General features: G+C 64.3%; 96 protein-coding genes, 1 tRNA gene and 3 pseudogenes (1 of these 100 only partly in view). 32 read left to right on the top strand and 68 right to left on the bottom strand.

The genetic code is table 11. The features are described from left to right. The 3 genes from U0042_RS04935 to U0042_RS04925 form a co-directional block, all read right to left on the bottom strand. Positions 1-257 carry the 5' end (the start) of a substrate-binding periplasmic protein gene (locus U0042_RS04935; protein WP_114812968.1) on the bottom strand. Its footprint begins 553 nt before the window's first position, so the window shows 257 of its 810 coding nt (coding positions 1-257); it begins with the start codon at positions 255-257; its stop codon lies off the left edge, out of view. A 69-nt stretch (positions 258-326) separates the two neighbouring features. Then, on the bottom strand, positions 327-1052 hold the full coding sequence (locus U0042_RS04930; protein ID WP_114812966.1) for an amino acid ABC transporter ATP-binding protein: 726 nt from the start codon (positions 1050-1052) through the stop codon (positions 327-329). Positions 1053-1097: 45 nt separating this feature from the next. Further along, entirely contained in the window at positions 1098-2420 is a 1323-nt protein-coding gene (locus U0042_RS04925; protein ID WP_114812964.1) for an NAD(P)/FAD-dependent oxidoreductase, read from the bottom strand. A 140-nt stretch (positions 2421-2560) separates the two neighbouring features. Between U0042_RS04925 and U0042_RS04920 the strand changes: the two genes are divergently transcribed. Further along, positions 2561-3472, top strand: coding sequence for a LysR substrate-binding domain-containing protein (locus U0042_RS04920; protein ID WP_114813087.1), 912 nt, complete (start codon positions 2561-2563; stop codon positions 3470-3472). A gap of 114 nt (positions 3473-3586) precedes the next feature. Here the strand turns inward: U0042_RS04920 and aroE are convergent, their stop codons facing one another. From aroE to U0042_RS04895, 5 genes are read right to left on the bottom strand one after another with little or no spacing between them, the layout of a single operon-like run. After that, a complete protein-coding gene (gene aroE, locus U0042_RS04915) occupies positions 3587-4423 on the bottom strand; it encodes a shikimate dehydrogenase (protein WP_114812962.1) in 837 nt (278 codons plus the stop codon). Between the two features lie 6 nt (positions 4424-4429). Continuing rightward, a complete protein-coding gene (locus U0042_RS04910; protein WP_114812960.1) occupies positions 4430-5641 on the bottom strand; it encodes a CaiB/BaiF CoA transferase family protein in 1212 nt (403 codons plus the stop codon). Next, complete coding sequence (locus U0042_RS04905; RefSeq protein ID WP_114813085.1) at positions 5641-6099, bottom strand: MaoC family dehydratase; 459 nt, start codon at positions 6097-6099, stop codon at positions 5641-5643. The genes U0042_RS04910 and U0042_RS04905 overlap by 1 nt, the downstream gene beginning before the upstream one ends. Positions 6100-6113: 14 nt before the next feature. After that, a complete protein-coding gene (locus U0042_RS04900) occupies positions 6114-6506 on the bottom strand; it encodes a VOC family protein (RefSeq protein WP_114812958.1) in 393 nt (130 codons plus the stop codon). After that, positions 6503-7453 (bottom strand): ketopantoate reductase family protein, encoded by a 951-nt coding sequence (locus U0042_RS04895; RefSeq protein WP_114812957.1) that lies wholly within the window; start codon positions 7451-7453, stop codon positions 6503-6505. The genes U0042_RS04900 and U0042_RS04895 overlap by 4 nt, the downstream gene beginning before the upstream one ends. A 106-nt stretch (positions 7454-7559) precedes the next feature. Here U0042_RS04895 and U0042_RS04890 point away from each other — a divergent pair, with 106 nt between their 5' ends. From U0042_RS04890 to U0042_RS04875, 3 genes are all read left to right on the top strand, one after another. Then, the gene (locus tag U0042_RS04890; protein ID WP_114812955.1) at positions 7560-8471 is read left to right on the top strand and encodes a LysR family transcriptional regulator; all 912 of its coding nucleotides are present in this window, start codon (positions 7560-7562) and stop codon (positions 8469-8471) included. Positions 8472-8669: 198 nt separating this feature from the next. Next, positions 8670-9452 carry an H-NS family nucleoid-associated regulatory protein gene (locus U0042_RS04885; RefSeq protein WP_114812953.1) on the top strand — a complete coding sequence of 261 codons (783 nt, stop codon included), beginning with the start codon at positions 8670-8672 and terminating at the stop codon, positions 9450-9452. A 264-nt stretch (positions 9453-9716) separates the two neighbouring features. Further along, positions 9717-10043, top strand: coding sequence for a hypothetical protein (locus U0042_RS04875; protein ID WP_232833481.1), 327 nt, complete (start codon positions 9717-9719; stop codon positions 10041-10043). Between the two features lie 30 nt (positions 10044-10073). On the opposite strand, the pseudogene U0042_RS04870 reads toward U0042_RS04875, so the two are convergent. Further along, a pseudogene (locus U0042_RS04870) lies at positions 10074-10881 on the bottom strand (IS5 family transposase). Positions 10882-10988: 107 nt separating this feature from the next. Between U0042_RS04870 and U0042_RS04865 the strand changes: the two are divergent. Continuing rightward, positions 10989-11128 (top strand): annotated as a pseudogene (locus tag U0042_RS04865) (IS5/IS1182 family transposase); the annotation flags it as partial. Between the two features lie 201 nt (positions 11129-11329). Here U0042_RS04865 and U0042_RS04860 read toward each other — a convergent pair. Next, complete coding sequence (locus U0042_RS04860; protein WP_157977870.1) at positions 11330-11785, bottom strand: hypothetical protein; 456 nt, start codon at positions 11783-11785, stop codon at positions 11330-11332. Between the two features lie 604 nt (positions 11786-12389). Between U0042_RS04860 and U0042_RS04855 the strand changes: the two are divergent. After that, positions 12390-12706, top strand: a pseudogene (locus tag U0042_RS04855) (IS66 family transposase zinc-finger binding domain-containing protein); the annotation flags it as partial. A 130-nt stretch (positions 12707-12836) separates the two neighbouring features. On the opposite strand, the gene U0042_RS04850 reads toward U0042_RS04855, so the two are convergent. From U0042_RS04850 to U0042_RS04810, 9 genes are all read right to left on the bottom strand, one after another. Continuing rightward, entirely contained in the window at positions 12837-13496 is a 660-nt protein-coding gene (locus tag U0042_RS04850) for a GAD-like domain-containing protein (RefSeq protein WP_114812947.1), read from the bottom strand. Next, entirely contained in the window at positions 13493-14308 is an 816-nt protein-coding gene (locus U0042_RS04845; RefSeq protein WP_114812945.1) for a polymorphic toxin type 15 domain-containing protein, read from the bottom strand. Before U0042_RS04845 ends, U0042_RS04850 begins: the two co-directional genes overlap by 4 nt. Positions 14309-14335: 27 nt before the next feature. Beyond that, positions 14336-15142 carry an IS5 family transposase gene (locus U0042_RS04840; protein WP_114812943.1) on the bottom strand — a complete coding sequence of 269 codons (807 nt, stop codon included), beginning with the start codon at positions 15140-15142 and terminating at the stop codon, positions 14336-14338. Positions 15143-15488: 346 nt separating this feature from the next. After that, on the bottom strand, positions 15489-16286 hold the full coding sequence (locus tag U0042_RS04835; protein WP_114812941.1) for an ankyrin repeat domain-containing protein: 798 nt from the start codon (positions 16284-16286) through the stop codon (positions 15489-15491). Positions 16287-16557: 271 nt separating this feature from the next. Beyond that, a complete protein-coding gene (locus U0042_RS04830; protein ID WP_114812939.1) occupies positions 16558-17523 on the bottom strand; it encodes a hypothetical protein in 966 nt (321 codons plus the stop codon). Then, a complete protein-coding gene (locus U0042_RS04825; protein WP_114812937.1) occupies positions 17520-17990 on the bottom strand; it encodes a hypothetical protein in 471 nt (156 codons plus the stop codon). Before U0042_RS04825 ends, U0042_RS04830 begins: the two co-directional genes overlap by 4 nt. Positions 17991-17992: 2 nt before the next feature. Next, positions 17993-19327 (bottom strand): PAAR-like domain-containing protein, encoded by a 1335-nt coding sequence (locus U0042_RS04820; RefSeq protein WP_198665364.1) that lies wholly within the window; start codon positions 19325-19327, stop codon positions 17993-17995. Further along, complete coding sequence (locus U0042_RS04815) at positions 19320-20747, bottom strand: DUF2169 family type VI secretion system accessory protein (protein WP_114812933.1); 1428 nt, start codon at positions 20745-20747, stop codon at positions 19320-19322. The genes U0042_RS04820 and U0042_RS04815 overlap by 8 nt, the downstream gene beginning before the upstream one ends. Before the next feature lie 4 nt (positions 20748-20751). After that, entirely contained in the window at positions 20752-22863 is a 2112-nt protein-coding gene (locus U0042_RS04810) for a type VI secretion system Vgr family protein (protein WP_114812932.1), read from the bottom strand. 131 nt (positions 22864-22994) lie between these two features. On the opposite strand from U0042_RS04810, the gene tssF reads away from it, so the two are divergent. Next, on the top strand, positions 22995-24872 hold the full coding sequence (tssF, locus tag U0042_RS04805) for a type VI secretion system baseplate subunit TssF (protein ID WP_114812930.1): 1878 nt from the start codon (positions 22995-22997) through the stop codon (positions 24870-24872). Between the two features lie 8 nt (positions 24873-24880). Here tssF and U0042_RS04800 read toward each other — a convergent pair whose 3' ends face one another. From U0042_RS04800 to U0042_RS04760, 9 genes are all read right to left on the bottom strand, one after another. After that, complete coding sequence (locus tag U0042_RS04800) at positions 24881-25453, bottom strand: hypothetical protein (protein WP_114812928.1); 573 nt, start codon at positions 25451-25453, stop codon at positions 24881-24883. 19 nt (positions 25454-25472) lie between these two features. Beyond that, complete coding sequence (locus tag U0042_RS04795; RefSeq protein ID WP_114812926.1) at positions 25473-25850, bottom strand: DUF3592 domain-containing protein; 378 nt, start codon at positions 25848-25850, stop codon at positions 25473-25475. Positions 25851-25951: 101 nt separating this feature from the next. Next, positions 25952-26251 (bottom strand): hypothetical protein, encoded by a 300-nt coding sequence (locus tag U0042_RS04790; protein WP_157977869.1) that lies wholly within the window; start codon positions 26249-26251, stop codon positions 25952-25954. A 241-nt stretch (positions 26252-26492) separates the two neighbouring features. Continuing rightward, positions 26493-26580: transfer RNA gene (locus tag U0042_RS04785), tRNA-Ile, on the bottom strand. Between the two features lie 118 nt (positions 26581-26698). Further along, positions 26699-29086 (bottom strand): RNA polymerase sigma factor RpoD, encoded by a 2388-nt coding sequence (gene rpoD / locus U0042_RS04780; protein WP_198665363.1) that lies wholly within the window; start codon positions 29084-29086, stop codon positions 26699-26701. A 106-nt stretch (positions 29087-29192) separates the two neighbouring features. After that, a complete protein-coding gene (gene dnaG, locus U0042_RS04775; RefSeq protein WP_114812921.1) occupies positions 29193-31079 on the bottom strand; it encodes a DNA primase in 1887 nt (628 codons plus the stop codon). A 101-nt stretch (positions 31080-31180) separates the two neighbouring features. Continuing rightward, on the bottom strand, positions 31181-31627 hold the full coding sequence (locus U0042_RS04770) for a GatB/YqeY domain-containing protein (protein WP_114812919.1): 447 nt from the start codon (positions 31625-31627) through the stop codon (positions 31181-31183). A 307-nt stretch (positions 31628-31934) separates the two neighbouring features. Beyond that, on the bottom strand, positions 31935-32147 hold the full coding sequence (rpsU, locus tag U0042_RS04765) for a 30S ribosomal protein S21 (RefSeq protein WP_013434742.1): 213 nt from the start codon (positions 32145-32147) through the stop codon (positions 31935-31937). 70 nt (positions 32148-32217) lie between these two features. Beyond that, the gene (locus U0042_RS04760; RefSeq protein ID WP_232833474.1) at positions 32218-33435 is read right to left on the bottom strand and encodes an NAD(P)/FAD-dependent oxidoreductase; all 1218 of its coding nucleotides are present in this window, start codon (positions 33433-33435) and stop codon (positions 32218-32220) included. Positions 33436-33573: 138 nt separating this feature from the next. Here U0042_RS04760 and tsaD point away from each other — a divergent pair, with 138 nt between their 5' ends. Next, on the top strand, positions 33574-34602 hold the full coding sequence (tsaD, locus tag U0042_RS04755) for a tRNA (adenosine(37)-N6)-threonylcarbamoyltransferase complex transferase subunit TsaD (RefSeq protein ID WP_114812915.1): 1029 nt from the start codon (positions 33574-33576) through the stop codon (positions 34600-34602). Between the two features lie 26 nt (positions 34603-34628). Here tsaD and folE2 read toward each other — a convergent pair whose 3' ends face one another. The 4 genes from folE2 to U0042_RS04735 all read right to left on the bottom strand — a co-directional run bounded on the left by folE2 (position 34629) and on the right by U0042_RS04735 (position 38761). Further along, positions 34629-35435, bottom strand: a complete 807-nt coding sequence (gene folE2, locus U0042_RS04750; protein WP_114813083.1) for a GTP cyclohydrolase FolE2 — start codon at positions 35433-35435, stop codon at positions 34629-34631. 135 nt (positions 35436-35570) lie between these two features. Continuing rightward, positions 35571-37478, bottom strand: coding sequence for a 1-deoxy-D-xylulose-5-phosphate synthase (dxs, locus tag U0042_RS04745; RefSeq protein ID WP_114812913.1), 1908 nt, complete (start codon positions 37476-37478; stop codon positions 35571-35573). Positions 37479-37577: 99 nt separating this feature from the next. Further along, a complete protein-coding gene (locus U0042_RS04740; RefSeq protein WP_114812911.1) occupies positions 37578-38459 on the bottom strand; it encodes a polyprenyl synthetase family protein in 882 nt (293 codons plus the stop codon). Beyond that, the gene (locus U0042_RS04735; protein WP_114813081.1) at positions 38456-38761 is read right to left on the bottom strand and encodes an exodeoxyribonuclease VII small subunit; all 306 of its coding nucleotides are present in this window, start codon (positions 38759-38761) and stop codon (positions 38456-38458) included. Before U0042_RS04735 ends, U0042_RS04740 begins: the two co-directional genes overlap by 4 nt. A gap of 287 nt (positions 38762-39048) precedes the next feature. On the opposite strand from U0042_RS04735, the gene U0042_RS04730 reads away from it, so the two are divergent. Beyond that, positions 39049-40155 carry an aromatic ring-hydroxylating oxygenase subunit alpha gene (locus tag U0042_RS04730; protein WP_114812909.1) on the top strand — a complete coding sequence of 369 codons (1107 nt, stop codon included), beginning with the start codon at positions 39049-39051 and terminating at the stop codon, positions 40153-40155. A 196-nt stretch (positions 40156-40351) separates the two neighbouring features. After that, the gene (locus U0042_RS04725) at positions 40352-41221 is read left to right on the top strand and encodes a sulfurtransferase (protein ID WP_114812907.1); all 870 of its coding nucleotides are present in this window, start codon (positions 40352-40354) and stop codon (positions 41219-41221) included. A gap of 103 nt (positions 41222-41324) precedes the next feature. Here U0042_RS04725 and U0042_RS04720 read toward each other — a convergent pair whose 3' ends face one another. The 3 genes from U0042_RS04720 to polA all read right to left on the bottom strand — a co-directional run bounded on the left by U0042_RS04720 (position 41325) and on the right by polA (position 46661). Beyond that, positions 41325-42197 (bottom strand): dienelactone hydrolase family protein, encoded by an 873-nt coding sequence (locus tag U0042_RS04720; protein WP_114812906.1) that lies wholly within the window; start codon positions 42195-42197, stop codon positions 41325-41327. Positions 42198-42390: 193 nt separating this feature from the next. Then, the gene (locus U0042_RS04715) at positions 42391-43749 is read right to left on the bottom strand and encodes an NAD(P)/FAD-dependent oxidoreductase (RefSeq protein WP_114812904.1); all 1359 of its coding nucleotides are present in this window, start codon (positions 43747-43749) and stop codon (positions 42391-42393) included. A 170-nt stretch (positions 43750-43919) separates the two neighbouring features. After that, on the bottom strand, positions 43920-46661 hold the full coding sequence (polA, locus tag U0042_RS04710) for a DNA polymerase I (RefSeq protein ID WP_114812901.1): 2742 nt from the start codon (positions 46659-46661) through the stop codon (positions 43920-43922). A gap of 1 nt (position 46662) precedes the next feature. On the opposite strand from polA, the gene U0042_RS04705 reads away from it, so the two are divergent. Continuing rightward, complete coding sequence (locus U0042_RS04705; protein ID WP_114812900.1) at positions 46663-47409, top strand: TIGR00730 family Rossman fold protein; 747 nt, start codon at positions 46663-46665, stop codon at positions 47407-47409. Positions 47410-47412: 3 nt separating this feature from the next. Here U0042_RS04705 and U0042_RS04700 read toward each other — a convergent pair whose 3' ends face one another. Beyond that, positions 47413-48306 carry a transcriptional regulator GcvA gene (locus tag U0042_RS04700; RefSeq protein WP_114812898.1) on the bottom strand — a complete coding sequence of 298 codons (894 nt, stop codon included), beginning with the start codon at positions 48304-48306 and terminating at the stop codon, positions 47413-47415. An 86-nt stretch (positions 48307-48392) separates the two neighbouring features. Between U0042_RS04700 and U0042_RS04695 the strand changes: the two genes are divergently transcribed. Both U0042_RS04695 and U0042_RS04690 read left to right on the top strand, forming a co-directional pair. After that, a complete protein-coding gene (locus U0042_RS04695) occupies positions 48393-49040 on the top strand; it encodes a chromate transporter (RefSeq protein WP_232833473.1) in 648 nt (215 codons plus the stop codon). Beyond that, a complete protein-coding gene (locus U0042_RS04690) occupies positions 49037-49567 on the top strand; it encodes a chromate transporter (RefSeq protein WP_114812896.1) in 531 nt (176 codons plus the stop codon). Before U0042_RS04695 ends, U0042_RS04690 begins: the two co-directional genes overlap by 4 nt. 78 nt (positions 49568-49645) lie before the next feature. On the opposite strand, the gene U0042_RS04685 is transcribed toward U0042_RS04690, so the two are convergent. Beyond that, on the bottom strand, positions 49646-51172 hold the full coding sequence (locus U0042_RS04685) for an AMP nucleosidase (RefSeq protein WP_114813077.1): 1527 nt from the start codon (positions 51170-51172) through the stop codon (positions 49646-49648). Positions 51173-51391: 219 nt separating this feature from the next. Between U0042_RS04685 and U0042_RS04680 the strand changes: the two genes are divergently transcribed. From U0042_RS04680 to U0042_RS04670, 3 genes are all read left to right on the top strand, one after another. Continuing rightward, positions 51392-51805: a hypothetical protein gene (locus tag U0042_RS04680; RefSeq protein WP_114812894.1), complete on the top strand. Its 414-nt coding sequence runs from the start codon at positions 51392-51394 to the stop codon at positions 51803-51805. A 158-nt stretch (positions 51806-51963) separates the two neighbouring features. Continuing rightward, positions 51964-52959, top strand: a complete 996-nt coding sequence (locus tag U0042_RS04675; protein ID WP_114812892.1) for a homoserine kinase — start codon at positions 51964-51966, stop codon at positions 52957-52959. Further along, positions 52950-53753 carry a BPSS1780 family membrane protein gene (locus U0042_RS04670; RefSeq protein WP_114812890.1) on the top strand — a complete coding sequence of 268 codons (804 nt, stop codon included), beginning with the start codon at positions 52950-52952 and terminating at the stop codon, positions 53751-53753. Before U0042_RS04675 ends, U0042_RS04670 begins: the two co-directional genes overlap by 10 nt. Before the next feature lie 45 nt (positions 53754-53798). Here the strand turns inward: U0042_RS04670 and U0042_RS04665 are convergent, their stop codons facing one another. Both U0042_RS04665 and U0042_RS04660 read right to left on the bottom strand, forming a co-directional pair. Next, a complete protein-coding gene (locus tag U0042_RS04665) occupies positions 53799-53975 on the bottom strand; it encodes a DUF3563 family protein (RefSeq protein ID WP_114812888.1) in 177 nt (58 codons plus the stop codon). Positions 53976-54088: 113 nt separating this feature from the next. Next, positions 54089-55267, bottom strand: a complete 1179-nt coding sequence (locus U0042_RS04660) for a PHB depolymerase family esterase (protein ID WP_114812886.1) — start codon at positions 55265-55267, stop codon at positions 54089-54091. 342 nt (positions 55268-55609) lie between these two features. Here U0042_RS04660 and U0042_RS04655 point away from each other — a divergent pair, with 342 nt between their 5' ends. After that, on the top strand, positions 55610-56311 hold the full coding sequence (locus U0042_RS04655; protein WP_114812884.1) for a phosphatase PAP2 family protein: 702 nt from the start codon (positions 55610-55612) through the stop codon (positions 56309-56311). A 115-nt stretch (positions 56312-56426) separates the two neighbouring features. Here the strand turns inward: U0042_RS04655 and U0042_RS04650 are convergent, their stop codons facing one another. After that, on the bottom strand, positions 56427-57293 hold the full coding sequence (locus U0042_RS04650) for a TOBE domain-containing protein (RefSeq protein WP_232833472.1): 867 nt from the start codon (positions 57291-57293) through the stop codon (positions 56427-56429). 112 nt (positions 57294-57405) lie between these two features. Beyond that, the gene (locus U0042_RS04645; RefSeq protein WP_157977868.1) at positions 57406-59046 is read right to left on the bottom strand and encodes a CHAD domain-containing protein; all 1641 of its coding nucleotides are present in this window, start codon (positions 59044-59046) and stop codon (positions 57406-57408) included. A 470-nt stretch (positions 59047-59516) separates the two neighbouring features. Here U0042_RS04645 and U0042_RS04640 point away from each other — a divergent pair, with 470 nt between their 5' ends. Both U0042_RS04640 and U0042_RS04635 read left to right on the top strand, forming a co-directional pair. Then, the gene (locus tag U0042_RS04640) at positions 59517-61052 is read left to right on the top strand and encodes an alkaline phosphatase family protein (RefSeq protein WP_114812879.1); all 1536 of its coding nucleotides are present in this window, start codon (positions 59517-59519) and stop codon (positions 61050-61052) included. 144 nt (positions 61053-61196) lie between these two features. Continuing rightward, the gene (locus tag U0042_RS04635; protein ID WP_114812877.1) at positions 61197-61991 is read left to right on the top strand and encodes an SDR family NAD(P)-dependent oxidoreductase; all 795 of its coding nucleotides are present in this window, start codon (positions 61197-61199) and stop codon (positions 61989-61991) included. 124 nt (positions 61992-62115) lie between these two features. Here U0042_RS04635 and U0042_RS04630 read toward each other — a convergent pair whose 3' ends face one another. Then, the gene (locus U0042_RS04630; protein WP_114812875.1) at positions 62116-62499 is read right to left on the bottom strand and encodes a tautomerase family protein; all 384 of its coding nucleotides are present in this window, start codon (positions 62497-62499) and stop codon (positions 62116-62118) included. Positions 62500-62596: 97 nt separating this feature from the next. Here U0042_RS04630 and U0042_RS04625 point away from each other — a divergent pair, with 97 nt between their 5' ends. From U0042_RS04625 to U0042_RS04615, 3 genes are all read left to right on the top strand, one after another. Further along, complete coding sequence (locus U0042_RS04625; RefSeq protein ID WP_114812873.1) at positions 62597-63460, top strand: LysR family transcriptional regulator; 864 nt, start codon at positions 62597-62599, stop codon at positions 63458-63460. 774 nt (positions 63461-64234) lie between these two features. Then, positions 64235-64672 (top strand): MbcA/ParS/Xre antitoxin family protein, encoded by a 438-nt coding sequence (locus tag U0042_RS04620; protein ID WP_114812869.1) that lies wholly within the window; start codon positions 64235-64237, stop codon positions 64670-64672. Then, entirely contained in the window at positions 64669-65376 is a 708-nt protein-coding gene (locus tag U0042_RS04615) for an RES family NAD+ phosphorylase (RefSeq protein WP_114813075.1), read from the top strand. The genes U0042_RS04620 and U0042_RS04615 overlap by 4 nt, the downstream gene beginning before the upstream one ends. 86 nt (positions 65377-65462) lie before the next feature. Here U0042_RS04615 and U0042_RS04610 read toward each other — a convergent pair whose 3' ends face one another. Beyond that, a complete protein-coding gene (locus U0042_RS04610) occupies positions 65463-66200 on the bottom strand; it encodes a metallophosphoesterase (RefSeq protein WP_114812867.1) in 738 nt (245 codons plus the stop codon). 225 nt (positions 66201-66425) lie between these two features. Between U0042_RS04610 and U0042_RS04605 the strand changes: the two genes are divergently transcribed. From U0042_RS04605 to treY, 8 genes are all read left to right on the top strand, one after another. Next, the gene (locus U0042_RS04605) at positions 66426-67082 is read left to right on the top strand and encodes a DUF1345 domain-containing protein (protein ID WP_114812865.1); all 657 of its coding nucleotides are present in this window, start codon (positions 66426-66428) and stop codon (positions 67080-67082) included. 467 nt (positions 67083-67549) lie between these two features. Further along, positions 67550-71266: a maltotransferase domain-containing protein gene (locus U0042_RS04600; RefSeq protein ID WP_114812863.1), complete on the top strand. Its 3717-nt coding sequence runs from the start codon at positions 67550-67552 to the stop codon at positions 71264-71266. Next, complete coding sequence (treS, locus tag U0042_RS04595; protein ID WP_114812861.1) at positions 71263-74745, top strand: maltose alpha-D-glucosyltransferase; 3483 nt, start codon at positions 71263-71265, stop codon at positions 74743-74745. Before U0042_RS04600 ends, treS begins: the two co-directional genes overlap by 4 nt. Then, positions 74738-76954: a 1,4-alpha-glucan branching protein GlgB gene (glgB, locus tag U0042_RS04590; protein WP_114812859.1), complete on the top strand. Its 2217-nt coding sequence runs from the start codon at positions 74738-74740 to the stop codon at positions 76952-76954. Before treS ends, glgB begins: the two co-directional genes overlap by 8 nt. A gap of 95 nt (positions 76955-77049) precedes the next feature. Beyond that, positions 77050-79311 carry a glycogen debranching protein GlgX gene (gene glgX / locus U0042_RS04585; protein ID WP_114812857.1) on the top strand — a complete coding sequence of 754 codons (2262 nt, stop codon included), beginning with the start codon at positions 77050-77052 and terminating at the stop codon, positions 79309-79311. 33 nt (positions 79312-79344) lie between these two features. Then, complete coding sequence (treZ, locus tag U0042_RS04580) at positions 79345-81267, top strand: malto-oligosyltrehalose trehalohydrolase (protein WP_114812855.1); 1923 nt, start codon at positions 79345-79347, stop codon at positions 81265-81267. After that, on the top strand, positions 81264-83525 hold the full coding sequence (gene malQ / locus U0042_RS04575) for a 4-alpha-glucanotransferase (RefSeq protein ID WP_114812853.1): 2262 nt from the start codon (positions 81264-81266) through the stop codon (positions 83523-83525). Before treZ ends, malQ begins: the two co-directional genes overlap by 4 nt. Beyond that, the gene (gene treY / locus U0042_RS04570; RefSeq protein ID WP_114812851.1) at positions 83522-86521 is read left to right on the top strand and encodes a malto-oligosyltrehalose synthase; all 3000 of its coding nucleotides are present in this window, start codon (positions 83522-83524) and stop codon (positions 86519-86521) included. The genes malQ and treY overlap by 4 nt, the downstream gene beginning before the upstream one ends. A 67-nt stretch (positions 86522-86588) precedes the next feature. Here the strand turns inward: treY and U0042_RS04565 are convergent, their stop codons facing one another. Together U0042_RS04565 and U0042_RS04560 are read right to left on the bottom strand one after the other, a co-directional pair. Beyond that, entirely contained in the window at positions 86589-87983 is a 1395-nt protein-coding gene (locus tag U0042_RS04565; RefSeq protein WP_114812849.1) for a hemolysin family protein, read from the bottom strand. A 104-nt stretch (positions 87984-88087) separates the two neighbouring features. Next, positions 88088-88846 carry a sensor histidine kinase gene (locus U0042_RS04560; RefSeq protein ID WP_114812847.1) on the bottom strand — a complete coding sequence of 253 codons (759 nt, stop codon included), beginning with the start codon at positions 88844-88846 and terminating at the stop codon, positions 88088-88090. A 236-nt stretch (positions 88847-89082) separates the two neighbouring features. Between U0042_RS04560 and U0042_RS04555 the strand changes: the two genes are divergently transcribed. Together U0042_RS04555 and U0042_RS04550 are read left to right on the top strand one after the other, a co-directional pair. Beyond that, the gene (locus U0042_RS04555; RefSeq protein ID WP_114812845.1) at positions 89083-89424 is read left to right on the top strand and encodes an FKBP-type peptidyl-prolyl cis-trans isomerase; all 342 of its coding nucleotides are present in this window, start codon (positions 89083-89085) and stop codon (positions 89422-89424) included. A gap of 60 nt (positions 89425-89484) precedes the next feature. Continuing rightward, positions 89485-90282 carry an AraC family transcriptional regulator gene (locus U0042_RS04550; protein WP_114812843.1) on the top strand — a complete coding sequence of 266 codons (798 nt, stop codon included), beginning with the start codon at positions 89485-89487 and terminating at the stop codon, positions 90280-90282. Between the two features lie 82 nt (positions 90283-90364). Here U0042_RS04550 and U0042_RS04545 read toward each other — a convergent pair whose 3' ends face one another. The 23 genes from U0042_RS04545 to sdhC all read right to left on the bottom strand — a co-directional run bounded on the left by U0042_RS04545 (position 90365) and on the right by sdhC (position 115178). Then, entirely contained in the window at positions 90365-91558 is a 1194-nt protein-coding gene (locus U0042_RS04545; protein WP_114812841.1) for an O-succinylhomoserine sulfhydrylase, read from the bottom strand. Between the two features lie 328 nt (positions 91559-91886). Beyond that, on the bottom strand, positions 91887-93437 hold the full coding sequence (purF, locus tag U0042_RS04540; protein ID WP_114812839.1) for an amidophosphoribosyltransferase: 1551 nt from the start codon (positions 93435-93437) through the stop codon (positions 91887-91889). Positions 93438-93548: 111 nt separating this feature from the next. Next, positions 93549-94043, bottom strand: a complete 495-nt coding sequence (locus U0042_RS04535) for a CvpA family protein (RefSeq protein ID WP_114812837.1) — start codon at positions 94041-94043, stop codon at positions 93549-93551. 7 nt (positions 94044-94050) lie between these two features. After that, the gene (locus tag U0042_RS04530) at positions 94051-94992 is read right to left on the bottom strand and encodes an SPOR domain-containing protein (RefSeq protein ID WP_114812835.1); all 942 of its coding nucleotides are present in this window, start codon (positions 94990-94992) and stop codon (positions 94051-94053) included. 34 nt (positions 94993-95026) lie between these two features. Continuing rightward, complete coding sequence (gene folC, locus U0042_RS04525; RefSeq protein ID WP_114812833.1) at positions 95027-96337, bottom strand: bifunctional tetrahydrofolate synthase/dihydrofolate synthase; 1311 nt, start codon at positions 96335-96337, stop codon at positions 95027-95029. Positions 96338-96476: 139 nt separating this feature from the next. Further along, entirely contained in the window at positions 96477-97349 is an 873-nt protein-coding gene (accD, locus tag U0042_RS04520; protein WP_017773261.1) for an acetyl-CoA carboxylase, carboxyltransferase subunit beta, read from the bottom strand. Between the two features lie 80 nt (positions 97350-97429). Next, positions 97430-98245: a tryptophan synthase subunit alpha gene (gene trpA / locus U0042_RS04515; RefSeq protein ID WP_114812831.1), complete on the bottom strand. Its 816-nt coding sequence runs from the start codon at positions 98243-98245 to the stop codon at positions 97430-97432. 108 nt (positions 98246-98353) lie between these two features. Then, positions 98354-99298, bottom strand: a complete 945-nt coding sequence (locus U0042_RS04510; protein ID WP_114812829.1) for a DNA-methyltransferase — start codon at positions 99296-99298, stop codon at positions 98354-98356. A gap of 11 nt (positions 99299-99309) precedes the next feature. Then, positions 99310-100503: a tryptophan synthase subunit beta gene (gene trpB, locus U0042_RS04505; RefSeq protein WP_114812827.1), complete on the bottom strand. Its 1194-nt coding sequence runs from the start codon at positions 100501-100503 to the stop codon at positions 99310-99312. Between the two features lie 70 nt (positions 100504-100573). Next, complete coding sequence (locus tag U0042_RS04500; RefSeq protein WP_114812825.1) at positions 100574-101287, bottom strand: phosphoribosylanthranilate isomerase; 714 nt, start codon at positions 101285-101287, stop codon at positions 100574-100576. Beyond that, positions 101284-102147, bottom strand: a complete 864-nt coding sequence (truA, locus tag U0042_RS04495; RefSeq protein WP_114812823.1) for a tRNA pseudouridine(38-40) synthase TruA — start codon at positions 102145-102147, stop codon at positions 101284-101286. Before truA ends, U0042_RS04500 begins: the two co-directional genes overlap by 4 nt. A 10-nt stretch (positions 102148-102157) precedes the next feature. Further along, positions 102158-104779 carry a FimV/HubP family polar landmark protein gene (locus tag U0042_RS04490; RefSeq protein WP_232833471.1) on the bottom strand — a complete coding sequence of 874 codons (2622 nt, stop codon included), beginning with the start codon at positions 104777-104779 and terminating at the stop codon, positions 102158-102160. Positions 104780-104979: 200 nt separating this feature from the next. Beyond that, positions 104980-106101 (bottom strand): aspartate-semialdehyde dehydrogenase, encoded by a 1122-nt coding sequence (asd, locus tag U0042_RS04485; RefSeq protein ID WP_114812819.1) that lies wholly within the window; start codon positions 106099-106101, stop codon positions 104980-104982. Positions 106102-106479: 378 nt separating this feature from the next. After that, the gene (gene leuB, locus U0042_RS04480) at positions 106480-107547 is read right to left on the bottom strand and encodes a 3-isopropylmalate dehydrogenase (protein WP_114812817.1); all 1068 of its coding nucleotides are present in this window, start codon (positions 107545-107547) and stop codon (positions 106480-106482) included. A gap of 73 nt (positions 107548-107620) precedes the next feature. After that, positions 107621-108271, bottom strand: coding sequence for a 3-isopropylmalate dehydratase small subunit (gene leuD, locus U0042_RS04475; RefSeq protein WP_114812815.1), 651 nt, complete (start codon positions 108269-108271; stop codon positions 107621-107623). Positions 108272-108300: 29 nt separating this feature from the next. After that, positions 108301-109710 (bottom strand): 3-isopropylmalate dehydratase large subunit, encoded by a 1410-nt coding sequence (gene leuC, locus U0042_RS04470; RefSeq protein WP_114812813.1) that lies wholly within the window; start codon positions 109708-109710, stop codon positions 108301-108303. Positions 109711-109793: 83 nt separating this feature from the next. After that, positions 109794-110048, bottom strand: a complete 255-nt coding sequence (locus U0042_RS04465; RefSeq protein ID WP_157977867.1) for a helix-turn-helix domain-containing protein — start codon at positions 110046-110048, stop codon at positions 109794-109796. 154 nt (positions 110049-110202) lie between these two features. Beyond that, positions 110203-111504, bottom strand: a complete 1302-nt coding sequence (gene gltA, locus U0042_RS04460) for a citrate synthase (RefSeq protein WP_114812811.1) — start codon at positions 111502-111504, stop codon at positions 110203-110205. Between the two features lie 87 nt (positions 111505-111591). Next, entirely contained in the window at positions 111592-111864 is a 273-nt protein-coding gene (locus U0042_RS04455; protein WP_114812809.1) for a succinate dehydrogenase assembly factor 2, read from the bottom strand. 14 nt (positions 111865-111878) lie between these two features. Continuing rightward, positions 111879-112580, bottom strand: coding sequence for a succinate dehydrogenase iron-sulfur subunit (locus U0042_RS04450; protein WP_042304169.1), 702 nt, complete (start codon positions 112578-112580; stop codon positions 111879-111881). Between the two features lie 28 nt (positions 112581-112608). Next, complete coding sequence (gene sdhA, locus U0042_RS04445; protein ID WP_114812807.1) at positions 112609-114384, bottom strand: succinate dehydrogenase flavoprotein subunit; 1776 nt, start codon at positions 114382-114384, stop codon at positions 112609-112611. A 4-nt stretch (positions 114385-114388) separates the two neighbouring features. After that, positions 114389-114757, bottom strand: coding sequence for a succinate dehydrogenase, hydrophobic membrane anchor protein (gene sdhD, locus U0042_RS04440; RefSeq protein WP_114812805.1), 369 nt, complete (start codon positions 114755-114757; stop codon positions 114389-114391). A 4-nt stretch (positions 114758-114761) separates the two neighbouring features. Continuing rightward, positions 114762-115178, bottom strand: a complete 417-nt coding sequence (gene sdhC / locus U0042_RS04435) for a succinate dehydrogenase, cytochrome b556 subunit (RefSeq protein WP_114812803.1) — start codon at positions 115176-115178, stop codon at positions 114762-114764. Positions 115179-115343: the final 165 nt, after the last annotated feature.

Here is a 115343-nt window from a genome sequence, read left to right as displayed (position 1 = left end):
AACAGGCCGGCGAAATCCTGAGCGCGAAAATCAGCGGAGAGCCCGAGCTTCGCGGCAATCGCGCGAATCAGCTCGACGTCGAAGCCCGTCATCTTGCCGTTGTCGACGTACGAATACGGTTTGTTGTTCGCATCGACGCCCGCAACGATCTTGCCCGGCGTCAGCGTGCCGACATCTTCGGCATGGGCCGCCGTTGCGGCGACGAGGCACAGCGATGTGACGACAGCCAGGCTGCGTGCAAATTGAAGGAATCGCATCGGAAACTCCCCAGGTAGAAACTTCGATAAACGAAACTCGCGCGTGACTCGGTACGACTCGCAGACCGGCTAGTGAAGAATGCGCGACAGAAACTCTCTGGCGCGCTCGGAGCGCGGCCTGTCGAAAAACGCTTCCCGTGTGTCGTCTTCGACGATCGCACCGCGATCCATGAACAGGATGCGGTCGGCCACGCGCTTCGCAAAACCCATTTCGTGCGTGACGCACAGCATCGTCATGCCGTCCTGCGCAAGCGTGCTCATCACGTCGAGCACTTCGTTGACCATTTCGGGATCGAGCGCTGAAGTCGGTTCGTCGAACAGCATCGCAACCGGATCCATCGACAGCGCGCGTGCAATCGCCACACGCTGCTGCTGGCCGCCCGAGAGTTGCGACGGATACTTGTCCTCATGCTCGCCAAGACCGACGCGTCGCAGCAAAGCGCGCGCCTTGTCGGCGGCTTCGTCGCGGCTGCGGCCGAGCACGTTCCGTTGCGCGAGCATCAGATTGCGTTGCACGGTGAGATGGGGAAACAGCTCGAAGTGCTGGAACACCATGCCGACTCTTGCACGCAACTGGCTGAGGTTCGCCGCTTTGGCCGTGACGTCCACGCCATTCACGACAATCTGTCCGCTTTGCACGGGTTCGAGGCCGTTGACGGATTTGATCAGCGTCGACTTGCCGGAACCAGACGGTCCGCAGATCACGACCACTTCGCCGCGCGAAATGGTTGCCGAGCAATCGGACAGCACCCGATGGGCCCCATACCATTTCGAAACCTTGAGCAATTCGATCATCGTGTTCCTCGCGTCCATGAAACATGGGTTGCCCGTGCCGTACGCTCACGACAACGCGTTGCGCACCCGGCCGCGCCACATATCGTCGGCCTTGTAGAGCGCCGTGCCGAGCGGTACGGCAAGTCGGCTCACCAGGCCGGCGCCATTCAACGGGAACGTGCCTTCGCCGAAAGCGCCCGCATCGCGCTCGATGTCGAGCATGTGTTTCGCGATGCGATGTCCCAGATAACTCATCAGCGCGACGCCGTTGCCGTTGCAGCCGAGCGCGTAGTGAATGCCGTCGTGTGCGCCGACGTGCGCGAGCTTGTCGTGCGTCATCGCGACATAGCCTTTCCATGCGTGTGTGATCCGCACGTCGCGCAATGCAGGCCATAGCTGCACCAGCTTCGCGTAAAGCCGTCGCGCGGCTTCGCGTTCGTTCAGTTCGCGAATAGAGGGACGCGAGCCGAAAATCATGCGCGTGCCATCGGGCGATGGGCGCGTATAGAACAGATTGCGCTTCGAGTCGCTGATCATGCGGCGGCCGGGATTGAGCGCATCCATCAGCCCTTCGGGCAGCGTTTCGGTGGCGATCTGATAGCTCGCAACGGGCAGCACGCGCCGCGCAAAGAACGGCAGCAGCGCGCCCGTGTAGCCGTTGGTCGCCACCAGTACGCGCCGTGCCTGCAGCGTGCCGCGCACGGTATGCACGCGGAACTGCGCGCCCTCCTTTTCGATGCGCTGCACCGCCGTATGCGAATGCAGTGTTGCGCCGCGCCGCCGTGCGAGATCGCGCAGCGCGCGATGATATTTCGCGGTGTGCAGCCCACCATATTCGTCGACGAGAATGCCGCCGTAGTAATAATCCGAGCCGATGATCGCGCGTTGCGCCTCGCGTTCGATCACATGCACGGTCACACCTGTCTTGTCGTGCAGCAGTTGGCCCTGGCGGCGCAAGACGTTGAAATGCGCGGGTGTGTACGCGCCGAAAAAGCGGCCTGTGATGTTCAGATCGGCGTCGAGCGATTCATCCGCGACGAGCCGCTTCAGATAATCGAAGCTCGCCATCGATTCCTGCATCAGCCGCGTGAGCCGGTCGGCGGATACGCCGCGAATCGCGTTGGTCAACGCAAGTTTCTGTCCGCTCGACACCATGCCGCCGCTGCGCGTGCTGCCGCCTGCGCCGATTTCGGCCGCATCCAGCACGGCGACGCGTGCGCCATGAAGCGCCGCTTCAGCCGCCGCCGACAGTCCGCAATAACCGCTGCCTACGATCGCCACATCGACGTTCGCCGGCAAGGGCGCGGCCGACGTTTCGGGCGGCGCGGCTTCCCACCAGTAAGGCGTGCAGCTGAACGTCTGGTGAAACAGCAGGGCATCGGGGCGCATGGATCAGGTCTGTAAGCTCGACGTGAGGCCAGTCTAGGTCGCTGCAAATCATCCGGTCAAATAGCGACAAAAACGTCTTCTATTCATTTCTGATATGGCAAGCTGTTGCCATGTGCATGCTGCGTTGCATCGGAGAACGCATGAATCTCAGGCAAATCGAAGCGTTTCGGCTCGTCATGCTGCGCGGCTCGATGACGGCGGCAGCCGAAGAACTCGGCACGTCGCAGCCGAGCATCAGCAGGCTTATTGGCGACTTGGAAGCATCGACGGGATTGACGCTGTTCGTGCGCAACGGCGGACGCATCCGCGCGACAGATGCGGGCAGTGCCTTCTATCGCGAGGTGGATCGCAGCTTCGTCGGGCTCGAAAAACTCGAGCATTCGGCTCGCGAGATCCGTCAGCTCGGCAGCGGGCGTTTACGTATCGTCGCGGCGCCTGTGCTGGCGCTGTCGTTCCTGCCGACGGTGATCGAGCGTTTCCTCGAGGTATATGCGCGCGTGGCCGTGTCGCTAGAAATGCGCAGCGAAGGCACGATCCAGCGCTGGGTGTCGTCTGGACATTGCGACGTGGGCTTTGCGACGGCGACACCCGATGCGTTCGGCGTGACGAGCGTCGAACTGTACCGTCTGCCTGGGCTATGCGCGTTGCCGGCACATCATCCGCTCGCGGCGCGCAAACGTATTCAGGCCGCGGACCTGCGCGGCGAACGGCTGATCCTGCCGTCCTATGCAGACGACACCCGCACGTCGCTCGATCGCGCGTTGCGGCCCGCAGGCGCCGATCAGGTGCCCGCCATCGAAACGCCGTATGGCGCGACAATCTGCGCGCTGGTGGCGCGCGGACTGGGCGCCGGCATCGTCAATCCGCTGGCGGCGCTCGAAGCGGATCGGCGGCGTATCGTGTTTCGTCCATTCGTGCCGGAGATCCTTTTTCGCGGCTTCATTCTGTGTCCGCAATTGCAGCAGGCCAATCCCGTCGTCGAGGCTTTTCTGCAGTTCGTCCACACGACGATGAGGCCCGAAATGGCCACGCTGGGGTTGAACGGTGGCTGAACCGTCGACGTTGTTCTGCTTTTTTGTGGCCTTCGAATGCCGTCTGAACCGGCTGTGGTGTGACTGATGCCGTGAAGCATCCGCACGTGCTTCATTGGGTTTTCCTCTGTGTGCTCAATCGAGCGGCACGGTGAGACGATCGATGATGGCTGCCGTCTGCGGACGTACGCCGCGCCACCATGCAAAAGCTTCCGCTGCCTGCTCGACCAGCATGCCGACGCCGTCCGCCACGCCATGTACGCCGGCGTTGCGCGCGAGTCGCAGGAACGGTGTGAGCCGCTTGCCGTACGCCAGCTCATACGCGGTGCCTGCCGGGCTGAACACGCCAGGCGGGACAGGCGGCAACTCACCGGTCAGGCTCGCGGAAGTCGCGTTGACCACGAGATCGAATCGGCCCATGGCCGGCAGATCGCCATAGCCGCGAGCATGCAGTGCAGTGCCAGGCGAGCCGACTTGTGCAACCAGCGCTTCGGCCTTGGCTACGTCGCGGTTGGCAATGACTAGTTCGGCGGGGCCCGCAGCGAGAAACGGCAGCACCGCGCCACGCGCTGCGCCGCCCGCGCCGAGCATCAACACGCGTTTGCCGGCGAGCGGAACGCCGAGATTCACCTCGATATCGCGCAACAGGCCAATGCCGTCGAAATTCTCGGCAATGATCCGGCCACTTTCGAACTTGAGCGCGTTGGCGGCGCCCGCCAACGCCGCGCGTTCGCTGGGCTCGTCGGCGAGTGCGAATGCCTTCAGCTTGAATGGCGCGGTGACGTTCATACCTTTGCCGCCTTTGTCGGCGAACTGGCGCACCACCCTGGCGAATGCGTCTTCAGGATCGAGCGGACCCTCGATCGCGACATAGGACATCGCCTGCTGCTCCGCTTCGGCAAACAGGCCATGAATCAATGGGGATTTCGTGTGGCCGATCGGATTGCCGATCACTGCATACTGGTCAGTCATGGTGTCTCACTTTGCGTAGAGAACGCCTTCGGTTTGCATCGCGTCGATTTCGGCCGCGGAAAAGCCGAGCGATTGCGCAACCTCCGCGTTGTGCTGCCCGAGATCGGGTGCGACGTCGCGGATGGTCGTGTCGCAATGAGAAAAGCGGAACGGCAGGTTGGGCAAACGCAGCGTCCCGTACCGCGGATGATGTTGCTCGACCACCATGCCGCGCGCCTGGATCTGCGGATCGTCGAGCACCTCGTCGATGCGCTGCACCTTCGCACAAGGCACATCGATGCCGTCCAGCAGTTCGAGCACCTGCGCGACAGGACGCGCGGCGACCCACGGCTGCACGACAGAGAGAATCGCCTGCCGATGCGCATTGCGGCCCACGCCATCGTGAAAACGCGTATCACCGCCGAATCCGGCAGGGCCGCCATGCGTTTCGATCAGCGCGGCGAAGCGTTTCCATGCATCGTCTACCTGCGCTGCGATCACGAGGTCGCCGTCCGCAGCGCGAAACACGCCATAGAGCGTGGAGGTCGGCATGTCGTGGCCCGTCTGTTCCGGCAGCACGCCGCCCAGCGTGTAGCACTGCACCGCGTACTCGTGCATCGAAACGAGCGTGTCGTACAGAGCCATGTCGATGTGCTGTCCGCGTCCGCTCTTCACCCGCCCGAGCAGCGCCGCGTTGATCGCCGCCACCGCGTGAATGCCCGTATACATGTCGCCGAGCGAAATGCGCAGCAGTGGCGGTGGTTCGCCCGGCGTGCCCACCATCTGCATGATGCCGCTCTTCGCCTCGGCGATCAGGCCGAATCCCGCACGATGCGCGTCGGGACCCGTGTGGCCATACGCCGAGATCGAGCAATAGACGAGACCCGGATTGCGTGCGGATAGCGCCTCATAGCCCAGCCCGAGCTTTTCCAGCGCGCCGGGGCGGTAGTTCTCGACGAACACATCGGCCGAGTCGCACAGGCGGCGCATGAACTCCTTGCCGCGTGCGTCCTTCATGTTGACGCTGACGCCCCGCTTGCCCATGTTCAGTTGCAGGAAATAGCCGCTTTGCTGCTCGTCGAGCACGGTGGCGTGCTGGCGGCCCGCGTCGCCCGTGCCGGGACGCTCGACCTTGATGACTTCGGCACCGAGCGCCGCGAGGCAGCGGCCCACATAGGGACCGGCGAGGAAGTGGCTATAGTCGACAACGCGTATGCCTTCGAGAGGACGGGGCTGCATCAGAACGCTCCCGGCCGGCGCGGCACCATCAGACGATGCTCGCCGCGTTGAGCTACCTGGTTATCCTGATTGATCAGCTCGGAGGGCAGCACGACAATGCCCCATCCCGGACGGCTATTACTGGGCCGCATCGCACCGACGCGAAACTTCACGTGCAGGATGTCATTCACTTTGATGGGCAGCAGGAAATCCCAGGTCCAGCCGAGCGACATGCCAGGCAGAAAGCGATAGTCGCTCTGGGTCTTGAGGCCATCTGCAATCGATAACCCGAACAAGCCGTGCGCGACAAGACAGCCAAAGTGGCTCGCGTTCGCATACGTCTCGTCCACGTGCACGGGGGTATGGTCGCCCGTAAGGTCCGCGTACGCGAGAATCCGTTCCTTCGTCACGGTGTAGGTCGGGCTCACGCACGCGTCGCCTTCGCGGGCGTCGTCCCAGTACCTTTCGATGATCGTCATGCTCATGTTCGTCTTCACGCCTCCGCGCGCGGATCGATGCCCAGCGCCTGTGCGACACACGACGCGGGCCTCGACTGAATCAGTTCAACGGCGAGCCCGTCGGGTAGACGCAGCCAGTTGCGCCCTTGCGGCATTTCGCTGACACCATAGGCGTGCGCCGCAGCCAGTGCGGCCTCCAGGTCTTCACACATGACGCCGAGATGCGCGAGGCGCCCTTCCGGACCTTCGTGTTGCGGCGCATGAATGAACTGCAGACCACCAAACGTCCAGTACTGTCGCGGCGCGTCAGCGGTGCCGTCGATTTCGCGCATGCCCATGCCGAGCACGTCTTCGAAGAAGCGGATGTGCCACCGGATGTCCTTCACCCAGATTGCGACGTGCTCCAGATAAGCCTTCGAGCCAGTCATGCCGTCGCCTCCTTGCGCTGCCCGTCGGCCATCGCGCGCTCGATACCCTTGACGCATGCCACGAGGGTCGCATTGACGGGAGTCGGCACGCCCAGTCGTTGCCCCCACCGCACCACCGAGCCGTTGATGAAATCGATCTCCGTGACGGAGCCTTTTTCGAGGCTTTGCAGCATCGACGTCTTGAATGCGGGAGAGAGGCCAACGGCCGCGAGTGCCCACGCCTGCTCGGGCTCCGTCATCGACAAGGTGATGCCCGCCGCGTGTGCGGCTGCCATCGCCTCACCGATGGCCGCAAGCGCCGTCGCCTTCAACAAAGGTTCGTCGTAAAGCTGACCGTAGGTGAGTCGCGTAATACCGGTGAGCGCGCCCGTGGCAACGTTCACGAGCAACTTGTCCCACATCGTGCCCATGATGTTGTCGCTGACGGTAGTCATCAGCCCGGCGGCGTTGAAGGCTTCGGCGATCGCCTGCACGCGGGGCGTGATCTGCCCGTCGAGTTCGCCGATGTAAGTAGCCTTGCCGGTAACGCCTGACTGGATATGCCCCGGACCGCGCAGCACGCCGCCGACATAGGTCTTGCCTGCCAGCACACGCTCACGGCCCACGATATCGGCGAGCACATCTTCGTGCCCGAGTCCGTTCTGCAGCGACAGCACGAGCGTTTCGGGGCCGACGAGCGCGAGTGCGCCGCGCATCGCCGCTTCGGTATGGAAAGACTTGACCAGCACGATTACCACGTCGGCCACGCCGACTTCGTCCGCCTGAGTCGTGGCGCGCACCGCGACGCGACGCGAGCCGTTATCGTCGTCGACCCGCAGACCGTCGCCACGCATCGTTTCTACATGGATAGGCGAGCGGTCCAGCAGCCAGGTTTCGTGGCCGCCCTCCGTGAGGGTGGCGCCGATCGTGCAGCCTAGTGCACCGGCGCCGAGAATCGCAACTTTCACTGAGCTTCTCCTTGACGTGTAGGCCCACGATAGGAGTTACCGCTCATATCAGCAATTCAATGACTACAATGACGTCATTGAAATAGACAATATATGCCGCTACGCCATGATGCCGACCGACCTGCCCGATCTGAAATTGCTACAGCTGTTCGACCTGCTGTACGACGCGCGCAGCGTCACGCGTGTGGCCGAGCAACTGGGGCAAAGCCAGCCCACGATCAGTATCTGGCTGGCGCGGCTTCGAGAGTATTTGCAAGATCCGCTTTTCGTCCGCACTCCCGGCGGCATGGCGCCAACGCCGCAGGCCGATGCACTGATCGGGCCCTGCCGCGAAATTCTCGAATCGCTCAGGCGCTTCGTCGCGTGGGAGATTGCGTTCGATCCCGGCACCGCGCAGCGGCGCTTTCGCATCTGCATGACGGACGCGAGCCACATCACGCTGCTGCCGCGACTGCTCGCCCACGTGCGAGCGCAGGCGCCCGGCATTCGCCTGGAGGCGGCAGGAATCGACGGCAATACGGAACGCGCGCTAGAGTCGGGCGAAGCCGACCTCGCCATCGGCTATGTGCCGTGGCTCAGCGGCGGTATCTATCAACAGCAGCTTTATCAACAAGACTGGGTGTGCCTGACGAACCGGCATCATCCACGCATTCGCGGGCGGCTTGGGTTGAAGCAGTACCGTTCCGAGGGGCACGTCGCCATCGAATCGGGCACGGGTGCGCAACTGCTTGAACAGGCGCTCGCGCGCGAGCGGATCGACCGTGACGTCGTACTGCAATTGCCTGGCTTCCTGGGGCTTGGAACGATCGTCCAGACGACCGACCTGATCGCCACGCTGCCGCGTCACATCGGCCAAACGCTTGCGCACGCCAACGATCTGGCCGTTCATTCATGCCCGGTTCCCGTGGATGGATTCGCCGTCCGGCAACACTGGCATGCCCGATATCACCACGAGGCCGGGAATCGCTGGTTGCGTGGTGTGATCGTTCAGCTGTTCGGAGGGTCACCGCGAAAATGACCTTAAGGCACCGCGCGCCATTTCACGGAAAGTACCGCCGTTTATCTCCGTGGTCCGCTGTCGAAGGCATTCGTCGGCTGAAAGAGACGCACACTCACTCCTCTTTCGCGTAAAGAGATTGGATGCGACGAGTCGTTCTGGTAGTAATGCCGCAAGATATGGCATAGTCCCACAATTCAACATGAATACGGAGCTCTAATGACCACGCTCGAAAGCATCCAGGCACGAATCGCCAAATTGCAGGCTCAGGCACAGGAACTGGTTGCAAAGCAGTCTACAGTTGTTCTCGACAAAATCCGTGAACTGATGACGAAGCACGGAATAACCACCGCCGACATCGCAGCGCATGTCGGCAAGCAGCGAGGCCGCAAACCCGGGACCCGGACAACGCCTTCGAAGCAGGTGGCCCGCGCGCCGAAGTATCGCGACCCGGCGACTGGCGCAACGTGGACTGGCCACGGGCGGGCGCCAGGCTGGATTGCAGCGGCGAAAGACCGCAACAAGTTCCTGATTTCAGGCGTCCCGACAGACGCGGCGTTCAATGCAAAGAAGGCGGCAAAAGCAGGAAATTACGTTCGCGGTCCGCAGCCGGCAATGTATCAAGACCCAAAGACGGGGGCTACATGGAGCGGACGTGGCCGCGCGCCCGCATGGATTGCTGATGCCAAGGACCGGACGAAGTTCCTGATTGAAAAGACCGTAACGCGTTCGACGAAGGGGAAGACGAAGTCCGACAAGACCGGCCCCGCGGAAAAAACCGCGACCAGGAAGACGGCAACGAAGAAGGCATCGGCCAGAAAGCTCGCTACAAAAAAGACAGCACCGGCCGCTCGCAAAGCGGCGTCGAAGAAAGGCGCTGTGGCCAAATCGCCCGTTGCCCGAAAAGCGCGTGCGGCGAGAACCGCCGCGTCGTCTGCGAAACGCGTTGACGCCGCGCAGCTCCAGGCGACGCCGGATACTGCCGGCGCGGCCGCTGATTAAGCTGCCGGCGAGTCGTGCTCAGGACGTCTTGCCCGCGATCCGGCGGTCGGCCCACAACTCGACTCGCCGGGTCCTTCTCTCCCGGGCTCACATCGATCATTAAGATCTGTTTCATATTGTTCGCTTCTATTTCTTCCCGGTCATTGCGCTCCAGGCTGCATGGGAGTCCATGTAGTCTCTCCAATGCGTGATCTTTCGGCTCTCGATCTTGATGATTGAGCAGAACCGGTTGTTGTACTGCACGCCTGTGGCGAGGATGATTTCATGAATCTCGTATTCGATGACACAGCCAGTGTCTGTCTCGTGGGAAATCAACTCGTCGGCAGATTGAAGCGCGATGTTGTCGACGTAGCCTTTGAACGCAGCCATCAGGTTGGTTCGTCCTTCGATAACGCGGGGCCAACCCAGGTCGTAACGAACCTCGTAAATGACGTCGTCGGCGACGACGTCGAAGAAGTGAGCTCCATCGACAAGGTCACCGAGCGCCTATCGCACCAGACTGAAGTAAGGATCCGCAGCTTCGTAGAGGGCGTATTTCGATTTCTGCATTCCAGACTCCCCGCTCCATTTCGTATGCTGCTTACCGGATGAGAGTTGAATATAAATTGGAAGTTAGGGTGGCTAACACAAGTCATCTACGAACCGCGAGCAGATAACGGCGGCAGCCAGGTTAAGCAACGCAACATGAATGTCGAGACGACGCTCGAAACGAATGCGCAGTTTGCCGAAACCGGCAAACCAGGCATGCGTGCGCTCGACTACCCAGCGATAGCGGCCGAGCCACTCCTTACTTTCCACGCCACGGCGGGCGATACGGGCTGTGATGCCGCGCTGCCTCAGGTAACGACGGCAGCGTGCAAAGTCATAATCTTTGTCCGCATGCAGCTTGCCCGGACGCTTGCGAGGCTGTCCGGTCAGGCCCGGTACCGCAGCAATGGCATCAAGCGTGCGCTCGAATGCCATCGAATTGTGCCGGTTGGCACCCGTGACCGTGTGATGGCCAACGGAACGCCGCGCGCATCTACGACGATGTGCCGTTTCGACCCGAGCTTGCCCCGGTCTGTCGGGTTGGGGCCGGTTTCCTGGCCCCCCGGGGGCTGGAAACACTGGCGGCATCAAGACTCGCCCGTTCCCAGTCAATCTGGTCATGCTCACGCAAGCGGCGAAGCATTGCCCGATGCAGCTTCTCCCACACGCCTGCGGCTTGCCAGTCGCGTAGTCTTCGCCAGCAGGTCATCCCGCTGCCGAAGCCCAATTCTTTCGGCAAGTATTCCCATGGAATGCCTGTTTGCAGGACATACAGGATGCCATTCAATGCTGCGCGGTCATCCACCGTTCAGCGGCGCCCCCCTTTGGGCGACGGCGTGAATACCGGAATCAGTGGCTCCAGCACCGCCCATAACTCGTTACTGATTTTTCGTCTGGCCATACCGCCACGATATGGCTTTCATGGCTTCACGTCCAGGTTGTGTTAGCCGCACTTAGTCTTAAGAAAGTCCTCGCGCACGGACAACCGTCATAAGCCTCATTTCGCGGGTGGTCGAACGGACACATGCCTGGTTCGCCGGTTTCGGCAAACTGCGCATTCGCTGCGAGCAACGTTTCGACATTCATGGTGCGTTGCTGCCTTGGCCGCTGCCGTTATCTGTTCACGCTTCGTGGACGACGTGTGTTAGGCACTCTAAGTGGTGCGCGGGACGAATTCCTGCTGGCAGCAACAGCCCAAAACTGCGACGAATGGCACGGGGGTTGGCACCGTTCGAAACAGAAAAAGCGGCGATGATTGTCTAGCTTGAAGCCAAGGGCGAAAGCCCCGCGATGTCTGAATGCTCCGAAGCACGATCATGCCGCTCCGCGCGCTGACGTACCTGACGAAATCATATCTTCACTGGCTTCAGTCGCGGATCGGCTTCGTCTCGCACTCCCTTCGCAAATGCCGTGACTGCTCTGTCATCCTGCTCCGTCACAAGAAAACCGTCGAGCGCTATCCCAAACTTGAATAGTACGGTGAATCCAACGTTCTGCTTCGGCGCGCCATCCGCCGCGCAAAGATCGCGATAGACGGTCGAGCCGTCACGGTCGAAGAGTTTGACGCCGCTTACTTCCGCTTGCGACTGCTCTTTCCCAAAACCGACCTCCATTACCGTTCCATCGGCACCGGAAGAAATCACAGTCAGGTCTTCTTTATTCCATGAATCGATAATCTTCGGCCCAAAACGACTCCTCCTGGAATAGTCTGGCGCGCCTAAGAGAGCATGCAGATCCGCACGCGCCATGCCAAAATTAATGGGACCAACGCTCACATACGGAACAATTACAAAATGAGTAATCACATTTACCCCGTCGGAAGGACGGTTATTTCTCTCAAGACACTTAAAGCACTCCAACATTGCCTCATTGTACTTACGGAAATTTCCAATAGCCTACGCAACCTCCCGAATGTCCTGAATTTCGACCGCCATAGGCTCTCGCCATTTTCCGTCTTTTAACAGATTCGCGATCATCTCGCGATTCTCCTCTCCTTCGGTACCATTGCGGTCGTTACTTGAGGTCTTGTGATGATCTACAGCGTCCATTTGAATGGCCGGACCATCCTTTTTGAGGAGAGGGCTCGCATCATCGATGCCGGCGTGTGATGCGAATCCTTCCCATCGTTCACTGACTTACTTGTCTTACTGCGCGCGCCCCCTCGATACGACCCCTTCCCCGATCCTTGCTTCAGGTGATCACAGGGGCTGCCTTTCACCTTGCCACCTTCGTTCCCCTCGCCCTTCCCACCGCTTGACGCAGCGTCCTTTTCGGCCTTCTCCGCAGTCTCCTTCTCAGCCTTTTTCGCGGCTTGCTCTGTGGCTTGTTTGGCTTCCCGCTCCGCCAATTCCTTGGCCTCTTTCTCTGCGAGTACTTTCGCCTCTTGCTTCGCTAGTTGCCATATTTGCGGAGTCGGCCCAAACATGCCCGGATTGCGGCGGCAAGATGAAGTCGCAGGCCGAAGACGTCGCCGCACAATTCGAGTACATGCCTGCGAGCTTCCGCATGCTCCGCCATGGGGACCCAAGTTGGCCTGCGCACGCTGCGATCACATCGCGCAGGCGGCAGCGCCGAATCGCCCGATCGAACGCGGTCTCGCCAGCCCGGCGTTGCTCACGCACTTGCTCGTCTCGACGTTCGCCAATCATCTTCCGTTGTATCGGCAGTCGGACATGTACGCCAGTAAGAGCGTCGAGCTCGATCACTCGCTGCTCGCGAAGTGGGTCAGCCGACATGGACATCGTCAATGCGATGCCAATCCGGAGTTGAGGTCGTCGACTGGCGCATTGCCAGCTTGTCGCCATCAAACAAAGCGCCGTAACGGATTCTGTCAGAGCGCTCCAAGCGACAGATATACTAGGGAATCAGCTTGTCGATGTCTGCATCAGAAAACGGCATCGTCGGGGCCGCCATCTGCCGCAATATCGTTAGATGCTGATCTGTTTTCACTTTACGCAAATTATTCAACAGAATTTTCCCGCCCAGGACGATAGCGGGCTCAAAACCATACATCTCGTCTGGGGCGAGAGGACCCAGCTTCTCTACCGCCCTATCAAAGAGAGGGATACCCTTCTCATCTTTCAAATCGCATTCGCTTTTACTTTTTCCTAAAAACGAGCGCATCGAGATATCCAAATCCGATAGATTTTTTTTTCGGAGCTCTCGCTTTAATGCAAAAATTGCGTGCGTCGCACAATTAATCGTAACACTTTGCCCCGTCGCTTCCCCCCACAGGAAGATTTTTCCAAAGGCAGTTCTGGCGATGGCGTGAAACGCGTCAAGCCTCTCCAAGGGAGATCCGTCTAGCCACTCATCAACGGTATCCTCGTACTCTTCCGGGTCGACTATCCATAGCAAGCCGTTGGCGTATCCGCACCAGCCTTCCTCTTTCCAGTACGACAACAGGCGATCCGATACCTTGCCTCGCCAGCGATCAATCGCCGCCGCCGATACATCCATCCGATGCGTCGGTTCACCAAACTTACTGATGAAGTATTCGAAATCCTCGTCTCTCATCTCAATCCTTTTCCACGGCACGGTTCGAGCTTAACATTCATTTTCTCGTCTCCGCGTCCGCCCTCGATTGCGTCGGTCGCGGCAGAATCCATACTTGAAACACGTCCACCTTGATTCCAACTACTGCCAATCGACGAGTTAACATCGGAGCGGCCCATTCCTTTCGGGTCGGGTTGCATCCATCCGCCAGCTACCATATCTGGCTCGTGCAACGCCGCAAGCTTGTCCATGAGGTTACTGGTACGTTTAGCTGCTTCAGCCTCTGCTTGAGCGATGCCCATTCCATTCTTCAAAAGACTGCTTCTGATGCTGTCGGAAATACTACTTGCGAAATCTTCGCGGTAGCTGGCTTGCGCGCCCTCCGCCAACGGATTTCGTCCGTGAGATGCGAATGCATCACGGGCCGCCTTGTACTCAGCTGCAGTCATGCTGTTGATTGAATCCTGCTGCCGCTTGAGCTGATCTGCCATTTCCTTAAGATACGCCTTCTGCTCGTCCGCAGACATCTTGGCAAATTTCTTCTTATCAAACGGATGGAAGCACGGAACCTTTTTCTCAGGTAGTCGCTTCTCAACGACCTTCGCCCCATTTTTTCCCTCTTCCTCGGCAACGTCTTTGCCTTCCTGCTTCGCCTCCCTCTTCGCATTCTGCTCCGCGATTTCCTTGGCCTGGCGCTCCGCCAGTTCTTTCGCTTCCTTCTCAGCGACCTGTCGGGCCTCCCGCTCCGCAAGTTGCTTCGCCTCTTGCTTCGCAACTTGTTCTGCGGCCTCCTTCGCCCCAAGTTTCGCCGCGCCTTTGACGCCGTATTTCACGGCTTTGCCAGCGGTGCCTAGAGCGTGTTAGGCACTATTCGGAAGGTTTGCGAAATGGACCAGCATCAGCACGGAGAAGACTACGAAGTGCAGTCCGGCCAGTGTCTCTGGCAAGCGCTCGTAATCTCGCGCCAGCCGGCGAAAGCGGTTCAGCCAGCCAAAGCTGCGCTCTACGACCCAGCGACATGGCAACAGCACAAAGCCTTTCTTTGCCTCGGCCAGCTTGATTACCTGAAGCTCGATTCCCTCATCAAGCGCTGCGCGCGCAGGTTCCTCGCCGGTATATCCCTGATCGGCGAACGCCACCTTAACCGTCTGGCCCGTTGCCAGCTGGACCTGACGCGCCAGTTCCCCGACCTGCGCGCGCTCCTGCTCGTTGGCCGGCGTCACGTGCACGGCAAGCAACTGCCCCAGGGTATCAACTGCCATGTGAACTTTGCTGCCTTGTTTGCGCTTGTAACCGTCGTAGCCCGCGCGAGCTCCACTCTCGCAGGTCGACTGAAGCGTGCGGCCGTCAAGAATGACGGCACTGGGTTGGCCACGACGGTCCTGCGCGACCCGGATGATCGAACGCAGGTCGTTCACCATGGCCTCGAAACAACCCGCCTGAATCCACCGTTGTGTCTGCTGGTAGACCAGCTCCCACGGTGGAAAGTCATTTGGCAACAAACGCCAGGGGGCACCCGCGCGTACGATCCATCGCAACGCGTTGAACATCTCGCGCAGTTCGTAACGGCGCTGCGGCGCGTCTTTATTCATCAAGGTCAGGTACGGGGCGGCGAAGTACCACTCCTCATCCGATACATCTGTTGGGTACGGCTTGCGTTTTGGCATTCCGCCAGGATACCAGGTTCGATCCAAAGTCCCTAACACGCTCTAAGCCTGGAACAAGGTCCATCGCAGCCGAACCACCAGATATTGCCGCTTGCGCGTAATCCCCTTCTGCCGCATAAATCAGACCGTTTGCACCATCGAATACGGCACCCACTTCCGGAATGGCTCCGAGGACGTCCAATCCGCCGTGAAGGTAGCCCATAGCGCTACTGAACCATCCTGCCTCCGCCGCTGTCTCCGCTACAACCGGCGGATTGGCCGAAGACGCAGCGACGCGCGACATCGCTGTTTCTCCGTAGAGCCGGCCGACAGTGTTCCCCTGATCGCTCACGTTGTTCTCCGCGACTTACTTCCGGCTCATTTGTTCGCGAACCTTCGCTGGCGGGTCGGCGGGAAACTTCGCCCCCTTCGTCATCATGAGCGCGCGAAGCTGCCCGTACTTGTGCAGCATCTCCGAGCCTTCCGCCGTGCCGCCCGGCGAGGGCAAAGGTTGCTTCGTAGCGACAGGCTGGCCGTTCTTGTCCAGTGAGAAATCGGTGACCGTCGCACCTTTAGCCTCCGGATCCAGCCTGGCGATCGTCTGTTGAACCGCCCACGCGGTGCTGGAGCCATTGTTCATGTGTCCGGTCGGATCGGCGCCGTGCTCGATCAGGTAGATTGCAATGTCCGGCTGCATCGTGTCGACGGCTTCATCGAGCGCGGAGCCGCCGATGCTGTCACGCGCGTTGACGTTGGCCCCACGCGCGACCAGCATCTTCACTGCATCGAACGCGTGGTCGCTCTTCATGGCGAGTTGCAGAAGATTGGCGCCATCCGCATCACGCCAGTCAGGTGACAGGCCGCCATCGAGCATTGCCTCGAGCAGTCGCAGATCCTCGTTCATCAGCGCGAAATGCAGCGGTGTCCCGAGGTTCTCCACCGACTGCCCGTCCGGACGGGAACCCTCACGTACGAGAGTTTGAATGGCCGCGTAGTCTTTCTTCTGCATCGCGTACCACAGCAACGTCATGTGTTCACGGCCCGCGGCGTTCAGATCCAGTCCTTTGGAGACAGTCGACAGACGCTCGGCATCGTGGTGATCGATGGCCTGTGCCGCATCGAGGTATGGGCCCGAAAAGTATTTGTTCGCTGCGCTTGCATTCATATCGCATCCGGTCATCGTTAGCGCGAGGAGCGCCGTCGTGAGACTGGCAGCGCAAAACGACCGGCGCCACGGACGCAAAAAAAAGGTTACGCAGATGTTCCGTAGCCCCTTAATTTTCTGCGTCAGAACCCATGTCCGTCTTACCTTTATGCATTTCATTATTCTGCCTGGCCAATATTGACGAGACATCCTTTTCTACGTTTGGCATGGAACCTTTATCAAGATCATTAAGCCGTAGCATTTAATCAATACAAACTGGTGAACTTTCCCGCTATGCATCGACATAGTCGTCCACACATTTCCACGTTCCCGGGGCGATCAGTTTAACGCGCAATAGCCGGTTGTCCAGGTTACTATAAAGAACGTGGAGTGTGTAATTATCGAAATGCCAAACTGCGTGTCCCGTCAACACCGAGTCGGCCTGCTGAATTGGTTGAGCAGAAATCTTCCCAAACATGATGTCTGGGCTGTCCTCAAAGTCCAGCCCTTGAGGAAGCGGCCCAGACCAACCAACGGATTCCTGGTCTCTGTTGCGATGAAATGTAATAGCGCGAAATACGGCGCCCACACCGGTCTCCGCAAAATCAACGGTAGCGCCGTAACTTTGGGTCAGATCTAGTTCACCGCTATCGCGCGCGATCCGATAGTCGTCGTCCGTAAGCGTATGCGACCATAGTGCCCGAAACTCCGGCGATGTTACTTCGCACCCGAAAGTATCAGTCACTCTGACGAGATCCGGATTCTGGACAGAGTCTTTGCGAGGAATCGGCGTGGCCAGCATGCGGCAGGCAATACGATCAATCGCCAGGCCACCTTCTGTGTACATCACGCTCAGTCGGTAGCCTTCCACATCCCACGTGTCGTCCCGATATGAATGCCGCGTCGGCTCAAAATCACCCAGCTTTTTTCGTGCAACTTCACGACTGTCCTGCAACGTCAAATCGAACGGTAATGTGCCGCCAAATGGTTTGATGTCGTCGAAACCCGAATAGAAGTAAGCTTGCGTGAGCAAAAGCTCACCTTGCCCCCATCGAATTGGAGCGGCGCCTGACTGATATTCGGAGTCGACGAACCCAAGCTCCACACCAGCCCGACGCACAAGGACCCAGTCGCAGAACGATCGACCATCCTCAGGTAGCTGGGGACGTTGATATGTTCGCAGCGTCTGGAAGATGTTCTCGACGACTTCCGCTGAAGCTGAATCCCCAAAGGCCCGGATGATAGATTCGGAATTCATCGCCACACAATTCCGAATTGAATTCGTTCAATAGATTTTCTGTCATCGGAATACCGGACAAACAACCTTATATTCCCGGGCATCTCCCAAAATTCGGAATTTCGATCCGGATTGAATTTCGCGGAATTACCGAGTTTTTTTATAGCGGCCTCCCGGCCATCCGAGAATAGCAACCCACCGGGAAGATCTCCGTTGTATTCGGAAAACTCATCGTCACCGGCCCCGTAGAGGAATATTGCTGTCAAGACTGGAGCGTCAGACGGTAATTCGACCCCATGTTTGGCGCTGATATAGCGTTCACTCTCAAAAAGCAATGACACGCCAGCGTCATTAACGTTCTCGTATGTATCCGTCTCGCTGCCGCTGATGACTATTCGCCGGTCGATGCCAAACTTATGCAGCAGGTTTTTTACGGCGTCCGAGTCGGCCTGACGTCCGATCGCATCCGTGAAGTCTTGCGTCCTCATAGCTATTTCACCTTCTTAATGATCTCTAGCAATGCCTTGTCAAAGTCCTTGTTCGTCATGCGCAGAACTCGCTTCGCTGCTTTCTGGTACGCCTTCTTACAACCACCATCCGCATCGTACTCATCGATTTTTCCAAGCATCGATTCAACGTCCCGGCGAGCAGCACCTGCAAGATCTTTAGCGTCTTGCGGCGCTAATTTGATATTTTTAGTTCCGTAGGTCGGACTTACGTCGACGTGGGCCTGCCTTGGAATAGCGATTGAATCTCCCCAGTCTTCGATGGCCTTACGTTGTGTCGGGGAAAGTTTTTCTCCTTCGTCCAGTAATGATTCTGCTCTTTCCTTTAGCGCAGCTTTCGACGGAATATGATCCCGATCGAACGTCCCGTCGCCTGTTTTCTTCTTCAGGTCACCGTACTTGCCGTACTCGCCGCACTTGAGCTTCTTCTTTCCCTTGACCTTCTTGCCATCTCGCCCTTCCCGAGCAGCGTTCGCGTCGTCCTCAGCCTTTCTGAGCCGGGCGGCCTCTTCCTCCGCTTTCTTAAGCTTAGCTGCTTCTTCTGCCTCTCGGGCGACTTTAGCTGCTCTCGCCGCCTCTTCAGCTTCTTTCACCAGTTTGGCAGCTTTCGCCGCATCCTCCGCCACATGTGCGCCCTTGGCAAGCCCCACTGCCCCCTTCGCCAGCTTGCCGGCGGTGGTCACCACCTTCCCACCCGGAATCATGCTCGCAGCCGATAGCCCAGCCTCGACCATATCGCCTTCGGCGGCGTAAATTCCGGCATCCACCGCTCCGGTCACCACCGAGAGTCCGGGGACGAAGCTCGCCACGCCAAGTACACCGTGTACCCATGGACTTGCCGTGCCCCACCAGCTTTCCTCCTTGGGTGTTTCGGGCCTCACCGGCGGATTGCCGCTGGCACTCGGCGTCCCGCCTTCAATGGATGCGCCAGGGGCCGACTGTGTTACATAGATGCCTGGGCAATTCCCGCCATTGAGCGTACAGGGATCTCCTTCACGAATAACGGGCTTGCCCGCGATTCGGACCGTACTGGAGCCTCTAACCGGCTTAACCTCGCCACTGACGGTCCCGCTCTTTACCCCTTTGCAGGACCCGGCAGCGTCCCCCTTGCAACCTGGCTGCGTACTCTGATTGAGCACATACGCCGGGTCACCATTGAAACGCACGTTAGGCACTGTTCCGAGGCTGCTCGACAGGTCCTCGGTAACAGGGTACGGCAACGGCGGCGTACTGCTGCCGACGGGTGTTTTATTGAAGGACGGCGCAGTTGAAACAGCCTTGAATTTGCCGTCCTTGCGCGCCCCTAGATGGCTAGCCATGTACGACTCCCTCGTCTTGAGACGCAAGGGGCTCGGGCATCGTCGTACCGGTATCATGCCGTTCGATCATGCGCATCTCCAGCACGCGCACGTCGGGCTCTTTGGCAACCGTTGCTCGCCAAACGCACGACACTTCGCGCCGATCAGGATCGATGAGCACCGTGTCGAGCCGGGATTCAAGCTCGCCGATACTTCCGTTTTCAAATCGCACCAGCACGAACGGCAAGTGGCCAGGAAGCCTCAACGTCAATCTGACGTCACCAGAAGCATCCTGCCTCGAGCGCGGGGTGGATGAATTGCACAGATTCACCAGCTCGATTTGCTCATCGCCTCTCAACGCATCCACCTGCTGATCCGGCCACGCCGCATTCCACACCGCAAAATCGAAATCCTTCGGCAATGGGGCGTCACTTTCGATGAACGCTCGATCGATCGTTCCCACCAGTTTTGCCCGGTCGGGATGACCTTTGGGCCGAACGCCCAGCCCTGCGACGAGCGGCTGCGCTACATCCAGTTCGCCAACACGGGCGCGATTGAAATGATCCACAGTAACGGGATGTTCCGGGTATTCAATTTGCGGCGCCGTAATAGTATCCACACCGGCCGCGTCCAAATACCAATCGCGTGTAAAGCCCTGCCCGACGACGTTCGCGGAATATGCGTCATGAGCGACGGGTGCATGCGGAGCATCTGGATGGGTCTCTGCCTGCTCCGGCGTCAAGCGGTGCTTCTTCGGGACTCTGTCAGCAACCTTGTCGCCCTGCTCGATGCGGCATTGACCACCAAATGCGTGCTCGAGAATGACCGGGACCTCGCGTACGGGCTCGGGGCTCGTTAATCGCCAGTCGGGCAGACGTACGATACCCAGGGAGCAAACCTTGATCAGCGCAGCAGCAAGACGCGGCAAGCGCTTCCGCTTGACGAACTGTCGCTTGCCCGTGACAACGAGCGTCTTGTAGATCAGGCGATGGCCTTGCGTCGTCGTTTTCTTTGCGCGCTCGACGTCCGCTCTCCAGGTCTGCATTGCTTCTGCCGATGCAGCCATTAACGGATTGAGCCCATGCGGCTCCGCGGGCAACGATACAGGTATATCCGGTCGACTAACGACAAGCCGAACGTCAAATTTGCCGGGTACATTTCCATCAGGTCGCCTGGGCGGATAAGCCGTTGCATTGACGATCACATCGCATCGCGGCTTGTAATGACACAAGTCCGATTCCTGTCGAACGCTTCCATGCTGGTCCGCGCCAAAGAACTGATCCGCCTCGCACAAGGGTTGCTGCTCGTCGGAGAAATGAAGTCCGTCTCTTTCGTTCCATGTCAGCGTCTGTCGTAGAACCACGACATGGAATTCCTGCTCACGAGCATCGACACCAGCAAAGGCCAGCGCAGGAAACGGCGTGTGATTGATGAACTCCATCGTATCAATTCACGTCGACGTCTTTGCCGTTGATTTCCACTGGGCCAGAACCCTCAATGAGCAGTTTGACGCCCTTCAGAGTGATATTGCCGTCCTCGTCCATGCGAAAGGTCGACTTGCCCACCGTGACCTCGAATACCTTCCCCGTCTTGATTGTGTACGACTGCCCCACCATCGTCGTTTTTGAAAGACCGACCTCTTCGGCGCTCGCGAGGCCCGCCGACGTATTGACCGCCCCGGCCACCGTCACCTGGTATCCACCACCCACTGTCAGCGCCTTCGCCAACCCGACTGTCTCCGTCGAGGTGAGCGCAACGACGAGGTTTTCCATTCCATGGATCGTCTCGTTCCGGTTGCCGCCGACAGTCAGCGTCTCGTTGTTCCCGACCCGTTCCGTACGATCCACGCCGATCGTGATGGTCTCGTTGTTGTCGACTGTCTCGGTGCGGTCGTGGCCAACGTGTACCGTCTCGTCGCGATCGACGTTTTTCGTTCGATCGTTACCGACCCAATGCGACTCGTCGTGTTCGACCTCAATACGCTGATCCTTCTCGGCGTGCAGCCAGACTTCTTCTTCGCCCTTCTTGTCCTCGAAGCGGATCGCGTTGGCGGTGTTGACGTTGCCGCCCTTGGTCGACCGGCTCAAGATGCCGCTCTGCGTCGCGTTCGCCGGCAAGGTCCACGGCGGCATGTTCGCCGCGTTGTAGACGCGCGAAATGATCAGCGGGCGGTCAGGGTCCCCGTCCAGGAATATGACGACCACCTCGTCGCCGATCCGGGGGATGTTCACCATCCCGAACCCACCGCCCGCCCACGGCTGCCCGACCCGCACCCAGCACGAACTGGACTGATCACTCTGGCCGCGCCGGTCCCAATGGAACTGCACCTTCACGCGCCCCAGACTGTCCGTATAGATTTCCTCGCCCTTCGGACCCACCACCGTTGCGGTCTGCGGGCCGATGATGGACGGCCGGTCTGTGGTCAAAGGCGGACGATACGGAATCTTCTTGCGGATACAGTTGAAGCTGCACACATAGGTGGCGGCACCTTCGCCTGCCTGATAGTTGTTCGAGCCGGAGTGAACCACGTTCATCAGCAGAAACTGCCGGTCTTCAGGCCGCGCCTGTTCGTGATCGTAGTGATCATCGAGCTGGAAATAACGGCCCGGCATCAGACGCCGGTTCGCTGTTGTACCGCTGAAAATCTTGCTGTGGGCCGCAAGCGCCTGTGTCCGGAAACGGGCAAGTTCCTCACCGCGGTCGCTGTTCGGAAAACCGTGCTCACCGACGTAGTCGTAGATCTCATACGAGGGCACCTCGCCCTGATCGACGCCCGAGCTGCTTGCCGCGAACCGGCGCGCGCCCGGAGCCTTGTAGTCGAACGTCTTCAGCCCCACCTTGTCCGTCTCCAGTTGCCGCCTTGCGGCGAACGATTTCACCACAGACAGCTCGTCGAGCGGCTCGCCTTTCGAGTACTGCAGGATCGGGCTTACCCCGTCGATGGGGCTCGCGGCAACAGAGTTGTCGGTAACGATGAGTTTGTGACCGTCCTTCGCATGCTCGAAGTAGTAGAACAGGCCGTCCTCCTCCATCAGCCGCTGCGCAAACTCGAGGTCGGTCTCCCTGTACTGCGTACAGTAGCTGCGGTTCTGCGTTGGCTTCGACAGACGGAATTCGAACGACGCCAGGCTGCCATATTCGCGAAATACCGTGGACAGAACATCCTGCGTTGTCTGCTCCTGAAAAATGCGGATGTCCTGATGACGGGACAGCATCCATATCCACGGCTTGATGGTCGCGTGATAACGCGTAAATCCACCGTCGGTATCCAGATGCGAAAACGACACGACATAGCCGTGAAAATACCGCGCGTCCGAACTTGCTATTGCGTCCGTCACCTGCAGCGTGATCGTCACCGGTTGACCGATCATCTTCTTCAGCTCGATGGACCGGTCCTGTGAAGCCAGTTGCACATCGATGTGAAACAGATCGGACAGGCTTTCGTTGCAGTGAAAATCGACGAGCACCAGTTCGGAACGCCCCTTCAACGGAGTCTGAATCGTGAACAGACGGTTGCCCTGAAGTTGAAAGAAGCTCGCAATATCGGACATTTGCATGACAGCCTCGGCGCGCCGGAAGAAGTGCCGATCTTACCGTCAGATGAATTTAAAATGCTAGCGCGCTTCTTCAGTCATGCCTTATTTCACTAAAATCCCGTTTGATCGGAACCCAATATTGATCAAGTGCCATGGACGAGCTGCTGCCGCATTATGAATACGAGCTCGGCCTGCTGGCGCGCGGACTGACAGAGTTCGCCGGGCGCTATCCGAAAATCGCCGCCCGGCTCGGGATGCGAGGCGGCCATGCAGACGATCCGCATATCGAGCGGCTGGTCCAGGCTTTTTCGTTCATGGCCGCTCACCTCGATTCGCGGCTTGCAGACGACTATCCCGAACTGACTGAAGCGCTACTCAGCGTCGTCCATCCGCAATATCTGGGCGGCGTGCCGGCCTGTGCCATCGCCCAATTCAATCCCGCACCGCTGCTCGGCAAACTCAGTGCGCCATTCAATGTCCCGCGCGGCACGCCGCTCGATGCACGGGCTGCGCCGTGCCAGTTCCGGACAATCTACGACGTTACACTCGCACCGTTGCACGTCGACGATGCCCGCTATTCTCCCAGTACCATCGCGCCCTCTGCTGTCCGCTTGCCGGACGATGCAACAGGCATACTGTCGATCACCTTTGTGTCGCTCGCGCCGTCGGGACGGTTCGATCCGTCTATCCCCGATGGCCCGATCCGGGTTCATCTGTCCGGAGAACGGCCACTGGTGGCGGCCCTCGCCGACGCACTGCTGTTGCGCAGCGCCAGCGCGTTCGTCGAAGTCAATCGGGATGGTCGCTGGCGGGCACTCTCGAAGGTGCCTCTGGAAGCGGCCGGCTTTCGCGACGATGAGCGCCTGCTGCCAGCCGGACCGGACAGCGCCGCGCTCGCATTTCGTTACCTCATCGAGTACTTCGCGTTTCCGGAGCTGTTCGACTTCATCGATATCGATCTGGGCCGGATGCGTCGGGGAGCGCATGCAGCCGACGCCCGCTCGCTCACATTGCACGTGGTGGTGCGCGACACGCCCGCGGAGTCCACGGCGACCCGAACGCTGGACTCGCTCGACGCACGCGCGTTCAAACTCTTCTGTACTCCGGTCATCAATCTGTTCCAGCGGGCGGCCGTACCCATCCAGCTCACCGAAGCCGATACCGCCTACCCGGTCACGCCCGCGCCACTCGAAGGCACATCGGCGCTCGACATCTATTCGATTGATGCGGTGTATCTCAGTGAACGGACGGACGCCAGCAAGAAAGATGCTCCAGTCACCAGGTCATCACATCGCGCGACCGTGGCGCCGTATCGCGCCTTTGGACACGCGGCAGGAACGCATCGGGACTCAGTCTGCTGGCTGGCCTTTCGCGACCGGGACGCCGCGCTCGTCCCGAACCGGAATCCGTGGCGACTGTCATTCGTCGGCGTGGACGGTCAACGCGCACGCCCCATGTTTCCGCAGGCAGAGGTCGCTACGACGGTTACGAACGGCACCCTGCCAGCCCGATTGCCGACAGGTGCGCCGCAGGGCGATCTGCTCAACGAAGGTGCGGCGCTGTCGTGCCCGATAACGCTATTGACCCGCCCGACCACACCAGCCGGATTACCTCGCGGCAACTACACGCTCTGGCGTCTACTGGAAGCACTGTCGCCGCATCCGTTCGATCTCACCCGATCCGGGCTCGGCGCGTTGAAAGCCCTTCTCCGCCTGCACGCCCCGCGTTCCGCGACCGTCGCACAGCGCTGCATCGATGCAGTGGCGGGGCTGGACTATAAGCCGGCCATCAGATGGATGGCACTCGGCAACCAGTTTCCGTCGTTCGTGCGCGGCATTGAGATCTTCCTGTCGATCAACGAAGCTGCCTTGCGCGATGTAACCCTAAGCGTGTTCGGTCGGGTACTGGACCGGCTGTTTGCCCCTTACGCGCCAACGAACGGCTACGTGCAGCTCGTCATTCTGGCCGCCGGAACGGGCCGCGTTCTACTACGCTGCGACGCCCAGCCGGGGACCCAGCCATTGATCTAGCGTCGCAATCAGTGAAGGTAGCCGGCCAATATCCCAACGCTGCCGCCAGCCTGAAAGCCCACGGTCTGACCACGCATGAGCAGGACTGCAGGCGCTTCGGAAATGGCTTGCTGCAGCAGCCAGCTCAACCCGGGGGCTGCGAGCCCTGCGGCCAGCAGGGCCGGGTTCATACCGAGCAACATCGCATCACCCGCCCAGCCATAGATTGCCGATAGCGACCCGTCGACGTAAATCGTTCCGCCCTGAAAGTCCGATCGTGACAGCTCGCTGCCACGAAACGCGTTCGTCATGTAGATGGTCCCGTAGCTCGGGAAGTCGAGCGTGGAACCGCCGGCCCCGACGCTGCGGCCGCGAATCGGAGGCAACTTGAGCTCCGGCGTCGAGAGCTTCGGCAGTTTGATTTTGGGGATCTTCAAGCCTATGCCGATCCCGACGCCAACGCCGCCGTAGTAGAAACTCTGGTCATGTCTGTCCGGATCGGTCAGTACGATCGTGCCACCGGTTGCCATCACTATCTCGACACTCAGGCCGCCGCCCGCCCCGGTGGAATAAGTCCATTTACTCAGCCGCAGGAATGACATGCGCTCGCCCCAGTTCTGATTACTGCCGCGACGGGAGATTTATTAACCCTAACATGATGAAACCCAATCCGAATACAGCGAAAAAGACGGCGTTCCCCCAAATCGCATCGAACCGGTCAATTCTCGCGGTCGGAAGCGGATTATCGGGCAGATAACGCACCGACGGCCGGTCGCCGACGGCCATTCTGGACACAATCCCGCCCTGCGGATACGCGACATGTTCCCCGGCCCTGGTCACGAACTCGATTTCGGGATGGAACCCGCCCGCGTTCAGCCGGACCACTTCGCCCGGCACGACGATCGACGTTCGAACGAATTCACGGGTGGACTGGATATTTATCACTGTCATGATCAGAAAACCAACGCCGATCACGATAGCGGCTACGGCCTTGAACATAAGTGATCTCGCTCATTCGTCAGATAGCAGGCGGATCATACAACGGAGGCCTGCAGTTGATGAGCGGCGCTTTCAATCGACTGGGAAAGGTTCGCGATGAATTACGCGCATTCAGCAATGCTGCCGTCAATCATCAGCGTATCGGAGGCAGCGCGCAGGTTCGACGTCGACGCGAGGTTGCTGTACCAGCACGCGAACAAGGAAGCACGCGTCCTCGCGGAACGCTGGACACGATACATGCAGCGCAGGAAGAACAGAGCGTGGTCAACGCTCGCGCCCATCATAGAGGCAACCTGCCGGGACATCGTCGTGAACAGCAAGCCATCAATCTGCGAGAACTCGACGCTCGTGTCCCCAAGGAGGTCCTTGGCAGCATACGAGGCGTAATCGATGTGCTTCAAGAGGTCTCAAGAAGGCGCTCGGCATGAACCAGGCGACCTTCAGGACGTCAGCAACGCAAAAGCCGGCCCATGGGCCGGCTTTTTTCGTCCGTTCACGCCTGTGCGGCGCGAGCAGAGCTTTTCACGCTACCACCGTTACCCGATAAAACAAATGTCCCTCTCGGGAAATAAAGCATAGCGTCCAAGTGGCCACTTTATGCTTAACGGCACAGAACGTCCCAGAAGTGGATGGAATAGCGAATGGTGGGCCGGGTGGGGTTCGAACCCACGATGTCCTTTCGGAGGCGGATTATGAGTCCGCTGCCTGCAACCAGCACGGCGTCCGGCCCAATAAAAAGACCCGGTCTTTGGGAAGGCCGGGCCTCGTTTACAGTCGCGACATGTTACACGAAACCGCTGCATTCGGGGCCATGACGCCGGCCTCGAAATCGCGGAAGCGGTACTACGTCAATTGCCTTCCAGGAACGACTTGAGTTTGTCGGAGCGGCTCGGATGACGCAGCTTGCGCAGCGCCTTCGCCTCGATCTGACGGATCCGTTCACGCGTCACGTCGAACTGCTTGCCGACCTCTTCGAGCGTGTGGTCGGTGCTCATCTCGATACCGAAGCGCATACGCAGCACCTTCGCTTCGCGCGGCGTCAGCGAATCGAGCACGTCCTTCACCACGTCGCGCATGCTCGCGTGCAGCGCAGCGTCCGCCGGCGCGACGGTGTTCGTATCCTCGATAAAGTCGCCCAGATGGGAATCGTCGTCGTCGCCGATCGGCGTTTCCATCGAGATCGGCTCCTTCGCGATCTTCATGATCTTGCGGATCTTGTCTTCCGGCATCTCCATCTTCTCGGCAAGCGTTGCCGGATCCGGCTCGAGGCCGGTTTCCTGCAGGATCTGCCGCGAGATGCGGTTCATCTTGTTGATCGTTTCGATCATGTGAACCGGGATACGGATCGTGCGGGCCTGGTCCGCGATGGAGCGCGTAATGGCCTGGCGAATCCACCACGTCGCATACGTCGAGAACTTGTAGCCGCGGCGATATTCGAACTTGTCCACCGCCTTCATCAAACCGATGTTGCCTTCCTGGATGAGGTCGAGGAATTGCAGGCCGCGGTTCGTGTACTTCTTCGCAATCGAGATCACGAGACGCAGGTTCGCCTCGGTCATTTCACGCTTCGCCTGACGCGCCTTCAACTCGCCCGCCGCCATCTGGCGGTTGGTTTCCTTCAGGTCCTTGAGCGGCAGCACGACGCGCGCCTGCAGGTCCAGCAGCCGTTGTTGCTGCTCGCGGATCGCCGGAATGTTGCGCGACAGGATGGCGCTATACGAATGGCTCTCGGCCACGATCTTGTCGGCCCATTCGAGGTCCGTTTCATTGCCCGGGAAGCGGGCGATGAATTCCGAGCGCGGCATGCCGCACTTGTCGACCACGATGTGCAGAATCTGGCGTTCCACCTGGCGCACTTCATCCACCTGCGCACGCAGCGTGTCGCACAAACGCTCCACGGTACGCGCCGTGAAGCGGATCGACATCAGCTCGTTCTGGATGGTTTCCTGTGCCTTCAGGTACGACTTCGACTTGTAGCCTTCCTTCTCGAACGCGCGGCGCATCTTGTCGAACCATTCGCTGATCAGCGCGAACTTCTCGAGCGAGGTGCGCTTGAGGGCTTCGAGCTGCGCCGCGTTGGCCGTTGCCTGCGCGGTGCCGTCGTCGTCTTCCTCTTCTTCTTCCTCTTCTTCTTCCTCTTCCTCGTCGGCGTTTTCGATCTCTTCCGCTTCCTGGGCCGAGAAGCCGTCGGTATCTTCGGCGTTCGGGTCGATCAGGCCGTCGACGAGTTCGTCAACGCGAATTTCGTCGTTCGCCACACGCTCGGCCATCGCGAGAATGTCGGCGATCGTCGTGGGGCATGCAGAGATGGCCATCACCATGTGCTTCAGGCCGTCTTCGATGCGCTTCGCGATTTCGATTTCGCCTTCACGCGTGAGCAGCTCGACGGTGCCCATTTCGCGCATGTACATGCGCACGGGGTCCGTCGTGCGGCCGAATTCGGAGTCGACGGTGGAAAGCGCGACTTCCGCTTCCTCTTCCACTTCGTCGTCCGACGACGCGGCCGGCGCGTTGTCGTTGAGCAGCAGCGTTTCCGCGTCGGGCGCCTGCTCGTACACAGCCACGCCCATGTCGTTGAACGTGCTGATGATGCCTTCGATCGCCTCGGTTTCCGTGAAGTTGTCCGGCAGGTGATCGTTGATTTCGGCGTAGGTCAGGAACCCGCGTTCCTTGCCGAGCTTGATCAGCGCGCGCAGCTTCGAGCGGCGCTCCTCGAGCTCCTCGACGGTACCGGGCTGCGTCGACGCGAACGCGTCCTTCAGCAGCGCCTTTTCCTTTGCGCGGCGGTCGCGGGCGCGCGCCTTCTCACCCTTGGCGGGCGTGGGCGCCGTTTCTTCGCTCTGGGTTGCGTCGTCATCGACGGATACTTCGTTCAGCTTTTTCGTCATGGAGTTCGCCGTACCGGCTGTAGTCTCGACTCGCGGCTGCTGGACAACAGCCTCTTGAACCGTGGATACTTGAGTCTCGCGCTCTGCCGCATCGTCCGCGACGGCAGGCACTTCCCTTGCGCTTCTTGCACCGGACCGCTTCGCGGCCGGCTGGGTCGAAGCTTTGGCTGCACGCGCTGGCGCAGCTCGCGCGGCCGAAGCCGCCGGGGCCCGTTTTCTGGCAACAGGTGCGGTGCCGGCGTCAGACGCTTTTGCTGCGGAACGAGAGGATCTGGCCTGTTTGACCGTCGTGGTCGGCTCCTCTGAGCCCTTGCCTGTCGCTCTTTTTCCGCCCGTAGTCTTTGCCATTGCGAGTCCGCCCCTTGCTGGATTACTGGATGCCTGGAAAAACAGCCGCTGGAAACCTTTTATTATAGCACGCGGACCTACCCCCTCCCGCGCGGCGTCCGATCGGTTACAGCCCGAGCTGCCGCTTCATTTCGGCGCGCTTCTGGTTCAAGTCCATCAGCTCTGCCAGTTCCTCGGGTGTGTGCTTCGACTGACGCGACAGCGCATCCAGGCGCTCGCACCACGCGTCGTAACGCATCTTGAGAATCGCCGCCTTCAGTTCCTCAGCGGCCAGTCGCTCCTGCTCGCGCCGTTCCTCGATCACGGCGGAATCCTCGGGATCCTTCAGCAACAAATCCCGAACGTTTTCATCATAGTTCAGAATTTCGCGAAAGATTTCCTCGAAGGTGGCCGCGTTTGCGCCGTTTCGCAGCAGGTCGGAGAGCAGCTGGAATGCTGCCGCGTCCCCCAGTGCGCGCGCGTGTGTGGCGACCTCCTCGAACAGTTCGCCGTTGCGCGTCAGCGCGAGCAATGCCCGTTCGGCCTCTTCATCCAGTTCCAACACGATCCTCGGATGCATGACGAGATTGCGCAGCGCGCGCTGCTCGATTCCCGTTACCGCACGCCGGTCCTTGCGCGGCGGCGCGGTACGCGCGGCGGCCGCAATCCGGGCATCCACTTCGCAGAGCGCCGCCACTTCTTCGAACGGCACGTCCAGCCGATCGGCCAGCATGTGCATGATCTGCGAGCGCAGGGCATTGGCCGGCAGCGCCTGCAACAGCGGCTTGGCGTCGAAGAGCGCGCGCGCCCGGCCTTCCGGCTGGTCGAGTTCCTTGCCCACCAGCACTTCGTTCAACAGAAACTGTGACAGCGGCATGGCACGCTCGACCTGCTCGGCAAACGCGTCTGTGCCGAATTCGCGGACGTAGCTGTCCGGATCGTGCTCCGGCGGCAGAAACAGGAACCGGATGGTGCGGTTGTCCGCGGCATGCGGCAGGCAGGCGTCCAGCGCGCGTCGCGCCGCCCGTCGTCCCGCCGAGTCACCGTCGAAACTGAAAATTACCGTGTCGGTCTGGCGCAGCAGTTTCTGCACGTGGATCGGCGTGCAGGCCGTGCCGAGCGTCGCCACGGCGTTCTGGAATCCGAGCTGGGCCAGCGCCACCACGTCCATGTAGCCTTCGACCACGAGCACATAGCGTTGTTCACGTATCGCGAGCCGGGCTTCGAAGAGCCCATACAGTTCGCTGCCCTTGTTAAATAACGGCGTTTCGGGCGAATTCAAATACTTCGGTTCGCCTCCCTCCAGCACGCGCCCACCGAAGCCGATCACTTGGCCCTTCACGTTGCGGATGGGGAACATGATCCGTTCCCGAAAGCGATCGTAGCGGCGCGCCTGGCCCTGCGCGTCCTGCTTCTCGCTGACGATCACGAGCCCCGCTTCCACCAGCGCATCGTCCCGATAGTTGGGGAACGCAGCCTCCAGATTCTGCCAGCCGTCCGGGGCGTAACCGAGCCCGAATCGTGCCGCGATCTCGCCTGTCAGCCCGCGCTTTTTCAGGTACTGGATCGCGTTGGGCGCACCTCGCAGTTGCTTGCGGTAGAAGTCGCAAGCCACCTGCATGACATCCGATAACGCGGTGGTGACTGCCTTGGAGGCGCCTGATCCATAGTCGTAGCCGCCGCCCTGCGAACCATACGAACCGCCGCCACGCCCCGGGGACGGCTCGTTCGGAACGGTCAGGCCCACCGACTGCGCCAGCTCGTTCACCGCCTCCGGGAACGTGAGCCCGGCATGCTCCATAAGAAAGCCGATTGCCGTGCCGTGCGCTCCGCAACCGAAGCAGTGATAGAACTGCTTGGTAGGACTAACGGTGAACGAAGGGCTCTTTTCGTTGTGAAACGGGCAGAGCCCCATGAAGTTCGCGCCGCCCTTCTTCAATTGCACGTAGCGCCCTACCACGTCGACGATATCGACGCGGTTCAGCAGATCCTGCAGGAACGAATGCGGAATCATCGAATGGCGCGGCCAGAAACGTGCGGAACAGTACGGAGCTGCATGGCGGCCGGGCTCACGCTACCCGCTTGCGCGGTGCACTGCCGGCCAGCGACGGCGTTTTACTTCGAGAGCGCGGCCTTGACCTGCGCGGACACGGCCGTCATGTCGGCCCGGCCCGCCAGCTTCGGCTTGAGCACACCCATTACCTTGCCCATGTCCTGCGGACCCGCCGCGCCCACCTGCGCGACGGCGGCGGCAACTTCGGCAGCGATTTGCTCAGCAGAGAGCTGCTCGGGCATGTAGGCGGAGAGCACCGCGAGTTCCGCGCTCTCCTTGCTCACCAGATCGGCACGACCGGCGGCCTCGAACTGGCTGATCGAATCCTTGCGCTGCTTGATCATCTTGTCGATGACGGCCGTGATGCCGGCGTCATCGAGCGTCACGCGATCATCGACCTCACGCTGCTTGATCGCAGCGAGCAGCAGACGGATCGTGCCGAGCCGCTCGGTTTCGCGCGCGCGCATGGCGGCCTTCATGTCGTCGTTGATCTGGTCCCTGAGACTCATCACTCACCTGCATTCGTTGGATTGCAAAAACGCCCGGGAAGCTCGCCACCGACTCGAACCACGCAAGACGAAGCCCTGCCGCGCCGCCCGCACTGCACAACAGCCGACGGCGCATTAACGCAAAAACCCGCTTGGAACTTTTTCCAAGCGGGTTGGCGCAGATTCTTTGGTTGCGGCCTCACCAGGATGGCCTTGCGGTACAGCTTCTTGCCTGCTGCATCGCTTCACGGTAGCGGACTTCGCCGCCACCTTCCGCCGCATCGTGCTGCTCGACCGTCTGGTCCGAGCCGACGCAGCGGCGCCGGAATCAGTACAACTTCTTCGGCAGCATCTGGCTGCGCAGGCGCTTGAAGTGGCGCTTCACTGCGGCGGCTTTCTTGCGCTTGCGCTCTGCCGTCGGCTTTTCGTAAAACTCGCGTGCACGAAGTTCGGTCAGGAGGCCGTTCTTCTCGATCGTGCGTTTGAAGCGGCGCATCGCTACTTCAAACGGCTCGTTTTCTTTAACGCGGATCGTCGTCATTTTCCAATAACGGGAAAGGGGCAAAGAGCGGAAAGTATAGCAGAGCGTTTTGCACAAAGACAGTTGGCCGTCAAGCCGATTCTGCGTATTCCGCCGCCGCTTTTCCGGCGGCCACGCCCGACGCCCACGCCCACTGAAAGTTGTAGCCGCCGAGCCATCCCGTCACGTCGACCGCCTCGCCGACAAAGAACAGCCCCGGCACGCGCTCGCTCATGAGCGTCGACGACGACAGCTCGCGCGTGTCCACGCCGCCGCGCGTCACCTCCGCCTTGCGATAGCCCTCGGTGCCGCTCGGAGTGAGCGTCCAACGCGAAAGCGCCTCACCAATTCGGCGTAAGGCGCGATCCGGAAGATCGGCAAGACGCGCTTCGGGCGCGATCTGATGCGCTTGTAGCCAGACATGCGCCAGCCGGCTGGGTAGCCATTCGGAGAGCAGATTGCCGACCTGACGCCTGGTGGTGCCTTTCGCCTCGATCAGCGCTGCCGCCGCATCCCGTTCGGGCAGCAGATTGATGTGGATGGGCTCGCGAGGCTGCCAGTAGCTCGAAATCTGCAGCACGCCGGGACCGGAAAGCCCGCGGTGGGTGAGCAACAGATCTTCGACGAACTCGCCCCCGTTCTTGCGGTCGCCGGTAGCGATATGAACCTCGAGCGAAACGCCGGAGAGTGCCGAAAACGGCGCCCAGTCCTCGGCGGCAAACGTCAGCGGCACGAGTGCGGGACGCGTATCCACGAGCTTGTGGCCGAACTGCTTCGCGAGGCGATAGGCGAAATCGGTTGCGCCGATCTTTGGAATCGACAGCCCGCCGGTCGCAATCACGAGCGCGCGTGCGCGAATTTGCCCCGACTTCGTGCCCAGCGTGAAGCCGCCCGGCTGCGCGTACTCGACGTGCTCGACCGCAAGAGGCCGACGCCACGCGATGCGGCCCGCGTCGCACTCGGCGCGCAGCACGTCGATCACGGCCTCGCTCGACTGGTTGCAGAAAAGCTGCCCTTTGTGCTTCTCGTGCCACGTCACGCCGTGGCGCTTGAGGAGCGCCATGAAGTCGCGCGGCGTATAGCGCGCAAGCGCGGAGCGGCAAAAATTCGGATTGGCCGACAGGTAATTGCCGGGCCCCGCATACAGATTCGTGAAGTTGCAGCGGCCGCCGCCCGAGATGCGGATCTTTTCGGCAAGGTTGGGCGAGTGGTCGATCAGCACCACTCGCCGGCCCAGCTGCCCGGCCACAGAGGCGCACATCATGCCGGCCGCGCCCGCGCCGATCACCGCAATATCGAAGGATTCCATGGCGCGCATTGTACCTGCGGCCCGTGGCCGTTCCTGGGCACTGCTATACTTTCGGGCTCGCCTCCAACTTCTGCTTACGCGCCGCACCGCCGCCGGGAACCGGCAATCGCCTGGCCGCCGCGCGCGCCGCATCGAATCATGCTCGTTCTCGGCATCGAAAGCTCCTGCGACGAAACCGGTCTTGCGCTCTACGACACCGGGCGCGGCCTGCTCGCGCACGCGCTGCATTCGCAGATCGCCATGCACCGGGAGTACGGCGGCGTGGTGCCAGAACTGGCGTCGCGCGACCATATCCGGCGCGCGCTGCCGCTGCTGGAAGACGTGCTGGAGCGTTCAGGCGCCGCGCGAGGCGACATCGACGCCATCGCTTATACGCAAGGCCCCGGCCTCGCCGGTGCGCTGCTCGTGGGCGCCAGCATCGCGAACGCCCTTGCCATGGCGTGGGACAAGCCCACCATCGGCATCCATCATCTCGAGGGGCACCTGCTTTCGCCGCTGCTCGTCGATGCGCCGCCGCCGTTCCCGTTCGTCGCGCTGCTCGTGTCGGGCGGTCATACCCAGCTCATGCGAGTAACCGACGTCGGCGTCTACGAGACCCTCGGCGAAACGCTCGACGACGCCGCCGGCGAAGCGTTCGACAAGACCGCGAAGCTGCTGGGCCTCGGCTACCCGGGCGGCCCCGAAGTCTCGCGGCTCGCCGAGTTCGGCACGCCGGGCGCCATCGACCTGCCGCGCCCCATGCTGCATTCGGGCGATCTCGACTTCAGCTTCAGCGGTTTGAAGACGGCCGTGCTCACGCAGGTGAAACGGCTGGGCGGAAACGTCTGTGAACAGGCGAAGGCCGACATCGCACGCGGTTTTGTCGATGCCGCGGTGGACGTGCTGGCGGCGAAGTCGCTGGCGGCTCTCAAGCGAACCAGGCTCAAGCGGCTCGTGGTGGCAGGCGGTGTGGGGGCGAACCGGCAGTTGCGCGAAGCGCTGTCGGCGGCGGCAACGAAACGCGGTTTCCAGGTGCACTACCCCGATCTGGCGCTGTGCACCGACAACGGCGCCATGATCGCGCTGGCCGGCGCGCTGCGGCTTCAGCGCTGGCCGGCCCAGGCGGTGCGGGACTATGCGTTCACCGTGAAGCCGCGCTGGGATCTGTCGTCGCTCGCACAGCAGTAGCGGTGGAACATCTGAGGCGAGGAGCCTCAGGCAATACGCTTGTCGTGCTCGATCACCGCGTAAGCGCTGTGGTTGTGAATCGACTCGAAGTTCTCCGCTTCGAGCGTGTACGCCACCACGCGCGCATCGTCGTTCAGGCGCTGCGCCACATCGCGCACGAGATCTTCGACGAACTTGGGATTCTCGTAGGCGCGTTCGGTCACGAACTTCTCGTCCGGGCGCTTGAGCAGCCCCCACAGTTCGCACGACGCTTCTTCTTCCGCGATGGCGATCAGTTCTTCCGGCGCGAGGTCGCCGGCCAATTCGGCGCTGATCGTCACATGCGAGCGCTGGTTGTGGGCGCCGTATTCGGAGATCTTCTTGGAGCACGGGCACAAGCTCGTCACGGGCACGAGCACTTTCAGGAAAAGCCGCGTCTCGCCGTTGCGCGCATCGCCTGTGAGCGTCACCTCGTAGTCGAGCAGGCTTTCCACGCCCGAGACAGGCGCCACCTTCTTCACGAAGTACGGGAACGACACTTCGATACGTCCCGCGTCCGCTTCCAGCTTCTGCAGCATCGCCGCCAGCATCCGGCGAAACGTGGCGGGCTCCAGCGGCTCACGGTTCTCTTCGAGCAAAGCGACGAACCGCGACATGTGCGTGCCCTTCTGATGCGCCGGCAGATGAACGTCGAGATTCCACACGCCGACGGTCGGCTGCGCTTCGCCGCTGCCCGTGCGCACCGTCAACGGATGGCGCACCGCCTTCACGCCCACCCGCTGGATCGGAATCTGCCGTGTGTCCACCGTGCTCTGCACGTCGGGCATCACGAAGGCGGGGTTCATCTGGTTCATCTTGTTGTCCTCAATGGCGCGCAAATCCGGGCGCGCAAAGGCAAACGCCGGCAGCACGCCGGCGTTTTGCCAGACAGGTCTCGTGACCTGTCGGTTGAAACGGGAGTCGCTATACCCTCGACGACCGCTCCGATCTCACGCTACGCGCTTGACCGACTTGCCGGCAGCGCCGCTCGCGTGATCGAGGAATCGTTCGCAAATCGACTTCGCGATGCCTGCGGCATCCAGCCCACAGCCGGCCAGCAGCCTGGCCGGGTCGCCGTGGTCGATGAAGCGGTCGGGGAGGCCCAATTGTAGTACGGGCTTGATAACCCCACTCTCCAGCAGGGCTTCGACGCAAGCCGAACCTGCGCCGCCCATCACGCAGCCTTCTTCCACGGTCACGATGGCATCGTGCGTCTCGGCGAGGCGGCGCACCAGCTCGGCGTCGACCGGCTTCACGAAGCGCATGTTAGCCACAGTGGCGTCCAGTTCTTCCGCGGCAGCCAGCGAAGGCGCCACCATCGTGCCGAACGCGAGGATGGCAACGCGCTTGCCGGACGGCTGCGACGTCTCGCGACGAATCTCGCCCTTGCCGAGCGGAATGGTCGTCATCTGCTTGACGGTGGCCACGCCTGTGCCGGCGCCGCGCGGGTAGCGCACGGCCGTCGGGTTCGACTGCTGAAGCGCCGTGTACAGCATCTGGCGGCACTCGTTTTCGTCGGACGCCGCCATCACCGTCATGTTCGGGATGCAGCGCAGGAACGCGAGGTCGTACGCGCCCGCGTGAGTGGCGCCGTCTGCGCCGACGAGGCCCGCACGGTCGATCGCGAAGACCACCGGCAGGTTCTGCAACGCCACGTCGTGAATCAGTTGGTCGTAGGCGCGCTGCAGGAAGGTCGAGTAGATCGCGACCACCGGCTTGAGCCCTTCAGCCGCGAGCCCGCCGGCGAACGTAACCGCATGCTGCTCAGCGATGCCCACGTCGAAGTAGCGGTCCGGGAAGCGCTTCTCGAACTCCACGAGACCCGAGCCTTCGCGCATGGCAGGCGTAATGCCGATCACGCGCGAATCGAGTTCAGCCGCGTCGCACAGCCATTCGCCGAACACCTGCGTGTACGTCTTCTTGCCGGGCGACGCCGACGGCTTGATGCCCTCGGCCGGATTGAACTTGCCCGGACCGTGATAGAGCACGGGGTCCGCTTCGGCCAGCTTGTAGCCCTGGCCCTTCTTCGTGACCACGTGCAGGAACTGCGGACCACGCAGTTCCTTGATGTTCTGCAACGTGGGGATCAGCGAATCGAGGTCGTGACCATCGATGGGACCGATGTAGTTGAAGCCGAACTCCTCGAACAGCGTGGCCGGCACGAGCATGCCCTTCGCGTGTTCTTCGAGCTTGCGGGCGAGGTCGAGCATGGGCGGCGCCACGCGCAGCACACGCTCCACGCCCGCGCGCGCCGCGGCGTAGAAGCGGCCCGACATGAGACGCGCCAGATGGCGGTTGAGCGCGCCAACGGGCGGCGAGATCGACATGTCGTTGTCGTTGAGGATGACGAGCAGCGGCACGTCTTCCATGACGCCCGCATTGTTCATGGCCTCGAAGGCCATGCCGGCCGTCATCGCACCGTCGCCGATCACGGCGATCGCGTAGCGGTTGTCGCCTTGCCGCTGGCTCGCGACCGCCATGCCGAGCGCCGCCGAAATAGACGTGCTGGAATGCGCGGTGCCGAACGTGTCGTATTCGGATTCGGTGCGGCGCGGAAAGCCCGAGATGCCGCCGAACTGCCGCAGCGTGTGCATCTGGTCGCGACGGCCAGTGAGAATCTTATGGGGATAGGTCTGATGCCCGACATCCCAGACGATGCGATCGCGCGGCGTGTCGAACACGTAGTGCAGTGCGATCGTCAGCTCGACCGTCCCGAGGTTGGACGACAGGTGGCCGCCGGTCTGCGACACGCTATCGAGCACGAAGGCACGCAGCTCGTCCGCAAGCGGCTGCAACTGACGGCGATCGAGCCGGCGTAAATCCGCAGGATCGTCAATGGTTTTCAGCAAGTCGTACATCGTCGTTCCATTGTAGGAAAACTTACGCGCCCGCACTTTCTTCGCGCATACCCGTAACGTTGTTCCAGTCGTTTCATGCGCGGCGGCGGGCTTTCGCGTTCAGCTGACCCGGTCCACCACCAGGTCAGCGAGTTCTGCAAGACGCTGCGCGCGTGCGCCGAACGGCGTGAGCGCAGCGTGGGCATCGTGGCGCAGCTGTTGTGCCAGCGCGCGCGATGCGTCGAGTCCGATGATCGACACGTAGGTCGGCTTGCCGTCCTTCGCGTCCTTTCCGGCCGTTTTGCCGAGCGTCGCGGAGTCGGTCGTGACGTCGAGAATGTCGTCAACCACCTGAAACGCGAGACCCACGGCGGCCGCATAGGCATCGAGCGACTTCAGGGCGTCGGTCCCGGGCGCTTCGCCCGCGAGCGCGCCCATGCGTACGGAGGCGCGCAGCAGCGCGCCCGTCTTCATCCGGTGCATCGTTTCCAGCTGGGGCCGCGCGAGCGCGTGGCCCACGCTTGCGAGGTCGATGGCCTGGCCGCCCGCCATGCCCACCGAACCGCTCGCCACCGCCAGTTCGCGCACGAGCGACGCCTGTTGCGCGGGGCTCAGCACATCGGCCGTCAGCGTGATGAAAGCCTGCGACTGCAGCGCGTCCCCGACGAGCAGCGCGGTGGGTTCGTCGTATTTCACGTGAACCGTGGGCTTACCGCGGCGAAGCGCGTCGTCGTCCATGCACGGCATGTCGTCATGCACGAGCGAATAGACGTGGATCATCTCCAGCGATACGGCCGCCGCGTCGAGGCATTCCGCCCGTGCGCCCGTCAGTTCGCCCGCTGCATGGCACAGCAAGGGCCGGACCCGCTTGCCTCCGCCCAGCACGGCGTAGCGCATGGCTTCGTGCAGTTGTTCGGGGACAGTCTTTTCGGACGGCAAATAGTGTTCGAGGGCCGCTTCGACCCGCTTGAGCACCGCGCGGGTCCACTGTTCAAAAGTCATAGATCGTCGTCTGCCTCTTGGGCTGCATTTCCAGTCGTATTGAGGGGCACGGGACGCAGCGTCTCGCCGTCGAGCACGCGGACCTGCTGCTCCACCTTCTCCAGCTGTTGCTGGCAGAACGCGACGAGCGCGGCCCCGCGCCGGTACGCAGAGAGCGATTCCTCGAGGCTCAGGTTGCCGCTCTCCATCCGCGCCACGAGCCCTTCGAGTTCTGCGAGCGCCGCCTCGTAGTTATCCGGCAGCGGCGCGCCGCCGTTGTCCTCGACGGACGCGGCAGCATCCTTCGGTGCGGTTTTGGCCATGAGGTGGTCGCAAATTTGAAACAAGTCGGACATTCTACGGCAAAAGCGTTATTTCCGACCCGCACGCCGGCTCCTGTCCCCTTACAGCCACAAGCCGGCGTGTAACAGGAATCCCTCACGTCCGCTCCGAAAATTTGAACTCCAGGGACAAATTTGACCCAAATCAGGCACTTAGTCTTCCCCAGAAGGGGGAAACGGGTATAATCGCCGGCTCCCTAAATCGAACCTTCGTCGAACCTTCGATGGTTGGGTTGTTCACTGCTTTCACGTCTTCATCGGGAGTGGGAATGTCCAATCTGAGCAATGCATTGCAGCTGAAGTCCATCCACAGCCAGCTGCCAGTCACGGCTTACTTTGATCAGGCGCTTCACGAGCGCGAAATCGCAACACTCTTCCAGCAGGGCCCCCGCTACGTCGGGCACGAACTCATGGTGCCCGAGAAGGGGAGTTATTTCGCCTTACCTGGCGAAGGCGAAGGGCGCGTGCTCGTCCGGAACCAGCAAGCTCAGATCGAGTTGCTCTCGAACGTCTGCCGCCACCGGCAGGCCATCATGCTCAACGGCCGGGGCCAGACCGAGAACATCGTCTGCCCGCTGCACCGCTGGACTTACGACCTGAACGGACAACTGCTCGGCGCGCCGCACTTCGCCGACAAGCCGTGCCTCAATCTCAACGCCACGCCGCTGCAGAACTGGCACGGCCTGCTGTTCGAGTCGGGCGGTCGCGACGTGGCAAAAGACCTGGCGAACCTCGGGCCGGCGAAGCACTTCGACTTTTCGGACTACATGTTCGATCACGCCGAAATCCACGAGTGCAACTACAACTGGAAGACGTTCATCGAGGTGTACCTCGAGGACTATCACGTCGTGCCGTTCCATCCGGGCCTCGGCAGCTTCGTCTCCTGCGACGACCTGCGCTGGGAATTCGGCGACTGGTACAGCGTGCAGACCGTTGGCGTGCATAGCGGCCTCGGCAAGCCGGGCAGCGCGACGTACCGGAAGTGGCACGACGAAGTGCTGCGTTTTCGCGGCGGCGAGCCGCCCGAGTTCGGCGCCATCTGGATGGTGTACTACCCGGGCATCATGATCGAGTGGTATCCGCACGTGCTCGTCGTCTCGTGGCTCATTCCGCGCGGCCCGCAGAAGACCACGAACATCGTGGAGTTCTATTACCCCGAGGAAATCGTGCTGTTCGAGCGCGACTTCGTGGAGGCCGAACGCGCCGCTTATATGGAGACGGCCCGCGAAGACGACGAAATCGCCGAGCGGATGGACGCCGGCCGCCGTGCGCTGTACGAGCGCGGCGAATCGCAGGTGGGCCCTTACCAAAGCCCGATGGAAGACGGCATGCAGCACTTCCACGAGTTCCTGCGCGCGCAGTTGGGCGACATCTGAGGCACCGCCCGCCGCGCATCGACGAATGGCCGATGCGCGGCAAGGCTCCATGGAAAGACGGGCTCTCGCCCGTCTTTTTTTGTTTAGACTGGCGGCATCCGGCGGGCCTGCATCAACCGACGTCAAGCCAGGTTCGACTCCACGTCGAGCCGGCTTCAGGCGAACTTCAGGCCCGCGCCATGCCCCAGGAGCCGTCATGCCTCACACTCACTACACCACGCTGATCTCCGCCGCGAACCTCAAGGAACGGCTGGATGCGGCGCCCGGCAGCGTGCTGATCTTCGACTGCCGCTTCGACCTCGCCGACCCCGCTTCCGGCGAAGCCGCCTATGCCGCCGGTCATTTGCCCGGCGCGCGTTATCTGCATCTGGATCGCGATCTCTCGGGTACGAAGTCCGGCGGCAATGGACGTCACCCGCTGCCCGATCGCGCAAAGCTCGTCGATACGCTCGCCGCAAACGGGCTGAACGAAGGCCAGCAGGTGGTCGCGTACGACGCGCAGGGCGGCGCCTTTGCCGCGCGCCTCTGGTGGCTGCTGCGCTGGCTCGGCCACGATTCCGTGGCGCTCCTCGACGGCGGGCTGCAGGCCTGGGAAGCCGCCGGGTTGCCGCTCACGAAGGACGCCGCACCCGCCGCCCAAGGCACTTTCAAGGCCGGCGCGCCGCTGCAGTCCACCGTGGACGCACAAGCCCTGCTGCGCAATCTGGCCCAACGCGAACAGCTCGTGATCGACGCCCGTTCGCCGGACCGCTATCGCGGCGAAAACGAAACCATCGATCCGGTCAGCGGCCACATTCCGGGCGCGCTCAACCGCTTCTTCAAGGACAACCTGGGCGCCGACGGACGCTTCAAGTCCGCCCACACGTTGCGCGAGGACTTCGCGGCGCTGCTCGCGGGCACCGCCCCGGACCACGTCGTGCTGCAGTGCGGTTCCGGCGTCACGGCGTGCCACAACGCGCTTGCGATGGAAGTGGCGGGGTTGCACGGCGCCACGCTCTATCCAGGGTCGTGGAGCGAGTGGTGCGCGGACGCGTCGCGCCCGGTTGCGACCGGGCCGAATCCCTGACGCCTGAACGCTGCGCGAACCGTTTCGGAAATAGCCGCGGTGGCAACACCAACCCGCGGTCCTCCCTGGAGCGCGAGTCACCGGCTCGCGCATCCAACTCATCTCAAGCCACACCGTGCTCCTTGAACCAGGCGAGTGCACGGCGCCAGCCATCCTCCGCGTCGGCCTTGCGATAGCTCGGCCGATAGTCCGCAAAAAACGCATGCCCCGCGTCGTCGTAGACCACGAACTGCGATTCACGCGCCGGCTCCGACGCATGAGCGAGCGCCTGCTTCATCTGTTCGATGGTGTCCTGAGGAATGCTTGAATCCTGGCGGCCGTAGAGGCCGAGCACCGGCACGCGCAGGTCCGCAACGCGATCGATCGGATTGGCCGGCGTCATCGCGGTATGGTCGCCCACGAGGCGCCCGTACCACGCTACGGCTGCCTTCAGCTTCGGATTGTGCTCGGCGTAGAGCCACGCAATGCGCCCGCCCCAGCAGAAACCGGTCAGGCCCAGCCGCGTGAGGTCGCCGCCATGTTCGCCGGCCCAGGCCACGGTCGCATCGAGGTCGGCCATGACCTGTTCGTCGGGCACCTTGCTGACGATGTGCTCATCTAGCTGCTGGATGGTCGGGTACTTCGATGCATCGCCCTCGCGAACGTAGAGGTCGGGCGCGACTGCCAGATAACCGAGCTTCGCGAAGCGGCGGCAGACGTCGGCAATATGTTCGTGCACGCCGAAGATTTCATGCACAACCACGATCACCGGCAAATGCCTCTTGCCCTTGGGCTGCGCGCGGTACGCCGGCACGAGCGTGTCGCCCGAATGAACGCCCACCTCGCCGGCTTCCAGCCCTTCGCTGTCGGTGTGGATGGTTTGGGCCGACACGGGCAGCACGGCCGCCGCAAAGCCGGAGCCCAGCGCGGCCTTGATGAACGTGCGTCGATTGAACGGGACGTGGGGAACGAGGCTATCGACTTCGGGTTTCAGCATGCGGCGCTCCTTGGTGAGCCGTCCGCTGGCGAAGAAAGCGCTGGCGACACGGGGCACGTGACACGAAGAGCCCGCTATTTCACGCAGCAAGCAAGCACGGACGGACAGAGATGGCGAACGTGGCGGCTCTCGACCTCAGCCGCGCACGCTGGCGCATTGTAGGCGCCCAACCCTTACGTCTGCAGAAAACCGCTCAGTGGAGCTTCACGCGCGGCAGCGTGGTGCGGTGCAGCCAGTGTGCGAAGGTGTCGAGCACCATCCGCGCATAGCCATGCAGCGCCGCGATATGCAGCCGATACAGCGACATGTACATGAAGCGCGCGAAGAGCCCTTCGATCAGCATGTTGCCGCCGATGACGCCGCCCATCAGATTGCCGACCGCACTGAAGTGACCAAGCGAGACGAGCGAGCCGAAGTCGCGATAGGTGAATTCCGGCAGCGGCCGGCCTTCCAGCCGGTTGCCGAGCGCGCGCAGCAGAAAGCTCGCCTGCTGATGCGCGGCCTGCGCGCGCGGCGGGACATTGCGTTCGTTGCCGGGCCACGGGCACGCGGCGCAATCGCCCATCGCGAAGACGTTGTCGTCGATTTCGGTCTGCAGCGTGCGACGCACCTGGATCTGGCCCAACCGGTTGACCGGCAGACCATCGAGTTGCGCGAGCACAGGCGGCGCCGTGATGCCGGCGGCCCACACGGTGAGATCCGCACGAATGGTCTTGCCGCTCGCGGTACGCACGAGCCCCTGCGCCACTTCCGTCACGCGCTCGCCCACCATCACCTTCACGCCCAGCTCCACCAGCAGCTCGGCCGTGGCCGACGACACGCGTTCCTGCAACGCCGGCAAAATGCGCGGCCCGGACTCGATCAGCACGATACCTACGTCATGGCGCGGGTCCAGCTTGTGCAGACCGTAGGCCGAGAGCACCTGCGCCGTGTTGCGCAGTTCGGCGGAAAGCTCCACGCCCGTCGCGCCGCCCCCGACGATGGCCACCTGCACCCGCGGCTCGTCCGACGGTGCGCCGCCGTCCGCGGGGTTGCTCTCCACCGGCTCGTGAACCTGATGCTCGGCGCGCATGCACGCCGCGATCAAACGCTTGCGGAAGCGTTCGGCCTGCGGAACCGTGTCGAGCGCGATCGAGTACTCCTGCGCGCCTTGCACCCCAAAGAAATGCGTCGTACTGCCGATGGCGATGACAAGCGTGTCGTATTCCAGCTCTCGCCTCGGCAGCAACTCGCCGCCGTCCTCGTCCTTCACTGCGGAGAGCGTGATGCGCTTTGCCGTGCGATCGAGCCCACACAGCTCGCCCTGCTGAAACTCGAAGCCGTGCCAGCGCGCCTGCGCCGCGTAGGCAAGTTCCTGCGTGAACGGGTCCATGCTGCCCGCTGCCACTTCGTGCAGCAGCGGCTTCCAGATGTGCGTGGGATAACGGTCCACGAGTATCACGTGCGCACGTGGCTCGCCCCGGTTCTTCTTCGTCGCGCCGTAGCGATCGCCAAGCCGCGTCGCCAGCTCCAGTCCTCCCGCTCCCCCACCCACGACGATGAACCGATGCATTCGACTCTCCAGGTTATTGACGGCGTTCAGGGTACGGTGGCTGCGCGAGAGGCGCGCGGCCACCTCGACGATTGTCAGTGACGCTCGTGCATTGCAACAAGTCCTGAAAAAAGATGTGTGACGTGCGCGCGACGCCCGGCTTGCAGCGTCGGCGCGCGTCGGCAGCGGAATCAGTGCGCTTCTTCCCAGTTGGCGCCCGCGCCCACTTCGGCCACGAGCGGCACCTTGAGCGCCGCCACCGAGCACATCAGCTCCGGCAAGCGCTTACGCACGAGGTCGAGTTCGGCGTCCGGCACTTCGAGAATCAGTTCGTCGTGCACCTGCATGATCATCTTCGAGCCGACGCGCGAATCTTCGAGCCACTTCTGCACGGCGACCATCGAGAGCTTGATGAGGTCTGCCGCCGTACCCTGCATAGGCGCATTGATGGCCGCGCGCTCGGCGGCCTGGCGGCGCGGACCGTTGCCGCCGTTGATTTCGGGCAGCCACAGCCGGCGGCCGAACACGGTCTCGACATAGCCGCGCGCCTTCGCGGAGGCACGCGTCTCGTCCATGTAGCGCGCGACGCCCGGGTAGCGGGCGAAATAGCGGTCGATGTAAAGCTTCGCGGCGTCACGCGTAATGCCGAGATTCGAGGCAAGACCAAACGAACTCATGCCGTAGATCAGGCCGAAATTGATCACCTTCGCAATGCGCCGCTGGTCGGAACTCACTTCGAGCGGCGTCACGCCGAACACTTCGGCCGCGGTGGCACGGTGAATGTCTTCGCCTTGCGAAAACGCGCGCAACAGCGACTCGTCGCCGGAAATGTGCGCCATGATGCGCAACTCGATCTGCGAGTAGTCGGCCGATACGATCTTGTGGCCCGGCGGCGCGATGAACGCCTCGCGAATGCGGCGGCCTTCCGCGGTGCGCACGGGAATGTTCTGCAGGTTCGGATCGTTCGAAGCAAGGCGTCCCGTTACGGCCACGGCCTGCGCGTAGTTGGTATGCACGCGGCCGGTGAGCGGATTCACCATGCGCGGCAGCTTGTCTGTGTAGGTGGACTTCAGCTTGGAGAGGCCGCGATGCTCGAGCAGCAGCTTCGGCAACGGATAGTCTTCCGCCAGCTTTTGCAGCACTTCTTCGTCGGTGGAAGGTGCGCCGCTCGGCGTCTTTTTCACCACCGGCAATTGCAGCTTTTCGAAGAAAATCTGGCCGATCTGCTTGGGCGAACCCAGGTTGAACTCGCCGCCCGCCAGTTCGTACGCGTCGCGTTCGAGTTCGATCAGTCGCGTTGCGATCTCGTTGCTCTGCACGCGCAGTTTCTCCGCATCGATCAGCACGCCGTTGCGCTCCATCTTGCGCAGCACGCGCGACGTCGGCATCTCGATGTTGCGGTACACGTGGTTGAGCCCCGCCTCTGGCTCGATCTGCGGATACAGCGCGCGATGCAGTTGCAGCGTGACGTCGGCGTCTTCGGCTGCGTATTCGGACGCCTTGTCCACCGGCACCTCGTCGAAGCCGATTTGCTGCGCACCTTTGCCGGCCACTTCTTCGTACTTGATGGTCTTCACGCCGAGATGGCGCAGCGCGAGGCTGTCCATGTCGTGCGTGCGGTGCGATTCGAGCACGTAGGACTCGAGCAGCGTGTCGTGCTCGACACCGTTCATTTCGATGCCGTAGCTCGCGAGCACCTGCTCGTCGTATTTCAGATGCTGGCCGAGCTTCTTTTTGTCGGCGCTCTCGAACCAGGGCTTCAGCTTTGCGAGCACTTCGTCGAGCGGCAGTTGCTCGGGCGCATCCGGCCCGCGATGCGCGAGCGGCAGATACGCGGCATGACCGGGCTCCACCGAGAACGACATGCCCACGAGCTTCGCCGTCATGGCGTCGAGCGACGTGGTTTCCGTGTCGAACGCCGTGATTTCAGCGGCGTCGATCTTCGCTAACCACGCGTCGAATTGCTCCCACGTCAGGATGGTTTCGTAGTTGCGCTCACCGTCCACGAGCGGCGCCGGCTCGTCGGCAGAGCCGGGTTCTTCCACGGCTGCGGCCATTTCCACTTCGCGCAGCCACGTTTTGAAGCCGTGCCGCATGAAGAGGTCGCGCAGCTCTTCGCGTGCTTCGGGCCGCGTGACGAGCGTATCTTCGAACGACGCGACGTGCCCGTTGAGATCGCAGGCGGTCTCAACGGTGACGAGCTTGCGCGCCATCGGCAGAAAGTCCAGCGCGCGGCGCAGATTCTCGCCTACCGCACCTTTGATTTCGTCCGCGTGTGCGACGATGTCGTCAAGCGTGCCGTATTGCGAGAGCCATTTGACCGCTGTTTTCGGGCCGCATTTCTCGACGCCGGGCACGTTGTCCACGGTGTCGCCCACGAGCGAGAGATAGTCGACGATGCGCTCAGGCGGCACGCCGAAGCGCGCGATCACGCCTTCGCGATCGAGCGTTTCGTTGGTCATCGTGTTGACGAGGGTGACATGATCCGTCACGAGTTGCGCCAGGTCTTTGTCGCCGGTGGAGACGATCACGTTCATGCCGTGGCGCTCGGCCTCGCGGGCGAGCGTGCCGATCACGTCGTCGGCCTCGACGCCGTCGATCATCAGCAGCGGCCAGCCAAGCGCGCGCACGGCGACATGAATGGGCTCGATCTGCCTCGCCAGCGGCTCGGGCATGGGCGGCCGATGAGCCTTGTACTCGGGGTACCACTCGTCGCGGAAGGTCTTGCCCTTTGCGTCGAACACGCACGCGCTATACTCTGCCGTAACTTCCTTGCGCATACGGCGCAGCATGTTGATGATGCCGTAGAGCGCGCCAGTCGGTTCACCATCCGGACCGCGCAAATCGGGCATCGCATGGTAGGCCCGGTACAGATAACTCGAACCGTCGACCAATAGCAGGGTCTTACCTTCCAGATTTCGTTCTTCAGGCATTATGGACAAGAGAAAAGTGATTCCGAGTCTGCGTTCACTCGCAGATCAAGAGCGCGCCACGGCCAAGAAGGCCCGCGCGTCGTGGCAGATGTTCACGATTATGGCAGAGTTTATTGAGGCGACCGAGTACCTCTCGGAGATCCGCCCGGCTGTCAGCATCTATGGTTCGGCACGCCTGAAACCGGACTCGAAGTACTACCAGCTTGCGATGCAAATCGCGCGAAAACTGTCGGATGCAGGCTTCGCTGTCATCTCCGGCGGCGGTCCCGGCATCATGGAAGCCGCGAACAAAGGCGCGCATGCGGGCAAGGCTCCTTCGGTAGGACTCAACATCGAGCTGCCGCACGAGCAGTCTGGCAACCAGTGGCAGGACATCTCGCTGCGCTTCCGTCATTTCTTCACGCGCAAGGTCACGTTCGTGAAGAACTCCGACGCGGTGATCGTGATGCCGGGCGGCTTCGGCACGCTCGACGAACTCGCCGAAGTGCTTACGCTGATCCAGACGAAGAAGTCGCGCCACGTACCCATCATTCTGGTGGGCGGAGAATTCTGGACCGGCCTGCTGGAATGGTTCCGCAGTTCGCTTCTGCCCATGGGACTCATCAGCCCCGGCGACACGGACCTCATGCAGGTGATCGACGACCCGGACCAGGTACTCGAAGCCGTGCTGTCGTTCTACGAAGACCGCGAAGAGACAGAACCGCAGGCAGCCGCGAAGTCCGACGACGACCGCATGTTCTATCTGTAAGCGTCAGGCCGCGGGCGCAGCGCCTTTCGCCTGCGCCTCCAGCCAACCGCAAAACTGTTCGACGAGCGGCGCGTTCGCCACTTCGCGCCGCGCCACCCACCAGTAGCCGCGTGCATCGATGCTCGGCCCCGCGAACGGCGCCACGAGGCGGCCCGACGCCAGTTCGTCGGCCACCAGCGGCAGCGGCCCGAGCGCGACGCCCAATCCGTCCACGGCCGCCTGCAACACCAGATAGAAGTGGTCGAACGACTGCTTCTTGCGGCACTTCACTTTCACACCCGCGGCCGCGAGCCACGTGCGCCACGCATCGGGCCGCGTATCCGAATGCAGCAGCACGTGGCGCGCAAGATCGTCCGGCGTGCGGATCGGCAGTCGCTGGACGAGTGCCAGGCTGCACATCGGAATTTCCATTTCATCGAGAAAGTGCGCGCTCGCGCAGTCCGGCCAATGCCCGGGGCCGCGCCGCACGGCGACGTCGAAGGCATCGAGCGTCTCGACCGGTGCATTCGACGTGGACAGACGCAGTTCGACGTTCGGCACCATGCGCTGAAACTGGTTCAGACGCGGCAGCAGCCACTTCATCGCGAAGGTCGGCACCGCGTTTATGCGAAGCACGTTCACGACAGCGGTGTCGCGCAACTGGTTGGTGGCGAGCGCGATGCTGTCGAAGGCGGCCTGCACTGTCGCGAGGTACCGGCGGCCATCGTCAGTGAGCCGCACGCGCTTGCCCACGCGATGGAACACCTGCACGCCGACCCACGCCTCGAACGCCGCCACCTGCCGGCTGATTGCACCGTGCGTCACATGGAGTTCGTCCGCGGCCGCCGTGAAGCTGTTGTGTCTTGCAGCCGCTTCAAAGGCGCGTAGCGCAGGAAATGGGGGAAGGTTACGGATCATCCTTGTGATTCTAAGTCACAAGCAGACCGCACAAAAATCGTTTTGCCTGACAACCGATCGGCGCTACCCTCGGGTCTTCTTACAAGATGGCACTGGTCATGGACGGCTCTTCTCCTTCGGACCGCGGCGACGCAACCGGCGCACCGCCGCGCGGACCGGCCCACACGCACGTTACCGACGACGACGCCACGGCGCCGCCGACACTTGTTCCCACAGTGCGCGAAATATTCCTCGGCTTCCTCAGCCTGGGGTTCACCTCCTTCGGCGGCGCGCTGCCGCTGGCGCGGCGGGTTATCGTCGAACAGCGGCGCTGGCTCAGCGCCTCCGAGTTCACCGATCTGCTCGGCCTGTGCCAGTTCTTGCCGGGCGGTAACGTCATCAACCTTTCGGTTGCGTTAGGCATGCGCTTTCGCGGCCTGCGCGGAGCGCTTGCCGGATTGCTCGGGCTGATCGCCGGCCCTTCGCTCGTGGTGATCGGGCTCGGCGTGATTTACGAGCGCACACAGAACGATCCCCATGTACGACATCTGTTTGCCGGGCTCGCTGCGGCAGCCGCCGGCCTGCTCATCGCGATGGCGGTCAAGATCCTGCTGCCGCTGCGCCACGACCCGACCGCGGCAACGCTCGCGGCGCTCGGCTTCATCGCGATCGCGATCCTGCGCATACCGTTGCTGCCCACCATGCTCGTGCTCACACCGCTCAGCATCTTCATCGCCGCGAGGACCTCACAATGACCGATACGCTCGTTTCACTCGCCATCATCTTCAGCCAACTCTCGCTGCTTGCGTTCGGCGGCGGCAACACGATCCTTCCCGAAATGCAGCGGCAAGTGGTGGAGGTGCATCACTGGATGCCCGCAACGGAATTCAGCGCCCTCTTCGCGCTGGCTCAGGCCGCGCCGGGGCCCAACATGATGGTGGTCACGCTGGTGGGATGGCACGTGGCCGGGTGGTGGGGCATGCTCGTGAGCTCGGTGGCGAAATTCGGACCGTCGTCAATCGTGACGATCGTCGCGCTTCACGCATGGGAACGATTCAAGGACCGCCCGTGGCGGCGCTTCGCGCAGAAAGGGCTAGTGCCGGTGACAGCCGGGCTCGTGACAGCCAGTGCAGTGCTGATCGCACAGGCGTCGGACCTGGTGTGGGTCTCGTGGGGCATTACCGCCGTATGCGCCGTTCTCGCGTTCAAGACGAAGATTCATCCGCTGTGGCTGCTCGGCGCAGGCAGCCTGATCGGGCTGATGGGGATTGGGCAGATGTAGGACGATGGGCGCTGGAGCGAGGTGGCCGTGGACGGTTTTCCCGCGGGTCGCCCACGGCCAAGGCTTCAGCAGCGCGGATTACTGAAACGCCACCTCGGCGAAGCTGCGCAGCTTGCGACTATGCAACCGATGCAGCCCGTTCGTGCGCAGCAGTTCCATCGCCTTCACGCCGATCTGCAGATGCTGGTCGACCTGCGCGCGATAGAACTGGTCCGCCATGCCCGGCAGTTTCAGCTCGCCGTGCAGCGGCTTGTCCGAGACGCACAGCAGCGTGCCGTAGGGCACGCGGAAACGGAAACCGTTGGCCGCGATCGTCGCGCTTTCCATGTCGAGCGCAATCGCGCGGCTCTGCGAAAGCCGTTGCACCGGCTCGCGATGATCGCGCAGTTCCCAGTTGCGGTTATCCACGCTCGCTACAGTGCCCGTTCGCATCACGCGCTTGAGTTCCACGCCGTCGAGTTGCGTGACCTGCGCCACTGCGCGCTCGAGCGCCACCTGCACTTCGGCCAGCGCCGGAATCGGTACCCATAGCGGCAGATCGTCGTCGAGCACGTGGTCTTCGCGCACGTAGCCGTGCGCCAGCACGTAGTCGCCAAGGCGCTGCGTGTTGCGCAGCCCCGCGCAGTGGCCGAGCATGATCCACGCGTGCGGCCGCAGCACGGCGATGTGGTCGGTGATGGTCTTCGCATTCGACGGCCCCACGCCGATGTTGACCATCGTGATGCCGCTGCCGTCCGCGCGCTTCAGGTGATACGCCGGCATCTGCGGCTGCCGCGGCGGCGGCGCGCCTTCGTCGGCCTGTTCGTCAAGGTTCGCGTTGTACGTCACCACATCGCCGGGTTCGACGAACGACGTGTATTCGCAGCGGTATTCGCGCAGTTCCGGGTCGTCGGTGTGCGCCATCATCGTGCGGCCCAGCTTCACGAATTCGTCGATATAAAACTGGTAATTCGTGTAGAGCACGTAGTTCTGGAAGTGCGTGGGCGACGTGGCCGTGTAGTGCTTGAGCCGATGCAGCGAGAAGTCCACGCGCGGCGCCGTGAAGAGCGCGAGCGGCTGCGGTTCGCCGTGCGCAGGCTCGTAGGTGCCGTTGACGATGCGGTCGTCGAGCAGCGCGAGATCGGGCGTGTCGAACACGTTGCGCATGGCGAGCAGACGGTCTCGATCCAGGTCGCCTTCCAGGTGAATGCCTTCGGCGAAGGCGAAGTGAATCGGAATGGGATGCTGCGACACGCCGACCTCGATCGCGACGTGATGGTTCTTCGCGAGCAGGCGCAGTTGTTCGCGATAGTAATTGCCGAACAGGTCGGGACGCGTCACCGTGGTTTCGAACACACCGGGGCCCGCGACGAAGCCGTACGAGCGACGCGAGTCGATCTGCGTATTGACCTCGGTACGAATGCGCACGAACGGATAACAGGCGCGCACGCGACGCTCGAACGTTTCGTTGCGACGGTAGCGGGCGAACGCGTCGCGCAGGAACGCCGTGTTGGCTTCGTAGATGGCCGAGAGCCGGGCCACTGCTTCGGTGGCGTCTTCGAAGGCCTCGGTGGGATGGTCGTTTGCCGGGGTCATCAGCGCCGGCAGATGGAATTCCTTGTTCATCGTGGTTGCCTCGAATGGATCAAACGACATTACCACGGAACCCGCCGCAAAGAGCGCAGCGCGCGTGCGCGGCACCACCCTCGAGCGGCATGCCGGCCGGGTCTTGCGCGACGTGGCGGCCTGACGGCGGACGCCGCGAAAGCGGCGCAAAATAAGGCTGTAGCGCCCGTGGCGCGAGCCGGATTTGTTAGAATCGCCAAACTCGAACGGAGAAACACCATGAAGCCGCTCCTCCCTGCTGCCGTTGCGGCGATGCTTGCCATGTGCAGCGTTGCGATGGCCGCGCCCGCCGACGAAGCGCAGGCCAACGTCGACGCCCAATCCGCCCAGGCCGCCCCGCAGTCGGCCAACGAACGCGCGGGCCTGCCCGATCTCGCAGCCATCAACCGCCCGGCGGCGAACGTGACGTCCAAGGTGGACATCAACGTACCGCGCAAGCCGAGCTTCCACGAAAAGGCAGGAAACGGCACGGAAATCACCGAATACCGCGACAAAGGCAAGCCGGTGGAAATCGACGTGCGTTCGAACTTCGGCACGCACTATCAGATGAGCGCGCCGCTCGATACGTCGCCTACCGTGCGCGACAACGGACAGGCAAGCAAGCGCCTGCCATCGGTAAGCCTGCATTACTGATCCACACCGCGGCAGCGCAGGCCACACGCCTTTCGCTGCCGCAGGCGCGCGCCACATGACCGCGGCGCCCGCAATCACTCATTGCCCGTTTGCCCCGATCTCACCGCCGCGCCCGTCGGGCCCGGACGGTCCGACCAACCCGATCCGACGTTTCGCGCATGGCCGTTTTCACCGCTGTCACTGAACCCCAGCTCGCGCAATGGATGCGCGACTACGACCTTGGCGAGGTCGTCGATTTCCGCGGCATTCAATCCGGAATCGAGAACAGCAACTTCTTCCTCACGACCACGCGCGGCGAATACGTTCTCACGATCTTCGAAAAGCTCACGGCGGCACAACTGCCGTTCTATCTGGATCTGATGCGGCACCTCGCGCGGCATCGCGTGCCCGTGCCCGACCCGATGCCGCGCGCCGACGGTTCGCTCTTCGGCCTGCTCAACGGCAAACCGGCCGCCATCGTGACGAAGCTCGAAGGCTCCGCCGAACTGGCGCCTCGCGAGGAGCACTGCATCGAGGTGGGGCAAATGCTTGCGCGCATGCATCTGGCTGGGCGCGATTTCCCGCGGCAGCAGCCGAACCTGCGCAGCCTGCCCTGGTGGCGCGAGACGGTGCCGGCCGTGCTGCCGTTCGTCACCGAAGCGCAGCGTGAACTGCTCACGGCCGAACTCGCGCACCAGGAAACCTTCTTCGCCTCGCCCGACTATGCGGCGATGCCCGGCGGTCCATGCCATTGCGACCTCTTCCGCGACAATGTGCTGTTTGCGCATGCAGACCCGTCGACAGGCCACGCAGTGCGGCTGGGCGGATTCTTCGATTTCTATTTCGCCGGCTGCGACAAGTGGCTGTTCGATGTAGCGGTCACGGTCAACGACTGGTGCGTCGACATCGCGACGGGCAAGCTGGATCTGGCACGCGTGGAAGCAATGTTGCGCGCCTATCAGACCGTGCGTCCGTTCACGACCGAGGAAAACCGCCACTGGGACGACATGCTGCGAGCTGGTGCATACCGGTTCTGGGTATCACGCCTGTACGACTTCCATCTGCCGCGCGCCGCCGAGCTTCTCAAGCCACACGACCCGACGCAGTTCGAGCGCATCCTGCGCGAACGCCTAGTCGGCTCCGCACTTCCTGGCGTTCACACCTCATGCAACTGATCGAAGTCCCCGCAAAGGCCGGCTATGTCTGGTTCCGGCAGGGAATCTGGCTGTTCCGCAAGAATCCGCTCGCGTTCCTGACGCTGTTCTTTGCCTATCTGCTCGCGATGACGCTGATCTCGGCCATTCCCGTGGTCGGCAATGTGCTGCCGCTCATTTTCATTCCGGGTGTGGCGGTGGGATTCATGGCGGCGTGCCGCGACACCATCGCGGGCAAACCCGTCTTTCCGACCATCCTGATCGACGGGTTCCGCTCGTACGGCGCGGTGGTAGCGAGGCGGCTGATCCTGCTCGGCGTGCTCTATGCGGTCGCGTTGGCGCTGGTGCTCGCGGGATCGACGCTCGTGGACGGCGGCGCGCTGCTCAAGCTCATGACGGTAGGCGGTGCGGCTGAGCAGGACAGCATCGCAAACAACGACGTGCTGCTCGCCATGATGGCGGCGTTTGCGCTCTACATCCCCGTGGCCATGCTGTTCTGGTTCTCGCCGATATTGATTGCGTGGCACGACGTGCCACCTGTCAAAGCGATGTTTTTCAGCGTGGTGAGCTGCTGGCGCAATCGCGGCGCCTTCGTGGTATACGCGGCGCTGTGGTTCGCCGTGTCGATTACCGTGTCGCTCGCGCTTTCAGCGCTGACGCAAGCGCTGGGCACGGGCGAATACGGCTTCGCTTTCGTGATGCCGGCGCTCATCGTCGTGACGACGATGCTCTACTGCTCGTTTTACGCAACGTATCGCGGATGCTTCGGCGTACAGGAACCAAAGGCACCCGATCTGCCTGCGACGGGCAAATAGACACCCGGCGGCCCGACGTGGGCGGCCGCCGCGCTTACCCGGTTCTTAGTACTGGTTCATCCACGCCGGCTGGCGGGTGCGCGACTCACGATCGAGCTTGCGCATACGGAACTCGAGGTCGTAGAGGTCGGTGGCTTCTGCCAGATACGCATCGTTGCGCTCTTTGACGCGCTCGTCGGCAGACTTCGTGAGGAAGAGGAAAAGGCGGCTCAGGAGATACATGGTAACCTCGACGGTGTAAGGGTTAACACCTAAGTACAAACCCGATTGTACGGGAAAACCCTGAGCCTCACCACCGAATCTTTATTCTGATGCTGCTGCGCAACATGCGCGGCTCAGAATCTCGTCGCCGCGCTTCGTTCCGCCGTCTCCGCCGCGCCCACCCGGCGTTGTCGACGGAAAAAGTCCCAGATCAAAGCGCTGGCATCCGGCCCCTTCGCCGAGTGGAACGGCACCGAGTCGTCGCCGCCGCTCCAGGCGTGTCCCAATCCGCCGATCCGGTAGACGCTCACCACCCGACGCCCCGCCTGCAGGTAATCGCGCACCACCACGCCCGCCCGACGCTCCTCGCGCAATTGACCGTCGCGGCGCGCCCCGCGTGCGTCGACCAGACCGTTCAGGCGCAAGAACTGGACGGCCAGTTGCTCTGCGTTCACGGCTGCGACAACAGGATCGTCGTCGCCCTGCAGGATGATGGCCGGCATGCCGGGGTACGTGGACACGTCGACGGCCTTGTCCACCAGCGCCACGGGGTCGTGCCGGGAGCCGCGCCGCATGACGTCCATGGCCGTAATGCCGGAATGTGCTTCGCCGAACATGGGCCCCGAATGAAGCGCCACGGCCGCGAACCGCTCGGGGTAATGCGCCGCGAGCAGCGTGGCCAGCCCGGCGCCTGCCGACAAACCCGCCACGTAGACGCGCTCACGATCGAAGCCGTGCTGCTCCACCAGCGATTCCACGAGCGAATCGACGGCGCGTGCCTCCGCGAGGCCCGTATGTTCGCTCGTGTCGTACCAGTTCCAACAGCGATGGGCATGCGCGTGCTTCGATTGCTCCGGGTACAGCACGGCGAACCCGTACCGGTCGGCCAGAAGGTTCATGCGCGAGCCCTCGGCGAACTCGTCGATGGACTGCTTGCAGCCGTGGAGCATCACGACGAGGGGCATCTGGGTCGTCGGGCGGTCGGCGGGAACGTAGAGACCGTAGGACAGATGATTCACGAGCCGGCCGGCCGGGACGGGTGCCGAATGGAAAGAACGCGTCCACTGCCCGGTCGCCCATGCTGCTGCGCGCGGCCGCACGCGCGACTCCCTTGCCGGCGGCGTGCCCCGCGTGGTCGGCTTGCGCACCTTCACGGCCGGCTTGGCGGCGAGTTTCGTCGTAGCTCTTGCCGGCGTTGCGGCACGGGCCGGGCGCAGCCCCGTGCGTTTCGTCGTCTTGCGAATGTGTTCGCTCTGGATGGCGAGGAGGCGCTTCAAGCCGCCCAGCCAGATTTTCGTGAAGCTTTTGGTCATCGGGAACCTCGTAAAAGGGACCGATCTTCCGGCCGCCCGCTGCGCCGCAGCGCCGGGAAGTCGCATGTTGTGCGTTGCACAATAACACCATTCCCGGTCCGTTGCTGACCGTCAATGCGCCCGCCTCGCGACCCTTCTTCCTCGTCGTCACGGCTCAGCCGGTGTGACTTGCCGCACGGGCGCAGGCGCCCAGCCAGAGGCCCATTCGACCGCCGGCACCCTTGCCCCGCGAGCGGCGGCTATACTGGAGCTTATGCATTTAACGTGTTGTCGTCGGATGAAGCGGCTTACGCGTTATTCAAGTGATGAACCTGCCCTGAACGCGCCCGGTCGCCCGACGTCATGCCAGAGTTGCCTTCCCACCTGTGGTACCTGATCACCAGCTTCGGCGGAGCCGGCCTGACGCTGCCGCTGGCGCTCGCCATTGGGCTGTGGCTGGCGTTCGGGTACTCGTGGCGCCTCGCGGCGGGCTGGCTCGTGCTGCTCGGCATCGCCATCGGCATCGTGACGGTGACGAAGATTGCCTTTCTCGGCTGGGGCGTCGGCATTCGCGAGCTTGACTTCACCGGCGTGAGCGGGCACGCCATGCTTTCTACTGCCGTCTATCCCGTTGCCTTTTTCCTCGTGCTGTTGCGGGCGCGGCCCCCGCTGCGGATTGCCGGTATTGTGGCCGGCATCGCGGCCGGCGCCGCCGTGGGGCTCTCGCGGGTCGCGCTGGAAGCACATTCGCCGTCCGAAGCCGTGACGGGCTGCTTTGTCGGCGCCCTGACGGCGCTCGCTTTCATCCGATGGGCGTGGCATGCGCAGCCTGGGCGGCTGTCGGTGTCCGCTGTCACGATCAGCCTCGCCATCCTCGCCTTCACGCTACATGACGTGCGCGTGCCCACCCAGCGCTGGGTCACGCACATTGCGCTCAAGGTGTCCGGCCATGAACGGCCGTTCGTGCGAGCCAAATGGAAGGCCGGGCGCTACGACCGGGCGCCGGCCGCGCCGGTCTCGCAAACCAGCAACACGCTTTCGCCCCAGCCTTTCGAACCGGTCTGACGCGGCCGGGTCGCGCCTCGCGTTTCGCATGCCGAAGCCCCGAATGGCGATCAACCCCGCGCCGCGGCGGCCGGAGCGCCTATCGTGGCCGCCCCGGCACTGCGGCCGCTGAATCTCAATCGCTCACGCCCAGAATCACACTCGACGCCTTGAAGACCGCAATCGCCTTCACGCCGTCGTGAAGCCCGAGCGCATCCACACTTTCGTTCGTGACGATTGCCGTCACCACCGGGCCACCGTCAAGCTGAAGCGCGGCCTCCGAGTTCACCGCGCCCCGCTTGACCCCGCTCACCGTGCCGCGCAGCTGGTTACGCGCCGAGAGCTTGACGGGCTTGCCGTCGTCCACGAGCAGCATCACCCACGACGCCTTGATGAGCGCAAACGCCTGCGCCCCCGGCGTCAGGCCCAGCGTTTCGGTGCTCTCGTGGGTCAACACAGCCACGATGGTCTGCCCGCCGGGCAGTTCGAGTTCCACTTCGTCGTTCACGGCTCCGCGTGTCACCGCCGAGACCTTGCCGTACAGCTGGTTGCGTGCGCTCGTCTTCATGCCGATTCTCCCAATGAGTTGCCAGTCGTCTACAAAATTTTCGATTGCTTCGCCTGCGCGTTCGAGAAACCGCCGGTGCTCCCGCTCCACCGCGCGAAACGTGGCGATCAGCTTCGTCGCGCGCGGCGTGAGCGTCGTGCCGCCGCCGCCCTTGCCGCCCGTCGCCCGCTCGACGAGTGCCTCGCCCGCGAGGTTGTTCATGGCGTCGATGGCGTCCCACGCCGCCTTGTAGCTCATGCCCACCGCCTTGGCCGCGCCCGTGATGGAGCCCGTCTCGCCGATCGCCGCGAGCAGCGCGATGCGCGACGCGCCGCCGAGCGTGTGCTCGCCGGTCTGAAACCAGACGGAGCCACCCAGTTCGAGCGGCTCGCGCAACGAACGGCCGGAGCGGGAGGAACGGGACGAGCGGGCAGGACGAGCGGTACGCGAAGTCATCGGCGCAAGGCAAAAAGGGGGAAAGCGTGGCGGAAGGAACGGCGGGCATGATGCGGACGCCGGCCGATTATAGCCACGCACCCTATGACGGCCCGCGCCCGCGTAACGGCGCTCATCCGTCGCCGCCCACGATCTTCGGCGCATCGAGGTCGCGCAGCAGCCGCTCGCCTTCCCGCGCCGTGTAACGCTTGACCGCCTCGCACCAGCCGCGCGCGAAGCCCTGCTGATACGCATCCACGTGCAGCTCGTCGAGATACCCGAGCGCCACCGCCGCGTCGTTGCCGTCGCCCAGCACGCTCTGGATGCGCGAGAGCGTCTTCGCCACCTCCACGCGCGTCTTGCGCGACACGATGGACTCGAAGAACTCCAGCGCGTAGCGCAGGCGCTTGGCCTCGATGCGCACGCTATGGCGCGCCTTCTCGTCGATGGTGGTCAGCTTCGGCGTCTCGACGAGCCGGCGATACGGCTTGCGGATGCGCTTTTTGGCGTGCTTCGCGAGCGACTGCCGCGCGGCGTTGGGTGGCGCCTCGCGTGCCAGCAGCGCGGTCTGCCATTCGAGCCACGCCAGCGCGAGGTTCGCGTAGCGCCGCGACGCCATGGCTTCCTGCACCTTCGCACGCGCGGCAAGGCGCTGAACGTCGGCGGCCGCGCGCGTGGCTGCCCAGCGCGAGGCGTCGCCGTCCGCATCGGCCAGCGCCGGCAGCGTGGAATCGACGAACACGTCGCGATCGCGCGCATTGCCAAGCAGTTTGCCAAGCCACTTCAGGTCCGGTTCGATGCGTTCGGTCCACGCTTCGTCGGCCCAACCCTTGAAGAGACGCATGGCCGTGCGCAGACGCCGTTGCGCCACGCGCATCTGATGGACGAATTCGGTGTCCGCGGCTTCGCGCACGCCGGTCTCGTTGCCGAACCAGTGCCCGGCGATATTGCGTCCGATGATGGCGAGCGCCTCGCGCTGCGTACGCGCGCCCGTCAGATCGACACTTCCCGCGCGCACCGCCGCCAGCGTCCCGCCCACACGCTGGCGGCAGGTGCGGTCGGTGTAATCCGTCAACTGCACGAAAGCGGGCAGCGCGGCCACCGCGTCGCGCGCGGCTGCGAAGAGCGCCTGCCACGCGGTAGAAGGCACAGCGGCGTCCGGCCCGTCCGCGGGCTCCTCCGGTAAGGCAATCGCGAGGCGCAGCTCGTGGACGCACGGCTCGGCGCGCTCCGGCGGCCCCATGTCGGCGTCGAGCGTCACGTCGATCACAACGTCGTCGGCGCGCGGCCACCTCCAGCGGGCGCGAGCAAACGCGAGCGTCGCAGCGGGTTTCAGTTCGCCCGCCGCCACGAGCGCTTCGCGAAACGCGGCGGGAGCGCTGTCGAAAGAAACGGCTGCGAGACCGGCGGGGCGCGGCATGGGATCGAGCGGTACAGGTACATCCAGCGGTACGTCGAATACCGGCGAGCGGATCATGACGCCCGGCGAGAACGGCTCGAAATGCGAAACGGTGGCGCGCTGCGCGTCCGCGGAGGCTTCGATCGCCACCCGCCAGCCGTCGCGCGCCAGCGCGCCGCCGCTGTCGAAGCAAACGCTTTCGATGCGGACCACAGCCTCGCCGTCGGCCCGTTCGAGTTGGGGCAGCGCTTCGCCGAACGATTGCACGAACGATGGCGCCTTGGCGCGCCGTCGACCGCCGTCCTTCTTTTGACCGGCCCAGTCACGGGCCGCCGGTACAGCGATATCCAGCACGATCTCGACAAAACGAGCCATGAATATTTCACCGGTAAGAAATGCGGAGCGCCCTGCCTGCATGACCGCCCGCTTCGGCAAGAATGCCGCCATTGATGTTACACAAGCCGACAGCCGGACAGAAAGACAATGCGCAAGGCACTGCGTTGCTTATGAGCGCACGGCCGCACAGGCCCACAGGCCGCATGACATCCTGGCCGCACCGGGCATGCGGGCGCCGACCTGGCGCGACAGACGAGGCACAATGCCGCGGTGGGACGATGCGCGATACCGCGCCGGTTTGAAAGCGCGCAGGGCCCATTCGTTCCTGTGTGCGTGAACTGCGTCGCACGCACGACGCATCGCGAAGCTACTTTGCAGTTTGCGTAGAAAGCGGCGTGCCCGAGGCTTTCCGCCCACGCCGATGCGCGCGGCCCGCTCTATCCGGATCGCCCCTTTCCATCCCGCGCGCCGCCCCTTACGCGACGCGTCAGTCAGTCTGGGAGCCCTAAATGGCAACGCTGTCCGATATCCGGCACATCGTCGTGCTGATGCTCGAAAACCGTTCGTTCGATAACGTGCTGGGCTACCTCTATACCGACGGACGCGACTTCAACGGCCTCGCCCACGCGCCCGGCGCGGCCAGCGCGGGCCCGGACAACGCGCCCATCGCGCCGTGGACAGCCCCAGGCTCCGCCGCCGCAATGTCGCTGCCGTCGCCGGACCCCGGCGAGTCGTTCGTCGACATCACGCAGCAGCTTTACGGCAATGCTGCGGCCAGCGGCGTGCCGCCCATGAACGGCTTCGCCGCGAACTACGTGAAGCACGGCGGCAACGCGCGCGACATCATGCATTGCTTCAGTCCGCAAGACTTGCCGGCGCTCACCACGCTCGCCAGAAGCTACGCGGTCTCCGACACGTGGTTCGCTTCCGCACCGTGCCAGACCTGGCCGAACCGCTTCTTCGTCCATACGGGAACGGCGAACGGCTACGAGAACAACGACCTCGCCGGCTTCCCGTTCCCCATGCAGACCGTCTTCAACGAGTTGCAGGGCGCGGGGCAGAAGTGGCGCATCTACTTTCACGACTTCTCGCAAGCCGCGCTGCTGCAGCGGCTGTGGCCGTACTTCACGAACTTCCGTGCGTTCGACGAGTTCCTGGAAGACGTCGATTCGAACGACATGCCCGCGTACTCGTTTCTGGAGCCGCGCTACTTTCCGGGCCTCGACATGCCGTGCGACATGCATCCGCCGCACAACGTGGCCTACGGCGATGCGCTCGTCGCGCAGGTGTACAACGCGGTGCGCAACTCGCCGAACTGGGCTTCCACGATGCTCGTCATCACCTTCGACGAACACGGCGGCTGCTACGACCACGTGCCGCCGCCTCCCGCGATACGCCCCGAAGCGCCGCGCCCGGGCCAGGCCTTCGAATTCGACCGCTACGGCGTGCGCGTGCCCGCCGTGATCGTGTCGCCATACACGAAGGCGCAGACGGTTCTGCGACCGGCCGGCCCGCAGCCATTCGATCACACGTCGATCATCCGCACCGTGCGCGCGTGCTTCGGCCTGCAGAATCCGCTGTCGGCACGCGAAGCCTCGGCGCCCGACCTGAGCGCCGCGCTGAACGACTCGCTCGACGTGAACCGCGCGCCCGCGTCGCTGCCCGTCACGATGCCGGCCTCCGCGGCGAACGATCTGCAAGCCGCGCAAAACGCGCAGCCGAACGGCCTGCAAAAGCTGTTTCACCAGATCGCGGAAAAGCTCGATGCGCTGACGAAGCCGGACGTTTCCGTCGAGCAGCATCTGCAAACCGCGGTTCAGCAGACGGCGGCGCAACCGCCGTTCGACCCCGCGACGTTCCCCGCGATCAACGCGGCGCAGGCCGGCGCCTACGCGCGAGGCGTGATGCAGGCGCTGGCGGCTGGGGGTGCAACGCCCCCGGACGGCACCAGCGGCACAGCGAGCACGACAACGACGGCGCCGGGCATCGCGCCGTCACGTCCCAACGGCGCGGGGCAACAGGATCCGTACTTCGGCGGTAGTTGAGCATGCGGGAACGCCTGCCACGCTGAGCGCGTGCCCCGCCATCTTTCTCTATCATCGTTGCGATGCTCCAACGGCGGCGGGGAGCGTCGCCGGTGCGAACCGGCTCCACGCCCTACCTCGCCGCGCCAACCGAGGAACCGCACGATGAACATCGATCTTTCCGGCAAGACCGCCCTGGTCAGCGCATCCACCGCGGGCATCGGGCTCGCCATCGCCACCGGGCTCGCCGAATCCGGTGCCGAAACCATCATCAACGGACGCACTCAGGAATCCGTGGATCGCGCCATCGAAACTATCCGCAAGACCGTGCCGCAGGCGAAACTGCGTCCCTTTGCGGGCGACCTCGGCACGCAAGCGGGCGCAGAGGCGCTCGCGAAAGCCGTGCCCTCGGCCGATATCCTCGTCAACAATCTCGGCGTCTTCGGCCCCGGCGACATCTTCAGCACCGAAGACAGCGACTGGGAGCGCTACTTCCAGTACAACGTGATGTCCGGTGTGCGGCTCACGCGCCAGTATCTGAAGGGCATGGTGGATCGTGGCTGGGGACGCGTGGTGTTCATTTCGTCGGAGTCGGGGCTCAACATTCCGCCCGACATGCTGGCCTACGGTTTCAGCAAGACCGCGCAGCTCAGCATTGCGCGCGGCATCGCCAAGACCGTGGCCGGCAGCGGCGTGACGGTGAATTCCGTGCTGCCCGGTCCGACGCTGTCCGACGGACTGCGCGCCATGGTGGCCGATACCGCGAAGAAGGAAGGCAAGAGCGTGGAACAGGTGGCCAACGAGTTCGTGCTCGCGCATCGCAGCAGCACGCTCATCAAGCGCGTGGCCACCACCGAAGAAGTGGCCAACATGGTGGTGTACGTCTGCTCGCCGCAGGCCTCCGCCACGACAGGCGCAGCGTTGCGCGTGGACGGCGGGGTGGTGGATACGATCGCCTGAGCGACCGTTCACGAGCTAAACGCCTCAACGGCAAACGATGGCCGACGAGCGGCGCACACCACGCCGTTCGTCTCGCCGGCCTCGTCCGCCATCGCCGCAAACCGCGGACGAGCCCGTATCCGCATCACGTCGCGTACTGCGCGATCCCGTTACCGAACGACCAGTTCTCCTTCAGCACCTCGACGAGGTTGATGAACACATCCTCGCGCCGCACGCCTGGGTCGTTCGCCAGGTTCTCGACGATCTGCGCGTAAAGCGCCTTCTTCTGCGCCTCGTTCCGCGAATTCGTGACCGTGAGCTGGATCAGCACAAGGTCGTCGCTACGCTCGATGCCGAGGTAGTGCTTCCCATAGAAAAAGCTGCCTTCGTCGTGCTCGGTGATCGACATGAAGATGTCGTCTTCCGGCACGTTGAAGGTGGCGACAAGCGCGCGCTGAATGCCCTGCGCCAGCGCCTTGCGATACGGCGCCGGCTTGTCGGCGCGAATGGCGATGCGGGTGAACGGCATGATGGCCTCCTGTTGAAAGATCGGATGCTTCCCAGCTTAGGGGCGACCATCCATAATGAACAGGCATTTCTGCCTATTTCATCCATTTCCAATTGAAATGAAAGTTCTCGACCTCGACGCCGTGCGCGCTTTCGTGCTGGTGGCCGACCTGCGCAGCTTCACGCGCGCCGCCGACGCGCTCGACACCACGCAATCCGCCGTGAGTCTCAAGCTCAAGCGGCTAGAGAGGCATCTCGGCAAGCAGTTGCTGGAGCGCACGCCGCGTGTGGTGAAGCTGTCGCCCGAAGGCGGCGCGTTCCTCGCCGCCGCACGCGACCTGCTGTCTGCGCACGAGCGGGCGCTCGGATCGCTCGCCGTAGAGCGCCGCAAGCTCGCGCTGGGCCTTTCCGAACACGTGGCGGATGCCAACCTGCCGCATCTGCTCGCGCGGCTGAACACGCACGACCCGGGGCTCGTGCTGGAACTGCATATGGGCATGTCGGCAGGGCTGCTCGCGCGGTTCGACGAGCGGCAACTGGATGCGGTCATCGTCCGTTACGAACGCGATGAACCGCCGCGCGACGACGCAGAAACGCTGTTCACGGAGCCGATTGTCTGGCTGGGCGCGCCGGACTGGTCGCCGCGACCGGACTCGCCGCTGCCGCTCGCGCTGCTCACGGCGCCGTGCTCGGTGCGGGCCGCGGCGCTGCGCGCGCTGGACACCGCAGGCGTGCCGTGGGCCGAGACCTTCATTGGCGGCGGCGTGACGGCGATCGGCGCGGCCGTGGCGGCAGGGCTCGCCGTCTCGCCGCTAGCGAGGCGGGTGGCACCGCGGGGCCTTGTCGACGTCGGCACGCGGCTGGGTCTGCCCGCCTTACCGGACTCGCGGGTCACGCTGCATTCGCGCGTACGCGACGAGCGGTCGATCGAAACGCTCAGGCTGATCGCGAACGGCCTACAGAATGGATTGCAAGGCGGTTAGGCTGCCTGGTCAGGTCGTGAGCGCGTTCGACGGCTCGCCGGCCAGCCGGAAACGCGTCGGAACGTGGCCACGCGACTGCGCCGGGCCGCGGGCGCGGCCCTCCGCTGCGCTTAGCTCAAGATAGGCGGCAACTCGCGCGTCGGCGGCTTGCCAGCGCCCTGTGCGTGGGTAGGCCGCGTCTGCACCACGAGCCTGGGCTTCCCATGCGGCGCATGCTGCGCGCCCCGTTTAGCGCTAGTGCGCGCCGTCGTGTTTTCGGTGTGATGCCCGCGCGACGCAACGGAAGCGTGCCCCGTCGCCGACACCCCATGGCTTCGCGCGCCACGCTGAACACGAAGATGACCCGCGTGCTTTTCGACATGCCGCACGTGGTCGCGCGAAACGCGCGCATGAGCCACATGAACGGGCGCGCCCGCACGCGCCTTCGCATGCCGCGGAGCCATGCCCCGGCGGTGCGCCGCGACAGGCCGCGCCTGCGCGTCGTGCGCCTCTTGGGGATTCCAGGTTTCGATATAGCGGGGCGAAGCCGCCGCCGACGTCTCCATCGTGCCGATCGCCCATACCGCCATACCGATCCACGCTGCTGCCACTGCTACTGCCGCCTTCACCACGCCTCCTGTTCCGATACCACGCAAACAAACCGGCACCACCCAAATGGCCGAATACCCATTTCGATGCCGGGCCGCGGATTATACCGAATATCCCTTTGCAACCATCCACATATGGACTAATATGCAAATACAGTTCAATTCAGGACTCACCCGGAATTTCATCATGTCCAGAGCCGCTCATGCCACGCGTTCGGACCCGCCACTTCCTCGTGCCGGAACGCAACCCACGCTGACGGAAATGTCGGCGGCCGGACTGCGCGCGTTTTTCAACATCGCCCGCGACTGGGATCTTTCGGCCGACGAGCAGATCGTCCTGCTCGGCTCGCCCGGCCGCTCCACCTTCTTCAAGTGGAAGGCTTCGCCGCAAACGGCGCGGCTGGGCCGCGACACGCTGGAACGGCTTTCGCTGCTGCTCGGCATCTACAAGGCGCTGCAGATCCTGCTGCCTCAGCCGGCCGCCGCGGACGCGTGGGTCAAACGCCCCAACAGCGCGCCGCCGTTCGGCGGACGCCGTGCGCTGGACCGCATGCTCGCCGGCAACGTGAGCGACCTCGTCGCCGTGCGGCAATATCTCGACGCAATGCGAGGCGGATGGGCGTGACGGCACCGAACTGGCAAGATCGCTGGCCGGTTGCGTCGCTCGACTGGTCGCCCGCGTATCGCGTGATTCCCACGCGCTTTCCCGCAGTGAACCTGTTCGATCGCGTAGCCTCGTCCGACGACTTCGAGGCGCTCTACGCGCTCGAAGCCATGACGAACGACCGCCTGCGCACCGAAGTCGGCGAACTGGACCTCGTGCCGCGCGAGGAGCGTCGCTTCGGCCCCGGCTACGGGCCCATCATGGCGGCGTTCACGCATCTGAACCCGCTCGGCAGCCGGTTCTCCGACGGCAGCTACGGCGTGTTCTATTGCGCAAAAGAGAGGGAAACGGCCATCGCCGAAACGCGCTATCACACGAGCCTGTTTCTGGCCGCCACCGCCGAGCCGCCCATGCGGCAGCAAATGCGGCTCTACACCGTGCTCGCGCAAGGCAACGTTGTGGACCTGCGTCAGCACGAGGACGCGGGACTCGACCCCGCCGTGCTATCGCCACACGACTACGCCGCGGGCCAGCAATTGGGCCGGGCCGTGCGGACGGCGGGCGCGCCGGGCATCGTGTATCCGTCGGTGCGGCGCGCGGGCGGCCAGTGCCTCGCGGCGCTGCGCACCACGCTGCTGCGCGACTGCCATCACGCGGCGTATCTCGAATACAACTGGAACGGCAAAGCCGTGGACGTGGTGTTCGAACTGAACCAGGTGGGCTGAGAAAGCCGTGCGTGGCGGCGACTCGCGCCGCACCCTCTCACCGCGCGCAGCGCACGCCACCAAGACTCAACGCACTGCCGTTTCCGTCAAGGCAACGCCATTTCCGCCGCGCCTTCGGCGCGCGCCGCCTCCACCGTCACCGACCATCTATGCGCCGTGCGCGCCTGCACGATGGTCAGCTTGCCGCCAGGCCCGAACGCGCCGGTATCGATGAACACCTGCGAGCCGATCTGATGGATCTGCCGCATCGGCGTATGGCCGCAATACGTGAGCGAAAGGCCCGCCTGCCGATGCGACTCGCCCATCGACATCGCCAGTTCGCGGCCCCACAACAGGTGTTGCCGGGCGTCTTCGTCGAAATTGCCGGCATCGAGCGTGGTGTCGTCGCCGAAGAACTCCGCATGCAGGATGTTGAAACGCTCCGCGCCGCTGCCCACCACGCGCGCGAGCGGCAAGGTGCGCAGCTTGCGCGCGTAGAGCTTGAGACGCCCCTCAGGCACGGTGGCGCCCCAGGCGCCGCCAATACCGTACCAGTAATGCCGCGGCAGCCGGCCCTCTGCGACGGCGCACAGCGTGTCCTCGTGATTGCCGAGCACCGCGTAGAACCAGGGCTTGTCGAGCAGCGCGAGCGCCTCTTCCGACTGGGTACCGCGGTCCACCAGATCGCCCACCGAAAAGAGCCGGTCGCGCGTCGGGTCGAAGTCGATTTCGCGCAACAGGAAGCGCAGCGCGTCCACGCAGCCGTGCAGGTCGCCCACGACAAAGTCGCGACCCACGCGGTTGCGTTCGTGATGTTCGACGACAGGGACAAGGGTGGAGGTCATCTACCCATGATAGTGCGCCCGCCACATCGCGTATGCGCGCTGACGATCTTTTCCCACCATCTGCGCAACGCGCTGGCGAGCCTGGAAAGGCGCCTTGTCAGCCGAGGCTTTTCCGCATCGCTCAATACGCTGCCCAACGTACGTCGCACGTTAGAATCGCCGCGTCGCGACCGCGCCTTGCAGCGTTGCGTTCGCCGAACCCCACACTCTGCTTTCAACGCGCCTATGACCTTTTACCCGCAAGTGCTGCGCAACCGTCCGCGTCTGGTCGCGGGCGCCGTGATCGGCCTCGTGGTCGGCCTGCTCGTGCCGGGCACCGCACGGCCCATGATCAAACTGCTCGTGGGCTGGGACAGCGGCCTGTGGGCCTATCTCGCGCTCATCTGGACGCACATGGGTCTCGCCCGTCATGCGCGCGTGCGCGAGATCGCCCAGCAGGACGACGAAAAGGCCAGCATCGTGCTAGCCGTCGTGTGCACGGCGACGGTGGCGAGCATCGCGGCCATCGTGCTCGAACTGGCTTCCGCGAAGAATCTCGGCACGGCGTCCACCATCGAGCACTATCTGCTCACCGGCGTCACGCTCATCGGCGCGTGGTTTCTCATTCCCACCATTTTCGCGCTGCATTACGCGCGGCTCTTCTACGGCTCCGATTCGCCGCAGCCACCGCTCGCGTTTCCCGAAGACAACCCCGAGCCGGACTACTGGGACTTCCTGTACTTCTCGTTCACCATTGCCGTGGCTTCGCAGACCGCCGACATCGGACTGCGCGGCAGCAGCATGCGCCGCGCGGTGCTCGCGCAGGCACTGCTCTCGTTCTACTTCAACGTGGCCGTGCTCGGCCTGTGCGTGAACATCGCGGCGGGCCTGCTCGGCTCGTAAAGCGCGGCGGCGCATAACGGGGTCAGCAGCAGGACCGGCAGCACCGTCATCAGCCGTGCGCCGGCCCGTGTAAAACGCGCCCTCGCAGCGCCAGTTTTACCGCGCGACCTTCGCTCGCGCGTCCTTCCTCCGTCTCGGTTCGTTCGTTGCCGGCCTTCGGCGCCCCTTGCGCGGCGCAGGCCGTTCCTCTCGTGCGTCGTTCGGGTGCCGTTGCGCACGAACGCTTTGGCACGTCCCTTGCTGTCTCAACGCTGCCGACGGAGCACGCCGGCAGCCGCGAATGCGACCGCTCACGCGGCCCCAAACACGGCCGGAAATGCTCCGGCGACACGCCGTTGTATGAACTACATTTGACGAGTACGCGCACGGCCCCGAGCAGCGCGGGTACTCGCCTCCCTGCAAGCCCAACAGGCGTTGTGATCGCACGGTTGTGCATCCACACGCACGAAGAAACTGGGATACGACCGATGGAACTTCCCCACGCCTATGCGCCGCGGATCTACTTCGCTCACTCCGTTCTTGTCGGGCCATTCGAAGCGTGGCCTGCCCAGTTCGCCCATGCCGCCGCGCTCGGGTTCGATCATGTCCTGATCGGCGGATTGCTCCAGCCAGGCCGGGCCGGACACGCGCTGATCGTGAGCGATCACGCGCGTCTTCATCCCGTCTTCGACACCGTGCAGCCCGCAACGGAAGCGCTGCACGAACTCGCCGATGTCGCCAGTGAACACGGCCTCACGCTGCTCGCGGATCTCGCGATCGATCGCGTGTCCGCCGACGGTGCGTTGTTCGCCGCTCACGCCGACTGGTTTCATCCGTTCGAAAGAGAGGAAGCGCGGCTCGATCCGCGTCATGGCCATCGCGACGACAACGTGGCCTACGCGAACTTCAGCGCGAGCACGGCAAGCGGCGAAGGCCCGCTCGTGGACTGGTGGGCGCAGCAGTTGATCGCGCTGGGCGAGGCGGGCGTGGGCGGCTTTCGTTTCGATTCGCCGCATTGCGTGCCGGCTGCGGTGTGGCGGCGTCTGATCAGCCAGGTGCGTGCACGCGTGCCGTCCATGCGTTTTCTCGCGGCCACGCCAGGGCTCGCGCGTCATGACGTGGCCGCGCTGGAAGGCGTGGGCTTCGACAGCGTGTTTTCGTCGCTGCGCTGGTGGGACTATCGTTCGAGCTGGCTCACCGAGGAGCACGCCGCGCTGCGCCGCGTGGCCGCGCCCATCGCGTTTCCGGAAGCGCCGTACGGCACGCGTCTGCGCAACGACTTCGCGGACGCCGCGGACGCAAGCATCGTCGAGCGCGCCTATCGCCGTGCGTTGTACACGGCTGCCGCCGTCGGCACGGGCTGGCTCATGCCGATGGGCTTCGAGTACGGCGTCGCGGAGCCCATCTCACTCACGCGCGGCAACGCCGGGCACTTCGCGCACGCGTGCACGAACGCGTCGTTCGATCTCACCTCGCATGTCGCCCATGCCAACGCCTTGCAGCGCGACACCGTGGCGCTCGATACGACCGGCGAGCTACGTCTGCTGAGCAGCCCCGGCGCGCCCGTCGCGGCGTTACTGCGCGGCGACCACGCCGACTTGCGCGACGCGCAGGAAGGCGTGCTGATCGTCGTGAATCCCGAACTGGCCGCGCCGGTCCACGCCGATCCCGCGCGCTTCCTCGATGGCGTGCCCGGCGCCTTGACGCGGTTTCTTCCGCTCGACGCCGTAGCTTCTGCACGCGGTGCGTTCGCAGGCCCTCAACCCGATACCGATGCCGATGCCGATACGGCGACGGTGTCCGAACCCTCGGCACACGCATCGCAGGCCACCACCGACGCGCCCGCCACGCGCGCAGCCATGCCGAAGAAGACCGCCGCAACGAGCAAGCCATCGAAGGCAAAGAACTCGAGCGCCAACGTCGCGAGCACCGCACAGGTATCGACGAAGGCGAAGGCCCGCGCGCATCCCAACACCACCCTGCCCCAGCCGCTCGCCGCATTCACGCTGGCGCCCGGCGCGTGCCGGTTGTTCGCCGCGGTGGCCGATCCGCCCGTGAATCTCGCGCCGCCGCTCGACAAGCCGAAGGACCGCAAGAGCGGCCACAAGACCGTGTTGGATGCCATTGCCGCGCCGCGTATCGCCATCGAGAGCGTGTCGCCCGCCGTGGATCACGGCCGCTTCGTCGCCAAGCGCGTGGTGGGCGAGCGCGTCGAAGTGAAGGCCGCGATCTTCGCCGAAGGTCACGACCGCATCGCCGCCGCCGTGATCTGGCGCGCCGCCGACGAAACCGCCTGGCACGAAGCGCCCATGACGACCGCGCAGCCGGCGGGCACGGACCTGTGGACCGCCCGCATTCCGCTCGAACGCGTAGGCCGTCATGAGTTCACCGTGATCGCGTGGCGCGACGACTTCGCTTCGCTCGTCGATCACGTGCAGAAGAAGCTGCACGCGGGCCAGTCCATCGACCTCGAGTTGCAGGAAGGCGCGCATCTGCTCGCGCTCGTGCTGGCCGAAGCCGAGACCGCCGAAGGCGCGGACACGGCCGCGCTCGAACGCATCGTCAAGCACTACGCGAAAGCCAATGGCGACGATCGTCGCGACCTGCTGCTTGCGCCCGTCACCGCAGCGGCCGTTGCGGCTGCGCGGCACCGGCCGTTTCTTTCGCGCGATCCACAGATCTATCGCATTGACGCCGAACGTGCCGAGGCGCGTTTTGCGAGCTGGTACGAGATCTTCCCGCGCTCCATGAGCGACGACGAATCGCGCCACGGCACCTTCGACGACGTCATCGCCAAGCTGCCGCGCATTCGCGACATGGGCTTCGACGTGCTGTACTTCCCGCCCATTCATCCCATCGGCCTTGCCAATCGCAAGGGCCGCAACAACACGTTGAACGCCGGGCCCGACGACGTAGGCAGCCCGTACGCCATCGGCGCGGCGGAAGGCGGCCACACCGCCGTGCATCCGCAGCTGGGCACGCTGGACGACTTCCGTCGCATGCTGGCAGCCGCGCACGCGCACGGCCTCGAAATCGCGCTCGATTTCGCGATTCAGTGCTCGCCGGATCACCCCTGGCTCAAGGAGCATCCCACGTGGTTCGCGTGGCGTCCGGACGGCACGCTGCGCTACGCGGAGAATCCGCCGAAGAAGTATCAGGACATCGTGAACCCCGACTTCTACGCGCACGACGCAAAGCCCGACCTGTGGCTCGCGTTGCGCGACGTGATCCTGTTCTGGATCGACGCGGGCGTGCGCATCTTCCGCGTGGACAATCCGCACACGAAGCCGTTGCCGTTCTGGGAATGGATGATCGGCGACGTGCGCGCGCGTCACCCCGACGTGCTGTTTCTCTCCGAGGCCTTCACGCGTCCGCGCATGATGTACCGGCTCGCGAAGATCGGCTTCTCGCAGTCGTACACGTACTTCACGTGGCGCGAGTCGAAGCGCGACTTCACCGAGTACCTCACGGAACTCACGCAGACCGAGGTGCGCGAATTCTTCCGCCCGAACTTCTTCGTCAACACGCCGGACATCAACCCGCGGCATCTGCAGTCGTCCGGGCGCTCGGGCTTTCTGATTCGCGCAGCGCTGGCCGCGACGCTCTCGGGCCTGTGGGGCGTGTATAGCGGCTTCGAACTCTGCGAGGCGCGCGCGCTGCCCAACAGCGAGGAATATCTGGATTCGGAGAAGTACCAGCTGCGCGCATGGGACTGGAACCGGCCCGGCAACATCGTGGCCGAGATCGCCGCGCTCAACCGCGTGCGCCGCGCGAATCCGGCGCTGCACACGCATCTCGGCATCACGTTCCTGCCCGCGCACAACGAGCACATCCTGTGTTTCGAGAAGGCCACCGAGGCACGCGACAACGTGATCGTCGTGGCCATCAACCTCGATCCGTTCAACGAACAGGGCGCCGATTTCGAACTCTCGTGGCACACGTTCCACCAATGGAACCTGGACGACCACGCTCGCCTGAAAGTGGTGGAGGAAACGAGCGGCGAGCACGTCGAATGGCACGGGCGCTGGCAGCACGTTCGGCTCGATCCCGGCCGGCGACCGTTTGCGATCTGGCGCATCGAGCCGGCGCAAGGCTTGCCGCGCGTGGAGCCGCCCGAGCCCGAGCCCGAGCCGGGCAGCGAAGCCGCCGACCTCACCCGCCACCCCGAACTCAGCCCGAATTTCCCGAACGAAGGTGCGACATGAAACGTGACGACACTCCTGCGGGTACGTTGCAGGTCCGCGCCGCCGGCGCCGTCGAAACGCAACCGCAAGCCGTGGCCGCGGAGGCGCGGCAAGCCGGCGCGCGCAAGGCGCGGCGCAGCCACACCTCGCAGCTTTCCGACGACCCGCTCTGGTACAAGGACGCCGTGATCTACCAGGTGCACGTGAAGTCGTTCTTCGATTCGAACAACGACGGCGTGGGCGACTTTCCGGGCCTGCTCGCGAAGCTCGACTACATCGCGGGGCTGGGCGTCACCGCGATCTGGCTGCTGCCGTTCTACCCTTCGCCGCGCCGCGACGACGGCTACGACATCGCCGACTATCGCAACGTGCATCCCGACTACGGGCATCTCTCGGACGTGCGCCGCTTCATTCAGGAAGCGCACGCGCGCGGCATTCGCGTCATTACGGAACTGGTCATCAACCACACCTCGGACCAGCATCCGTGGTTCCAGCGTGCGCGCCGCGCGCGGCCCGGCTCGAATCATCGCAACTACTACGTGTGGTCCGACAACGATACGAAGTACGCGGGCACGCGCATCATCTTCATCGACAGCGAGCCTTCCAACTGGACGCATGATCCGGTGGCAGGCGCCTACTACTGGCACCGCTTCTACTCGCATCAGCCCGACCTCAATTTCGACAACCCGGCCGTGATGCGCGAAGTGCTGCAGATCATGCGCTTCTGGCTCGACATGGGCATCGACGGGCTGCGGCTCGACGCCGTGCCGTACCTCGTGGAACGCGAAGGCACCACCAACGAGAACCTGCCGGAAACCCACGCCATCCTGAAGAAGATTCGCGCCACCATCGACGCCGAATACCCCAACCGCATGCTGCTCGCCGAAGCGAACCAGTGGCCCGAAGACGTGCAGGAGTATTTCGGCAACGAAGACGAATGCCACATGGCGTTCCACTTCCCGCTCATGCCGCGCATCTACATGGCGATTGCGAGCGAAGACCGCTTCCCGATCATCGACATCATGAAGCAGACGCCGGATCTGCTGCCCAGCTGCCAGTGGGCCATTTTCCTGCGCAATCACGACGAACTCACGCTGGAGATGGTCACGGATTCCGAGCGCGACTACCTCTGGAACACCTACGCGAGCGACCGCCGCGCGCGCCTGAACCTCGGCATCCGCCGCAGGCTCGCGCCGCTCATGGAGCGCGACCGCCGCCGCATCGAACTCATCAATTCGCTGCTGTTTTCCATGCCGGGCACGCCCGTCATCTACTACGGCGACGAACTGGGCATGGGCGACAACATCCACCTGGGCGACCGCGACGGCGTGCGCACGCCGATGCAATGGTCGTCGGACCGCAACGGCGGGTTCTCGCGCGCCGACCCCGAACAGCTCGTACTGCCGCCCGTGATGGGCTCGCTCTACGGCTTCGATGCCGTGAACGTGGAAGCGCAGAGCCGCGACCCGCATTCGCTGCTCAACTGGACGCGCCGCATGCTCGCCACGCGGCGCGCGAAGCAGGCGTTCGGGCGCGGCACGCTGCGTTTTCTGCGCCCGAACAACCGCAAGATCCTCGCGTACCTGCGCGAGATGCCTGGCGAGCCGCCCATCATGTGCGTCGCCAATCTGTCGCGTGCGCCGCAGGCCGTGGAGCTCGACCTCTCCGAGTTCTCGGGCATGGTGCCCATCGAAATGACCGCCGATTCGGTGTTTCCGGCCATCGGCCAGTTGCCGTATTTGCTCACCTTCCCGCCGTACGGCTTCCTGTGGTTCCAGCTCTGCACGGGCGACCAGCGGCCCGCGTGGAGCCAGCCCATGTCAGAACAGTTGCCCGAATTCGTCACGGTGGTGATCCGCGAAGGTCAGACCGGCGCGACGCCCGAAAACATCCGCCTGCTCGAATCCGAAGTGCTGCCATCGTGGCTCTCGCGACGCCGCTGGTTCGCATCGAAAGACCAGAAGCTGCGCGCCGTGCGCCTTGCCGCACTCACCACGATTCCCGAAGGCGGCTTCGCGTTCACGGAGATCGAAGCAGATCTCGGCGACCACACCGAGCGCTACGTGCTGCCCATCGCCATCACCTGGGGCATGGACACCACCACGCCGCTGCACATTCAGCTGGCGCTCGCGCGCGTACGTCGCGGACGCACCATCGGGCACCTCACGGACGCCTTCGCGCTGCCGCTCTTCGCGCACGGCGTGCTGCGCAAGCTGCGCCAGCGCGCGGCCGTGCCCACGGTGCAGAAGAGCGAGATCCGCTTCATTCCGACGGAGCGCTTCAGCGAACTCGACGCGCTGGGCGAAATGCCCGAAGTGCGCTGGCTCGCCGCGGAGCAAAGCAACAGCTCGCTCGTGATTGCGGACACCGCCGTGCTCAAACTCGTGCGCCGTCTGATGCCGGGCGTGCACCCCGAAGCGGAGATGAGCCGCTACCTCACGCACGTGGGCTACGCGAACACGCCGCCGCTCTACGGCGAAGTGGTGCGCGTGGACCCGCAGGGCGTGCCGCATACGCTCGCCATCCTGCAAGGCTATGTCGACAACCAGGGCGACGCGTGGAACTGGGCGCTCGACTACCTGCGCCGCACCATCGACGAACTCGCGCTCGCGGCGGCCAACGGCAGCGACGGCGAGCCGATCACGGGCAGCGAGAACGAAGCGATAGAGGGCTACCGCGCGTTTGCCGGCGCCATCGGCAAGCGTCTGGGCGAACTGCACGTCGCCCTTGCTTCACCCACCGACGACCCCGCCTTCGCGCCCGAGCCCGCAAAGCCCGAGCACATCGCCGCATGGATAGAAGACACGCAGACCATGCTGGCCAGCGCGCTCGACGTGCTGGCCCAGCAACTCGGCCCGAACAGCACGCTTTCGCCCGACACGCGCGAAATCGCGCAAAGCCTCATGGACCGCCGCGCCGCACTCACCCAGGCCGTCGCCAACCTCGTGCCGCTCGACGCCGTGGCGTGGCGCACGCGCATTCACGGCGACTTCCACCTGGGTCAGGTGCTGGTGGCCCAGGGCGATGCGTGGCTGATCGACTTCGAGGGCGAACCGGCGCGCCCGCTCGAAGAACGGCGCGACAAGTCGAGCCCGCTGCGCGACGTGGCGGGGCTCTTGCGCTCGCTCTCCTATGCGAGCGCCGCGGCGCAGCCCACCACCGAAAACGCGCCGCAACAGACCGCCGACCGCAAGCGCGCGCTCTTCGAACGGTTCCGCGGCTACGCCATGGAGAGCTTCCTCAGCCACTATCGCGCGGCAGTGGCTGAGTCGCGCATTCCGCTCGTTTCCGCGGCGCACGAGCAGGCGCTGCTGGACCTGTTCCTGATCGGCAAGGCGGCCTACGAAATCCGCTACGAGGCCGCGAACCGGCCGACGTGGATCGGCCTGCCGGTGCGCGGGCTCGCCGCCATCGCGAGCCGCGTGCTCGGCGATACGGGCGCCTCGGGCGAGGCCACGACCAGCACGCCGAACACGCCCAGTGGAGACGATCATGAGTGAACGCGATCCCTCCGCCGGCCTGCACGCAGTGGACGTGGAAGCGATCGTCGACGCCCGCCATCCCGATCCGTTCTCGCAACTCGGCCTGCACTGGACCGACAACGGTCCCGCCGTGCGCGCGATGCTGCCCAACGCGGCGCGCGTCACCGTAATTGCGCGTGCCGACGGCCGCGTGATCGGCGAACTCGCGCCGCTTCATCCCAACGGCCTCTTCGCGGGCTTTGTGGAAGAAGCTGTGCCGTACCGGCTGCGCATCGACTGGCATGGCGTCGAGCAGGAAATCGAAGACACGTACTCGTTCGGCCCGATTCTCGGCGAGGAACCCTTGCAGCGGCTCGCACACGGCGACCCGTATGCGGTGCTCGAATGCCTGGGCGCGCGGCCCATGGAAGTCGACGGCGTGCCGGGCGTGCGCTTCGCGGTATGGGCGCCGAACGCGCGGCGCGTCTCCGTGGTGGGCGACTTCAACTCGTGGGACGGGCGCCGCCACCCCATGCGGCTACGACACAACGCGGGCGTCTGGGAACTCTTCGTGCCGCGCGTCGCGGCCGGCGCGCGCTACAAGTACGAGCTGCTTTCGCGCGAGGGCCATCCCCTGCCGCTCAAAGCGGACCCGTGCGCGATGCAGACGGAGCGGCCGCCTGCGACGGCATCGGTCGTGGCGAAGGTGGACGAGATCGAAGGCTTCGCCTGGACCGATCACGAATGGATGCAGTCGCGCGGCGCGCGGCAGACCGCGCAGCAGCCGTTGACCATCTACGAGGTCCATCCCGAATCGTGGCTGCGCGTGAACGAGGAAGACCGGCGCGGCCTCACGTGGCCCGAGCTGGCGGAGCGGCTCATTCCGTACGCGAAGAGCATGGGCTTCACGCACATCGAATTCCTGCCCATTGCCGAGCATCCGTTCGGCGGGTCCTGGGGCTATCAGCCGCTTGCGCAGTTCGCGCCTTCGGCGCGGTTCGGTTCGCCCGAGCAGTTCGCGGCCTTCGTGAATCGCGCCCACGAAGAAGGGATCGGCGTGATTCTCGACTGGGTGCCGGCGCATTTTCCGAACGACCCGCATGGCCTCGTCTCGTTCGACGGCACGCCGCTCTACGAACACGCCGACCCGCGCGAGGGCTATCACCAGGACTGGAACACGATGATCTACAACCTGGGCCGCAACGAGGTCAGCGCGCACCTGGTGGCGTCGGCGCTCGCGTGGCTCAAGCGCTATCACGTCGACGGGCTGCGTGTGGACGCGGTGGCGTCCATGCTCTATCGCGACTACTCGCGCGCGGCGGACCAGTGGGTGCCGAACATCTACGGCGGGCGCGAGAACCTCGAATCCATCGCGTTTCTCAAGCGGCTCAATCACGAGGTGCGCTACGTGCCGGGCGCACCCGGCGCGATCACGGTGGCGGAGGAATCCACGGCGTGGCCCGGCGTCACGTCGCGCATCGAAGACGGCGGACTCGGCTTCGACTTCAAGTGGAACATGGGCTGGATGCACGACACGCTCCACTACATTCACGAAGACCCGGTGTACCGGCGCTACCACCATCACAACATGACCTTCGGCATGGTCTACGCGTATTCGGAGCGCTTCGTGCTGCCGCTTTCGCACGACGAGGTGGTGCACGGCAAAGGGTCGCTGCTCGGCAAGATGCCCGGCGACCGCTGGCAGCGCTTCGCGAACCTGCGCGCGTATTTCGGTTTCATGTGGGCGCACCCCGGCAAGAAGCTGCTCTTCATGGGCGGCGAGTTCGCGCAGATGGCCGAGTTCGATCACGACGGCTCGCCGCATTGGCATCTGCTCGACGACCCGCTGCATCGTGGCGTGCAAAAGCTCGTGCGCGACCTCAACCGCCTCTATCACGACGAGCCCGCGCTCTACGCGCTGGACAGCGACCCGGGCGGCTTCGAATGGATCATCGGCGACGACGCGGCAAACAGCGTGTTCGCCTGGCGCCGCGTGGACGGCGCGGGCCGCGAGATCGTCGTGGTCTGCAACTTCACGCCGGTGCCGCGCGAAGGCTACCGCGTAGGCCTGCCGCGCGCGGGCCGCTGGACTGAAGTGCTCAACACGGACGCGGCGCTGTACGGAGGATCGAACATGGGCAACGCCGGGCTCGTCGTGACGGAAGACATTGCGAGCCACGGCAAACCGCAGTCCGCCGCGCTCGTGCTGCCGCCGCTCGCCACGATCGTGCTGCGCGCGGAGCCGTGAACAGGCTCGCTGAAGCGAAACACAGCCATGCAAACGCCACACGCCGGGCGCCGCCCGCTGCACCACTGAACAACTGACAAGAGGAAATCGCGTTCATGTCGAACATCCTGCCGGACCGGCTTCAGCCGGGTGCGCCTTACCCGCTCGGAGCCACCTGGGACGGACTCGGCACCAACTTCGCAGTGTTTTCGGCGAACGCGTGGCGCATCGAGCTGTGCCTGTTCGATCCGACCGGCCGCAAGGAAATCTCGCGCTACACGCTGCCCGAATGCACCGACGAGGTCTGGCACGGCTATCTGCCCGGCGCGCATCCGGGCACCGTGTACGGGTTTCGCGCGCACGGTCCGTATCAGCCGCAGCACGGGCATCGCTTCAATCCGCACAAGCTGTTGCTGGACCCGTACGCGCGGCGCCTCGTCGGGCAGTTCCGCTGGTCGGATGCGCTCTTCAGCTATCGCGTGCATTCGAACCGGCTGGACCTTTCCATCGACCGACGCGACTCCGCGCCCGCCATGCCCAAGTGCGTGGTAGAGGACAGCACCTTCGACTGGTCGCACGACGTGCGCCCCAACGTGCCGTGGGGCAGCAGCGTAATTCTCGAGACGCACGTGCGCGGCCTCACCATGCAGCGCGAAGATTTGCGGCCGCACGAGCGCGGCACCTTCGCGGGCCTCACGGCGCCGGGCGTGATCGAGCATCTGCACAAGCTGGGCGTGACCGCCGTGGAGCTGCTACCCGTGCATGCGTTCCTGCACGACCGCTTCCTCGTGGCGCGCGGCCTGCACAACTACTGGGGCTACAACACGGCCGCGTTCTTCGCGCCGGAGCCCGCGTATCTCTCCACGCATCATCCCGACGAAATGCGCATCGCGATCCGGCAACTGCATGCGGCCGGTATCGAGGTCATTCTGGACGTGGTCTACAACCACACCTGCGAAGGCAACGAACTGGGGCCCACGGTGTGCTGGCGCGGGCTCGACAACGCGAGCTATTACCGCCTCATTCCCGGCGACGAACGGCATCACATCAACGACACGGGCTGCGGCAACACGCTCAATCTCTCGCATCCGCGCGTGCTGCAGATGGTGATCGATTCGCTGCGCTACTGGGCCACCTCGTACAACGTGGACGGCTTCCGCTTCGACCTGGGCGTGACGCTGGGCCGCGAGGCCACGGGCTTCGATCCGGGCTCCGGCTTCTTCGACGTGCTGCGTCAGGACCCCGTGCTCTCGCGATGCAAGCTCATCTCTGAGCCGTGGGACATCGGCCCCGGCGGCTATCAGCTCGGCAACCTGCCGCCGGGCTTCGCGGAATGGAACGACCGCTTTCGCGACAGCGTGCGGCGCTATTGGCGCGGCGACCCGGGCCAGCGGCCCGATCTCGCCGCGCGGCTCACGGGCTCGGCGGACTTTTTCAACCGGCGCTTTCGCAAGCCGTGGTCGTCGGTCAACTTCGTCACCTCGCATGACGGCTTCACGCTGGCCGACCTCGTTTCGTACACGCACAAGCACAACGAGGCGAACGGCGAAGGCAACAACGACGGCCACAACGAAAACTGGAGCGCGAACTGGGGCGCCGAAGGGCCCACCGACGACCCCGCGGTGCGCGAAACCCGCGAACGCGTGTCGCGCTCCATGCTCGCTACGCTCCTGATCGCGCTCGGCACGCCGATGTTGCTCCTCGGCGACGAAGCATGCCGAACGCAGCAAGGAAACAACAATGCGTACTGTCAGGACAACGCACTATCGTGGTATGACTGGTCGCTTGCCGCATCCGACGAAGGCCGGAAAATGACGGCGTTCGTCGCACGTGCCATTGCGCTGCGCAAGGACCATCCGCTGCTGCGCGAAACGCGTTTTCTCTTCGGCGACCGCGAAGTGCTGCCGGGTGTCTACGATATCGGCTGGTTCGACGAGCGCGGCGATCCGCTCTCCATCGAGGCATGGCAAGACCCCGAAGGGCGCGCGTTCACGCTGCGCCGCGCGGGGGCCGCGCTGGACGGCGAAACGGAAGTGCTGCTCATGATGCTCAACGCATCCGGCGACGCGCTCACGTTCACGCCGCCTCCGCCGCATCTGGAATGGCACGTGCTGATGGATACGGCAGAACCCGAAGCGCCGACGCGACCGCTCGGCGCAACGGAACTCAAGGTGGCGGCGCATACGATGGTCGTGCTGGGCGCGCGGCCCTCGGGCGAGGCAGACTGGCAGACGGGCTGGATGCCAGGTGCTCAGCATGGCGAACGATTGCTGACCGCCCTGCCGCCCGACCCCGGCACGCTCTCGCCCGACGCTGCCGCCGACGGTCCCGAAGCGCCGCCCGTCAGCCACCGCAACGAACCGCCGCACGAGGCTTAGTGCCCCGGCACAAAACACACGATGGGATGAATCATGTCCGAATCTGCGATGGATCCCAACACGCGCCACTACGCGCATTGCCTGCCGCTCGGCGCGCAGGTGGTAGGCGTCGGCAGCGACGCGCAGCGCACGCGCTTTCGCCTGTGGGCGCCGTCGTGCGAGTCGGTGCAGTTGCAGCTGGAAGGCGGCTGCGACAGCAGCGGCGACGCCTCGCTCGTCGACATGCAGCCGGCCGGCAACGGCTGGTTCGAAGCCGAACTGGCATGCGGCGCGGGCACGCTGTATCGCTACCGCATCGACGGCGAGCTGGCGATACCCGACCCGGCCTCGCGCTTCCAGCCGCAGGACGTGCATGGCCCGAGCGAAGTAATCGACCCGCGCGCGTACCGCTGGCAACACACGCACTGGCAAGGCCGCCCCTGGGAAGAGACGGTGCTCTACGAATTGCACGTGGGCACGCTGGGCGGTTACGCGGGCGTGACGAAGCGGCTCGCGTCGCTCGTGGAAGTGGGCGTGACCGCCATCGAACTCATGCCGCTCAACGACTTTCCGGGCACGCGCAACTGGGGCTATGACGGCGTGCTGCCCTACGCGCCCGATTCGGCCTACGGGCGGCCCGAAGACCTCAAGGCGCTGATCGACGCGGCGCATGGCCTGGGCCTCATGGTGTTTCTGGACGTGGTCTACAACCACTTCGGTCCGGACGGCAATTACCTTCAGCAATACGCGAAGCCGTTCTTCAAGGAAGGCTCGCATACGCCGTGGGGCCAGGCCATCGACTTCGACCGCATGGAGGTGCGCGACTTCTTCTGCGAGAACGCGCTCTACTGGCTCAACGAATACCGCTTCGACGGACTGCGCATCGACGCCGTGCACGCTATCGCAAACGACGGCTGGCTGCGCGAACTGGCCGACCACGTGCACGCGCGTGTGGAGCCTGGGCGCCGCGTGCATCTGGTGCTGGAAAACGAGCACAATCACGCAAGCCTGCTCGAATCGCACTTCGACGCGCAGTGGAACGACGACGCGCACAACGTACTGCACGTCATGCTGACCGGCGAAACGGAGGGCTACTACCGTTCGTACGCCGAAGCACCGGCGCGCAAGCTCGCGCGCGTGCTGGGCGAAGGCTTCGCGTATCAGGGCGACCCTTCGCCCGCACACGACGGCGCCCCACGCGGCGAACCGAGCGGCCACCTGCGGCCCACGGCATTCGTGATGTTTTTGCAGAACCACGATCAGATCGGCAACCGCGCGTTCGGCGAACGGCTGCGCATGCTCTGCAAGGACGACCCCGTGCGCGCGGCCACTGCGCTCATGCTGCTCTCGCCGCAGATTCCGCTCGTCTTCATGGACGAGGAATACGGCTCGAAGCAGCCGTTCCTCTTCTTCACCGACTACACCGGCGAACTCGCGGACGCCGTGCGCGAAGGCCGGCGCCGCGAGTTCGCGCGCTTCTCCGCGTTTGCCGACCCCGAACGCCGCGCGCAGATTCCCGATCCGAACGACCCCGCTACGTTCGCCGCATCGTCGCCGCCGCGCGGCGATCCTGTCGCGCATGCAAGCGGCGAGCGCCTCGAATGGATGCACTTCTACAAGTCGGCGCTCGCGGTGCGCGCGAAGCTCATTACGCCGCGGCTCGCTCATGCGAAGGCGGCCGGCGCCGACGTACTGAAGACACGCGACGGCAACGATGCGCCCGCCGTCATCGCACGCTGGCGCCTCTCCGACGGCGAAACGCTGACCATCGCGCTGAACCTCGGCGGCGAAGACGTGCCGCTTGCCGAATTGCCCGCGGGCAAGGTGGTGTTCGAAACGCCGCCGCGCGCCCGCGACCACGTGCGCGATCACGCGTTGCCCGCGTATGCCTGCGTGGCGTGGCTCACGGGCGACGTCTGCGAATACGCATTGGGCCACGACGCCCGACGCGCCGAACCCGCGGAGCCGAACCCGTGACACCCGCACGACGCACAGTCGGTACGACCGGCACCGCCACCACGATTGCGCAGCTCGCCGAGGCGGCGGGCTTCGAAGTGGAATGGTCCGACGCGCACGGGCATCCCCAGCGCGTGCCCGAAGAAACACTGGCCGTGCTGCTCGAACGCATCGGCTTGCCCTGCTCCAGCGCGGCGCAGATTCGCCAGAGCGCCGCCGCGCTCGAAGCGGAGAACGCGGGGCGCAAGCTGCCGCCGCTCATCTCCGTGGATTGCGACCGCGCCGTCGCGCTGCCCGTGGCCGGCGTGAAGTCGGGCAGCCATTACCGCATCGAACTGGAAAGCGGCGCCGTGATCGACGGACGCTTCACCGCGCCTCGCGGCGAAGCACCGTTGCTCGCGCCCATCGGCGAGCCGGGGTATCACAGCCTGCTGCTCAACGACACGCGCATCACGCTCGCCGTGGCGCCGCAGCGCTGCCACACGGTGGCCGACGCATGGCACGCGCTGCACGGCGAGGCCGCGCATGCGCCGCCGCTCTGGGGCATCGCGGCGCAGCTCTACGGCCTGCGCCGCGCGGACGACGGCGGCATGGGCGACTACACGGCGCTGGCCTCGCTCGCGATAGCCAGTGCGAAGCGCGGTGCGCACGCGCTCGCCATCAGCCCTACCCATGCGATGTTCAGCGCCGAGCCGCAACGCTTCAGCCCTTACGCGCCGTCGTCGCGGTTATGGCTCAACGTCGCGCACATCGACCCTGCCGCCGTGTTCGGCACAGAGGCGGCACAGGCCGCCATCGCTTCGGTGCACGCTGCCGACGAACGCGCCGCGCTGGAAGCGCTGCCGCTCATCGACTGGCCGCCCGCCGTGCGCAACAAGCTGCGCGTGCTGCGCGCGCTCTTCGAACGGTTCTGTGCTGAAGAGCGCGCGCACGGTTCGCCGCGCGCCCGCGAATTCGAGGACTTCTGCACACGAGGCGGACGGGCGCTCGAAGATCACGCGCGGTTCGAAGCGCTGCACGCGGCGCAGCTCGAAGCGCATGAACGCAACGGCAAGGACAAGGGCCGCGCCCCGCACCACTGGCGCGACTGGCCCGAAGCCTTGCGCAATCCGCGTGCGCCGGAAGTGGATGCGTTCGCCGGCGAGCATCGCCACGAAGTGGACTTCCACCTCTTCCTGCAATGGCTCGCCGCGAAGGGCCTCTCGCATGCGCAGCACGCGGCGCGCGACGCGGGCATGGCTATCGGTCTGATCGCGGACCTCGCGGTGGGATGCGACAGTGCCGGCAGCCACGCATGGTCCTGGCCCGAAGACATGCTGCAAGGCGTCTCCGTCGGCGCGCCGCCCGACCTCTTCAACCAGGCCGGGCAGTCGTGGGGGCTCACCACGTTCTCGCCGCGCGCCATGCGCACGCAGGGCTTTCGCGCGTTCATCGACATGCTGCGCGCCGCGTTCGCCCACGCGGGCGGCGTGCGCATCGACCATATTCTCGGGCTGCGCCGGCTCTGGCTCGTGCCCGAAGGCGAAAGCGCGCGCAACGGCGCCTACCTGCGCTATCCGCTCGGCGACCTGCTGCGGCTCATCGCGCTCGAATCGTGGCGGCATCGTGCCGTCGTGATCGGCGAAGACCTCGGCACGGTGCCGCCGGGCTTTCGCGAGCGGCTCGCGGAACGCGGGCTCTCCGGCATCCGCGTGCTGTGGTTCGAGCGCGACGGCTCGCGCTTCATGGCGCCCACGCAGTGGGACGCCAACGGCGTGGCCACCACCACGACGCACGATCTGCCCACCGTGTGCGGCTGGTGGAGCGGAACGGACATCGAGTGGCGCCACCGCATCGGACAAACCGCGCCGCGGGCCGATGGCCGCGACCCGGTGAAGCTGGCGCGCGAGGAACGCGCGGCAGACCGCGACGCGCTCTGGTCCGCGTTCCAGCATGCAGGCGTCGCCGCGCCCGACGTGCCCGCGCCGCCCGCGGACGAGGCGCCGCTCGACGAAGCGCTCGCCTTCGTCGCTGCCACGCCGTGCCCGCTCGTCACGTATCCGCTCGAAGATCTGCTCGCGCTCGAAGACCAGCCGAACCTGCCCGGCTCCATCGACGAGCATCCGAACTGGCGTCGCCGCCTTACCGTGCCCGTCGACGAGATGTTCGACGACGACACGTTCTCCGACCGCCTGCTCGCCGTCGACCGCGCTCGCGCTGCGAGCCGCGAGGCGACGGCAGCACCATCGGTAACACCCGCAACACCCGCGCCGTCGGCGCCTTCTCCTGATCGATCATGACCGTCCCACGCGCCACGCTCCGCCTCCAGTTCCACGCCGGCTTCACGTTCGACGACGCCGCGAAGCACCTCGATTACTTCGCTGCGCTGGGCGTGAGCCACCTCTACGCATCGCCCATCACGACGGCGCGGCCCGGCTCGCTGCACGGCTACGACGCCGTGGACTACAGCCAGGTCAACGAAGAGCTGGGCGGCGAAGCCGGGCTGAAGCGTCTTGTCGCCAGGCTGCGCGAGCGCGACATGGGGCTCGTCATCGACATCGTGCCGAACCACATGGGCATCGGCGCCCACAACGCGTGGTGGCTCGACGTGCTCGAGTGGGGACGTCATAGCGCGTACGCGCGGCACTTCGACATCGACTGGCATTCGCCGGACCCGGCACTGCGCGGCAAGGTGCTGATGCCGTGCCTCGGCGCGCCCTACGGCGTAGAGCTGGAAGCGGGGCGCATCGCGTTGCGCTTTCACGCCGACAGCGGCCGCTTTCAGGTGGTCTACGGGGACAACGTGTGCCCCATCTGCCCCGTGGATTACGCCGCGATCCTGCAAGCCGCAGAGGACAACACCGAACTGACCGCACTCGCGCAGACGTTCGAAGGGCTCACCACGCAGCCCGAAGATCAACCGCGTGCAGCGGCGGGGCGCGAAGCGCTGCGCACGTTCGCAGCACAACATGGCCCAGCCGCGTTCGACCCTGCGCTCGAAGCGTTCGCGGGCACGGCGGCAGTGTCGCATGAGCGGCTGCATCGGTTGCTCGAACGCCAGCACTTTCGCCTGGCGTGGTGGCGCACGGCGTCCGACGAGGTGAACTGGCGGCGCTTCTTCGACATCAGCACGCTCGCCGCCGTGCGCGTGGAGCGGCCCGAAGTGTTCGAAGCCGTGCATGCGCTCGTGTTCCGGCTCTACGAGCAAGGGCTGATAGACGGCGTGCGCATCGATCACGTGGACGGGCTCGCCGAGCCGCGCGAATACTGCCAGCGCCTGCGGCAGCGGCTCGTGGATCTGCGCGGCAATCATCCGTACATCGTGGTGGAGAAGATCCTGGGGCGCGGCGAGCGGCTGCGCGACGACTGGCCCGTGGACGGCACCACCGGCTACGACTTCATGAACGACGTCGGCTCGCTGCTGCACGACCCGGACGGCGCGGCGCCGCTCGCGGCGACGTGGGCCGAACTGACAGGCGCCTCGCCCTCGTTCGCCGACGAGGCCATCGCGGCACGACGCCAGATACTCGCCGAACACCTTTCCGCCGAACTGGACCGCGCCACGCGCGCGCTGCACCGCATTGCACGCGACCATCCCACCACGCGCGACTTCACGTTCGCCGCGATACGCCGCGTCGTCGCCGAGCTGGCGGTGCATTTCCCCGTCTACCGTATCTACCCGCAAATCGGCCTGCGCTCCAATGCCGACAACGAATGGTTCGCGAAAGCGCTCGACGGCGCGCGCCGTACGCTCTCGCGCAGCGACCACGAGGTGCTGGCGCGTGTGGACGCGTGGCTCGGAGGGAGCGGGGGGGATGCGGAGCGGGATGCACGTGACGCACGCGATGGGCGTGGTCATCGGGCGGCAGCTGCGGGTTCGTCTCAGGGGCAGACTCAAGCGCAGGTGCAGACGCAGGCACAAGGGCAGCCTCAGTCGTCCACTTCTGCGGCTGCGCAAAAAGCACGTCCCGCTGCGCCGCCCGTGACCCCATTCAGCCACGCGCTCGCCTCGCAGCGCACGGCGCTCACGCTGTTCTCGCAACTCACCGCGCCGCTCGCTGCGAAGGCGATCGAAGACACGGCGGGCTATCGCTACGGCCGGCTGCTTTCGCGCAACGAAGTAGGTGCGGACGCGGGCGAGTTCGCCATCACGGTCGAGCAGTTTCATGCGGCCAATCAGGAACGGCGCCGCCGTTTTCCGCACGCGATGCTGGCCACCTCCACGCACGATCACAAGCGCGGCGAAGACGTGCGCGCGCGGCTCGCGGTGCTGAGCGAACTCGCGCCCGAATGGAGCGCGGCGCTGCGCCGCTGGTCCACGGTGAACGCGCCGCTGCGGCGGTTCGTCGAGGGCGGCGCGCCAGCCGTGGCGCCTGCGTCCGATGCCGCGGGCAACGTCCCCGATCCGCAGCATTGGGCGCCCGGGCCCGCTGCCGAAGCCATGCTGTATCAGACGCTGGTGGGCTGCTGGCCGCCTGGTCTCGCCGCCGACGACGAAGGCGGCATCCGCGAACTCGCCGAACGCATCGCGCAGTGGCAATTGAAGGCGCTGCGCGAAGCGAAGCAGCGCACCAGCTGGTACGCCCCCGACGAAGCCTTCGAGCGCGCCTGCCGCGACTTTCTATTCGACATCCTGGCACCGCAGCGGCGCGATGGTTTCCTGCGCGAGCTGTGCGATTTCGTGGAGCGCATCGCGCCGGCCGGTGCCGTGAACAGCCTGCAACAGACGGTGCTGCAACTCACGTCGCCAGGCGTGCCCGATCTTTATCAGGGTACCGAACTATGGGACTTCAGCCTCGTGGATCCCGACAATCGTCGGCCCGTGGACTTTGCGGCGCGTGCTGCCGCGCTCGCGCCCACGCCGCCGTCGGAACGGCTGCGCGAGTGGCGCAACGGCCACGTGAAGCTCGGCGTCGTGCAGCGGCTGCTCGCGTTGCGTGCGCAAATGCCGGAGGTGCTCGGCACCGGCGTCTATCTGCCGCTCACGGTGCGCGGCACGCATGCGAAGCGCGCCATCGCGTTCGTGCGTCAGCACGGCAACGGCTATGTGGTGGTGATCTGCACGCGCCTTGCGGCGCCGCTGCTGGAGAGCGGCTCGGGGCTGCCGCTCGTCGAGCCGGCGAAGTGGGAAGACACGGCCGTCGAAATGCCCGCAGGACTCGCCTCGCGCACGCTGATGGATCTGCTGAGCCCGGCCGCGCAAAAGGTGAACGGCGATGGCCTGCTCTATCTGCGCGATGCGCTGGCGGCCATGCCGGTGGCGGTGCTGCTGGAAGACGGTGTGCCGGGTGCCTGAGTCTGAATAGCCCAGCCCCGCCAGGCAACGGCGCAGACCACTGAGCAGACCACTGCGGCGGCTGGAATCAGCCGCCCAGGTCTTCAAGGTCTTTCGGATACACGCGCACGAGCACGATGCGCGGGCCCTTCATCTTCTTGACCACCACGTCGAAGCGGTCGAACGACACGCGCTGACCTTCGGTGGGCAAGTCGTTGAGCGCCTGGATCACGAGGCCGCCCACCGATTCGGCGCGGCCTTCGTCGATGTCGATGCCGAGCGCCCGCTCCAGCGACACCACAGGCAAGCTGCCCTTGCCCATCAGCGTGCCGTCGTCCATGCGGGTCCAGTCGGTGTCGCTCTGGCGGAACTCGTCGTGAATCTGGCCCACGAGCGCGCCCAGCAGGTTGTCGAGCGTGATGAACCCCATCGGCCGACCGCGCTTGTTTCCCACCAGCGCGAAGTGCGGCACGCCTTTGCGGAAGCGCCGGAACAGTTCGAGCGCGGGCATCTGAGGCTTGACGTACTGCACGGGACGCGCGTAGCGGCGCAGGCTTTCATTCCCATGCGCGGCGTCGCTTTCCTGCGCAAGCAAAAGATCCTTCAGATGCACGACGCCGGCCACGTGCTCGCCGCTTGCATCTTCGAACAGCGGATAGCGGCTGAAGCGATGCCGCGCGATCACCTGCATGTTCTCCTGCCACGGCCGGTCCAGCCGCAGGCTCACCAGTTCGTGCGCGGGCCGCATGAGGTCCGACACGGTCATGGTGGAGAAGTCGAGCGAATGCGCGATGGTGTTCCACTCGTCCGCGCTGTAGGCGTTCGTGCCGGCTGACGTGAGCGCTGCTGTCGGTCCTCCTGGCTCCGTGGATCCCGTCGTCGCGTGCCCCGCTGCACGCGTGCGGCGGCTGCGCAAAATAAGCTTGAGTTCTTCGGTGGAATACTGCGCGTCGGTGTTGTGCGTCTGCGCGAGGCCCGCCATGCGCAGCACGCCGTTCGCGCTCGTGTTGAGCAGCCAGATGGCCGGATACATGACCCAGTAGAAGCCGTAGAGCGGCGCGGCCACCCACAGCGCGATCTTCTCGGCCTCGCGAATGGCGAGCGACTTCGGCGCAAGCTCGCCCACCACGATGTGCAAAAACGAAATGCACGAGAAGGCGAAGAACAGCGAAATACCGTGAATCAGCTGCTCCGACGTCACGCCGATCAGTTCGAAGAGCGGCGTGAGCAGTTCCGCGAACGCGGGCTCGCCGATCCAGCCGAGGCCCAGCGATGCGAGCGTGATGCCGAGCTGGCAGGCGGACAGATAGGCATCGAGCCGGCCGTGCACGCGCGCGAGCAACTTGCCGCGCATGCCGTAACGCTTTTCCAGCGTCTGGACGCGTGTTTGTCTCAGCTTGACGAGGCCGAACTCCGCGGCGACGAAGAAACCATTGAGCGCTACGAGCAGCAATGCGCCAACAAGGGCGATAACCTGGATCAAAACGACGGGCTCCAACAACAAAAGTCGTCAGTATAGGGCCCGAAAGTGGGATGTAAGCAAACGGACGCCATCGGGCGACGGCTGCGCTGCCGCCCGCGGCGCGCTCATCCGGCCATGAGCGGCACGTGCAGCGCGAGCGTCGCGCTCTTGCCGGCCTCGGGCATGGCCTGCTCGAACGCGCCGCCATGCGCTTCGGCCACGCGCCGGCAGAGCGACAACACCCAGGCAATGCGGCCGGCTTCGCGCGGCTCCTGCGCCTGCCGACGCGCGAAGGCTTCGAGCAGATGCGGGAGCGATTCGTCGGTAAGCGTCTGCGGCGACGGCGAGTACGCCACGTTGAAATGCGCGGAGGTGCCGATGGACGCTGCCGCCAGCAGCACGGTGCCGCCGCGCGCGCTCGCTTCCGTGGCGAACGTGAGCATCAGCCACAACGCCTGCGAGATGCGCTCGCGGTCGCCGGTCACCTGTTCGGAGGTCAGCGGCGTGTCGACCACGATGGTCACGCCGCGCGCGTCGGCGAGGCCGGCACGAACTTCGCCGACGGCCGCATCCACCAGCGCGCGCAATCCGAACGGCTCGCGTTCGATGGCGAGCTTCCTGGTTTCACTGCGGGTCGTGTCGACCACGTCCTCCAGCAGCTTGACCTGTTGTTCGATGCCGGTGCGAATGCCGGTGAGCGCGCGTTGCGCGGTAGCGTCGCCGGCGTCGATCTTGCGCTCCAGCACATACGCCCAGCTGTGCACGGCATTCAACGGACTGCGCATGTCGTGCGAGACCACCGAGAGCACATGGTCGCGCATGAAGAGAGCGGTTTCGGCACACAGACGTGCCACGCGTTCGGCACGGGAGAGGGACGTTGCCACGGTCGGAATTCCTTGAACGAAGCTCGTAGAAGTCGGAGGAAATGAAGCAAGGCGCGACTGCGAAGGGCGAATGAATTATAGGCGGCGCCCAAGATGTTCCGACGGCGCACGAAACGTGCCCGACATCCTTTCCCGGCGCCCCGGCCAGCTCCGGCTTCGCGAAGTGCGAAAAGCATGCGGGCAAGGCAATACGCCTACAATGTCGACTTTTCCTTTACCGCAACCAGGAGTTACTCATGTCGACCGTCACGACCGCATCCGGCCTTCAGTACGAGGACCTGACCGAAGGCTCCGGCGCCGAAGCACAGGCCGGCCGGACCGTCACCGTGCACTACACCGGCTGGCTCACCGACGGGCAGAAGTTCGACTCCAGCAAAGACCGCAACGACCCATTCGCGTTCGTGCTGGGCGGCGGCATGGTGATCAAGGGCTGGGACGAAGGCGTGCAGGGCATGAAGGTGGGCGGCGTGCGCAAGCTCACCATTCCGCCGCAACTGGGCTACGGCGCGCGCGGCGCAGGCGGCGTGATTCCGCCGAACGCGACGCTCGTGTTCGAAGTGGAACTGCTGGCTGTCTGAGTGAGCGAGAGACGCCGATGACGTGAAGGAGCCCCCCCTTCCGTCGCACGGCTTGCCGCGATGCCGCACCCTCACGCGCCACTACTCGCTCCCAGCGTCTCGCTGCGCCGTTACGGCGACATCGAGGCATCGGACGTGCACGACTTTCATCAGGTCGTGCTGGGGCTCGACGGCACGATGGTGATGGCCGTGGACGGCGTCGCGCAGCGGATCGACGCGCGCTCCGCGTGGCTGGTGCCGGCAGGCGCGCGCCACGACTACGCGGGCATCGGCGAGAACCGGCAACTGGTGCTGGACTTGCCGGCGGCGTCCGTCGCGGTGCCTGAGCGGCTCTTCGCGCAGGCAAGACCGCTCGCGCTGGATAGCGGACTCGTGCGGCTCGTTCGCGATATCGCGATGCGCACGGCAGGCGACGCGCCGTGGCCTGGTGCGCCCGACATGCGAACGCGCCGTTTCAGCTGGGATGCCGCCACGCGGCTGTGCGCGGGCATCGTTGCGCAGGCGGGCGCGGCGCCTGAGGCGATGGCGGTGCAATCCGCAGGGCTCGACTTCGCTCGCATCGACCGCTGGTTACGGACGCATCTGTCCGAACCGCTGCGTATCGCCGACCTTGCCGCGCATTGCGGCTTCGGCATGCGCCGCTTTCATCAACTCTTCAACGAAGCGTTCGGCGAAACGCCGCATCGCTACCTTCAGCGGCTGAGGCTGGACACGGCTGTGACGCTGCTTGCCGATCCGCGGCGCGCCCTCACTGACATCGCGCTCGAAGTGGGCTTCGCAGATCAGAGCGCCTTCACGCACGCATTCTCACGACGCTTCGGCGTAGCGCCCGGACAGTGGCGCATGCAGCGCCACTGAGCCGGATCGGTCTGGTTTCGTGTTTCTGATGCTCTGATGCGCGGCTGGCTGCCGCCTCGTCGTGCCGGCGCCGCGCAATCGGTTACTTCGTATCCAGACCGCGCGCCAGGTCGTGGCGAATGTCGTCTGAATTTTCGAGTCCCACCGCGAGACGGATCAGACCTTCGGTGATGCCCGCTGCCGCGCGCGCCTCCGGCGTGATGCGGCCATGCGTGGTCGTAGCCGGATGCGTGATGGTGGTCCGCGTGTCGCCCAGGTTGCCGGTAATCGAGCAGATCTTCGTGTTGTCGATCACGCGCCATGCGTTGGCTCGCTGCGCTTCGGGCGTGTCGCCCTTCAGCTCGAACGACACGATCGCGCCGCCCGCCTTCTGCTGGCGCTTCGCCAACGCATATTGCGGATGCGATTCGAGGCCCGGATAGAACACGCGATTCACGGCAGGATGCGCCTCCAGCCAGCGCGCGATCTCCAGCGCGTTCGCCGACTGCTTCTCGACGCGCAGCGACAGCGTTTCCATGCCCTTGAGCAGCACCCACGCATTGAAGGCCGAGAGCGTAGGTCCGGCGCTGCGCACGAACGGAAACACCTTCTCCATGATGAATTTGCGCGAACCCACGAGCGCGCCGCCCAGCACGCGACCCTGGCCGTCAAGGAATTTGGTGGCCGAATGCATGACCACGTCCGCGCCCAATTTCAGCGGCTGTTGCAACGCGGGGCTACAGAAGCAGTTGTCGACGACGAAGAGCGCGTTGGCCGCTTTCGCGATCTTGCCGACTGCTTCGATGTCCGCAATTTCCGTGAGCGGGTTCGACGGCGTTTCGAGGAAGAACATCTTCGTTTCCGGGCGCACGGCGTTCTTCCAGGCATCGAGATCCTTCGGATCCACGAACGTGGTCGCTATGCCGAAGCGGCTGAAGATCTGCGAGAACATGCCCAGCGTGGAACCGAACAGGCTCTGCGAACTGACGATATGGTCGCCGGCCTGAAGCGCCGACATCACCACCGAGAGAATCGCCGCCATGCCCGACGCCGTGGCGATGCACGCCTCGCCGCCCTCGAGCGCCGCGAGCCGGTCCTGGAACATCGAGACGGTAGGGTTGGTGAAGCGCGAGTACGTGTACGCTTCTTCGGCGTTCTTGAAGCGCTCGGCAGCCTCGGCAGCGCTCGAAAAACAGAAGCTCGACGTGAGGAAGATGGCTTCCGAATGCTCGTTGAAGTCGCTGCGCAGCGTGCCCGAACGCACGGCGAGCGTATCGAAGTTGAGGGTATCGTCCATGCTGGTTCTGTTTCCGTTTCAGGGCCGATGCGCGTTCGTGCTTATGTGGTTTCCCATGCGGTGGCATGGGAACACGTGGCATCGGCGGACAACAAAAAAGCCCGCTTTGCGTCGGCATAAGCGGGCTTCATGCAATTGGCGAGGTGCCTGTGTGGCTGTGGCTTCAACCTTGAGCGGCTTCAAGCGTCGGGGCGATTGCGGCACCGGTCGCTTTAGCTGTTTTGGGTTGCCCCGCGTCCGCAAGCTGAGATCAAATCGACGCAAGCCGCCATGCTATCACGACTGACCGCGGTTCATCACCGCGGCCGCCGGCAGCGCTGCCGGGCGCTTACTCCACCGAAAGCTGCAAGTGCAGTTGCGAACGGGCGACGCCGCCTTCGATGGCTTCGCTGGCCGCATCGCGGTCCGACTGGGCATCCGGCGCGAGGCGCGCGCGCTCGATACGGTCCAGGTACTCCGTGGTCACGTCGCCCGTGATGTAGTCGCCGTCGAAGCAGGAAGCCTCGAAGCCCTTGAGCGCCGGGTTGATGTCGCGCACGGCCTGCTTGAGCGCTTCCACGTCCTGATAGACGAGAACGTCGGCGCCGATCAAGCGCGCCACTTCTTCGTCCGAACGACCGTGGGCCACGAGTTCGCCGCGCGTCGGCATGTCGATGCCGTAGACGTTCGGGAACTTCACGGGCGGCGCCGCCGAGGCGAACACCACCTTATTCGCGCCCGCGTCGCGCGCCATCTGCACGATCTCATGCGAGGTGGTTCCGCGCACGATGGAGTCGTCCACGATCAGCACGTTCCTGCCCTTGAACTCGATGCCCATGGCGTTGAGCTTCTGGCGCACCGACTTCTTGCGCACCGCCTGGCCCGGCATGATGAAGGTACGGCCCACGTAACGGTTCTTGAAGAAGCCTTCGCGATATTCGACGCCGAGCTTCGCCGCCACCTGCATCGCAGCCGGGCGCGACGAATCGGGAATCGGCATGACCACGTCGATCTTCACGTCGGGCGGCAGCACGCGGAGAATCTTCTCGGCGAGATAGTCGCCCATGCGCAGGCGGGCGTTGTAGACGGGCACGCCGTCGAGTACCGAGTCGGGCCGCGCCAGGTACACGAGCTCGAAAATGCAGGGGTTGAGGCTCGGGTTGGTCGCGCACTGCTGCGCGTGAAAATTGCCTTCGATGTCGATGAAGATCGCTTCGCCCGGCGCCACGTCGCGCACGAACTCGAAGCCGATGCCTTCCAGCGCCACGGATTCCGAAGCCACCATCCATTCAGTGCCCTCGGGCGTTTCCATCTTGCCGATGCACAGCGGGCGGATGCCGAACGGGTCGCGGAACGCGAGCAAACCGTAGTCGGCGATCAGCGACACGATCGCGTACGAGCCGCGCACGCGCCGGTGCACGCCGGCAACGGCCTTGAAGAGCGCCGCAGGGTCGAGTTGCAGACCCGAGCTGGAAAGCTGCAATTCGTGCGCAAGCACGTTGAGCAGCACTTCGGTGTCCGAGTTGGTGTTGATGTGGCGGCGGTCGACGCGGAACATCTCGTCTTTCAACTGCTGCCAGTTCGTGAGGTTGCCGTTGTGCGCAAGGATGATGCCGAACGGCGCGTTCACGTAGAACGGCTGCGCCTCTTCCTCGCTCGTTGCCGATCCCGCCGTGGGATAGCGCACCTGGCCGATGCCCCAGGTACCGGGCAGGCTGCGCATGTTGCGCGTGCGGAACACGTCGCGCACCATGCCGTTGGCCTTGTGCATGTGGAACGTGCTGCCGTTCGCGGTGGCGATGCCGGCGGCGTCCTGACCGCGATGCTGCAGAAGCAGCAGGCTGTCATAGATCAGCTGGTTGACGGGGGAACGGGAAACTACGCCTACGATGCCGCACATGGCATGTCCTTCAAAAGATTCGAAATCGGTAGCGGCGCGGGCATCGAGAACCCGGTGATACGCCGCGGCGTTGCACGCCTCTCGGGTTGCCCGCCTCGACTTGTCGCTCTGTCACACGCGGACGTAAGCGGCAAGCGCCTCGGGAAGCAGCGGTTTCAGTTCACGCACGCCTTGCTCGGCGTAGGGCCGCAGCAGCGCGTCGCGCCAGAATGCTTGCTTGGGCAGCTCGGTCAAGCCTGCAAGGGCGACCAGAATCAGCACCAGCACGACCCCGCGTGCGAGGCCGAACAACAGCCCGAGCGACCGGTCCACGCCGGAAAGGCCCGTGGCCTGCACGAGCCGGCTGAGCACTGCGCTCGCCACGCCCGCTACGAGCATCACGCCGACCACGATGATCACGAATGCGATCAACCACTGGGTCAGCGCGCCGCCCGGCCAGTTAGCCGGAATCCACGGCACCACCAGACCAACGAACCGGCACGCCACCAGAAACGCCACAATCCAGCCCACGAGCCCGAACACTTCGGACAAAAACCCGCGCCACGTGCCCCGCAAGGCTGACAGCGCGATGACCGCCATTACAGCGTAGTCGAAGGCGGTGAACATCGGCGGCTTATTGCGCGGACTGGCCGCTACTGCCGTTCGCGCCCGCGCCGAGGCCTGCTTCGCGCACCTTCGCTATCGCCGCCGATGCCGCCGCGCGGTCCGCAAACGGACCAGCGCGCAAAAGCGTGCGCATGGAGCCGTCCGCCTGCTTGCGACGCTCCGTATATGCGGGAACTCCGGCCGCTTTCAACTTCGCTGCCCAATTTCGGGCGCTGGCGTCGTCCGGAAACACGCCCAGTTGCACCGCAAACCGCGCGCCGGGCGGAGAAGCCGGGGAGCCGGTGTCTTTTTCCGCGTCTGTGCTGGGTTCGGTTCTCGCTGCGCGCGCGCTGTTGTTTGCCGAGCCGTTCGTCGCGCTGTTTGCCGCCTGGGTGGCGTTGCTGTGAGGTTTGGTGGACTGAGCCGCTGCCGAAGGCGCGGCCTGGGCGGCCGGCGAGTTGTTGGCGGTGCTGTTGGCCGTACTGCTCGTCCCCGCCGTGGCCGACTTCGCTGAGGCCTTCGCGCCTGCCGCCGGGGAAGAAGCAACCGCGACATTCGGGCTTGCCGACGTCAGCCCCGACGCACCGGGCGCAGCATCCGGCGCCGGGGGATTGTCGGGCGCGACGCCCGCCTGGGTGTCCTGCACAGCCGTGCTGGCCTTCGCGACGGGACGGTTGGGGATGTCGATGGAGATGTCGTCGGTGACGGGCTTGGGGTGCGAGTCGAGCACCATCGGCAACACGACGATTGCCGCGACTACCAGCGCGATGGCGCCTACGAGGCGCCGGCGTGCCCGCTGCTTCTCGGGCAAGGTGGGATCGAGCAGCATGGCGTCGGCGTCCGCCGCCGGACGTTCGGTGCGGCGCGAGCGCCGCTCGACGCGCGCATTTCGGCCGCCCCGCGTAGCACTGGAGTCTGCGCCGCGCCGGCTCGGTGCGTCGTCTTTCTTGCCGAACGAGAAAATTCCCATGAATGGCTGGTCCGCTGGGCCCGGGAGCCGCCTGTCAGTGTTGCTGTGACTTGCGCCACGCCATTACGCCGGCGACAGTCACGAAACTTCCGAAAACCAAGATTCTATCATTTTCGGTTGCCCGTTTTAGCGCGTCTTGAAACGCTGCCGCAGGCGACTCGAAGCGCGCCACGCTACTGTCCGGGCCGTCCGTCACGCCGGCGTCCCGCAGCACGTGCTCGAGTTCCTCGGCCTTCGCGGCGCGCGGCAGCGGCAGATCGGTCACGCACCAGTGGTCGATTTCGCTCTTCAGATGCCGCACCACGCCTGCAATGTCCTTGTCGCGCATCGATCCGAACACGGCGTAGGTGTACGGGAAATAGCCCATGCTGCCGAGGTTTTGCGCGAGCACCGCAGCGGCGTGCGGGTTGTGGCCCACGTCGAAGATGATGGACGGCTTGCCCGGCAGCACCTGGAAGCGGCCCGGCAGCTCGACGTTGGCAAGGCCAAGGCGTATGTCTTGCGCCGAGACCGGCAGGCGGTCGCGCAGCGCTTCGAGACCCGCAAGCGCCGCCGACGTATTGATCAGCTGGTTCGCGCCGCGCAGCGCCGGATACGCGAGTGCGGCGCGCCGCATGGTGCGGCCTGCGTAGGTCCACTGCTGACGCTCGCTGCCCGGCTGGCCTTCGTAGCGGAAATCGCGGCCGAAGAGCCACGGGTCGGCACCAATTTCTTCGGCGTAGTCGATAAGCGTCTGCGGCGGCACCGGGTCCGCGCAAATGGCCGGCTTGCCTGCGCGGAAAATACCGGCCTTTTCGAGCGCGATCTTTTCGCGCGTGTCGCCGAGGTATTCGGTGTGATCCAGATCGATGCTGGTGATGATCGCGCAGTCGGTGTCCAGCACGTTCACCGCGTCGAGGCGTCCGCCCAGCCCCACTTCGAAGATCACCGCATCGAGCCCGCGCGCGGCGAACAGATGCATGATCGCGAGCGTCGTGAATTCGAAGTACGTCAGCGAAACGGGCTCCGGCAGCGAGCGGCGTGCCGCCTCGACGGCTTCGAAGTGCGGCAGCAGTTCTTCGTCGGTGGCGATCTGGCCGTTGATGCGCGCGCGTTCGTTGAACGAGAGCAAATGCGGCGACGTGTGGCAGCCCACGCTATAGCCGGCCTTCAGCAGGATCGTTTCGAGAATCGCGCACGTGGAGCCTTTGCCGTTCGTGCCGCCAACCGTGATGATCGGACACGCGAACGACAGTTGCAGCGCGTCTTTGACCTTGCCGATCCGCGTGAGCCCCATGTCGATGCCGACCGGGTGCGCGGATTCGAGATGCGTGAGCCACGCATCGAGAGTGGGGAATGTCGTCATATGCGCTGCGATTATCGCGGAAATGACAGCGCGCCGCTTGCTTTCGCTGGCGGCGCGCAGGGGCAAATCGTGTTTGAAAAGCCGACGGTGGCCGAGACCGCGGCGGGGCGGCGCTGCGGCGTGCTCGCCGCCCGCGTTATCAGGCGACGGCGTCGGCCGGCTGGCGGCTCAGCAGCGCAATCAGCCGCGCCAGTTCTTCACGCAGCTTGCGGCGGTCCACGATCATGTCGATCGCGCCCTTTTGCAGCAGGAACTCGGCACGCTGGAAGCCTTCCGGCAGCTTCTCGCGCACCGTCTGTTCGATCACGCGGGGGCCGGCGAAGCCGATCAGCGCCTTCGGCTCGGCAATCACGACGTCGCCGAGGAACGCAAAGCTCGCCGATACGCCGCCCATCGTCGGGTCCGTCAGCACGGAGATGAACGGCAGCTTGGCCTCAGCGAGCTTCGTGAGCATGGCGGTGGTCTTGGCCATCTGCATCAGCGAAAGCAGGCTTTCCTGCATACGCGCGCCGCCCGAAGCCGTGAAGCAGATGAACGGCACCTGCTGCTCGATGGCGTTCTGCGCGCCGCGCACGAAACGCTCGCCCACCACGGAGCCCATCGAGCCGCCCATGAACGAGAACTCGAAGCACGACACCACCACCGGCAGTGTGTGGATGGCGCCGCCCATGACGACCATCGCGTCGGTTTCGTCGGTTTCGTCCATCGCTTCTTTCAGGCGGTCGGGGTACTTGCGACTGTCTTTGAACTTCAGCGCATCGACCGGCACGATCTCCTGGCCGATCTCGTAGCGGCCTTCCGGGTCGAGCAGGCCGTCGAGCCGCGCCCGCGCCCCGATGCGCATGTGGTGGTCGCACTTCGGGCAGACGTGCAAGTTGGCCTCCACGTCGTTGCGATACAGCACGGCTTCGCACGACGGGCACTTGATCCAGAGGCCTTCCGGAATCCCCTTGCGGTTCTTCGGGTCGGTCTGCTTGATTTTGGGCGGCAGCAGTTTATCCAGCCAGCTCATTCTGATTCCTTCGTAAGCCTTCTTCGGGCAGCACTGCTGCCGGGGAGCCGGCTGCAGTCTGTTGAAAGTGAAGGCGAATTTTACCGTGCAGCTGCGCTCACGCTGTCGATGGCCTCGCGCACTTCGGTAATGAAGCGCGTCAGGGCGCCGACAGCCGCCGAGGGCGCGGTCTGCTCCAGCAATTGCACGATACGGCTACCGATCACGACGGCATCGGCCACTTCGGCCACCGCGCGCGCCGTTTGCGCGTCGCGGATGCCGAAGCCGACGCCCACCGGCAGGCGTACGTGCGACTTGATGGCCGCGATTTTACCTTCGATGGTGGAAACGTCCAGATGCCCGGCGCCGGTCACGCCCTTCAGCGACACGTAATAGACGTAGCCGCTCGCGATCTGGCCGACTTCGGCGATGCGCTCGTCGGTGGAAGTGGGCGCGATCAGGAAGATCGGATCAATACCAGAAGATCGCATCTTTTCGGCGAAATTCGCCGATTCTTCCGGCGGATAGTCGACGATCAGCACGCCGTCCACACCGGCGTCCTTCGCGGCGGCGGCAAACGTCTCCACGCCCATGCGCTCCACCGGGTTGGCGTAGCCCATCAGGACGACCGGCGTGGTGCCGTTCTTTTCGCGAAAGCGCTTCACGTCGGCCAACACGTGACGCAGCGTCACGCCCTTGGCGAGCGCGCGCTCCGACGACTGCTGGATCACCGGGCCGTCGGCCATCGGGTCCGAAAACGGCACACCGAGCTCGATCACGTCGGCGCCGCCCGCTGCAAGCGCGTGCATGAATTCCACGGTGCGGTTCGGATCGGGGTCGCCCGCCGTGATGAACGGAATCAGCCCCTTGCGGCGCTGCGCGGTGAGTGCATCGAAGGTCTTCTGGATACGGGACATGGAATTTTTCTCTGGAAAGGGGTTACTGCACACTTCGCGCGTGGTGGCACCCGGCTTCAGGCAGGCGACCGAGCAGGTCTGCCCGCCCGCTTCTGCCGGCGCTCAGGCTCACGGTTCGGACTCCGCTTCAGTGGCCCGAGCAGCGCCCGCGGCAGCGGCTTCGCCGTCCATGACACGCTGCTCAACGGCCGCCACAGCAGCAGGCACGCCCCCACTGGTTGCAGGCGTTGCCGCGCTCACGCGCTCCCGCGCAATCGCGCAGTAACTTTCGTTGATTTCATAGCCGACAAACTCGCGACCGTGGCGCGCGCAGGCTACAGCCGTCGTGCCGCTGCCCATGAACGGGTCCAGCACGCGGCCGCCGGGCGGGCAGCTGGCAAGCACCATGCGCTCGACGATTTCCAGAGGCTTCTGGGTGGGATGGTCCACGCGCTCGGCATGCTGCCGATGCAGGCGCGAAACCGACCAGACATCCTTTGGATTGTAGCCAAGCTCCAGCCACTTGCTGCCCTCGAACAGCTTGCGCGAGCGGGCCTTCTTGGTCGCGGCGTCGTAGGGAATGCGAACGGGATCGAGATCGAAGTAATAGTCCCGCGAGACCGCGAAATAGCCGATGTTGTCGTGTACCGACGTGAAGCGGCGCGTCGTTCCGCCCATGCTCGGCACGCGCCGGTCCCAGATGATCTCGTTGACCATCGTGAGCTTCGTCTTCAGAAAGCAGAAGATTTCCGGCGCGTACTGCCAGGTGCAGAAGATGTACAGCGAGCCCGTGGGCTTGAGCTTGGGAACGGCCAGCTCGAGCCACTGGCGCGTCCAGACGAGAAATTCCTCGCCGGACCGCATGTCCGAGTCGTTACCGTAGTCTTTACCGAGGCCGTAAGGCGGGTCGGCCACGATCAGGTCGATCGACGCATCCGGCAGGCTCGCCGCTTCGGTCAGAAAATCGCGGTTCAGGAGACGAATGCCCGCAGGCGCGGAACCGGCCACGCCCGCCTGATTGGCAGGCACGGCCGGCTCGCGCTCCGGTTGCGGCGCTTCGAACTCGTCGCGCATCGCGGCGGCGCTCAGAACTTGATGCCCGATCGCTCGGCGACCGTGTGCATGTCCTTGTCGCCGCGGCCCGACAGGTTGACCAGCAGGATCTTGTCCTTCGGCAACGTCGGCGCCAGTTTGGCGGCATAGGCCAGCGCATGGCTCGACTCGAGCGCCGGAATGATGCCCTCGATGCGGCAGCAGTCGTGGAACGCCTTGAGCGCCTCTTCGTCCGTGATCGGCACGTATTGCGCGCGACCGCTGTCCTTGAGCCACGCGTGCTCGGGGCCCACGCCCGGATAGTCGAGACCGGCCGAGACCGAATGCGTCTCGATGATCTGGCCGTTCTCATCCTGCAGCAGATACGTGCGGTTGCCGTGCAGCACGCCGGGCGAGCCGCCCATCAGCGATGCCGCGTGGCGACCGGTTTCAATGCCGTCGCCGGCGGCTTCCACGCCGATCAGTTGCACGGTGTTGTCGTCGATGTACGGATAGAAAATGCCCATCGCGTTCGACCCGCCGCCCACGCACGCGATCACCGTGTCCGGCTGCCGGCCCGTCATCTCGGGCATCTGCACCTTGCATTCGTCGCCGATCACGCGCTGGAAGTCGCGCACCATCATCGGATACGGATGCGGGCCCGCCACCGTGCCGATGATGTAGAACGTGTTCTCCACGTTCGTCACCCAATCGCGCATGGCTTCGTTGAGCGCGTCCTTCAGCGTGCGTGAACCCGACTCCACGGGCACCACGGTCGCCCCGAGCAGCTTCATGCGATAGACGTTGGCGGCCTGCCGGTGGACGTCTTCGGAACCCATGTAGACCACGCACTCCATGCCGAAGCGCGCCGCGATGGTGGCCGTGGCCACGCCGTGCTGGCCGGCCCCGGTTTCGGCGATCACGCGCGGTTTGCCCATGCGCCGCGCGAGCAGCGCCTGGCCGATCACGTTGTTCACCTTGTGGGCGCCGGTATGGTTCAGGTCCTCGCGCTTGAGGTACACCTGCGCGCCGCCGAGCAGTTCGCTCCAGCGCTGGGCGTGATAAATGGGAGACGGCCGGCCGACGAAATGCTTCAGTTCGCGCCGGTATTCGGCAACGAAGTCGGGATCGTCCTTGTATCTGGCGTAGGCTTCGCGCAGTTCGGAAAGCGCGTGAATCAGCGTTTCGGCGACGAATACGCCACCATATTGGCCGAAATGGCCTCGTTCATCGGGCAAGTTGTACATGAGTCACTCTGAAGTGAGGGGTGCGGCCGCCTGGCGCTCGTTGGGCCGGGCCATGCCTCACCGCCTGAAATCATCCCGCGTCCGCTTCGCGCACTGCGCGTACGAACGCCGCCATTCGGGCGTGGTCTTTCACGCCCTTTACGCCCGGCACTTCGATGCCACTGGAGACATCGACGGCATACGGACGCACACGGCGGATCGCCTCACCGACGTTTTGCGCGTTCAACCCACCACTCAAAACGGCCCGACGCGCGAGCTCTGCTGGGATAAGTGACCAATCGAAAACCTTCCCGCCGCCACCGTAGCCCTCGACAAGCGCGTCGAACAGCAAACCGTTGGCTGATGAATAGTTAAGCGCCGATTCTAGCAAATCGGTCCGACGAGTATCGGCCGCGACCCGCAGCGCGCGCAACCAGGGCAAACCGGCAACGCCCGCGAGCGTCTCGCATTGCGAGGGCGTTTCGTCGCCGTGAAACTGCAGCAGGGTGAGCGGCACGTTGCTCGCCACCTCGCCGATCCATTCGGGCGTGGCGTTGACGAAGAGCCCGACGACCGAAAGAAACGGCGGCACGTCGCGCATCATCTCCACGGCCTGAGCGATGCTGACGTAACGCGGGCTCTTCGGGTAGAACACGAGGCCGATGGCGTCCGCGCCCAGTTCAACGGCCTGCTCCACGTCTTCCGGCTTCGTGAGGCCGCACAGCTTCACCCGCGTGCGATGTCGCGGCGCTGGCTGGCCGTTGGACTCGCGACCTTCGGCGGATGATGCGGCTGGGTTCGTCATGATCGATCGCTTGTCTGCTGTTCGGGTTGAGCGCTCAGCGCGGCGGCGGCACGAGGCGCATCGTCGTCCGCCCACACGGCGCTCCAGGGCACGCTGCCGGCGTGCGGGCCAGGCACCTCGAATTCGGCAGGATAGCCCACGCGCGCCAGATAAAGCCCTTCCGGCATGAACGTGGGGGCGGCGCGGTTGCGGTCGCGGCTATCGAGAACCTCCGCGAGCCACGCCACAGGATAACGTCCGCGTCCCACCGCGACGAGGCACCCCATCAGGTTGCGCACCATGTGATGCAGGAACGCGTTCGCGCGAAACCGAAAGTGGATGAAGTCGCCCTGCGGTCGAATGTCGATCTGATGCAGATGCTTCACCGGCGTCTTGGCCTGGCACTCGGAGGACCGGAACGCCGAAAAATCGTGCTCGCCGATCAGGCAGGCAGCAGCCTCGCGCATCGCGTCGACGTCGAGCGGCGTATGGATCCATCCAGCCCGGCCCGCAAGCATCGGCGAACGCACGGGGTGCACATACAGCACGTAGTAGTAGGTGCGCTCGAAGGCCGAAAAACGTGCGTGAAACGCCTCGGGCATGGGCTTGGCCCACTGCACGGCGACAGTCGACGGCAAGAACGCGTTCGTGCCGCGGACCCACGAAAACGACGCACGATCCAGCTCCGTCTCGAAGTGGACCACCTGGCCCAGGCCGTGGACGCCTGTATCCGTGCGTCCCGCCACCACGGTCTGCAAGGGCGTCTGCGCAAACTCAAGCAAAGCGCGTTCGAGTTCGTCCTGCACCGTGCGTCCGTGCGGCTGCGACTGCCAGCCGCAAAACGCCGCGCCGTCGTACTGGATTCCCAAGGCAATGCGCATACGGCGAACGTCAGGACAACGGAGCGAGGGTGGACAGCAACGCGCGCGCTTCGTCGCGCGTGCCGGCATCGTTCGATTCGATCACCTCGTTGATGAGCGTGCGTGCGCCCGCCAGGTCGCCCAGCTGAATGTACTCGGAAGCAAGCTCCAGCTTGTTGCGCGCGATCTTCGCCAGTTGCTCCGGCGTGAACGCGGGCAGCGGCTGCGCGGGGCTGGGCGGCAATTCGAGGTCGAAATCGAGCTTCAGCGGGCCGAATCGGGCCGCACCGAGCCCGGCCACTGCCGCGGCGCCGGCCGTGCCCGCGGCGATTTCGCTCGCCACCGTGGCCGGGGCCGATGCGGGCTCCGGAACGGCCTGCTGCGCCGTGGCCTCCGGCGATGCGACGGGCTGTACCGAGAGCGACTCCGGCGCGGCGCCTGCCGAAGCGGTTTCGGACGGTTCCGCTGCCGGCGCGGCGCTCGCGTTCGCTCCGCGGGTCAAAGCCTCGGCCAAACCGGCGTAGGCGATCGGGCGCGAAACGGGCGGGATCGGTGCGGACGCCGACTCTGCATCCGACGGCTGCTCGACGCGTGGCGGCAACGGCATGTCGAGGCTGCCCAGCGCCGTGACGGCTTCGTGCGGGAACGCCGGTGCAGGTTGCGTGGAGGCTTCGGATTCCGCGGAAGCAGCGGACGTGCTCTCCACTTGCGCGGCCGACGGCCCTTCGTGAGCCTCGGCTGCCGCGTGTTGATCCTGCGGCGGCTCCGGCTGGCTCAGCTTTGCGTCTTCAGGCTGTGCGAATGGCGGAACGCCATCCATCGCGCCCTGCTGGGGTTCCGGTTCCCGCAGCGGCAACGCCTCGGCGCCCAGCTCCGCGGCCGCGGCAAGGCTGGCGGCGCGGGTCGCATCGTCGACCGTTTGGGGTTCGACGGCGTGAGGTCGAGCAGCCAATTCGCTCTCGCCTTCCGTCTCGTACTGCGCATGCTCACGGGTGCCGACGAGGTCGAAATGCGTCGGCGGCAATGCGTCGGCGCCTAGTTCCGCTGCCGCCGCAAGGCTGGCCGCCTCTGTTGCGTGGTCCAACGACTCGGGGCCGGTCTCCTGCGCTCCGGGTGCGGCGTGTTCGTGTGATGTGGCAGAGTCGAATGCGGCTTCGTGCCGGTAGGCCGACACCTCTTCGTCGCGAGCGCCGCTGCTTTCCACATCGTCCACATGCCCTTCAGGCTCGGCCTTCGAGGACACCACCGAATCCGACGACGCCCCGCCCGGCATGAGCGTCGGCACGAGTTCCGGCACGACGTCGTCGCCCGCCGAAGCGGCGGCCTCTTCGTTCTGGCGAGCCATGTGCGCGGCGGCGTCTGCGGCAAGGAGGCCCGCGCCCGTCGCCGCTGCGCGCCGTGCCTCGCCGTGCACTTTGTCGCCATCGGGCGCCGACGGCGCGCCGTCATCGGCAATTGCCGTCTTCGCCTTACGCTTACGCCGGGTAACGGCGAAACCGACGATCAGTGCCACCACTGCAGCGCCCAAGCCGGCCGCCACGGCAGGCTCGACGGGCGGCAACTGGAACTGTCCGCCAGCAGCCCGTGAACCCGTTGCTGGAGTCGAGGTAGCCGGTACATCGCTGGAGGGTTTCACCGCGCCCTGCGACGCGCCGCCGACGGGCGCTTGCGCCGCCGCACCCGACGTAGCGGCACCGGTGTTCTGCGGAACGGACTTCCCGGCGCCGATGCCATGCTTCTGCAACTCCATCAGCACCCGGTTTTTCAGTGCGAGCAATTGCTGGAGGCTGGACAGCGGAACGCGGGCTTGCGAAGCCGGTTGCGCGGCGGCGGCCGGCGTAGCCGGCTGAGCCCGGGATGCGCTGGACGCAGAAGGAGCACTGGCCGGCGCTGCGCCCGTCGGCTCACTCGCCGCAGGCTGAATCGCGCCGCTCCAGACGTGCGTGCCGCTCGCGGTAGCGGCCGGCACGGCTGGGCCGGGGACGGCTGCTGCGGATGTTGCGGATGTTGCCGGTGCGGACGAAGCGGAAGGAGAAGCGGAAGCCGTTGCAGGCGCCGACGCCCCTGCGGGTGTCGAGCCATTGGCGCCGGCAGGGGCGCTGGCGCCCGTCGCTGCGGGAGCCGAGGTCGCAGTACCCGATGCCGACGCAGCCGTGCCGGCCATGGCGTTGGCCGCCTGTCCTTGCGCATGCGATGCACCGCCCGCCGCCTGCGAGGAAATGGCGCCAGCGCTCGCCGCAGTAGCAGCTGCCGCGGAAGTGGCCGACGCAGCGGTCCCCGCCGCCGCACCGCTCACGGCAAGCGCGCCCGTCGCGTCGAGCGCGGGCACATTGAGCACAGCGCCCAGCTTCAGGCGACTCGGATCGTGGCCCATGAACGCGGCCGGATTCGCGTCGAACAACGCGCGCGCCGCGCGGGCGAGCGTGGCGCGATCGTGCGATTGCGTGACGTCGATCGCCACGTCGTTGAGCGACTGTCCGGGGCGCACGGTGTATTGACTGGCAGCGCCGGCAGCGGCTGCGGTCGCCACACTGGCGGCGCCAGGTGCGCTCGCGCCAGCGTTCATACCCGCAGCAGACGCAGCAGGCGCGGCGTGCGAGAGGCCGGGCGCCAGCAACGCCACGGCGATGGCCGCAGCCAGGCTGCTGCGCAACTGGCTGCCAGCCTTCCGGGACCGAACCGCACGAGCGGGTTCAACGGAATCGAATCGAACGATCATTGGAATCGTTTGCGCGTCGTCACGCGGATTGTGTTGGGGATGGAGAAAGGATTCGCGGCGCACAATAAAAAAGCGCCGCGACTGGCGCGACGCTTCTTGAAAGTTGGTTACGCGTCGTAAGCGCGTAGTTTACTTTACTTGTCGAGCAGGATGCGAAGCATGCGGCGCAGCGGTTCGGCCGCGCCCCACAGCAGTTGGTCGCCCACGGTGAACGCCGACAGGTATTCGCCGCCCATCGCGAGCTTACGCAGGCGACCCACCGGCACCGTCAGCGTGCCCGTCACCACCGCAGGCGACAGGTCGCGCATCGACGCTTCACGTTCGTTCGGCACCACCTTCACCCAATCGTTGCCGGAAGCGAGGATGCTGTTGACTTCGTCGAGCGGCACGTCCTTGCGCAGTTTGATGGTGAGCGCCTGCGAGTGGCAGCGCATGGCGCCGATACGCACGCACAGTCCGTCCACGGGAATGGAGCCCGGCTGGCCCATGGCCGGCTTGCCCAGAATCTTGTTGGTTTCGGCGCCGCCCTTCCATTCTTCGCGCGACATGCCGTTGCCGAGGTCCTTGTCGATCCACGGAATCAGCGAGCCGGCGAGCGGCACGCCGAAGTGGTCCACCGGCATGCGGTCGCTGTTCATGGCGGCCAGCACGCGGCGGTCGATGTCGAGAATGGCCGACGACGGGTTTGCCAGGTCTTCCTTCGCTGCGCCGTACAGCGTGCCCATTTGCTGCAGCAGCTCGCGCATGTTCTGCGCGCCAGCGCCGGAGGCCGCCTGGTAGGTCATCGCGGTCATCCAGTCCACGAGGTTTTCGCGGAACAGGCCGCCCAGCGCCATGAGCATGAGGCTCACCGTGCAGTTGCCGCCGATGAAGTTCTTCTGGCCCTTGACGAGCGCGTCCTTGATGACGTCGAGGTTGACCGGGTCGAGGATGATGACCGCGTCGTCCTTCATGCGCAGCGACGAAGCCGCGTCGATCCAGTAGCCGTTCCAGCCCGCCGCGCGCAGCTTCGGAAACACGTCGTTCGTGTAGTCGCCGCCCTGGCAGGTGATGATGATGTCGCACTTCTTCAGGTCGTCGATGCTCGAGGCATCTTTGAGCTTCGTCTCGTTCTTCGCGAACGACGGCGCGTCGCCGCCTGCGTTGCTGGTGCTGAAAAACACCGGTTCGATGAGGTCGAAATCACGCTCTTCCTGCATGCGTTGCATGAGGACGCTGCCGACCATTCCGCGCCAACCTACGAGACCTACGTTCATGACTTACCCTTGAAATGGACACTTCCCCGCTATCTTGCCCGGCGTGACCGCGCGGGGAAGACGGGCGGGCACGACGGACGATCAGCGCTTCGTGATCGTTTTCGGGGTAATCGTTTTGATGGTGGTGATGGAGAACGACATGGCGAACGAAACTGCACGGGCCGTTTTGCCGTGAAGCTTCGAAATCGAAAGGATCTGGGGGATCGTCGCCATCGCAACAGTCTACACGAAAACCAACAAATTCAAGCGGATACGGTCCGCTTTGCCGCACTCATGACAAGTTGTCGCAGCGGAACACCACGGGCGCACAAGACGGGGCCGGCACATCCGACCCCGCAAGCGACGTTGCCTTCGTGGCGCCGCCGGACGTCAGCGCGATTAAAGCGCCGCCAGAACAGCGTCGCCCATTGCCTCGGTGCCGACCTGCGTGCAACCCGGCGTGAGGATGTCAGCCGTGCGATAGCCCTGCTCCAGCACCTTCTTGACCGCGCTTTCGATGCGGTCGGCCTGCTCCGCGCGGTTCAGCGAGTAGCGCAGCATCATCGCGGCCGAAAGAATCGTGGCGAGCGGATTGGCCACGCCCTTGCCGGCGATGTCCGGCGCCGAGCCGTGCGACGGCTCGTACAGCCCCTTGTTGTTCGCATCGAGCGACGCCGACGGCAGCATGCCGATCGAGCCCGTCAGCATGGCCGCTTCGTCCGAGAGAATGTCGCCGAACATGTTGCCGGTGACGATCACGTCGAACGCCTTCGGGCCTTTCACGAGCTGCATGGCCGCGTTGTCCACGTACATGTGCGAAAGCTCGACGTCCGGATATTCCTTCGCGACGTCGATCATCACGTCCTTCCACAACTGCGAGGTTTCGAGCACGTTGGCCTTGTCGACCGACGTGAGCTTCTTCGCACGCTTTTGCGCCGCCTGGAATGCGACGTGCGCGATGCGACGCACTTCGGGCTCCGAATAGCGCATCGTGTCGAAGCCTTCCCGCGCGCCGGCGAACGGACCGTCCGGCGCCTCGCGCACGCCGCGCGGCGAGCCGAAGTAAATGTCGCCGTTGAGTTCACGCACGATCAGGATGTCGAGGCCCGAGACGATTTCCGGCTTCAGCGACGACGCACCCGTCAGCTGCGGATAGCAGATGGCCGGACGGAAGTTGGCGAACAGCTGCAAGTGCTTGCGCAGACCGAGAATGGCCTGCTCGGGACGCAGCGCGCGCTCCAGCGAGTCGTACTTCCAGTCGCCCACGGCGCCGAACAGAATCGCGTCGGCTTGCTTCGCCAGCGCGAGCGTGGAGTCGGGCAGCGGATGGCCCTTGGCCTCGTAGCCCGCGCCGCCCACGGGCGCTTCTTCCAGTTCGAACTTTTCGCCAAGGGCGTTCAGTACCTTGACGGCTTCCTTGACGATTTCCGGGCCGATGCCGTCGCCGGGCAACACTGCGATCTTCATCCGATGTTTCCTTGCTGTTTCTGTTTGACTCTTGCACTTCGATGCCGCCAGAGCGGCGCCATGCCCGTCGCTGTTAGCCGACGATCCGGTGATTCAGCCACGGCTGCTTCGCAAGACGCTCCGCTTCGAACCGGCGAATCTCGTCCGAGTGACGCAGCGTGAGGCCGATGTCGTCGAAGCCGTTCAGCAGACAGTACTTACGGAATGCCGCCACTTCGAACGGATATTCGCGGGCATCCGGCGTGCGCACGATCTGCTTGTCCAGATCGACGGTAAGCTGGTAGCCGTTGAACGCGTACGTATCGTTGAACAGGTGATCGACCTGCTGCTCGGTCAGCACGATGGGCAGCAGACCGTTCTTGAAGCAGTTGTTGTAGAAGATGTCCGCGAAGCTCGGCGCGATGATGGCGCGAAAGCCGTACTGCTGAAGCGCCCACGGCGCGTGTTCGCGCGAGCTGCCGCAGCCGAAGTTCTTGCGCGCCAGCAGGATCGACGCGCCCTGGTAGCGCGGCTGGTTCAGCACGAAGTCCGGGTTCAGCGGACGCTTCGAGTTGTCCTGGCCCGGCTCGCCGTGATCCAGGTAGCGCCATTCGTCGAACGCGTTCGGACCGAACCCCGTGCGCTTGATCGACTTGAGAAACTGCTTCGGGATGATCGCGTCCGTATCCACGTTCTCGCGATCGAGCGGCGCCACGACGCCGGTGTGCACAACGAATTTATCCATGATCCGTCACCCTGAATGAGACGAGGGTTTTAACCCAGCTTGCGAATGTCGACGAAGTGCCCTTCGATCGCAGCGGCCGCGGCCATTGCGGGGCTCACGAGGTGCGTGCGTCCGCCCGCGCCCTGACGGCCTTCGAAGTTGCGATTCGACGTGGACGCGCAACGCTCGCCCGGCTCCAGACGGTCCGCATTCATCGCGAGACACATGGAGCAGCCCGGCTCGCGCCATTCGAAGCCGGCGTCGGTGAAGACCTTGTCGAGACCTTCGCGCTCGGCCTGCGCCTTCACGAGACCCGAGCCCGGCACCACCATCGCGAGGCGAATGTTCGGCGCCACGCGGCGGCCCAGCTTCTTCACCACGTACGCGGCGGCGCGCAGGTCTTCGATACGCGCGTTCGTGCACGAGCCGATGAAAATCTTGTCCGGCTTGATGGCGTCGATGGGCGTGTTGGGTTCGAGCGCCATGTACTGCAGCGCGCGCTCCATGGCGTCGCGCTTCACCGGATCTTTTTCGCGCTCGGGGTCCGGCACGCGGCTATCGATAGACGTCACCATTTCCGGCGACGTGCCCCACGTGACCTGCGGCACGATCTCCGCGGCATCCAGTTCGACCACGCGGTCGAACTGCGCGCCCTCGTCGGAACGGAAATTCCGCCAGTACGCCACGGCCTGGTCCCATTCGACGCCCTGCGGCGAGAACGGACGGTCCTTGAGGTATTCGATCGTGGTGTCGTCCACGGCGACCATGCCGGCGCGCGCGCCCGCTTCGATCGCCATGTTGCAGACCGTCATGCGGCCTTCCATGCTGAGCGAGCGGATGGTGGAACCGCCGAACTCGATCGCGTAACCCGTGCCGCCCGCCGTGCCGATCTTGCCGATGATCGCGAGCACGATGTCCTTCGCGGTACAGCCGCGCGGCAGCGGGCCTTCCACCTTCACGAGCATGTTCTTGCTCTTCTTTTGCAGCAGCGTTTGCGTGGCGAGCACATGCTCCACTTCCGACGTGCCGATGCCGTGCGCCAGCGCGCCGAACGCGCCGTGCGTGGACGTGTGCGAGTCGCCGCAGACGATCGTCATGCCAGGCAGCGTCGCGCCCTGCTCGGGGCCGACGATATGCACGATGCCCTGGCGCTTGTCCGTCATCTTGAATTGCGTGATGCCGAAGGCGTCGCAATTGCTGTCGAGCGTATCGACCTGGAGCTTCGAGACCGGGTCGGCAATGCCGTGGCTGCGGTCCGTGGTGGGCACGTTGTGGTCCGAGACGGCCAGGTTGGCGCTGATGCGCCACACCGGACGGCTATTGATCTTGAGACCTTCGAACGCCTGCGGACTCGTCACTTCGTGCAGCAGGTGACGGTCGATGTAGAGCAGCGTCGTGCCGTCTTCTTCCGTGCGGACGACATGGGAGTCCCACAATTTGTCGTAGAGAGTCTTGGCCATGATATGCGGGGAGAAAGTGACTGCGGGCAATGCGATATGTGTTGGACGATTATGCCACGCAGCCCCCGGGTTTTGCCCGCCACTCAAGGAAAAACCCGATAAAAAACAGTGAGTTGGCTGGTAGTTTCAATACCTGTATCGATGTTACCCGGACGCCGGGACGGCCGCGTTCTGTCGGCTGCGTCGCCTGTCGAACCTGCTTCGTCAGGGCGGCACTGGAACAGATCGCGGGATTGCCATTGCAGGGCCTCGCAGATGCGCTTCAGCGTATCGGGGCGGATGGCTTCATCTTGCCGGACTTCGGCAGCACGCACGCGAACGTGCGGCTCGGCAAACATTACTGTGTACGCGCGCCATAGCCTCACGCCGCGCGGCCAAATGAAAACGCCCCGAGGGCTCAAGCCCATCGAGGCGTCTATTGGAGGCTCCTGTTGGAGCGCAGTGTGCTTAGTGCGTGCGATGCGACTTGCTACGCCTCGCACGCCAGCGCTATCAACGCTGAGAGATCGGCTTCGCTTCGCGCGGCGTTGCACCGACGAACAGCTGGCGCGGACGGCCGATCTTCTGCTCGGGGTCGGCGATCATTTCATTCCACTGCGCAATCCAGCCCACCGTGCGCGCCATCGCGAAGATGCAGGTGAACATCGAGGTCGGAATGCCGAGTGCGCGCTGCACGATGCCCGAGTAGAAATCCACGTTCGGGTACAGCTTGCGCGACACGAAGTATTCGTCTTCCAGCGCGATCTTTTCCAGCTGCATGGCGAGCTTGAAGAGCGGGTCGTCGTGCAGGCCCAGTTCTTCGAGCACTTCGTGGCACGTCTCGCGCATCAGCTTCGCGCGCGGGTCGTAGTTCTTGTAGACGCGGTGACCGAAGCCCATCAGCTTCACGCCCGAGTTCTTGTCCTTCACCTGACGGATGAATTCAGGGATGTTGTCGGGCGAGCCGATCTCTTCGAGCATGTTGAGCGCCGCTTCGTTGGCGCCGCCGTGCGCGGGGCCCCAGAGACATGCGATACCGGCCGCGATACACGCGAACGGATTCGCACCCGACGAACCCGCCAGGCGCACCGTCGAGGTCGACGCGTTCTGCTCGTGGTCCGCATGCAGAATCAGGATGCGGTCGAGTGCGCGCACCAGCACGTCGTTGACCTTGTACTCCTCGCACGGGTTCGAGAACATCATGCGCATGAAATTCGCGCTGTACGACAGGTCGTTGCGCGGATACACGAACGGCTGGCCGATGCTGTACTTGTACGCCATCGCCACGAGCGTGGGCAGCTTCGCGATCATGCGGATCGCCGACACTTCGCGATGGTGCGGGTTATTGATGTCGAGCGAGTCGTGATAGAACGCCGAGAGCGCGCCCACCGCGGCCACGAGAATCGACATCGGATGCGCGTCGCGACGGAAGCCGCGGAAGAAGAACTGCATCTGCTCGTGGACCATCGTGTGGCTCGTGACGGTCTTCACGAACTCGTCCTTCTGGGCCGGGTTGGGCAGTTCGCCCTTGAGCAGCAGGTAGCAGGTTTCGAGGAAGTCGGCGTTTTGCGCGAGGTTGTCGATGGGGTAGCCGCGGTACAGCAGCTCGCCCTTGTCCCCGTCGATGTACGTGATCGCCGAATTGCATGCCGCCGTCGACATGAAGCCCGGGTCGTACGTGAACTTGCCGGTCTGGCCGTACAGTTTGCGGATATCGATGACGTCCGGGCCCATCGTGCCCTTGTAAATCGGCATTTCGACGCTCGGCGAGTTATCGCTGAACGATAGCGTGGCTTTAACATCTGACGGGGTCATAGCTCATCCTCAATCGAAGTGTAGAAACTGGATTTCGATATATGTTGCACGCCTGGAGCCAGCCCGTGAGGCCCGGCCCGCCTGCGGTCAGACTGCGCGCAGCCGCTCCAGCACCCGTTTGATGTCCGGGTCGGCAAGGTCGCCTTCCGGTTCCTTGCGTGCAAGCAGCAAGTCCATCAGGTCGTTATCGCTCAGCTCGAAGAGGCGCGTGAGCGCGCCGACATCGGCATCGCTGAGGTCATGCTCGTAGCGGCCGAAAAAGCGCTCGAAAATCAGGTCGTTTTCGAGCAGGCCGCGCCGCGCACGCCAGCGAAGGCGCGCGCGGCGAAGAGGATCGGACTGGTGAGAAGGTCCTTCCATCACGACTGGTCCTGTCAAACGGTGCGGCGAACCATCAGTTCCTTGATCTTGCCGATCGCCTTCGTCGGGTTCAGCCCCTTCGGGCAAACGTCGACGCAGTTCATGATCGTATGGCAACGGAACAGACGGTACGGATCTTCGAGGTTGTCGAGACGCTCGCCCGTCGCCTGATCGCGGCTGTCCGCGATGAAGCGATAGGCCTGCAGCAACCCGGCCGGACCCACGAACTTGTCGGGATTCCACCAGAAGCTCGGGCACGACGTGGAGCAGCTCGCGCACAGAATGCACTCGTACAGGCCGTCCAGCTCGTCACGCTCTTCCGGCGACTGCAGACGCTCCTTCTCGGGCGGCGGCGTGTCGTTGATGAGGTACGGCTTGATCGAGTGGTACTGGTTGAAGAACTGCGTGAAGTCGCAGATCAGGTCGCGCACCACCGGCAGACCCGGCAGCGGACGCAGCACGATCTTCTGCGGCAGGTCGTTCAGGTTCGTGAGGCACGCCAGCCCATTCTTGCCGTTGATGTTCATGGCGTCGGACCCGCACACGCCTTCCCGGCACGAGCGGCGGAACGACAGCGTCTCGTCCAGCGCCTTCAGTTTCACCAGCGCGTCGAGCAGCATGCGCTCGTGCTCGATTTCGAGCTCGTACGTCTGCATGCGCGGGGCGGCATCCTTGTCCGGATCGTAGCGGTAGACTTCAAAAATTCGTTTGGCCATTTCCGATTCCTTTTGGTCTGGCTTTGGCTTAGAACGTACGCGCCTTCGGCGGTACCGACTCGACGCTGAGCGGGTTCATGTGAACCGGCTTGTATTCGAGGCGGTCGCCTTCGCTGTACCACAGCGTATGGCGCAGCCAGTTTTCGTCGTCGCGATGTTCGTAGTCGCTGTGCGCGTGCGCGCCACGGCTTTCCTTGCGGGCTTCGGCGGACACCATCGTTGCGCGCGCCACCTCGATCAGGTTCGCGAGTTCCAGCGCTTCGACGCGTGCCGTGTTGAACACCTTCGACTTGTCCTTCAGATGCACGTGCTCCACGCGCTTCGCGAGTTCGGCCACTTCGCCCACGCCTTCCGAGAGCAGCGCCGAGGTACGGAACACGCCGGCATGCTTCTGCATGGTCGACCGGATGTCGTTCGCGATGGCCTGCGTGTATTCGCCGGAGCTGGACTTTTCGAGCTTGTCGAGACGCGCGAGCGAGAAGTCGGCGGCATCGGCCGGCAGCGGCTTGTGCTCCTTGATTTCCTTCACGTGCTTCACGATGTGGTTGCCGGCCGCGCGGCCGAACACCACGAGGTCGAGCAGCGAGTTCGTGCCCAGGCGGTTCGCGCCGTGCACCGAGACGCACGAGCATTCGCCCACGGCGTAGAAGCCGTTGATCGGGTCTTCGTGGCCCTTCGGCGTGCCCACCACCTGACCGTGGATGTTCGTCGGAATGCCGCCCATCTGGTAGTGAATGGTCGGCACGACGGGGATGGGTTCCTTGATGCAGTCGACGTTCGCGAACTTCAGCGCGATTTCGCGGATCGACGGCAGACGCTTCATGATCGTCTCGGCGCCGATGTGCGAGAGGTCGAGCAGCACGTGGTCCTTGTTCGGACCCACGCCGCGGCCTTCCTTGATTTCCTGGTCCATCGAACGCGAGACGAAGTCGCGCGGCGCCAGGTCTTTCAGCGTGGGCGCGTAGCGCTCCATGAAGCGCTCGCCGTTGGCGTTACGCAGAATGCCGCCTTCGCCGCGCACGCCTTCGGTGATCAGCACGCCCGCGCCGGCCACGCCGGTGGGGTGGAACTGCCAGAACTCCATGTCTTCGAGCGGAATGCCCGAACGCGCCGCCATGCCGAGGCCGTCGCCCGTGTTGATGAACGCGTTGGTGGACGCCGCGAAGATGCGGCCCGCGCCGCCCGTGGCGAACAGCGTGCACTTGCCTTCGAGGATGTAGACGTCGCCCGTCTCCATTTCGAGCGCCGTGACGCCGAGCACGTCGCCTTCTGCGTCGCGGATCAGGTCGAGCGCCATCCATTCGACGAAGAACTGCGTCTTCGCTGCAACGTTCTGCTGGTACAGCGTATGCAGCAACGCGTGGCCGGTACGGTCGGCAGCCGCGCAGGCGCGCTGCACCGGCTTTTCACCGTAGTTCGCGGTGTGGCCGCCGAACGGACGCTGGTAGATCGTGCCGTCCGCGTTGCGGTCGAAGGGCATGCCGAAGTGTTCGAGTTCGTAGACCGCGTTCGGCGCTTCACGGCACATGAACTCGATGGCGTCCTGATCGCCCAGCCAGTCAGAGCCCTTGATGGTGTCGTAGAAGTGGTAGTGCCAGTTGTCTTCGCTCATGTTGCCGAGCGAGGCGCCAATGCCGCCTTGCGCCGCAACCGTGTGCGAACGGGTGGGGAACACCTTCGAGAGCACGCAGACCGACAGGCCGGCACGTGCCAGTTGCAGCGACGCGCGCATCCCCGAGCCGCCTGCGCCGACGATCACCACGTCGAAGCGGCGACGCGGCAGAGAACTTTTGATTGCAGCCATTCTTTTACACTCTCCAGAGAATCTGCGCAGCGTAGCCCGCACATGCGAGCAGCCAGAGGATCGTCAGGGCCTGCAGCACGAGCCGCACGCCAACCGGCTTGACGTAGTCCATCCAGATGTCGCGCACACCGACCCAGGCGTGATAAAAGAGCGAGAGCAGCGTGACGAAGGTGGCGAGCTTCATCCATTGCGTGGCGAAGATCGAGGCCCAGCCGTCGTAGGAAAAGGCCTGCGCGGCGAAGAACCAGACGAGCAGGATGATCGTGTAGATCGCCATGACGGTGGCGGTGATGCGTTGCGCGAGCCAGTCGCGCAGGCCGTAGTGCGCGCCGACGACAAGACGCTTCGGACCGATGCGGTTATTGGTTGCCATTTTTTCAGAACACCCCGAAGAGTTTTGCCGCCACGGCAAGAGTAAGGAGCGAGGAAACGATGAGGACGACGATCGAGGTCTGCTTGCCCTTTTCCTTGGACACCGCGCCGTGGTTGGTATCCATCACGAGGTGGCGGACGCCGGCGCAGAAGTGGAAGAGGAAGGCCCAGGAGAGGACCAGCACGATGAGCTTGACGATGACGTTGGACAGGAAGCCTTTGAACACTTCGAAGCTGAGTTCGGAGGTGAGGCTCTGATCGAACAGATACAGCAGGAAGGGCAGGAAGATGAACAGCAATGCACCGCTTACGCGATGAAGGATCGATACGCGCCCTGCGAGAGGCAGACGGTACGCGAACAATATCTGCCCGAGCCCGATGTTCCGGAATTCCGGCCTCGGTTTTTTTACGGCTTCAGCCATGCTAGACCCCTACTTTTGTAGTCACACCAATCCGCAATTTTAGCGCCTTTTCTTTGCGCGCTGCAGCGAAAGTCCTGCAATGACCGTTGCTGTTTGCGCGATAAAGAGGCGTGTCTTGCTGCTTCTGTCCTGCTTCGGCCCGCTTCTCTTCTGCTGATCCGCCGC

The organism is Paraburkholderia kururiensis (assembly GCF_034424375.1).
Taxonomy (GTDB): domain Bacteria; phylum Pseudomonadota; class Gammaproteobacteria; order Burkholderiales; family Burkholderiaceae; genus Paraburkholderia; species Paraburkholderia kururiensis_A.
This window is presented reverse-complemented; position numbering and strand designations above follow the sequence as displayed.

Coding starts and splice junctions, on each gene's coding strand:
- U0042_RS04930 (WP_114812966.1), bottom strand. CDS start 1,052: ATGATCGAATTGCTCAAGGTTTCGAAATGGTATGGGGCCCATCGGGTG.
- U0042_RS04925 (WP_114812964.1), bottom strand. CDS start 2,420: ATGCGCCCCGATGCCCTGCTGTTTCACCAGACGTTCAGCTGCACGCCT.
- U0042_RS04920 (WP_114813087.1), top strand. CDS start 2,561: ATGAATCTCAGGCAAATCGAAGCGTTTCGGCTCGTCATGCTGCGCGGC.
- aroE (WP_114812962.1), bottom strand. CDS start 4,423: ATGACTGACCAGTATGCAGTGATCGGCAATCCGATCGGCCACACGAAA.
- U0042_RS04910 (WP_114812960.1), bottom strand. CDS start 5,641: ATGCAGCCCCGTCCTCTCGAAGGCATACGCGTTGTCGACTATAGCCAC.
- U0042_RS04905 (WP_114813085.1), bottom strand. CDS start 6,099: ATGACGATCATCGAAAGGTACTGGGACGACGCCCGCGAAGGCGACGCG.
- U0042_RS04900 (WP_114812958.1), bottom strand. CDS start 6,506: ATGACTGGCTCGAAGGCTTATCTGGAGCACGTCGCAATCTGGGTGAAG.
- U0042_RS04890 (WP_114812955.1), top strand. CDS start 7,560: ATGATGCCGACCGACCTGCCCGATCTGAAATTGCTACAGCTGTTCGAC.
- U0042_RS04885 (WP_114812953.1), top strand. CDS start 8,670: ATGACCACGCTCGAAAGCATCCAGGCACGAATCGCCAAATTGCAGGCT.
- U0042_RS04875 (WP_232833481.1), top strand. CDS start 9,717: ATGAATCTCGTATTCGATGACACAGCCAGTGTCTGTCTCGTGGGAAAT.
- U0042_RS04850 (WP_114812947.1), bottom strand. CDS start 13,496: ATGAGAGACGAGGATTTCGAATACTTCATCAGTAAGTTTGGTGAACCG.
- U0042_RS04840 (WP_114812943.1), bottom strand. CDS start 15,142: ATGCCAAAACGCAAGCCGTACCCAACAGATGTATCGGATGAGGAGTGG.
- U0042_RS04835 (WP_114812941.1), bottom strand. CDS start 16,286: ATGAATGCAAGCGCAGCGAACAAATACTTTTCGGGCCCATACCTCGAT.
- U0042_RS04830 (WP_114812939.1), bottom strand. CDS start 17,523: ATGAATTCCGAATCTATCATCCGGGCCTTTGGGGATTCAGCTTCAGCG.
- U0042_RS04825 (WP_114812937.1), bottom strand. CDS start 17,990: ATGAGGACGCAAGACTTCACGGATGCGATCGGACGTCAGGCCGACTCG.
- U0042_RS04820 (WP_198665364.1), bottom strand. CDS start 19,327: ATGGCTAGCCATCTAGGGGCGCGCAAGGACGGCAAATTCAAGGCTGTT.
- U0042_RS04815 (WP_114812933.1), bottom strand. CDS start 20,747: ATGGAGTTCATCAATCACACGCCGTTTCCTGCGCTGGCCTTTGCTGGT.
- U0042_RS04810 (WP_114812932.1), bottom strand. CDS start 22,863: ATGCAAATGTCCGATATTGCGAGCTTCTTTCAACTTCAGGGCAACCGT.
- tssF (WP_114812930.1), top strand. CDS start 22,995: ATGGACGAGCTGCTGCCGCATTATGAATACGAGCTCGGCCTGCTGGCG.
- U0042_RS04800 (WP_114812928.1), bottom strand. CDS start 25,453: ATGTCATTCCTGCGGCTGAGTAAATGGACTTATTCCACCGGGGCGGGC.
- U0042_RS04795 (WP_114812926.1), bottom strand. CDS start 25,850: ATGTTCAAGGCCGTAGCCGCTATCGTGATCGGCGTTGGTTTTCTGATC.
- rpoD (WP_198665363.1), bottom strand. CDS start 29,086: ATGGCAAAGACTACGGGCGGAAAAAGAGCGACAGGCAAGGGCTCAGAG.
- dnaG (WP_114812921.1), bottom strand. CDS start 31,079: ATGATTCCGCATTCGTTCCTGCAGGATCTGCTGAACCGCGTCGATATC.
- U0042_RS04770 (WP_114812919.1), bottom strand. CDS start 31,627: ATGAGTCTCAGGGACCAGATCAACGACGACATGAAGGCCGCCATGCGC.
- rpsU (WP_013434742.1), bottom strand. CDS start 32,147: ATGACGACGATCCGCGTTAAAGAAAACGAGCCGTTTGAAGTAGCGATG.
- U0042_RS04760 (WP_232833474.1), bottom strand. CDS start 33,435: ATGGAATCCTTCGATATTGCGGTGATCGGCGCGGGCGCGGCCGGCATG.
- tsaD (WP_114812915.1), top strand. CDS start 33,574: ATGCTCGTTCTCGGCATCGAAAGCTCCTGCGACGAAACCGGTCTTGCG.
- folE2 (WP_114813083.1), bottom strand. CDS start 35,435: ATGAACCAGATGAACCCCGCCTTCGTGATGCCCGACGTGCAGAGCACG.
- dxs (WP_114812913.1), bottom strand. CDS start 37,478: ATGTACGACTTGCTGAAAACCATTGACGATCCTGCGGATTTACGCCGG.
- U0042_RS04740 (WP_114812911.1), bottom strand. CDS start 38,459: ATGACTTTTGAACAGTGGACCCGCGCGGTGCTCAAGCGGGTCGAAGCG.
- U0042_RS04735 (WP_114813081.1), bottom strand. CDS start 38,761: ATGGCCAAAACCGCACCGAAGGATGCTGCCGCGTCCGTCGAGGACAAC.
- U0042_RS04730 (WP_114812909.1), top strand. CDS start 39,049: ATGTCCAATCTGAGCAATGCATTGCAGCTGAAGTCCATCCACAGCCAG.
- U0042_RS04725 (WP_114812907.1), top strand. CDS start 40,352: ATGCCTCACACTCACTACACCACGCTGATCTCCGCCGCGAACCTCAAG.
- U0042_RS04720 (WP_114812906.1), bottom strand. CDS start 42,197: ATGCTGAAACCCGAAGTCGATAGCCTCGTTCCCCACGTCCCGTTCAAT.
- U0042_RS04715 (WP_114812904.1), bottom strand. CDS start 43,749: ATGCATCGGTTCATCGTCGTGGGTGGGGGAGCGGGAGGACTGGAGCTG.
- polA (WP_114812901.1), bottom strand. CDS start 46,661: ATGCCTGAAGAACGAAATCTGGAAGGTAAGACCCTGCTATTGGTCGAC.
- U0042_RS04705 (WP_114812900.1), top strand. CDS start 46,663: ATGGACAAGAGAAAAGTGATTCCGAGTCTGCGTTCACTCGCAGATCAA.
- U0042_RS04700 (WP_114812898.1), bottom strand. CDS start 48,306: ATGATCCGTAACCTTCCCCCATTTCCTGCGCTACGCGCCTTTGAAGCG.
- U0042_RS04695 (WP_232833473.1), top strand. CDS start 48,393: ATGGCACTGGTCATGGACGGCTCTTCTCCTTCGGACCGCGGCGACGCA.
- U0042_RS04690 (WP_114812896.1), top strand. CDS start 49,037: ATGACCGATACGCTCGTTTCACTCGCCATCATCTTCAGCCAACTCTCG.
- U0042_RS04685 (WP_114813077.1), bottom strand. CDS start 51,172: ATGAACAAGGAATTCCATCTGCCGGCGCTGATGACCCCGGCAAACGAC.
- U0042_RS04680 (WP_114812894.1), top strand. CDS start 51,392: ATGAAGCCGCTCCTCCCTGCTGCCGTTGCGGCGATGCTTGCCATGTGC.
- U0042_RS04675 (WP_114812892.1), top strand. CDS start 51,964: ATGGCCGTTTTCACCGCTGTCACTGAACCCCAGCTCGCGCAATGGATG.
- U0042_RS04670 (WP_114812890.1), top strand. CDS start 52,950: ATGCAACTGATCGAAGTCCCCGCAAAGGCCGGCTATGTCTGGTTCCGG.
- U0042_RS04665 (WP_114812888.1), bottom strand. CDS start 53,975: ATGTATCTCCTGAGCCGCCTTTTCCTCTTCCTCACGAAGTCTGCCGAC.
- U0042_RS04660 (WP_114812886.1), bottom strand. CDS start 55,267: ATGACCAAAAGCTTCACGAAAATCTGGCTGGGCGGCTTGAAGCGCCTC.
- U0042_RS04655 (WP_114812884.1), top strand. CDS start 55,610: ATGCCAGAGTTGCCTTCCCACCTGTGGTACCTGATCACCAGCTTCGGC.
- U0042_RS04650 (WP_232833472.1), bottom strand. CDS start 57,293: ATGACTTCGCGTACCGCTCGTCCTGCCCGCTCGTCCCGTTCCTCCCGC.
- U0042_RS04645 (WP_157977868.1), bottom strand. CDS start 59,046: ATGGCTCGTTTTGTCGAGATCGTGCTGGATATCGCTGTACCGGCGGCC.
- U0042_RS04640 (WP_114812879.1), top strand. CDS start 59,517: ATGGCAACGCTGTCCGATATCCGGCACATCGTCGTGCTGATGCTCGAA.
- U0042_RS04635 (WP_114812877.1), top strand. CDS start 61,197: ATGAACATCGATCTTTCCGGCAAGACCGCCCTGGTCAGCGCATCCACC.
- U0042_RS04630 (WP_114812875.1), bottom strand. CDS start 62,499: ATGCCGTTCACCCGCATCGCCATTCGCGCCGACAAGCCGGCGCCGTAT.
- U0042_RS04625 (WP_114812873.1), top strand. CDS start 62,597: ATGAAAGTTCTCGACCTCGACGCCGTGCGCGCTTTCGTGCTGGTGGCC.
- U0042_RS04620 (WP_114812869.1), top strand. CDS start 64,235: ATGTCCAGAGCCGCTCATGCCACGCGTTCGGACCCGCCACTTCCTCGT.
- U0042_RS04610 (WP_114812867.1), bottom strand. CDS start 66,200: ATGACCTCCACCCTTGTCCCTGTCGTCGAACATCACGAACGCAACCGC.
- U0042_RS04605 (WP_114812865.1), top strand. CDS start 66,426: ATGACCTTTTACCCGCAAGTGCTGCGCAACCGTCCGCGTCTGGTCGCG.
- U0042_RS04600 (WP_114812863.1), top strand. CDS start 67,550: ATGGAACTTCCCCACGCCTATGCGCCGCGGATCTACTTCGCTCACTCC.
- treS (WP_114812861.1), top strand. CDS start 71,263: ATGAAACGTGACGACACTCCTGCGGGTACGTTGCAGGTCCGCGCCGCC.
- glgB (WP_114812859.1), top strand. CDS start 74,738: ATGAGTGAACGCGATCCCTCCGCCGGCCTGCACGCAGTGGACGTGGAA.
- glgX (WP_114812857.1), top strand. CDS start 77,050: ATGTCGAACATCCTGCCGGACCGGCTTCAGCCGGGTGCGCCTTACCCG.
- treZ (WP_114812855.1), top strand. CDS start 79,345: ATGTCCGAATCTGCGATGGATCCCAACACGCGCCACTACGCGCATTGC.
- treY (WP_114812851.1), top strand. CDS start 83,522: ATGACCGTCCCACGCGCCACGCTCCGCCTCCAGTTCCACGCCGGCTTC.
- U0042_RS04555 (WP_114812845.1), top strand. CDS start 89,083: ATGTCGACCGTCACGACCGCATCCGGCCTTCAGTACGAGGACCTGACC.
- U0042_RS04550 (WP_114812843.1), top strand. CDS start 89,485: ATGCCGCACCCTCACGCGCCACTACTCGCTCCCAGCGTCTCGCTGCGC.
- U0042_RS04545 (WP_114812841.1), bottom strand. CDS start 91,558: ATGGACGATACCCTCAACTTCGATACGCTCGCCGTGCGTTCGGGCACG.
- purF (WP_114812839.1), bottom strand. CDS start 93,437: ATGTGCGGCATCGTAGGCGTAGTTTCCCGTTCCCCCGTCAACCAGCTG.
- U0042_RS04535 (WP_114812837.1), bottom strand. CDS start 94,043: ATGTTCACCGCCTTCGACTACGCTGTAATGGCGGTCATCGCGCTGTCA.
- U0042_RS04530 (WP_114812835.1), bottom strand. CDS start 94,992: ATGGGAATTTTCTCGTTCGGCAAGAAAGACGACGCACCGAGCCGGCGC.
- folC (WP_114812833.1), bottom strand. CDS start 96,337: ATGACGACATTCCCCACTCTCGATGCGTGGCTCACGCATCTCGAATCC.
- accD (WP_017773261.1), bottom strand. CDS start 97,349: ATGAGCTGGCTGGATAAACTGCTGCCGCCCAAAATCAAGCAGACCGAC.
- trpA (WP_114812831.1), bottom strand. CDS start 98,245: ATGTCCCGTATCCAGAAGACCTTCGATGCACTCACCGCGCAGCGCCGC.
- U0042_RS04510 (WP_114812829.1), bottom strand. CDS start 99,298: ATGCGCGACGAGTTCGAAGCGCCGCAACCGGAGCGCGAGCCGGCCGTG.
- trpB (WP_114812827.1), bottom strand. CDS start 100,503: ATGTACAACTTGCCCGATGAACGAGGCCATTTCGGCCAATATGGTGGC.
- U0042_RS04500 (WP_114812825.1), bottom strand. CDS start 101,287: ATGACGAACCCAGCCGCATCATCCGCCGAAGGTCGCGAGTCCAACGGC.
- truA (WP_114812823.1), bottom strand. CDS start 102,147: ATGCGCATTGCCTTGGGAATCCAGTACGACGGCGCGGCGTTTTGCGGC.
- asd (WP_114812819.1), bottom strand. CDS start 106,101: ATGAACGTAGGTCTCGTAGGTTGGCGCGGAATGGTCGGCAGCGTCCTC.
- leuB (WP_114812817.1), bottom strand. CDS start 107,547: ATGAAGATCGCAGTGTTGCCCGGCGACGGCATCGGCCCGGAAATCGTC.
- leuD (WP_114812815.1), bottom strand. CDS start 108,271: ATGGATAAATTCGTTGTGCACACCGGCGTCGTGGCGCCGCTCGATCGC.
- leuC (WP_114812813.1), bottom strand. CDS start 109,710: ATGGCCAAGACTCTCTACGACAAATTGTGGGACTCCCATGTCGTCCGC.
- U0042_RS04465 (WP_157977867.1), bottom strand. CDS start 110,048: ATGTTTGCCGAGCCGCACGTTCGCGTGCGTGCTGCCGAAGTCCGGCAA.
- gltA (WP_114812811.1), bottom strand. CDS start 111,504: ATGACCCCGTCAGATGTTAAAGCCACGCTATCGTTCAGCGATAACTCG.
- U0042_RS04455 (WP_114812809.1), bottom strand. CDS start 111,864: ATGGAAGGACCTTCTCACCAGTCCGATCCTCTTCGCCGCGCGCGCCTT.
- U0042_RS04450 (WP_042304169.1), bottom strand. CDS start 112,580: ATGGCCAAACGAATTTTTGAAGTCTACCGCTACGATCCGGACAAGGAT.
- sdhA (WP_114812807.1), bottom strand. CDS start 114,384: ATGGCTGCAATCAAAAGTTCTCTGCCGCGTCGCCGCTTCGACGTGGTG.
- sdhD (WP_114812805.1), bottom strand. CDS start 114,757: ATGGCAACCAATAACCGCATCGGTCCGAAGCGTCTTGTCGTCGGCGCG.
- sdhC (WP_114812803.1), bottom strand. CDS start 115,178: ATGGCTGAAGCCGTAAAAAAACCGAGGCCGGAATTCCGGAACATCGGG.